This is a genomic window from Streptococcus sp. IsoGale022 (assembly GCF_031142805.1).
Lineage (GTDB): Bacteria > Bacillota > Bacilli > Lactobacillales > Streptococcaceae > Streptococcus > Streptococcus sanguinis_A.
Genome location: NZ_JAKZJI010000008.1, coordinates 1 through 101,613 on the forward strand (window position 1 = coordinate 1; position 101,613 = coordinate 101,613).

109 protein-coding genes, 3 tRNA genes and 1 pseudogene are annotated in these 101,613 nt (G+C 44.0%); 6 read left to right on the forward strand and 107 right to left on the reverse strand.

Annotated features, from left to right (window positions below):
* Nucleotides 1–41 precede the first annotated feature (41 nt).
* From RG608_RS05445 to tgt, 32 genes are all read right to left on the reverse strand, one after another.
* Nucleotides 42–1,301, reverse strand: coding sequence for a glutamate-cysteine ligase family protein (locus RG608_RS05445; RefSeq protein ID WP_268687899.1), 1,260 nt, complete (start codon nt 1,299–1,301; stop codon nt 42–44).
* A gap of 247 nt (nt 1,302–1,548) precedes the next feature.
* Nucleotides 1,549–1,935, reverse strand: coding sequence for a 50S ribosomal protein L17 (gene rplQ / locus RG608_RS05450; protein ID WP_308946685.1), 387 nt, complete (start codon nt 1,933–1,935; stop codon nt 1,549–1,551).
* 11 nt (nt 1,936–1,946) lie between these two features.
* Nucleotides 1,947–2,885, reverse strand: coding sequence for a DNA-directed RNA polymerase subunit alpha (locus RG608_RS05455; protein ID WP_002894519.1), 939 nt, complete (start codon nt 2,883–2,885; stop codon nt 1,947–1,949).
* Between the two features lie 45 nt (nt 2,886–2,930).
* Entirely contained in the window at nt 2,931–3,314 is a 384-nt protein-coding gene (gene rpsK / locus RG608_RS05460) for a 30S ribosomal protein S11 (RefSeq protein WP_001118385.1), read from the reverse strand.
* A 19-nt stretch (nt 3,315–3,333) separates the two neighbouring features.
* Complete coding sequence (gene rpsM / locus RG608_RS05465; protein WP_002894516.1) at nt 3,334–3,699, reverse strand: 30S ribosomal protein S13; 366 nt, start codon at nt 3,697–3,699, stop codon at nt 3,334–3,336.
* A gap of 17 nt (nt 3,700–3,716) precedes the next feature.
* Nucleotides 3,717–3,833, reverse strand: coding sequence for a 50S ribosomal protein L36 (rpmJ, locus tag RG608_RS05470; RefSeq protein ID WP_001808836.1), 117 nt, complete (start codon nt 3,831–3,833; stop codon nt 3,717–3,719).
* A 22-nt stretch (nt 3,834–3,855) separates the two neighbouring features.
* Nucleotides 3,856–4,074 (reverse strand): translation initiation factor IF-1, encoded by a 219-nt coding sequence (infA, locus tag RG608_RS05475; protein WP_001029883.1) that lies wholly within the window; start codon nt 4,072–4,074, stop codon nt 3,856–3,858.
* 117 nt (nt 4,075–4,191) lie between these two features.
* Nucleotides 4,192–4,830, reverse strand: coding sequence for an adenylate kinase (locus RG608_RS05480; protein WP_268687898.1), 639 nt, complete (start codon nt 4,828–4,830; stop codon nt 4,192–4,194).
* A 173-nt stretch (nt 4,831–5,003) separates the two neighbouring features.
* Nucleotides 5,004–6,311: a preprotein translocase subunit SecY gene (gene secY / locus RG608_RS05485; protein ID WP_308946686.1), complete on the reverse strand. Its 1,308-nt coding sequence runs from the start codon at nt 6,309–6,311 to the stop codon at nt 5,004–5,006.
* Between the two features lie 12 nt (nt 6,312–6,323).
* Nucleotides 6,324–6,764 (reverse strand): 50S ribosomal protein L15, encoded by a 441-nt coding sequence (rplO, locus tag RG608_RS05490; protein WP_002901833.1) that lies wholly within the window; start codon nt 6,762–6,764, stop codon nt 6,324–6,326.
* A 155-nt stretch (nt 6,765–6,919) separates the two neighbouring features.
* Nucleotides 6,920–7,102 carry a 50S ribosomal protein L30 gene (rpmD, locus tag RG608_RS05495; protein ID WP_002894509.1) on the reverse strand — a complete coding sequence of 61 codons (183 nt, stop codon included), beginning with the start codon at nt 7,100–7,102 and terminating at the stop codon, nt 6,920–6,922.
* A gap of 13 nt (nt 7,103–7,115) precedes the next feature.
* Nucleotides 7,116–7,610 carry a 30S ribosomal protein S5 gene (rpsE, locus tag RG608_RS05500; protein WP_002894506.1) on the reverse strand — a complete coding sequence of 165 codons (495 nt, stop codon included), beginning with the start codon at nt 7,608–7,610 and terminating at the stop codon, nt 7,116–7,118.
* A 17-nt stretch (nt 7,611–7,627) separates the two neighbouring features.
* Nucleotides 7,628–7,984 carry a 50S ribosomal protein L18 gene (rplR, locus tag RG608_RS05505; protein WP_009659213.1) on the reverse strand — a complete coding sequence of 119 codons (357 nt, stop codon included), beginning with the start codon at nt 7,982–7,984 and terminating at the stop codon, nt 7,628–7,630.
* Nucleotides 7,985–8,069: 85 nt separating this feature from the next.
* Complete coding sequence (gene rplF, locus RG608_RS05510; protein ID WP_004189537.1) at nt 8,070–8,606, reverse strand: 50S ribosomal protein L6; 537 nt, start codon at nt 8,604–8,606, stop codon at nt 8,070–8,072.
* Between the two features lie 188 nt (nt 8,607–8,794).
* Nucleotides 8,795–9,193, reverse strand: coding sequence for a 30S ribosomal protein S8 (gene rpsH / locus RG608_RS05515; RefSeq protein WP_002894501.1), 399 nt, complete (start codon nt 9,191–9,193; stop codon nt 8,795–8,797).
* 213 nt (nt 9,194–9,406) lie between these two features.
* Complete coding sequence (locus tag RG608_RS05520; RefSeq protein ID WP_001085697.1) at nt 9,407–9,592, reverse strand: type Z 30S ribosomal protein S14; 186 nt, start codon at nt 9,590–9,592, stop codon at nt 9,407–9,409.
* 17 nt (nt 9,593–9,609) lie between these two features.
* Nucleotides 9,610–10,152: a 50S ribosomal protein L5 gene (gene rplE, locus RG608_RS05525; protein ID WP_002894499.1), complete on the reverse strand. Its 543-nt coding sequence runs from the start codon at nt 10,150–10,152 to the stop codon at nt 9,610–9,612.
* A gap of 23 nt (nt 10,153–10,175) precedes the next feature.
* A complete protein-coding gene (gene rplX / locus RG608_RS05530; RefSeq protein WP_002894497.1) occupies nt 10,176–10,481 on the reverse strand; it encodes a 50S ribosomal protein L24 in 306 nt (101 codons plus the stop codon).
* A 74-nt stretch (nt 10,482–10,555) separates the two neighbouring features.
* Nucleotides 10,556–10,924: a 50S ribosomal protein L14 gene (rplN, locus tag RG608_RS05535; RefSeq protein ID WP_002894494.1), complete on the reverse strand. Its 369-nt coding sequence runs from the start codon at nt 10,922–10,924 to the stop codon at nt 10,556–10,558.
* 25 nt (nt 10,925–10,949) lie between these two features.
* The gene (rpsQ, locus tag RG608_RS05540) at nt 10,950–11,210 is read right to left on the reverse strand and encodes a 30S ribosomal protein S17 (RefSeq protein WP_000440801.1); all 261 of its coding nucleotides are present in this window, start codon (nt 11,208–11,210) and stop codon (nt 10,950–10,952) included.
* Nucleotides 11,211–11,233: 23 nt separating this feature from the next.
* Complete coding sequence (rpmC, locus tag RG608_RS05545) at nt 11,234–11,440, reverse strand: 50S ribosomal protein L29 (RefSeq protein ID WP_002894488.1); 207 nt, start codon at nt 11,438–11,440, stop codon at nt 11,234–11,236.
* 9 nt (nt 11,441–11,449) lie between these two features.
* The gene (gene rplP / locus RG608_RS05550) at nt 11,450–11,863 is read right to left on the reverse strand and encodes a 50S ribosomal protein L16 (protein ID WP_000960948.1); all 414 of its coding nucleotides are present in this window, start codon (nt 11,861–11,863) and stop codon (nt 11,450–11,452) included.
* A gap of 3 nt (nt 11,864–11,866) precedes the next feature.
* The gene (gene rpsC / locus RG608_RS05555; RefSeq protein ID WP_002894486.1) at nt 11,867–12,520 is read right to left on the reverse strand and encodes a 30S ribosomal protein S3; all 654 of its coding nucleotides are present in this window, start codon (nt 12,518–12,520) and stop codon (nt 11,867–11,869) included.
* A 12-nt stretch (nt 12,521–12,532) separates the two neighbouring features.
* Nucleotides 12,533–12,877 (reverse strand): 50S ribosomal protein L22, encoded by a 345-nt coding sequence (gene rplV, locus RG608_RS05560; protein ID WP_002894484.1) that lies wholly within the window; start codon nt 12,875–12,877, stop codon nt 12,533–12,535.
* Nucleotides 12,878–12,888: 11 nt separating this feature from the next.
* Nucleotides 12,889–13,170 carry a 30S ribosomal protein S19 gene (gene rpsS, locus RG608_RS05565; RefSeq protein ID WP_000533766.1) on the reverse strand — a complete coding sequence of 94 codons (282 nt, stop codon included), beginning with the start codon at nt 13,168–13,170 and terminating at the stop codon, nt 12,889–12,891.
* A gap of 85 nt (nt 13,171–13,255) precedes the next feature.
* Nucleotides 13,256–14,089, reverse strand: a complete 834-nt coding sequence (gene rplB / locus RG608_RS05570; protein ID WP_002894482.1) for a 50S ribosomal protein L2 — start codon at nt 14,087–14,089, stop codon at nt 13,256–13,258.
* Between the two features lie 17 nt (nt 14,090–14,106).
* Nucleotides 14,107–14,403 (reverse strand): 50S ribosomal protein L23, encoded by a 297-nt coding sequence (locus RG608_RS05575; protein WP_002894481.1) that lies wholly within the window; start codon nt 14,401–14,403, stop codon nt 14,107–14,109.
* Nucleotides 14,403–15,026: a 50S ribosomal protein L4 gene (gene rplD, locus RG608_RS05580; protein WP_268687897.1), complete on the reverse strand. Its 624-nt coding sequence runs from the start codon at nt 15,024–15,026 to the stop codon at nt 14,403–14,405. The genes RG608_RS05575 and rplD overlap by 1 nt, the downstream gene beginning before the upstream one ends.
* Nucleotides 15,027–15,050: 24 nt before the next feature.
* Nucleotides 15,051–15,677, reverse strand: coding sequence for a 50S ribosomal protein L3 (gene rplC, locus RG608_RS05585; protein WP_002894479.1), 627 nt, complete (start codon nt 15,675–15,677; stop codon nt 15,051–15,053).
* 83 nt (nt 15,678–15,760) lie between these two features.
* The gene (gene rpsJ, locus RG608_RS05590; RefSeq protein WP_002894478.1) at nt 15,761–16,069 is read right to left on the reverse strand and encodes a 30S ribosomal protein S10; all 309 of its coding nucleotides are present in this window, start codon (nt 16,067–16,069) and stop codon (nt 15,761–15,763) included.
* 373 nt (nt 16,070–16,442) lie between these two features.
* The gene (locus RG608_RS05595; protein ID WP_002899665.1) at nt 16,443–17,081 is read right to left on the reverse strand and encodes a uridine kinase; all 639 of its coding nucleotides are present in this window, start codon (nt 17,079–17,081) and stop codon (nt 16,443–16,445) included.
* Nucleotides 17,082–17,106: 25 nt separating this feature from the next.
* Entirely contained in the window at nt 17,107–18,249 is a 1,143-nt protein-coding gene (gene tgt, locus RG608_RS05600) for a tRNA guanosine(34) transglycosylase Tgt (protein ID WP_002899664.1), read from the reverse strand.
* Between the two features lie 152 nt (nt 18,250–18,401).
* On the opposite strand from tgt, the gene RG608_RS05605 reads away from it, so the two are divergent.
* Complete coding sequence (locus RG608_RS05605) at nt 18,402–19,262, forward strand: DUF975 family protein (protein WP_268687896.1); 861 nt, start codon at nt 18,402–18,404, stop codon at nt 19,260–19,262.
* Nucleotides 19,263–19,294: 32 nt separating this feature from the next.
* Here the strand turns inward: RG608_RS05605 and RG608_RS05610 are convergent, their stop codons facing one another.
* From RG608_RS05610 to RG608_RS05625, 4 genes are all read right to left on the reverse strand, one after another.
* Nucleotides 19,295–19,807 carry a kinase gene (locus tag RG608_RS05610; RefSeq protein ID WP_002905778.1) on the reverse strand — a complete coding sequence of 171 codons (513 nt, stop codon included), beginning with the start codon at nt 19,805–19,807 and terminating at the stop codon, nt 19,295–19,297.
* Nucleotide 19,808: 1 nt separating this feature from the next.
* A complete protein-coding gene (locus tag RG608_RS05615) occupies nt 19,809–20,246 on the reverse strand; it encodes a CoA-binding protein (protein WP_032906296.1) in 438 nt (145 codons plus the stop codon).
* A gap of 160 nt (nt 20,247–20,406) precedes the next feature.
* On the reverse strand, nt 20,407–23,049 hold the full coding sequence (polA, locus tag RG608_RS05620) for a DNA polymerase I (protein WP_268687895.1): 2,643 nt from the start codon (nt 23,047–23,049) through the stop codon (nt 20,407–20,409).
* 91 nt (nt 23,050–23,140) lie between these two features.
* Nucleotides 23,141–27,337: an NACHT domain-containing NTPase gene (locus RG608_RS05625; RefSeq protein ID WP_268687894.1), complete on the reverse strand. Its 4,197-nt coding sequence runs from the start codon at nt 27,335–27,337 to the stop codon at nt 23,141–23,143.
* 205 nt (nt 27,338–27,542) lie between these two features.
* On the opposite strand from RG608_RS05625, the pseudogene RG608_RS05630 reads away from it, so the two are divergent.
* A pseudogene (locus tag RG608_RS05630) lies at nt 27,543–28,020 on the forward strand (YcxB family protein).
* 47 nt (nt 28,021–28,067) lie between these two features.
* On the opposite strand, the gene RG608_RS05635 reads toward RG608_RS05630, so the two are convergent.
* From RG608_RS05635 to RG608_RS05820, 37 genes are all read right to left on the reverse strand, one after another.
* Nucleotides 28,068–28,682 carry an HAD-IA family hydrolase gene (locus RG608_RS05635; RefSeq protein ID WP_268687893.1) on the reverse strand — a complete coding sequence of 205 codons (615 nt, stop codon included), beginning with the start codon at nt 28,680–28,682 and terminating at the stop codon, nt 28,068–28,070.
* Nucleotides 28,679–29,956 carry an MATE family efflux transporter gene (locus tag RG608_RS05640; RefSeq protein WP_308946689.1) on the reverse strand — a complete coding sequence of 426 codons (1,278 nt, stop codon included), beginning with the start codon at nt 29,954–29,956 and terminating at the stop codon, nt 28,679–28,681. The genes RG608_RS05635 and RG608_RS05640 overlap by 4 nt, the downstream gene beginning before the upstream one ends.
* 108 nt (nt 29,957–30,064) lie before the next feature.
* Nucleotides 30,065–31,549, reverse strand: coding sequence for a threonine synthase (gene thrC, locus RG608_RS05645; RefSeq protein ID WP_308946690.1), 1,485 nt, complete (start codon nt 31,547–31,549; stop codon nt 30,065–30,067).
* A 112-nt stretch (nt 31,550–31,661) separates the two neighbouring features.
* Nucleotides 31,662–32,762 (reverse strand): LysM domain-containing protein, encoded by a 1,101-nt coding sequence (locus tag RG608_RS05650; protein ID WP_268687901.1) that lies wholly within the window; start codon nt 32,760–32,762, stop codon nt 31,662–31,664.
* Between the two features lie 438 nt (nt 32,763–33,200).
* Nucleotides 33,201–33,824, reverse strand: a complete 624-nt coding sequence (locus RG608_RS05655) for a V-type ATP synthase subunit D (protein ID WP_268687890.1) — start codon at nt 33,822–33,824, stop codon at nt 33,201–33,203.
* Entirely contained in the window at nt 33,821–35,215 is a 1,395-nt protein-coding gene (locus RG608_RS05660; protein ID WP_002902006.1) for a V-type ATP synthase subunit B, read from the reverse strand. Before RG608_RS05660 ends, RG608_RS05655 begins: the two co-directional genes overlap by 4 nt.
* Complete coding sequence (locus tag RG608_RS05665) at nt 35,202–36,992, reverse strand: V-type ATP synthase subunit A (RefSeq protein WP_308946704.1); 1,791 nt, start codon at nt 36,990–36,992, stop codon at nt 35,202–35,204. The genes RG608_RS05660 and RG608_RS05665 overlap by 14 nt, the downstream gene beginning before the upstream one ends.
* A gap of 165 nt (nt 36,993–37,157) precedes the next feature.
* Nucleotides 37,158–37,853 carry a GNAT family protein gene (locus RG608_RS05670; RefSeq protein WP_308946691.1) on the reverse strand — a complete coding sequence of 232 codons (696 nt, stop codon included), beginning with the start codon at nt 37,851–37,853 and terminating at the stop codon, nt 37,158–37,160.
* A 7-nt stretch (nt 37,854–37,860) separates the two neighbouring features.
* Complete coding sequence (locus tag RG608_RS05675) at nt 37,861–38,181, reverse strand: V-type ATP synthase subunit F (protein WP_002898763.1); 321 nt, start codon at nt 38,179–38,181, stop codon at nt 37,861–37,863.
* Nucleotides 38,168–39,181, reverse strand: coding sequence for a V-type ATPase subunit (locus RG608_RS05680; RefSeq protein ID WP_308946692.1), 1,014 nt, complete (start codon nt 39,179–39,181; stop codon nt 38,168–38,170). The genes RG608_RS05675 and RG608_RS05680 overlap by 14 nt, the downstream gene beginning before the upstream one ends.
* A 10-nt stretch (nt 39,182–39,191) precedes the next feature.
* A complete protein-coding gene (locus tag RG608_RS05685; RefSeq protein ID WP_308946693.1) occupies nt 39,192–39,782 on the reverse strand; it encodes a hypothetical protein in 591 nt (196 codons plus the stop codon).
* A 10-nt stretch (nt 39,783–39,792) separates the two neighbouring features.
* On the reverse strand, nt 39,793–40,272 hold the full coding sequence (locus RG608_RS05690) for a V-type ATP synthase subunit K (RefSeq protein WP_308946694.1): 480 nt from the start codon (nt 40,270–40,272) through the stop codon (nt 39,793–39,795).
* Between the two features lie 133 nt (nt 40,273–40,405).
* Complete coding sequence (locus RG608_RS05695; RefSeq protein ID WP_308946695.1) at nt 40,406–42,361, reverse strand: V-type ATP synthase subunit I; 1,956 nt, start codon at nt 42,359–42,361, stop codon at nt 40,406–40,408.
* A complete protein-coding gene (locus RG608_RS05700) occupies nt 42,351–42,674 on the reverse strand; it encodes a hypothetical protein (protein ID WP_308946696.1) in 324 nt (107 codons plus the stop codon). Before RG608_RS05700 ends, RG608_RS05695 begins: the two co-directional genes overlap by 11 nt.
* A gap of 150 nt (nt 42,675–42,824) precedes the next feature.
* Nucleotides 42,825–43,721, reverse strand: coding sequence for an ROK family protein (locus RG608_RS05705; protein WP_308946697.1), 897 nt, complete (start codon nt 43,719–43,721; stop codon nt 42,825–42,827).
* A complete protein-coding gene (locus RG608_RS05710; RefSeq protein WP_268687880.1) occupies nt 43,718–44,560 on the reverse strand; it encodes a MurR/RpiR family transcriptional regulator in 843 nt (280 codons plus the stop codon). The genes RG608_RS05705 and RG608_RS05710 overlap by 4 nt, the downstream gene beginning before the upstream one ends.
* 169 nt (nt 44,561–44,729) lie before the next feature.
* Nucleotides 44,730–45,182 (reverse strand): YhcH/YjgK/YiaL family protein, encoded by a 453-nt coding sequence (locus RG608_RS05715; RefSeq protein WP_004185097.1) that lies wholly within the window; start codon nt 45,180–45,182, stop codon nt 44,730–44,732.
* On the reverse strand, nt 45,182–46,720 hold the full coding sequence (locus RG608_RS05720) for a sodium:solute symporter (protein ID WP_268687879.1): 1,539 nt from the start codon (nt 46,718–46,720) through the stop codon (nt 45,182–45,184). Before RG608_RS05720 ends, RG608_RS05715 begins: the two co-directional genes overlap by 1 nt.
* Before the next feature lie 84 nt (nt 46,721–46,804).
* On the reverse strand, nt 46,805–47,722 hold the full coding sequence (locus RG608_RS05725; RefSeq protein ID WP_002908446.1) for a dihydrodipicolinate synthase family protein: 918 nt from the start codon (nt 47,720–47,722) through the stop codon (nt 46,805–46,807).
* Nucleotides 47,723–47,736: 14 nt separating this feature from the next.
* The gene (locus RG608_RS05730) at nt 47,737–48,438 is read right to left on the reverse strand and encodes an N-acetylmannosamine-6-phosphate 2-epimerase (protein ID WP_308946698.1); all 702 of its coding nucleotides are present in this window, start codon (nt 48,436–48,438) and stop codon (nt 47,737–47,739) included.
* A 324-nt stretch (nt 48,439–48,762) separates the two neighbouring features.
* A complete protein-coding gene (locus RG608_RS05735) occupies nt 48,763–48,870 on the reverse strand; it encodes an acetylxylan esterase (RefSeq protein ID WP_268687877.1) in 108 nt (35 codons plus the stop codon).
* Between the two features lie 115 nt (nt 48,871–48,985).
* Entirely contained in the window at nt 48,986–49,666 is a 681-nt protein-coding gene (locus RG608_RS05740) for a DUF6796 family protein (protein WP_308946699.1), read from the reverse strand.
* 82 nt (nt 49,667–49,748) lie between these two features.
* Nucleotides 49,749–49,907, reverse strand: coding sequence for a shikimate dehydrogenase (locus tag RG608_RS05745; RefSeq protein ID WP_268687900.1), 159 nt, complete (start codon nt 49,905–49,907; stop codon nt 49,749–49,751).
* A gap of 202 nt (nt 49,908–50,109) precedes the next feature.
* Nucleotides 50,110–52,764, reverse strand: coding sequence for a bifunctional acetaldehyde-CoA/alcohol dehydrogenase (gene adhE, locus RG608_RS05755; protein WP_268687875.1), 2,655 nt, complete (start codon nt 52,762–52,764; stop codon nt 50,110–50,112).
* A gap of 306 nt (nt 52,765–53,070) precedes the next feature.
* Nucleotides 53,071–54,876 carry an acyltransferase family protein gene (locus RG608_RS05760; RefSeq protein ID WP_308946705.1) on the reverse strand — a complete coding sequence of 602 codons (1,806 nt, stop codon included), beginning with the start codon at nt 54,874–54,876 and terminating at the stop codon, nt 53,071–53,073.
* Complete coding sequence (locus RG608_RS05765) at nt 54,866–55,291, reverse strand: MORN repeat-containing protein (RefSeq protein ID WP_002907692.1); 426 nt, start codon at nt 55,289–55,291, stop codon at nt 54,866–54,868. The genes RG608_RS05760 and RG608_RS05765 overlap by 11 nt, the downstream gene beginning before the upstream one ends.
* Complete coding sequence (locus tag RG608_RS05770; protein WP_268687873.1) at nt 55,284–55,706, reverse strand: low molecular weight protein-tyrosine-phosphatase; 423 nt, start codon at nt 55,704–55,706, stop codon at nt 55,284–55,286. Before RG608_RS05770 ends, RG608_RS05765 begins: the two co-directional genes overlap by 8 nt.
* Before the next feature lie 277 nt (nt 55,707–55,983).
* Nucleotides 55,984–56,553: a nucleotidyltransferase family protein gene (locus RG608_RS05775; RefSeq protein WP_268687872.1), complete on the reverse strand. Its 570-nt coding sequence runs from the start codon at nt 56,551–56,553 to the stop codon at nt 55,984–55,986.
* Complete coding sequence (ruvB, locus tag RG608_RS05780; RefSeq protein WP_268687871.1) at nt 56,550–57,548, reverse strand: Holliday junction branch migration DNA helicase RuvB; 999 nt, start codon at nt 57,546–57,548, stop codon at nt 56,550–56,552. Before ruvB ends, RG608_RS05775 begins: the two co-directional genes overlap by 4 nt.
* A gap of 560 nt (nt 57,549–58,108) precedes the next feature.
* Nucleotides 58,109–59,155 carry an aldose epimerase family protein gene (locus RG608_RS05785; RefSeq protein WP_268687870.1) on the reverse strand — a complete coding sequence of 349 codons (1,047 nt, stop codon included), beginning with the start codon at nt 59,153–59,155 and terminating at the stop codon, nt 58,109–58,111.
* 24 nt (nt 59,156–59,179) lie between these two features.
* Nucleotides 59,180–60,217, reverse strand: coding sequence for a tagatose-bisphosphate aldolase (lacD, locus tag RG608_RS05790; RefSeq protein ID WP_268687869.1), 1,038 nt, complete (start codon nt 60,215–60,217; stop codon nt 59,180–59,182).
* A gap of 14 nt (nt 60,218–60,231) precedes the next feature.
* Entirely contained in the window at nt 60,232–61,410 is a 1,179-nt protein-coding gene (locus tag RG608_RS05795; protein WP_268687868.1) for an SIS domain-containing protein, read from the reverse strand.
* 311 nt (nt 61,411–61,721) lie between these two features.
* On the reverse strand, nt 61,722–62,126 hold the full coding sequence (locus RG608_RS05800) for a PTS sugar transporter subunit IIA (RefSeq protein WP_002894390.1): 405 nt from the start codon (nt 62,124–62,126) through the stop codon (nt 61,722–61,724).
* An 11-nt stretch (nt 62,127–62,137) separates the two neighbouring features.
* The gene (locus RG608_RS05805; RefSeq protein ID WP_002928701.1) at nt 62,138–62,962 is read right to left on the reverse strand and encodes a PTS system mannose/fructose/sorbose family transporter subunit IID; all 825 of its coding nucleotides are present in this window, start codon (nt 62,960–62,962) and stop codon (nt 62,138–62,140) included.
* Complete coding sequence (locus RG608_RS05810) at nt 62,949–63,854, reverse strand: PTS mannose/fructose/sorbose/N-acetylgalactosamine transporter subunit IIC (protein WP_268687867.1); 906 nt, start codon at nt 63,852–63,854, stop codon at nt 62,949–62,951. The genes RG608_RS05805 and RG608_RS05810 overlap by 14 nt, the downstream gene beginning before the upstream one ends.
* A 25-nt stretch (nt 63,855–63,879) precedes the next feature.
* Nucleotides 63,880–64,356 carry a PTS system mannose/fructose/N-acetylgalactosamine-transporter subunit IIB gene (locus RG608_RS05815; RefSeq protein ID WP_002898809.1) on the reverse strand — a complete coding sequence of 159 codons (477 nt, stop codon included), beginning with the start codon at nt 64,354–64,356 and terminating at the stop codon, nt 63,880–63,882.
* The gene (locus RG608_RS05820) at nt 64,353–66,140 is read right to left on the reverse strand and encodes a beta-galactosidase family protein (RefSeq protein ID WP_268687866.1); all 1,788 of its coding nucleotides are present in this window, start codon (nt 66,138–66,140) and stop codon (nt 64,353–64,355) included. Before RG608_RS05820 ends, RG608_RS05815 begins: the two co-directional genes overlap by 4 nt.
* Before the next feature lie 139 nt (nt 66,141–66,279).
* On the opposite strand from RG608_RS05820, the gene RG608_RS05825 reads away from it, so the two are divergent.
* Nucleotides 66,280–66,996: a GntR family transcriptional regulator gene (locus RG608_RS05825; RefSeq protein ID WP_002914224.1), complete on the forward strand. Its 717-nt coding sequence runs from the start codon at nt 66,280–66,282 to the stop codon at nt 66,994–66,996.
* A 326-nt stretch (nt 66,997–67,322) separates the two neighbouring features.
* Here the strand turns inward: RG608_RS05825 and dhaM are convergent, their stop codons facing one another.
* The 3 genes from dhaM to dhaK are packed head-to-tail and all read right to left on the reverse strand — an operon-like array spanning nt 67,323 to nt 69,275.
* On the reverse strand, nt 67,323–67,697 hold the full coding sequence (gene dhaM, locus RG608_RS05830) for a dihydroxyacetone kinase phosphoryl donor subunit DhaM (protein WP_002898815.1): 375 nt from the start codon (nt 67,695–67,697) through the stop codon (nt 67,323–67,325).
* On the reverse strand, nt 67,697–68,275 hold the full coding sequence (gene dhaL / locus RG608_RS05835) for a dihydroxyacetone kinase subunit DhaL (protein WP_268687865.1): 579 nt from the start codon (nt 68,273–68,275) through the stop codon (nt 67,697–67,699). Before dhaL ends, dhaM begins: the two co-directional genes overlap by 1 nt.
* A gap of 10 nt (nt 68,276–68,285) precedes the next feature.
* Entirely contained in the window at nt 68,286–69,275 is a 990-nt protein-coding gene (gene dhaK / locus RG608_RS05840; protein ID WP_268687864.1) for a dihydroxyacetone kinase subunit DhaK, read from the reverse strand.
* Between the two features lie 217 nt (nt 69,276–69,492).
* On the opposite strand from dhaK, the gene RG608_RS05845 reads away from it, so the two are divergent.
* Together RG608_RS05845 and RG608_RS05850 are read left to right on the forward strand one after the other, a co-directional pair.
* On the forward strand, nt 69,493–70,089 hold the full coding sequence (locus RG608_RS05845; RefSeq protein WP_268687863.1) for a TetR/AcrR family transcriptional regulator: 597 nt from the start codon (nt 69,493–69,495) through the stop codon (nt 70,087–70,089).
* Nucleotides 70,086–70,652: an NAD(P)H-dependent oxidoreductase gene (locus RG608_RS05850; protein ID WP_268687862.1), complete on the forward strand. Its 567-nt coding sequence runs from the start codon at nt 70,086–70,088 to the stop codon at nt 70,650–70,652. Before RG608_RS05845 ends, RG608_RS05850 begins: the two co-directional genes overlap by 4 nt.
* 44 nt (nt 70,653–70,696) lie before the next feature.
* Here the strand turns inward: RG608_RS05850 and purB are convergent, their stop codons facing one another.
* From purB to purD, 11 genes are all read right to left on the reverse strand, one after another.
* Entirely contained in the window at nt 70,697–71,992 is a 1,296-nt protein-coding gene (gene purB / locus RG608_RS05855) for an adenylosuccinate lyase (RefSeq protein ID WP_002898823.1), read from the reverse strand.
* A gap of 54 nt (nt 71,993–72,046) precedes the next feature.
* A complete protein-coding gene (locus RG608_RS05860; protein ID WP_268687861.1) occupies nt 72,047–72,274 on the reverse strand; it encodes a phosphoribosylaminoimidazole carboxylase in 228 nt (75 codons plus the stop codon).
* Between the two features lie 70 nt (nt 72,275–72,344).
* A complete protein-coding gene (locus tag RG608_RS05865) occupies nt 72,345–73,610 on the reverse strand; it encodes an FRG domain-containing protein (RefSeq protein WP_268687860.1) in 1,266 nt (421 codons plus the stop codon).
* Between the two features lie 126 nt (nt 73,611–73,736).
* Nucleotides 73,737–73,874 carry a hypothetical protein gene (locus tag RG608_RS05870; protein WP_308946706.1) on the reverse strand — a complete coding sequence of 46 codons (138 nt, stop codon included), beginning with the start codon at nt 73,872–73,874 and terminating at the stop codon, nt 73,737–73,739.
* Nucleotides 73,871–74,563, reverse strand: coding sequence for an aspartate/glutamate racemase family protein (locus RG608_RS05875; protein WP_268687859.1), 693 nt, complete (start codon nt 74,561–74,563; stop codon nt 73,871–73,873). The genes RG608_RS05870 and RG608_RS05875 overlap by 4 nt, the downstream gene beginning before the upstream one ends.
* 3 nt (nt 74,564–74,566) lie before the next feature.
* A complete protein-coding gene (locus RG608_RS05880) occupies nt 74,567–74,794 on the reverse strand; it encodes a hypothetical protein (RefSeq protein ID WP_002894363.1) in 228 nt (75 codons plus the stop codon).
* A gap of 14 nt (nt 74,795–74,808) precedes the next feature.
* Nucleotides 74,809–75,444: a YdcF family protein gene (locus RG608_RS05885; RefSeq protein WP_268687858.1), complete on the reverse strand. Its 636-nt coding sequence runs from the start codon at nt 75,442–75,444 to the stop codon at nt 74,809–74,811.
* A 147-nt stretch (nt 75,445–75,591) separates the two neighbouring features.
* Nucleotides 75,592–76,671, reverse strand: coding sequence for a 5-(carboxyamino)imidazole ribonucleotide synthase (gene purK / locus RG608_RS05890; RefSeq protein WP_268687857.1), 1,080 nt, complete (start codon nt 76,669–76,671; stop codon nt 75,592–75,594).
* A complete protein-coding gene (gene purE / locus RG608_RS05895) occupies nt 76,658–77,146 on the reverse strand; it encodes a 5-(carboxyamino)imidazole ribonucleotide mutase (RefSeq protein ID WP_002894355.1) in 489 nt (162 codons plus the stop codon). Before purE ends, purK begins: the two co-directional genes overlap by 14 nt.
* Before the next feature lie 234 nt (nt 77,147–77,380).
* Complete coding sequence (locus tag RG608_RS05900) at nt 77,381–78,562, reverse strand: ATP-grasp domain-containing protein (RefSeq protein ID WP_268687855.1); 1,182 nt, start codon at nt 78,560–78,562, stop codon at nt 77,381–77,383.
* A gap of 59 nt (nt 78,563–78,621) precedes the next feature.
* On the reverse strand, nt 78,622–79,881 hold the full coding sequence (gene purD / locus RG608_RS05905) for a phosphoribosylamine--glycine ligase (protein ID WP_268687854.1): 1,260 nt from the start codon (nt 79,879–79,881) through the stop codon (nt 78,622–78,624).
* 320 nt (nt 79,882–80,201) lie between these two features.
* Here purD and RG608_RS05910 point away from each other — a divergent pair, with 320 nt between their 5' ends.
* A complete protein-coding gene (locus RG608_RS05910; RefSeq protein ID WP_268687853.1) occupies nt 80,202–82,157 on the forward strand; it encodes a GBS Bsp-like repeat-containing protein in 1,956 nt (651 codons plus the stop codon).
* A gap of 137 nt (nt 82,158–82,294) precedes the next feature.
* Here the strand turns inward: RG608_RS05910 and purH are convergent, their stop codons facing one another.
* The 20 genes from purH to RG608_RS06010 all read right to left on the reverse strand — a co-directional run bounded on the left by purH (nt 82,295) and on the right by RG608_RS06010 (nt 101,595).
* Complete coding sequence (purH, locus tag RG608_RS05915; protein ID WP_268687852.1) at nt 82,295–83,842, reverse strand: bifunctional phosphoribosylaminoimidazolecarboxamide formyltransferase/IMP cyclohydrolase; 1,548 nt, start codon at nt 83,840–83,842, stop codon at nt 82,295–82,297.
* Nucleotides 83,835–84,542 (reverse strand): hypothetical protein, encoded by a 708-nt coding sequence (locus RG608_RS05920; RefSeq protein WP_268687851.1) that lies wholly within the window; start codon nt 84,540–84,542, stop codon nt 83,835–83,837. Before RG608_RS05920 ends, purH begins: the two co-directional genes overlap by 8 nt.
* Nucleotides 84,543–84,554: 12 nt before the next feature.
* Nucleotides 84,555–85,106 (reverse strand): phosphoribosylglycinamide formyltransferase, encoded by a 552-nt coding sequence (purN, locus tag RG608_RS05925; RefSeq protein ID WP_268687850.1) that lies wholly within the window; start codon nt 85,104–85,106, stop codon nt 84,555–84,557.
* Nucleotides 85,103–86,125, reverse strand: coding sequence for a phosphoribosylformylglycinamidine cyclo-ligase (gene purM, locus RG608_RS05930; protein ID WP_268687849.1), 1,023 nt, complete (start codon nt 86,123–86,125; stop codon nt 85,103–85,105). The genes purN and purM overlap by 4 nt, the downstream gene beginning before the upstream one ends.
* Nucleotides 86,126–86,184: 59 nt before the next feature.
* Nucleotides 86,185–87,624 (reverse strand): amidophosphoribosyltransferase, encoded by a 1,440-nt coding sequence (purF, locus tag RG608_RS05935; protein ID WP_308946702.1) that lies wholly within the window; start codon nt 87,622–87,624, stop codon nt 86,185–86,187.
* 97 nt (nt 87,625–87,721) lie between these two features.
* Nucleotides 87,722–91,456, reverse strand: coding sequence for a phosphoribosylformylglycinamidine synthase (locus tag RG608_RS05940; protein WP_268687848.1), 3,735 nt, complete (start codon nt 91,454–91,456; stop codon nt 87,722–87,724).
* Between the two features lie 19 nt (nt 91,457–91,475).
* Nucleotides 91,476–92,183 (reverse strand): phosphoribosylaminoimidazolesuccinocarboxamide synthase, encoded by a 708-nt coding sequence (purC, locus tag RG608_RS05945; RefSeq protein WP_268687847.1) that lies wholly within the window; start codon nt 92,181–92,183, stop codon nt 91,476–91,478.
* A 152-nt stretch (nt 92,184–92,335) separates the two neighbouring features.
* Nucleotides 92,336–92,584 carry an acyl carrier protein gene (locus RG608_RS05950; RefSeq protein ID WP_268687846.1) on the reverse strand — a complete coding sequence of 83 codons (249 nt, stop codon included), beginning with the start codon at nt 92,582–92,584 and terminating at the stop codon, nt 92,336–92,338.
* Nucleotides 92,585–92,586: 2 nt separating this feature from the next.
* Complete coding sequence (plsX, locus tag RG608_RS05955) at nt 92,587–93,585, reverse strand: phosphate acyltransferase PlsX (RefSeq protein WP_268687845.1); 999 nt, start codon at nt 93,583–93,585, stop codon at nt 92,587–92,589.
* A gap of 5 nt (nt 93,586–93,590) precedes the next feature.
* Complete coding sequence (gene recO, locus RG608_RS05960; RefSeq protein ID WP_268687844.1) at nt 93,591–94,364, reverse strand: DNA repair protein RecO; 774 nt, start codon at nt 94,362–94,364, stop codon at nt 93,591–93,593.
* Nucleotides 94,357–95,529 (reverse strand): pyridoxal phosphate-dependent aminotransferase, encoded by a 1,173-nt coding sequence (locus tag RG608_RS05965; protein ID WP_268687843.1) that lies wholly within the window; start codon nt 95,527–95,529, stop codon nt 94,357–94,359. Before RG608_RS05965 ends, recO begins: the two co-directional genes overlap by 8 nt.
* Nucleotides 95,530–95,708: 179 nt before the next feature.
* Nucleotides 95,709–96,554 (reverse strand): class B sortase, LPKTxAVK-specific, encoded by an 846-nt coding sequence (gene srtB / locus RG608_RS05970; RefSeq protein WP_308946703.1) that lies wholly within the window; start codon nt 96,552–96,554, stop codon nt 95,709–95,711.
* Between the two features lie 94 nt (nt 96,555–96,648).
* Nucleotides 96,649–97,218 (reverse strand): hypothetical protein, encoded by a 570-nt coding sequence (locus tag RG608_RS05975; RefSeq protein ID WP_268687841.1) that lies wholly within the window; start codon nt 97,216–97,218, stop codon nt 96,649–96,651.
* Between the two features lie 310 nt (nt 97,219–97,528).
* A complete protein-coding gene (locus RG608_RS05980) occupies nt 97,529–98,494 on the reverse strand; it encodes a ribose-phosphate diphosphokinase (RefSeq protein WP_268687840.1) in 966 nt (321 codons plus the stop codon).
* 124 nt (nt 98,495–98,618) lie between these two features.
* On the reverse strand, nt 98,619–99,833 hold the full coding sequence (gene pcsB, locus RG608_RS05985) for a peptidoglycan hydrolase PcsB (RefSeq protein WP_268687839.1): 1,215 nt from the start codon (nt 99,831–99,833) through the stop codon (nt 98,619–98,621).
* A gap of 96 nt (nt 99,834–99,929) precedes the next feature.
* Nucleotides 99,930–100,430, reverse strand: a complete 501-nt coding sequence (mreD, locus tag RG608_RS05990) for a rod shape-determining protein MreD (protein ID WP_268687838.1) — start codon at nt 100,428–100,430, stop codon at nt 99,930–99,932.
* Nucleotide 100,431: 1 nt separating this feature from the next.
* Nucleotides 100,432–101,247, reverse strand: a complete 816-nt coding sequence (mreC, locus tag RG608_RS05995; protein WP_268687837.1) for a rod shape-determining protein MreC — start codon at nt 101,245–101,247, stop codon at nt 100,432–100,434.
* A gap of 73 nt (nt 101,248–101,320) precedes the next feature.
* Nucleotides 101,321–101,408, reverse strand: a tRNA-Ser gene (locus RG608_RS06000).
* Between the two features lie 9 nt (nt 101,409–101,417).
* Nucleotides 101,418–101,491, reverse strand: a tRNA-Ile gene (locus RG608_RS06005).
* A 33-nt stretch (nt 101,492–101,524) separates the two neighbouring features.
* Nucleotides 101,525–101,595, reverse strand: a tRNA-Gly gene (locus RG608_RS06010).
* Nucleotides 101,596–101,613 lie beyond the last annotated feature (18 nt).

Below are 101,613 nucleotides of genomic sequence, written 5' to 3' on the forward strand. Positions count from 1 at the left end.
AATTTTTCTAGAATTTTTTATTTATCAGAGGCTAGCCTCTATTAAAGAGAGGGAAGATAAGCTTCCTCACCTAGTTGACGTGCTATTAAACCAGCTCTCGCCAGCTGAAGTAAACTCTCTGTGAATTCATAAATATGCTCTCTTTCGCTTGTGGTCAACTCTTTTTTAGAAAATTTTCTTCTTAAAGCTTTGTAATCTCGACCTTCCTGTTGAAAGAAAGGAGCATCTTGTAAATAGGCTTTTACATTCTCCAAGTTTTCTAAAATACCAAGATGAAAAGCGGCAGAAGCAAAAGTTTTATCAAAAGGCTGGGTGCAGACGCTCCGAAACTCTACTGTCCCCCGTGTCGTCAAATCTTGATACTGATAACTTCTGTGATTCTTGAAGTCCGCTTCCCTTGGAGTCAAGTTTGCTTTTTCACCTGAAAGGCTATAAGCCTCAATAGTTTTCTGACTCATGTATTCATTAGCAGCTATCGGATAGAAATAGTAGGATTTACCTTCTCGTTCGGCAGTAAAAAGTGCTGATCTATCAAGATAAGCAAAAAATTCATCTTCAGTTTGAAAATCTTTTGAATTCACACCCGCATTTTCCTGTAAAATGCCATGCATCGATTGCTCCCAGAAAATATCCCGAGCTATTTTTGTATCCCAAGAAGAATCTGAAAACTCTGAATTGGCAAATAGGTAGGCTTTAGCAGCTTCAATTTGATTGAAGACATTGATAACAGTTAAATAATTTTCTCTTGAGACATCCAACTGAACTTGACTCCCACAAATAAAAGCTCCATATTCCGGATAATTGTGCAGACCATCCATGTTCTTTCCCATAGCTAAATACTGCATCAACATTTCATATCTTGGATACTTAACTGGACTATTATCATTTTCAGCCCAGAAAGGATGAATACCTTCACCTTGAATTTCATGATGTTCTTCACGTAGAATTGGCTGAATAATGTCTAGATAGTTCTTAAAACGCTCTTCAACTTCTTGAATTCTGCTAGCCTTGGCAAAAGCAAATTCCAAAGTATTGTAAGAAACCTCAAAAAGAATTCTGTCTTCATTTTTAGTAGATTTCAGTTGGATAGGATTTCCATCTCTATCGAATCGTTCTGCCTCAAAATCATACTCTTCCAACAGACGTTTCAAGAGATTTTTTGCAACATTTGTATCAGTCGCTCCGCACTGGCTATTGACAATAGGAAATTCTAACTCAATGCCAACGTAGACAGTTGGATTTTCTTTAATATTCTTTAAATAGCGTTCTTTTAAAATTTGGATTGAATCAATCATTTCCATTTCCTATAAATTTTTGATAGTGTTAGAGTATTATAACAAAATTTTAGATATTTTCCTAGCTTCATACAAAAACGCCTGCTTACGAAATTGTTTTTGTCTTAAAAGCAATTTCGTAAACAAGCGTCTACCTATTATCAACTATATGATGAGTGTTCCCGCTAGGAAAAAATCCTAGCGGTAGACCAGAGCTAGACTAAGAATAGAAGTTCTATTCCATCATCATAACACTCAACAAAGATTGATGATCTTATACTAATTCGATGATTGCCATTGGCGCAGCATCTCCGCGGCGCGGTTCAGTTTTCAGGATACGAGTATATCCACCGTTGCGCTCTGCATAGCGTGGTGCAATCTCAGAGAACAATTTTTGAAGAGCAGTAGTTGTAGTATACTTTTCTGTTTCTTCATCATAGTTTTCTGATGCGATTTCATTGCGTACAAAAACTGCTGCTTGACGACGAGCGTGCAAGTCTCCACGTTTGCCCAATGTAATCATTTTTTCAACTGTTTTACGGATTTCTTTAGCACGAGCTTCAGTTGTCACGATTGATTCGTTGATCAGCAAATCAGTAGTCAAATCGCGAAGCATTGCTTTACGTTGTGAGCTAGTGCGTCCTAGTTTACGGTAAGCCATGTATTCCTCCTTTATTTATCGTTTTTTAACCCCAGACCGAGATCAGCAAGTTTAACTTTTACTTCTTCCAGACTCTTGCGTCCCAAGTTACGAACTTTCATCATTTCTGGCTCAGATTTTTCTGTCAAATCAAATACAGTATTGATACCTGCACGTTTCAAACAGTTGTATGAGCGAACTGACAAATCTAATTCTTCGATGGTCCGTTCCAAAATGCGGTCATCAGAAGTCTTTTCTGCTTCCTTCATAACGTCTGCAGCGATAGCTACTTCTGTCAGGTTAGTGAAGAGATTCAAATGTTCCGTAAGGATGCGGGCTGAAAGTCCCAAAGCATCTTCTGGAATAATTGTTCCATTCGTTAAAATTTCAAGGGTTAGTTTGTCAAAACCATCGTTGCTACCAACACGAGCTGGCTCAACCTGGTAATTAACTTTTGTCACTGGCGTATAGATAGAATCCACCGCAAGTGTTCCCACTGGTGCATCATCTTTCTTATTTTCATCTGCAGGCACATAACCACGACCGCTGTTGACAGTCATTGTTGCTTTAAAGCTTGCACCTTCTCCGATTGTAAAGAGATAATGATCAGGGTTTATAATTTCAATGTCACTGTCTGTTAAAATGTCTCCGGCAGTCACTTCTGCTGGTCCTTCAACATCCAGTTCAATAATCTTTTCGTCTTGGACGTAAGATTTTACAGCAATCCCTTTGACGTTCAAAATGATTTGCATCACGTCTTCACGGACACCGGAAATTGTATCAAACTCGTGCAAAACACCTTCAATATTAATTGAAGTGACAGCCGCACCTGGAAGTGAAGCTAAAAGCACACGGCGAAGAGAATTTCCCAGTGTTGTACCATAGCCACGCTCAAGCGGCTCTACTACAAACTTGCCATAATCTTTATTTTCATCAATTTTTGTTATATTTGGTTTTTCAAACTCAATCATTTGCTATACTCCCTCTTAAACGAAAAGCAGTGTAACGGTTGGTGATTATACACGGCGACGTTTTGGAGGACGAGCACCATTGTGTGGTACAGGAGTCACATCACGAATAGCTGTTACTTCAAGACCAGCGGCAGCAAGAGCACGAATAGCAGACTCACGACCAGAACCTGGACCTTTTACAGTAACTTCAACTGATTTCAGACCGTGTTCCTGTGCAGATTTAGCAGCTGCTTCAGATGCCATTTGGGCAGCAAATGGTGTAGATTTACGAGAACCTTTAAATCCAAGAGCTCCAGCAGATGACCAAGCAATCGCGTTACCATGCACATCAGTAATCATAACAATAGTGTTATTAAATGTAGCGTGAATATGAGCAATACCGGATTCGATATTTTTCTTCACACGACGTTTACGTGTTGGTTTAGCCAAGACTTTTTACCTCCTTATATTATTTTTTCTTACCTGCAATCGCAACAGCTTTACCTTTACGAGTGCGGGCGTTATTTTTAGTGTTTTGTCCACGGACAGGAAGTCCACGACGGTGACGGATTCCACGGTATGAACCGATTTCCATCAAACGTTTGATGTTCAAGTTTACTTCACGACGAAGGTCACCTTCAACTTTAATCGCATCTACTTCACGACGGATAGCGTCTTCTTGTTCGATTGTAAGATCTTTTACACGAATATCTTCTGAAACTCCAGCAGCTGCCAAGATTTTCTTAGAAGTTGGAAGTCCGATACCGTACACATAAGTCAGCGAAACGACTACACGTTTGTCATTTGGAATGTCAACTCCAGCAATACGAGCCATTTTTTCTCCTTTCTATCTTATCCTTGACGTTGTTTGTGTTTTGGATTTGCTGGGCAAATTACCATAACACGACCATTACGACGAATAACTTTGCAGTATTCGCAAATTGGTTTGACCGATGGTCTTACTTTCATTTTTTCCCTCCAAGTTTTTCGATTATTTAAAGCGGTATGTGATCCGTCCACGTGTCAAATCATAAGGACTCATTTCTACAGTCACACGGTCTCCCGCTAAAATACGAATATAGTTTTTACGAATTTTACCAGAAACTGTTGCTAAAATCTGATGTCCATTTTCAAGTTCAACCGTAAACATTGCATTAGGCATTGTATCAACTACCTTGCCTTCAACCTCAATCACATCGTCTTTTGCCACGCAAAAGTACCTCCATAAATTTCGATTTGATCCCTCTGAGCACAGAGGTAACAATTATAAGTCAGACTAATTCATTGTATCACTACTTGTCAAATATTGCAAGCATGAAAAACGCTTTTATTTCATATTTGTCAAGACTTTTTCGATAGCTGAGAAGACATCATTAATATCTTGATTTCCTTGAATATCATGGACCAGACCTTTGCTGCGATAGTAATCAATGATTGGCTGACCCTGAGCGATATTGACATCCAAACGACGTTTAACTGTCTCAGGCTTGTCATCTTCGCGTTGGTAATAATCTTCTTCCTTGTAGTTTGCTGGCGGATTGAAGACCTTGTGGAAGGTTTCTCCTGTTTGACGATGGATAATCCGACCACTCAAACGCTCCAAGAGACAGTCTGGGTTCACTTCGATATTGATTACACCTTCAAGTTCGATACCTAGTTCAGCCAATGTTTTGTCCAAGGCATGTGCTTGCTCAATCGTACGTGGGTAACCATCCAAGAGGAAGCCTGTTTGCTTAATATCGTCTTGACTCAAACGCTCTTTGACAATACCGTTTGTCACTTGGTCTGGCACCAACTCGCCCTTGTCAATATAGGACTTGGCTAAGACGCCCATCTCTGTTTGGTTAGCAATCGCCGCGCGGAACATATCTCCAGTTGAAATATGTGCAACATTGAAATGCTCAACGATTTTAGCAGCTTGAGTTCCTTTACCAGCACCTGGTAAGCCCATAATCAAAAGATTCATGATTGGTCTCCTTTTTTGTTTTTAAAGCAATCTATTAAACCGATTAATAAACTCGTTTAAAAACAAAATAGAAGGGGGTGAGTCTACTCTGTCCCCTTTTATTTTGTTTATTTTCGGTTCAAGAAAGGTTATCTGAACAAACTTCTCATTAGAAAAGCAATTCAAAAGTTCCCTTACTCTGATGTATCCATAAAGCCGACATACTTTCTCTTCAGCAGGTAGCCTTCTAGCTGTTTCATTCCCTCAATACCGGTTGAGATGATGATCAAGAGACTGGTTCCTCCAAGAGCAACGGCATCTGTCAATCCAAATACATCTTTAGCCAAAATAGGCAGGATAGAAATGAAACCTAAGAAGAGAGATCCAACTGTTGCCAAACGACGCAGCAGCTTAGACATGTAGTCTTCTGTTCCTTTACCAGGACGAACACCTGGAATGTAGGCTCCGCTCTTTTGCAGATTTTCTGCTGTCTTCTCTGGATTAATCTGTACAAAAGTATAGAAGAATGTAAAGAGGACAATCAGGAAGGCGTACATGAACATACCACTAATGGTCGTTGTTGCCAAAAGTGACTGAGCTGTCTTAACCCAATCTGCGTCATAGCCCAAGGCGCTGACAACTTGGAAAATCGCTGCCGGTGCAGCTGTAATCGAGCTGGCAAAGATTACTGGAATAACCCCAGCTGGATTGACTTTCAGTGGCAGATAGGAGCTAGAAGGTGCACCCTTCGCTACTTTCGTATACTGAACTGGAATTTTATATTCAGCCTGCTGTACAAAGGTTGTAAAGTAAATGATAAGCAGGACTGCTACAATCAGAATTCCTACAAAAATGAAAGATGAAGTCAAACGATCACTAGGAATATTGACAAAGTAATCTTCATAAATACCTTTAATCATATCAGGGATAGCTGAAACAATACCAGCAAAGATAATCATGGAAACACCATTCCCATAACCCTTATCTGTGATTTGTTCTCCTAGCCAGGTCACAATCATAGAACCTGTTGCTAGAAGAACGCAAATCAAAGCGTAGGTCTGAACATTAGGATTGGCAACCAGATTAGCTCTTGAGAGAGTATCAAAACCAGCGGTAATCCCAATTGCCTGCACAAAGGCTAAAACCAGGGCAATATAACGGGTCGCTTGATTCAGCTTTCTACGTCCTACTTCCCCTTGCTTGCCCCACTCTACAAACTTCGGAAGCAAGTCCATCTGCAGCAACTGAACAACGATAGAAGCTGTGATGTAAGGACTGACTCCAAGTGCAAAGACAGAGAAGTTGCGCATGGCATTACCAGAGACCAAGCTCAGCATATTCAAGAATGGCAAATCATTCAAATTGCTTAAGGCTTCGGCATTAATCCCCGGAACCGTTATGGTTGTACCGATACGGAAAACTAAGATGATAAAAATCGTGAACAAAATCTTAGACCGTACCTGTTTGATTTTAAATGCGTCTTTTAATAGTTTGAAAAACATAGGTCACCTCGCTTAGATGACTTCCACTGAACCACCTTTAGCAGTGATAGCTTCTTCAGCTGATTTAGAGAATTTAGCTGCCTTAACAGTCAATTTCTTTGTCAATTCTCCGTTACCAAGAATCTTGATACCTGATTTTTCAGCTTTTACAATACCTGCTTCGATGAGAACAACTGGTGTTACTTCAGCGCCATCTTCAAAGGCGTTCAGTTGGTCAAGGTTAACAATCGCATATTCTTTGCGGTTGATGTTTAGGAAGCCACGTTTTGGAAGACGACGGAACAATGGAGTTTGCCCACCTTCAAAACCAAGGCGAACTCCGCCACCGCTACGAGCTTTTTGACCTTTTTGACCACGACCAGATGTTTTACCGTTACCAGATGATGTACCACGACCAACACGGTTGCGGACTTTACGAGAACCTGCAGCAGGTTGTAATTCATGAAGTTTCATTATATTATTTCTCCTCTTTTGTAAAATGCTAGCGCTCATATAGGAGAAAAGGTGTCTCCTATATAAACTCGCCTATACATATATTTAGTTTTAGGGGCTGAGAAAATCCCATCCCCTAATTTATTTTAAATTTAAAGTTGTTAAACCAGCAAAGCTTATTTAACTTCTTCAACAGTTACCAAGTGTGATACTGCAGTAATCATACCGCGTACTGCTGGGTTATCTTCTTTGATAACTGAGCTGTTCAATTTGCCAAGTCCAAGTGCTACAACAGTTTTACGTTGTGACGGGATGCGTCCGATTGGAGACTTAGTCAAAGTAATTTTAATTTGAGCCATGTTATCCCCTTTCTTATGCCAAGTCAGAAACTGAAATACCACGAAGGGCAGCAACTTCTTCAGCGCGTTTTAATTGTTTCAAACCTTCAACAGTTGCGCGAACGATGTTGATTGGAGTGTTAGAGCCAAGAGATTTAGATGTAACATCTGCTACACCTGCCAACTCGATGACGGCACGAACCGCACCACCGGCAGCAACTCCAGAACCCTCAACAGCTGGCTTAAGCAATACTTTAGCTCCGCCAAATTCTGAAAGAACTTCGTGAGGAATTGTTGTGCCAACCATTGGTACTTCAATCAAATTCTTCTTCGCATCTTCAACTGCCTTGCGGATTGCTTCTGGTACTTCTTGAGCTTTACCAGTACCGAAGCCAACACGACCATTGCGATCACCAACAACTACAAGAGCTGCAAAACGAAGACGACGTCCACCTTTAACAACTTTTGTAACACGGTTGATGGCAACTAAACGTTCTTCAAGTTCAACTGCGTTGTCTTTAAATGCCATTTTCTAGTGTCCTCCTCTTAGAATTTCAATCCGTTTTCACGAGCTGCATCAGCCAAAGCTTTTACACGTCCGTGATAGAGATATCCACCGCGGTCGAAGACGACTTCAGAAATACCTTTAGCAACTGCACGTTCAGCAACGAGCTTACCAACAACAACGGCTTGTTCTGTTTTAGTTCCTTTTGAAACTTCTTTGTCAAGAGTTGAAGCGCTTGCGAGCGTTACACCCGCTACGTCATCAATCACTTGAGCGTAGATGCCTGTATTAGAACGGAATACGTTCAAACGTGGGCGATCAGCAGTTCCAGAGAGTTTTCCGCGAACGCGACGGTGACGTTTTTGGCGGATTTTATTTTTATCTGGTTTCGTAATCACAATTTTCACCTCTTAATTTTAATCTTGTGCTTATGCACAACCTTGGGAAACAGCTTGTTTGGCTGAAAAAATCAGCCAGACAAGATTATTTACCAGTTTTACCTTCTTTACGGCGAACGAATTCACCAACGTAGCGGATACCTTTACCTTTGTATGGCTCTGGAGCACGCAGACTACGTACGTAAGCTGCTGTTTGTCCAACTACTTCTTTTGAAATTCCGCTGATAACGATAGTCGTTGGGTTTGGAAGTTCAAAAGTGATGCCTTCTGGTGCTTCTACTTCGTCTGGATGAGATTTACCAACTGAAAGCACAAGCTTTTTGCCTTGAAGTTGAGCACGGTAACCAACCCCACGCATTTCAAGTTCTTTCTTGAATCCTTCTGATACACCAACAACCATGTTGTTCAAAAGGGCACGAGTAGTTCCGTGGATTGTTTTCATTTCTTTTGAATCGTTTGGACGGTGAAGAGTAACTTCAGTTCCTTCCACACGGATTTCAATATCTTTTGAGAACTCACGAGTCAGTTCTCCTTTAGGTCCTTTTACAGTTACAACGTTGTCTTTGTTGCTAAGTTCAACACCAGCAGGCAACACGATAACTTTATTACCAATACGTGACATGTATATATTCTCCTGTTAGATTGTCAGGCCGCAAGCGACCAGTTTTCACGGGGTTTAAATCGATTTCTCAATTTAAAGGAAAATTTAGGTTTCAATTTCAAAGTGAATCTAGGCATCGTCTCGCAGGCATAACTTGGGTTAGGCAAGAGACGATAACGAAGAGTCACAAATAAATTGGGAGCTAAATATTACCAAACGTAAGCGATAACTTCCCCACCAACATTCTTTTGGCGTGCTTCTTTGTCAGTCAGCAAGCCTTCAGATGTTGAAAGGATAGCAATTCCAAGTCCGTTCAGAACTTTTGGAAGATCTTCGCGTTTCTTGTAAACACGCAGACCTGGTTTTGAAATACGTTTCAAACCAGTGATAACTTTTTCACCATTTTGTCCGTATTTAAGGAATACACGGATGATGCCTTGTTTGTCATCTTCGATGATTTCAACGTTTTTTACAAAACCTTCACGCTTCAGGATTTCAGCAATCCCTTTTTTGATGTTTGATGCAGGCACTTCAAGCACTTCGTGGTTTGCTTGGTTAGCATTACGGATACGTGTCAGAAAGTCTGCAATTGGGTCAGTCATAACCATTTTATATTTCTCCTCTTACTAGTAGTTTGCAAGCTGCACTTGCTAGTTAATGATTGAGCTGGGCTCAGATAGTATTGATACATTCAAATAAGATAACTCTTATTTGAACACGAGCTACAACCTGGGCAAAAAAGATAAATTTGTTTTGGAGCATCGCTCCTTCACCAAATTTCCTATTTTTGCTGTGGTTGTTACGCTCTTTGTATCATGATATTACCAAGATGCTTTGGTAACGCCAGGGATTTGTCCTTTGTATGCTAATTCACGGAAGCAAACACGGCAAAGTTTAAACTTGCGGTAAACGGAATGTGGACGGCCACATTTTTCACAACGAGTATAAGCTTGCGTAGAGAACTTAGCTGGGCGTTTGTTCTTAGCAATCATTGATTTTTTAGCCATTTGTTTTACCTCCTATATTATTTTGCAAAAGGCATTCCAAGGCCTGTAAGCAATTCGCGTGACTCTTCGTCAGTGTTAGCAGTTGTTACGATAACGATGTCAAGACCGCGAGTCTTATCAACGTCATCAAAGTTGATTTCTGGGAAGATCAATTGTTCTTTCACACCAAGTGTGTAGTTTCCGCGTCCATCAAAAGATTTTGTTGGAACACCGTGGAAGTCACGAACACGTGGAAGAGAAACTGAAACCAATTTATCCAAGAATTCATACATACGTTCGCCACGAAGGGTTACTTTAGCACCAATCGCTACACCTTCACGAAGACGGAAGCCGGCGATTGATTTTTTAGCTTTAGTGATAAGTGGTTTTTGACCTGAGATAAGAGCCAATTCTTCAGCAGCTTTTTCAAGGTTTTTAGCGTTTGATACAGCGTCACCGACACCCATGTTCAAAACGATTTTATCCACTTTTGGCACAGCCATAACAGATGAGTAGTTGAACTTTTCAGTCAAAGCAGGAACTACTTCTTTAAGATATTTTTCTTTTAAACGATTTGCCATTATACTTCTCCTTTCCTTCGTGATTAGTCAAGCACTTCGCCTGATTTTTTATTGTAACGAACTTTTTTGCCGTCTACAAACTTGTAACCAACACGTCCTGCAACACCATTCTTGTCAAGCACTTGAACGTTTGACACATGGATTGGTGCTTCTTTTTCCACGATAGCACCTTGAGGGTTTTCGTTATTTGGCTTTTGGTGTTTCTTAACGATGTTTACACCTTCAACAACAACTTTGTTTACTTTTGGAAGAGCTGTAACAACAAGTGCTTCAACACCCTTGTCTTTACCAGCAATTACGCGAACTTTGTCGCCTTTTTTTACAAACATTTATTTCTCCTCTTAATTCTTACGCCCATAGGGCACCCTGACTTTTGCCAGGGGACTGTGTTTGTTAATTTTGATTAAAGTACTTCTGGAGCCAATGATACGATCTTCATGAAGCCGCCGTCACGCAATTCGCGAGCAACTGGGCCGAAGATACGAGTTCCGCGAGGAGTTTTGTCTTCACGGATGATGACTGCAGCGTTTTCGTCAAATTTGATGTATGAACCATCTTTACGACGAGCACCTGATTTAGTACGAACGATAACAGCTTTTACAACGTCACCTTTCTTAACCGCACCACCAGGAGTAGCTTGTTTTACAGACGCAACGATTACATCACCGATGTTAGCGAACTTACGTCCTGAGCCACCAAGAACTTTGATTGTCAAGATTTCGCGAGCGCCGCTGTTGTCGGCAACTTTCAAACGAGTTTCTGTTTGAATCATTTAAGTTTTCTCCTTTCTGGTTTGATTAGATGATAACCGCTTCTTCAACGACTTCTACAAGACGGAAGCGTTTTGTAGCTGAAAGCGGACGAGTTTCCATGATACGAACGATATCGCCTTCTTTGGCAACATTGTTTTCGTCATGTGCTTTGTACTTCTTAGAGTAGTTAATACGTTTACCATAGACTGGGTGGTTACGTTTAGTTTCAACTACAACTGTGATTGTTTTGTCCATTTTGTCAGAAACAACGCGTCCGACAAGAACTTTACGATTATTGCGTTCCATTGAAATTCTCCTTCCCTAGTCTATTATTTAACTTCTGATTGAACAGTTTTGATACGAGCGATTTGTTTTTTCACTTCTTTCAGGCGAGCTGTCTGCTCCAATTGGCCAGCAGCTGCTTGGAAACGAAGATCAAACAATTCTTTCTTCAATTCATTTTCACGCTTCGCGAGTTCTTCTTGAGAAAGACCACGAAGTTCTTTAACAAATTCTTTTACTTCATTAAGTTTCATGCCTTCTCCTTATTCTGCTTCACGTTTTACGAATTTACATTTAACTGGAAGTTTGTGGCTTGCAAGGCGAAGCGCTTCGCGAGCGATTTCTTCTGAAACGCCAGCAACTTCAAACATTACTTTGCCACGCTTAACTGGTGCAACCCAACCTTCTGGAGCACCTTTACCAGATCCCATCCGTACACCGATAGCTTTTGCAGTGTATGATTTGTGTGGGAAGATTTTAATCCAAACTTTACCACCACGTTTCATGTAACGAGTCATAGCGATACGGGCAGCTTCGATTTGGCGGTTAGTGATCCAGTGGCTAGTAGTTGCTTGAAGACCGTATTCTCCAAATGCTACTTCTTTTCCGCCTTTAGCTTCACCGCGCATTTTTCCACGGAATTCGCGACGGTGTTTAACACGTTTAGGTACTAACATTGGTTATTTACCTCCTTTAGTGTTTTTACGAGCTGGAAGGACTTCTCCACGGTAGATCCAGACTTTAACACCCAGTTTACCGTAAGTAGTATCAGCTTCTTCCCAAGCGTAATCGATATCCGCACGAAGAGTGTGAAGCGGAACAGTTCCCTCAGAGTAACCTTCGCTGCGGGCAATATCTGCACCGTTCAAACGACCTGATACTTGAGTTTTGATTCCTTTAGCTCCTGCACGCATTGTACGTTGGATAGCTTGTTTTTGAGCACGACGGAAAGCAACACGCTGCTCAAGCTGGCGAGCAATTCCTTCACCAACCAGATGCGCATCCAAGTCAGGACGCTTGATTTCGATGATGTTGATGTGGACTTGTTTTCCAGTCAATTTGTTGAGTTTTGCACGAAGTGCATCAACGTTTGCTCCACCTTTACCGATAACCATACCTGGCTTAGCAGTGTGAAGAGAAACGTTTACTTTGTTTACTGCGCGTTCGATTTCAATAGTTGAAATCGCTGCGTCAGCCAATTCTTTTTGAACGAATTTACGGATTGCAAGATCTTCATGAAGGTAATCCGCGTATTCTTTTTCAGCATACCATTTGGCATCCCAATCACGGATGATGCCGACACGCATACCAATTGGATGTACTTTTTGACCCACGATGTTACCTCCTTATTTTTCTGCAACGACCACAGTGATGTGGCTTGTGCGTTTATTGATTGGTGAAGCTGAACCTTTAGCGCGCGGACGGAAACGTTTCATAGTTGGTCCTTCGTTTGCGAAAGCTTCAGATACTACCAAGTTTGCTTTTTCCAAACCAAAGTTGTTTTCAGCATTAGCGATTGCAGAGTTCAAAACTTTTTCGATAATGCCAGCAGCTTTGTTTGGAGTGAATTTCAAGATTGCGATTGCGTCAGCGACGTTTTTACCACGAATATTGTCAAGAACCAGACGAGATTTACGAGGTGAAACACGCACTGTACGAGCCATTGCTTTAGCTGAAGTAATTTCTGCCATTTATGTTCTCCTTATTTTCTACGTGTTTTCTTGTCGTCTGCAGCATGACCCTTGTAAGTACGAGTTGGTGCAAATTCACCAAGCTTGTGACCTACCATGTCTTCCTGGATGTAAACAGGCACGTGTTTACGTCCGTCATAAACTGCGATTGTGTAACCAATGAAACTTGGGAAGATCGTTGAACGACGTGACCAAGTTTTGATGACTTTTTTCTTTTCGTCGTTAGCTTGAGCTTCAACTTTCTTCATCAAATGCTCATCGACGAAAGGTCCTTTTTTAAGACTGCGTCCCATTTTATATTTTCTCCTTTAAATAAGTACCACAGCGGCCTGCGCTGACTAAGCAGCGCTACCGAGCTGGCGGATAGATTGTTTTAAATTATTTCTCGTTGCGACGACGAACGATAAGTTTGTCAGATTTCGCTTTTTTGTTACGAGTTTTAAGTCCAAGGGCAGGTTTGCCCCATGGAGTAGATGGTGCTTTACGACCAACTGGTGCTTTACCTTCACCACCACCGTGTGGGTGATCGTTAGGGTTCATTACAGAACCACGAACTGTTGGGCGGATACCTTTCCAACGGCTACGTCCTGCTTTACCAAGGTTTACAAGTCCATGTTGTTCGTTTCCGACAACACCAACTGTAGCGCGGCAAGTACCAAGAATCATACGAACTTCGCCTGATTGAAGACGAACAAGAGTGTACTTACCTTCTTGACCCAATACTTGAGCAGAAGCTCCAGCAGCACGAACCAATTCTCCGCCGCGGCCTGGCTTCAACTCAATGTTGTGCACCAAAGTACCAACTGGGATGTTTGCAAGCGGAAGAGCGTTTCCGACTTTGATATCTGCTTCAGGACCTGAAACGATACGTTGACCAACTTCAAGACCTTTAGGAGCGATGATATAAGCTTTCACACCGTCAGTGTAGTGAACCAAAGCGATGTTTGCTGAACGATTTGGATCATACTCAATTGTTTTTACAACTGCTTCAACAGCGTCTTTGTTACGCTTGAAGTCAATCAAACGGTAGTGACGCTTGTGGCCGCCACCTTGGTGACGAACAGTGATGCGACCGTTGTTATTACGACCAGCCTTGCTCTTCAAAGAAACAAGCAAAGATTTTTCTGGAGTGCTGGTAGTGATTTCAGCGAAATCCAAAGAAGTCATATTACGGCGACCGTTTGTTGTTGGTTTATAAACACGAATTCCCACGATATTTCCTCCTTAGATTATTCTTCTTCTGCACCGAACAACTCGATTGCTTTAGAATCAGCTGTCAGTGTTACGATAGCTTTTTTAGTTTTGTTTGTAAAACCAGTGTAGCGTCCAACGCGTTTTGCTTTTGGTTTTACATTGATAGTGTTAACGTTAGCAACCTTAACTCCTTCAAAAGCAGCTTCAACAGCTTGCTTGATCAAGAGCTTGTGAGCGCGAGTGTCCACTTCAAATACGTATTTGCCTGCTTCGTACTGAGCCATTGACCCTTCAGTGATAACAGGTTTTTTGATTACGTCGTACAAATTCATTATGCAAGAACCTCCTCAATTTTAGAGATAGCTGCCTGAGTAACCAGAAGTTTATCGCTGTTTACGATGTCCAGAACGCTTGCAGTTGTTGCAGTTGCAACTTTCACGTTTGGAAGGTTGCGAGCTGAAAGTGCAGCGAATTCATTTCCTTCTTCAAGGATAACAAGAACTTTTGTATCAACGCTCAGTGCAGCAAGCACTTTTGCAAACTCAGCAGTTTTTGGAGCTGTAAATGAAAGGCTGTCTACAGCTACGAATTTGTTTTCAGCAACTTTTTCAGAGTAAACTGATTTCAATGCTAATCTACGAACTTTACGTGGAAGTTTGTAAGCATATGAACGAGGAGTTGGACCGAATACGATACCACCACCACGCCATTGTGGAGAGCGGATAGAACCTTGACGAGCACGTCCAGTTCCTTTTTGACGCCATGGTTTGCGTCCGCCGCCTGATACTGCAGAACGGTTTTTAACAGCGTGAGTTCCTTGACGAAGGCTAGCGCGTTGGCTGATGATAACATCAAAGACAACTGATTCATTTGGCTCAATACCAAAGACCGCATCGTTTAGAACTACTTCACCAGCTTCTTTACCAGTTTGGTCAAATAATTTTACGTTTGCCATTGTGACTGATTTCCCCTTTCTTTATTATTTACCAGCTTTAACTGCTGACTTGATAGTGATAAGAGATTTCTTAGCACCTGGTACGTTACCTTTAATCAGGATAACGTTCTTCTCTGGAACAACCTGTACGATTTCAAGGTTTTGAATCGTTACACGGTTACCACCCATACGTCCTGCCAAGCGTTTGTTTTTGAACACGCGGTTTGGCGCAACTGGTCCCATTGAACCAGGACGACGATGGTAACGTGAACCGTGAGCCATTGGACCACGAGATTGGCCGTGGCGTTTGATAACACCTTGGAAACCTTTACCTTTTGAAGTTCCTGTTACATCAACAACATCACCAGCTTCGAATGTATCGACAGTGATTTCTGCTCCTACTTCCAAGCCTTCAATGTTTTTGAATTCACGAATGAAGCGCTTAGGAGCTGTGTTAGCTTTCGCTACATGGCCTTTGGCAGGTTTGTTGCTCAATACGTCACGAAGGTCATCAAAACCAACTTGAACTGCGTTGTAACCATCTGTTTCAACTGTTTTAACTTGAAGAACAACGTTTGGAGCTGCTTCAACAACAGTTACAGGGATTAATTCGCCAGCTTCAGTGAAGATTTGAGTCATTCCCACTTTTTTCCCTAAGATTCCTTTTGTCATGAGAAAATGTTTCCTTTTCTATAATTTTTTCAAAAAGTTTTTAACGAGCGTTTTTTATGCTCTGGTTTAGATCAAACTTTAGATTAAAGTTTAATCTCTACGTTCACACCACTTGGAAGATCTAATTTCATCAAAGCGTCAACTGTTTTTTGAGTTGGGTTGATGATGTCAATCAAGCGTTTGTGAGTACGCATTTCAAATTGTTCGCGAGAGTCTTTGTATTTGTGAGTCGCACGAATGATTGTGTAGAGGCTACGCTCAGTTGGAAGTGGGATTGGACCCGCAACTTCAGCACCAGTACGAGTAGCAGTTTCTACGATTTTTGCAGCCGCTGTATCAAGTGTACGATGTTCGTAAGCTTTCAAACGGATGCGGATTTTTTTGTTTGCCATCTTTTTCTCCTTTTCGTCTATTTAAGATAATAGGCTAGCTCCACAAGAAAACCGACAGGTGATTGCGTGGCAATGCAACCGAGCGTGTCGCAACCTCTTGCATCAAAGCAACACACTGTATTTTTACAGCACCATAGTATCTTAACACAAAGAACCAGTCATTGCAAGGGATTTGAGTAATTTTTTAAAGATTTTTAGGATAATTTTTTATGAAAGTGTTTTCTAAACAATTTATAAGTCTTGTAAGTCATTATCTAGAAGAAAATTTAGACTTTTTCAACTATTTATTCGATTTTGTATTCAGAAAATACAAAATCTCACTGACGCACATCAGTGAGATAAAAAATGAAAATTTACCCTTGGCTACTTTGTTTTATAACAAGGGACTGTTCTTTTCAATGCGAAAGCTATTGCCCGACTGGCAGATGACAAGGTCTGCAGCTGCTAGATAGGGTTGATAAAAGTGCCTATATTGCTCTCGTCGAGCCAGATGCGTCTGCTCTATCCACTCTGGCCTGCGCTCTCGCACAGCCACATCCCGTGCCAAGCGTCGTTCTAACTCAGTCTGATCGTCCGTGTAAAAGCAAAGCGACAAATCAAACAAACTTTCAGGCAAAAAGGCAGCCGACATACCTTCTACTATTAAAATCGGCTTTCGAGCTGATAAACGCAAGCTAGACGACCAAGCTGTGCCAATGGTCAGAATATCCAGACCAGACTGCAAGGCGCAGATATCTCGCTCCAGACTCCCGAGTTCATGAACAGCTGGGAGACAGGCTGTGACTTTTTGATGAGGAAAATCTTTGGAACTGAGCAAATCTCGATACTCCCCAGTAATTACATAAGGATCTGTTTCCAGCAGATTGGCTCGGTCCTCACCCAAGGCTAGCTGGAGTTTTCGAGCAAAAGTTGACTTCCCCGAAGCACCGTGACCGTAAATACGCAGGGTATGGTTTTGGTCGCCTGACAGATACGCTGTCAATCTTTTCAGCAATTTCTCTTCATCAGACATGGCTTCTCCTTTCAAATGGAGATTCTTAGAAATTTCGGCTGGATTTATTGTAGCCGTAGCGCTCAATAAAGTCTTCGCGGAATTCCAGCAGGTTGTCATCCATGATAGCTTGGCGCACCTTCTTCATAAGGTTTACCAAGAAGTAGAGATTATGATAGCTGGTCAGGCGGATGCCGAAGGTCTCGTCCGCTTTGAGCAAGTGGCGGATATAGGCCCGCGTGTAGTTGGTACATGTGTAGCAGTCACAGTTGTGGTCAAGCGGCGTGAAATCTTCCTCAAACCGAGCGTTTTTAACAACCAGACGTCCTTCGCTGGTCATACAGGTACCGTTTCGGGCAATCCGAGTCGGCAGGACGCAGTCAAACATATCAACGCCACGGATAACCCCATCAATCAAGCTATCTGGCGCCCCAACTCCCATGAGGTAGCGAGGCTTGTTTTCAGGCAGTAGGGGAGTTGTGAAGTCCAGCACTGCATTCATCTCTTCGTGAGATTCACCAACTGCCAGTCCTCCAATTGAGTAGCCCGGAAAATCCATGCTGACCAAGTCTTGAGCAGACTGACGACGCAAATCTTCAAAGCCAGCACCCTGAACAATCCCAAAGAGACCTTGGTCGTGTGGACGGCTGTGGGCCTTGAGTCCACGCTCTGCCCAACGGCTAGTCCGCTCAATGGACTTCTTGACATAGTCATAGGGCTGATAGAACTGCGGACATTCGTCAAAGGACATCATAATGTCACTGCCTAGATTGTTCTGGATGGAGATGGCCTTTTCTGGCGATAGGAACATCTTGGAACCATTGAGGTGGTTCTTAAAGGTTACTCCTTCTTCTGTGATGTTGCGACTGTCAGCCAGCGAGTATACTTGAAAGCCACCACTATCCGTCAGAATAGGCTGGTCCCAGTTCATGAACTTATGCAGGCCACCTGCACGGGCAATCAGCTCATCGCCTGGCCGCAGCCAAAGGTGATAAGTATTGGACAAGATAATCCCTGAACCCATTTGCTTGAGCTCTTCTGGTGACTGGGTCTTGACCGTCGCCTGGGTCCCAACCGGCATAAACATAGGCGTCGGAAAAGTCCCGTGAGGCGTGATAATTTCCCCCAAACGAGCACCTGTATGCTTTTCTTTTTTTATCAAACGATACTGAATCGGTGATGTTGACATGTTTCCTCCTGCTGGGAAAAACAGTCCCAGCGATTTTTCTTCTATATAATGAGCAGCAAAGGCTCACAAGATACCGTATGATTTTACCAAAAAAACTTCTATCTGTCACGGGGTATGATATAATGTAACAGACAAATCCAATTGGAGGAATTATGAATCTAAGTAACATCAGAGCTCAGGCTCGTACCGTCCGCAGTCAAACGAGGGGGATTTTTCTTTTGTTTGCGGCTCCAACCCTTGTCAGCATCCTCAGCATCTTACTTTCCCTCAATGACAATCTAAGAGATTCCATTCCCAGCCTAACTTTTAGCCAGTCCATCTATCTTCTCATTAGTAAAAATCTTTTTCCGACGACCATCCAGTTTATCTTGACCTTGCTACTGCTTTCTGCCAGCTATACCATGATGAAGGTCCTTCGTAAGAAAAAGGATGACGTTGGTTTTTCAGATATTGGCCAGCTTTTTTCGAGCAAGACTTTCACACCTGTCTTCAAGACGGTTTTGCTCAAGCAGCTATTGCTTTTCCTTTGGAATCTTCCTATATTTTGCGGGAGTCTTCTGTCCGTCTTCAATGCTTATAAGATTCTCAACATTTCGGAAAAAATTCCTGCCCATACAGTGGTGACAGCTCAAAGCGAGGCAGGACAGCAGATTCTTCAATACACCCCTGGTATGTTACTGGGAAGCCTCTTGATATTGGTTGGTCTAGGCATCACCGTTCCTCAGTACTACGCATATTCTCAAGCAGAGCTCATCCTCTACGACCAGCTTGAAACTGATACCTACCAGGGAGCTTTCTCTGCTATCCGTCAAAGTCGGAAACTAATGAAGGGCTATAAAGGAAAGCTATTTCTGCTGGACCTGAGCTTCATCGGCTGGAATTTATTGGCCAAAATGACTTATGGTATACTCAATATTATGGTTCTCCCTTATACTGCGATTGCTTACATTCTCTTCTACGAAGAGTTGAAAAAAGAAAAAGCTATTCTAAACGAAAACAACCCACAGGCATAGAACTCCTTGTCCTAAGCTTGTGAGTTGTTTTTTTATTTACTATTATAGTCTGTTCTTTCAAGGGCAGAGCAGATTTTATCATAGGCTGCCTCTAGTGAATCCTCATCTGTGAAGAAGGATTCCTCTTCCCAGCCTAAGAAGTCTCGGTCATTCCACCAGCGCTTCATGTCGGCTGGAGTAAATTCTTCTTGTTTAACTCTGGTCTGATGGCGGCGGACTGTTTCTTCAAAGGATAGGTCATAGTAGTAAGCAAAGACCTGCGGAGCGAAGAGTTTTTTCAACCGCTCTAGCATCTGTCCGTAAATGTCTGTCTCATAAAATCCTTCTACCAGAACCAACAAATCATGTTCGTAACCGAATCGTGCCAATGTTTCCGTCAGGTCAATAGACAAATTTCCCAGCTCAACTTTTTCCTTGAGCATATCCCGTCTAACCGTATCCTGCGCTATCAGGAGAGTCCCTTGGCCATAGTGAGTCTGCAGTTTCCTGGCTAGGCTAGACTTGCCAGAGCCCGAGTTGCCACGAATGATGACTAACTTAGCCATCTTATTCGCCCAGAATCAAGCGAGTGTGCTCGCGTTTAATGCAGCGGTCCATGACAATGTCATCCCGACCAGCTGCCCGCAAAATCTGCTCAGCTTCCTCATTCTCCAAGCCCAACTGAGCCCAGAAGATCTTGGCATCCGTCTGCAGAAAATCCAGTGCCACATCCGGCAAAAACTCACTGCGGCGATATACATCGACAATATCCACTGGGAAAGGAATGTCTTTGAGACTGGCATAAACAGTCTCGCCAAAAATCTGACCGCCCGCTGCACGAGGATTGACTGGGATAATGCGATAGCCCCGCTCCTGCATCTCCTTGGACACACGGTTGCTGGTCGTTTCTTCGCGGTCAGACAAGCCAACAACAGCAATCACCTTGCTGTTTCCCAGATAATGCTTGACAATGGCATCACTGGGATTTTGAAAATGATAAGTCATAGGATTCCTCCTCATTCATAATAAAGCTAGATAGTTTTGCAGTATTTGCTTCTTAACTGAATCCGAGCTAAACACCATGTGAAAAAGATAAGCTTCCTTGCATTCATCGAATGCTATGTCAGCTTTCTATTTTCACTTTGTGTTTTACGCCCTTGATATCTTACTTTGCCTCGTACCAAGTTTGGCCGGCATTTTCATCAGCCACTAGTGGAACGGCCAGCTCAATCGCAGCTTCCATAGTTTCTTTGACTAGCTGGCGGACTGCTGTTAGCTCGTCATTTGGCACTTCCAGCACGATTTCATCGTGCACCTGCAAGAGCATGCGAGCCTTGAAATTCTTCTCTGCTAGAGCTCCGTCCAGATTAATCATAGCGACTTTGAGAATGTCTGCGGCCGATCCTTGGATTGGGCTGTTAATAGCTGTGCGCTCCGCAAAATTTCGGATGTTAAAGTTGCGGGAATTGATGTCCGGCAAGGAGCGACGGCGATGGTAAATAGTCTCTACATAGCCCTTATCACGCGCTTCGCGGACGATGGTTTCCATATAATTCTTGATACCAGGGAAACGCTCAAAATAGGTCTGAATATAATCTTTGGCAGCCTTGCGGGAAATACCGAGGTTATTGGCTAGGCCGAAGTCGGAAATGCCATAAACTACACCGAAGTTAACGGCCTTGGCATTGCGGCGGTCATTTGGCGTCACATCCTCTGCCTTTTCAATACCAAAGACCCGCATGGCGGTAGCCGTGTGAATGTCTTCTCCATGCTGAAAGGCAGCAATCAGATGCTCGTCCTGCGAAATGTGAGCCAGCACCCGCAGCTCAATCTGGGAATAATCCGAGCTGAGTAGTACGCTGTCCGCCCACTCTGGCACAAAGGCCTTGCGAATGAGGCGACCCTGCTCCAAACGAACAGGGATATTCTGCAAGTTGGGGTCAACCGAGGAGAGGCGGCCCGTCTGAGTCAAATCCTGAACATAGCGAGTGTGAATCTTACCGTCAGATGCAATGGCCTCCTGCAGTCCGATGATATAAGTGGACTGGAGCTTGCTGATTTGACGGTATTCCAGAATCTTAGACACAATCGGTGCAATGGGAGCTAGGCGCTCCAGCACATCCACCGCTGTCGAGTAGCCTGTCTTGGTCTTTTTGGTGTACTCCAGCGGCAACCCCATATCCTCAAAGAGAATGGTTCCCAGCTGTTTCGGTGAGTTGATATTGAACTCCTGACCAGCCAGATCATAAATCTCTTGGGTCAGACTTCCCAGCGTCTTTTCATTTTCCGCCTGCATGCCCTGCAGGGTTTCCTGCTCAACCTTGATTCCCGCAATCTCCATCTTGGCTAGGACAAAGGCCAACGGCTGCTCCATTTCAAGTAACAAATCCAGCTGATCGTGTGCGCGGAGCTGTTCCAGCATAGACTCTTCTGTTTCCAGCAGTACTTGGACCTTACGAGCCAGATGCTCAAAGAGCTGCTCTTGCTCCGGCAAAGCGCGCTTGGCTCCCTTGCCATACACCTCATCATCAGTCGGCAGAATTGTTTGGCCGTAGAGGCGAGCAATAGTCGCCAGCTCATTGTCCTCAACCGTCGAAAGCAGATACTTGGCTAGACGCGCATCAAAGGATGCTGCTGGCAGTTCGATACCATAATGACTGAGCAATACCTTGGTCCGCTTGAGGTCGTAGGTTTTCAGAGCTGTTTTTGTTAAAAACTCCTGAAAGAGAGGCTGCTGCAGTAGATTGCTGGTGCCGACATAAATCTGACGGCTATCGCCCCAGGCAAGACCAACAATCTCTTCCTTGTGGTAGTTGTCACCCAAGATTTCAAAATAGAAAAATTGCTCTGGTGCCAGCATATCTGCTGCCACCTCAGTCACTTTGGTAAATTCAATTGGTTTGACTTCTACGGGATCCTGAGCCGTTCCTAGCTGAGCCTTGAGCTGCTTGAAGCCCATCTCGTCATAGAACTTGCTTAGATTCTCTACCTGCGGACCCTTATAAACCAAATCATCCAGCCCGATTTCAATCGGAGCCTGAGTATTGATGGTGGCTAGGGTTTTAGATAAGAAGGCCTTGTCCTTGTCATTGATCAGATTTTCCTTCATCTTGGAAGCCTTGAGCTGGTCGATATTTTCATAGAGATTTTCCAAAGAGCCATACTCCAAGAGGAGCTTGAGGCCAGTCTTCTCACCAATCTTGGTCACGCCAGGGATATTGTCCGACTGATCGCCCATCAGCGCCTTGAGGTCAATAAACTGCTCTGGCGTGATACCCATCTTTTCCATGAGGTAGGCTGGGGTAAACTCCTCAAATTCGGCTACGCCTTTCTTGGAAATTTCCACCACGGTATTATCATCTGTCAGCTGAATCAAATCTTTATCGCCGCTGATAATGGTCACATCGTAAGGCACAGCCGTCTTTTCAGCCATCTTATCCAAGGTCCCGATGATGTCATCCGCCTCGTACTGAGCCAAGTCGTAGTAGTGAATGCCTAGGTGCTTCAGCATTTCTCGGATAAAGGGCAGTTGCTCACGAAATTCATCTGGTGTCTTGGCCCGACCTGCCTTATAGTCAGCGTACATCTCGGTCCGGAAGGTCGTCTTACCAGCATCAAAAGCTACTAGGACATGAGTCGGCTGCACGCGCTCCAAGAGATGATTGAGCATGAGGTGGAAGCCATAAATAGCATTGGTATGCAGACCAGATGGACTCTTGAAACGGTCGATTTGATTATAAAGCGCAAAAAAAGCGCGAAAAGCAACGGACGAACCGTCGATTAATAATAGCTTATTCTTTTTTTCCATAGGTTTATTATAACACACATCAAGCAACACCCAAAAGCCATAAATTTCGCATCCTTCATATAAAATAAAATTAAATCAAGTTTCAATTAAGTTAAAAATCAGTACTCCCTAGTTTCTGCTCATCTAAATCAATATCTGATTGAATTTCAGAATTAACCATCCAGAAAAAGCCCTTCCAGCGACTGTAATATTGTTCTCGTGGAGATTCTGTAAAGTATTGTTTTTCTCCAACAAAATTCCAAAATATACTTAAATCATTTTCTTGTAAAAATTTATCAAGATAATCTTTTCTGATAATTAATCCATTTATAGAATTTGTTAGTTCACCATCAAAAGCTACTAAGTCTCCATCTTGACTAAAAAAATATCCATCATACTTCTTCTGAACTAAATGTAACTTGTCAAGCAATTCTGGGCAAGGAATATCGAATGAAATAGTTTCTTTTTTAGAAGCATCATATTCTTCTTCCCAGCAAAAATGAATATGGGCAGGTAAAAGTTTTGCAAGAGTCTTTTTTACTTTTACAGTAACATACTCTTCTTTTTCGACAAGTTCAATCTCTTCGCCAGACTGAATGAAATCAAAAACTTTTTGACGTTTAATTTCTTCCTCATCAGTTTCCACATTATAGTTGAACCAAAAATCTTCTACAAATTCTTTCACACCTGGTGACCACGGGAACTCTCTGTTATATACCTGATATAGAGATGGTACTTCAGCTTGTATTCCTTTTTTGAACATCTCCCTGTCTTCAAAATTAGATTTTAAAGAGTCAAATTCACTGTTTTTTACAAAATATGCTTTAACAATTCTCCACATTCTCTGATGACCTTCACAAAACCATGAAAATGAGTCAGAAGCTTCATCTTTTTGGTTTTTAATTTCTTTATGCTGATAAAGCAATACCCATTCTATCCCATCATTATCTTTATAAGTTAAAGGCATATCAAACAAACTTGTTTTGTGTAAAATCCACTCATTAATTTGTTGATTATTAACTCCTGTATCTTCAATAAAGTTTTCATTATATTCAATATTGAATTTCGGAAGTGATTCTAAAGGCAGCATGAAATGACAATTTAAAGTAGGATCAAAATCTCTAACATAAGGTTCCCAAGCACCTTTATATTCTTCATCAGATGAGTTGCCCCAACCCTTTAACTTATGAAAGTCTGAAACCCTTGCTAGAATATTATAAAATGCAATCCATTGGTATTTCTTTCCAATTCTCTCAATAGTGTGATTTCTTCCTCTATCAAGAGGGTGTCCACATGAAATGTCATATTCAGTAAACAATTCATCTGAATATCCCAACTCATCTCGAATATATTGCATTGCATAATGATATAGATTCTCAATGTCAACGTTCTTGAACCGATTTAGTGCTGATTGGAAAGTATATCTTCCAAAATCACCGTACATACCGACACCTTCTGGTCTCATAGAAGTATCTATTCTGTCAAAGCCTCCTCTTTTACTATCCGAGCTACTATAGGTACTAGGAGTGACAATAGGAATCGGCTTAGAATCATACGGAGGAATTATATTTAAACGGTCTATTTTGGCACTATTTCTAGGAAATTCAATTAAAAATCTTTCAATAACCAATCTCGCATAATCCCTCAGTAAAATATCTGGATAGTTGAATTCTTTATCAAATATGCTTGAATAGATAAACTCTGCTAAGGATTGAAACTCATTTTCATAAGGGGTTTCTTTTTTAGTACAGGCACCAAAAACAATTCCATATAATCTTTGAATAATGTAAGGATCATTAACTGTTTCAAATTTTTGTAATAGATATTCACTAAACTCGAAATTATTCTTTAAAATTTCAATCATTGCTTTTGAGGTTATATCACGTAATCTTCTATTGGAAGAAGCTAGCATCCATGTGAATAATACCAAAAGTAACTTAATTTTCTCTTTCGAAAGAGAATCAATATTATTGCCTTCATCAAACAGGTAAATCAATTGAAAAACTCTCTCATCTTCATTTGTTAAATTATTAATAAATGGCAACCAAAAACTGTCACGTTTATTTAACTTCTTTGGAAAAAGAATTTCATGTAAGAACTCTGAATTTATAGGGCTGTTTTCTTTAATAGCATTTTCGATTAAAACATTGAAAACATCTTGATAATTTGTAGGGTATTTATTTGCAATATTTCTAAAGAGCTCTCTACTTACTGTATCTACTGGTCGCCAAGAAAAACTCTTTAAATATCTATTTGCTAAATCATAACAATCATATTCGTTAGAAATCTTTTCAATCAATTTTATACAGTCTTCATCATATTTTTTAAAATAGAAACAAGATACAAAGAGAAAAGTATCTATGTTATTGTTATTTTGAATCTCTCCATTTTCGATTTTCAATAACTCTTTTTCAAGATAAGACTCTAATTCTTCCTTTTTAAACGAAAACTCCATAATCTTTTGAGCTTTAAGATAATCCTCTAATAGATTATACCCAAAGGAATACACTTCTTTATCTTGACGTACATTGCCAATCATTAGACCTGACTTAAGCAGAAAGGAAAGGAAGTATGGTTTACTTTGAATGCCGTAATATGACCAAAAGTTCATTTGAAATAGATCTTCCTCGATAAGATAATTATTACTATTACTAAGTTGACATTCGGCAATTTCTAATAATAATTTTTTTAATATTTTACCCGAATCCGGAATACCTAAAGCTTTCTGAATTTCTTCATCAATTAGAGTAATAAAACGCTCAAACATTTGAAAAAGATTTAATTCCTCTCCATTATATGTTTTACAGAATAAAGTTAAAAACAACGGATTCGTCATCTCATAGTTTAATAACTCAGATGGCGAAAATGGAATATTGTGAAAATTTAGAAACTCTTTAATTGCTACTACAGAATCATCTCGAAAACCATGATGAGTAATTCTTAAAAGCTCCCTACTTTTTAGTCGTTCTATCATTTTTTCTTCAAAAACAAGTTTTTCATACCCTGTTCTCACAGACAGTACAAGTTTAATATGTTTTCGCCTGCATATTTCTGAAATAATCGTTGACAATCCATTCTTCCACACACTTCGATTTGGAGTCTCATTAATTGCATCAATAAAAATATATATGTGCTGATTCTCAATCTCCCCCAGAATATCCAACATATCTAAGAATTCACGGAATCCATAATCAAATTCAAATTTCTCCATAATTTGTTTAGAAATATCACTACTAGATAAATAGTGATGGCCTAACAAAAGAAGTGCATACCCATCCTCACTCATTGTTTCCTTTACAGAATTTGCGAGTAATTGAGTTTTACCCATACCTGCTTCACCAGTGACAACAAGAATTTTATTACTGATGAGAGCCTCCTCTTTGTTTGAACTGCCAATCCAGTGTAGATACCTTGTCAATCTATCTATATCACGTACTTGATTGAATATTCTATTCCGATTCTCTGAAGATATATCACTCGTTGACTCTATTTTATTTTCTAGCTTTTCCTTATTAATACTCAATTCTTCAAGTTCGGACTCTAAACTACGATTAATTTTATCATTCCACTTTAAATAATTCTCTATATCATCAACCGTTACATCTTCTAAACTGTCAATAAATTTCTTAATTTTAGCAATTATCTCACTTTCTCTTAAGCTATAGAGCGTATCTAGCTCTTTGATGAGTTCTATTTTTTTACTATTAATTTTATCAATAGCTTTTTGATTTCTTATAAAAAGTTGAATCATTTCGTCTGTTCTTGTTTCAACATTAAACTCTGAATTATACCTCATACCTAATGAATCAAATGATAATTGATTATAGGTTACAAACCAATCCCTCGTTATGATGTGATTCTCAAAAAAGAAGGATTGTAAATCTGTATACTGCGCAACCTGAGTTAGTATTTCATTATTACTAATAACTCTCAGTTCAATATCTACTCTCTTCAAAGTTGATTCAATTCTTTTATAACTTTGACTTGTTAATGTTAAATCCTTATTACAGTATAGATAGAAGACGTCAAGTTGACCAGCATATTTTTTGATAGTTTTGTTTACTGATTTTTCAATTTGAGAATAATCTACTCTACCTGAAAAATATTTTGACTGGAAGGCAATTGTTTTTTCTACTTTAGGACTAAAAATAGGTGAAACTTCAACACCTGGATGATTTGGACTTGAAGTTAAGACGGAAGTATTATCTAAAAATTGCCTTTTAAATAATATTCTACATAATTGTTCAAAAGTATCTGTTATATCACTATGTATAGATTCAAAATTGCTCCAAGATGTTTTCTTTTTCATTACTAATAATAACTTCTCCTTGTTATGATCGTTATGTCGTAATTATAATATAAAAAATATCAAATTCCCATAAAATGCATAAATAAAACCTAAAAAATCACTCGCCCCCTCTAAGAGAAACCTGCCTTGCCTCGTATCGCCTATCAAGAGCCAGCTAAATCTTATCGCTCTTATATGTTATAATAATAAAAACTGGAGGTGAAAAATGTTTCCAATCCGTATTACAACTCTTCTGACTGAAGAAGTTTATAAAAGATTTTCATGGGCTATTCTCATACGACGAAAAGGATTTGTATTATACATAATCATACTGATAATCGGGCTGTTCACCTACGTAATGCTCGGCCCATTAGAGGAAAAGATAATATCTATCATATTGGCTCCCCCTATTTGCGCCTCTATGTACTATTTTTGGCATGAATTATCAGATAAAGAGAGCCTATCAAAAAAATCCTTTATTTCAGAACATGGAGGTCACTCTGATATTTGACAGAGAGTCTTTTGTAGCTCAGAATAAACGTGGAGAATTTCACTATACCTATGATGATATTGTCAAAGTCATTATGACAAAGCAAGATTTTTATATCTTGATAGGAGAGAACACTGGTTTCGCAATTGAAAAAGAAAACTGCACTCCCGAGGCTCTTGAGTTCTTGCTGGAACTTCACATTGAGCATATGTAAAAGAAAAAGCAGGCTAGACTGACAGTAGATCAGTTCTGGTCTGCTTTTTATCTTGTAAATAGTTGCTGGATATCCATCAACTTCTCTATTTTCTGATTAATTTCTGGCCGGTAGTCACAGAAGTTAATGCTCTGGATGCCACTGTTGACGGCGACATCCACATCCAGCGTCCGGTCGCCGATATAGTAGGTTTCCTGCTTGTCCAAACCGTATTTCTCAAGCAGATAGTCGACACCTTCTGGGTGAGGCTTACGCTCAAAGCCGTTGGCTGTTGTGATGATTTCTGTAAAATAGTCATGAATTCCCAAGTCTTGCAAGATTTGATGGGCATTGAGTCCTTTGTGAGTATAGACGAACTGGACAATGCCCTGCTCTTCAGCCCAGGCCAGAATCTCTGCAGCTCCTTTCATCAGATGGACCTGAGCATTCTTTTCCTTTAGACTTGCTCCACGAAAGACATTCATCTCGGCAGCGTCCAGACCTTTCTCAGATGCCACTTTTTCCAAGAGCTTCTGCACAGAGTGCTTTAGGATATAGCTGTGAATACTAGCCCTGTCAAAGTCCAGACCATAGTGAGCGTAGGTTTCCTCAATCCCCGCCAAAATAGCATCGTAGGAGTCCAGCAAGGTGCCGTCCAAATCCCAAATAAACGCTTTTGTCATGTGATTTCCCTCATTTTTCTGTCAAATAAAACCTTTAAAAACAGCCAGCGGAAGCCATTGTCCAAGAGCATCCCAGTCCAGACTCCTGGCAGACCCAAGCCAAAAGTCACACCCAGCAAGTAACCGGCAATGATGCGAATCAGCCACATGCCAACAGTTGTGGCATAAAAGGGAAGTCTGGCATTGCCCAGCCCCTGCCAGATAGCTGTGTAAATCACGGTTCCGACTGCCATGGGAGTTCCCAGCAGGGAGAAAAGCATGACTGAAAGACTGGCTGTGATAGCTCCGCCATTATCCGTATAGAGCAAGGTCAGTGGCCGACCAAAAACGAAAATTCCTAGAGCCACGGGCAATATGCAAGCAAAAGACAGCCAGAAGACCCGCTTGCGAATCAGAACGACCTCTTGCATATCTCCCTCACCTACGGCATGTCCTACCAGCATGACTGTTGCTGTTGCGACCCCGAAGATTGGCATATAATTAAACTGCGTCAGAACTTCACCGATAGCATTCCCCGCTACTGCGTCCGTCCCAAAGACGACCACAATGGCGATAATAACTACATCACCGGCCCGCATCATGAGCCGCTCTCCAGCAGCCGGCAGAGACAGGCGCAAGAGCTCTCCATCTAAGCCCCAGCGCCAGCGGATTGTGGACAAATCCAGCTCCCGCCAGAGAATCAGCACACCGACCAAACGAGCCAGCACCGTCCCCAGCGCTACACCGACAATACCCAGCTGAAAGACGTAAATCCCCAGACCGGAAAAGAGGGCATTGAGGACATTAGTCAGAAGACTGATATACATGGGAAATCTAGGATTGCGCGTGACCCGCAATAAAGCTCCAAAAGAAGTCATCAAGCCTAGCAGAACAATAGTTCCACCAACCAGAGCCAGATAAAGACCGCCTGCTTCAGCCACCGCCTTTTCTGTCCCTAGAAGATCCAGCATCTGCCTGCCAAAGAGCAGAGAAATCAGCCCCAACAGAAGGCTCAGAAGCAAGGTCAGCTTGATAGCCTCGGCTGTATGATAGGCCAGACGCTCCTTGTCTCCCTGAGCCAGAGTCTTGGAGATAAGACTGGAAATAGCAGCCCCCAGAGCGATAAAGATTGCCTGATAAATAGTAATGATGTTGCCGGCCACCGAGACACCAGAGATTGCAATCAGCCCAAGACTGGCCACCAGATAGCTGTCGACCATTCCCATGAGCATCTGCAAAAAATTCTCCGCCATAGCCGGCAAGGCGATATTCATGATTTTTTTATAAGTCGTCATAGAGAAATTTCTTCCTTTTAAGCATCAGCTACTTCTCTTTCTTTCATTGGATGTCCTAAGAAAAAATCAGCCAGATATCCAGCTGATTTTAGGCTTTCTAAGCAAACTTTATAATCCTAAGTAATCCTCAACTGCTGCCTGCATTTGATCTGCAGCGACCGTTGTTTTGTGGCGAACCGGTGCTGTTTCTAAGCCGTCCACAGCTGGTGGAAGGGCTACGCCAGAAAGTTCGTGCAGTTGCTCCAAAGCCTCAAAGTCACTGAGTCCTGTTTGACCAGTCACAGCCTCAACGGCCACAACTGGGAATTTATAAGGACTAGCGGTAGATGCGATAACCGTCTTACGCTGATCGCCAGTCTCTGCCAAGTATTTTTGATAGACAGCAGACGCAACGGCCGTATGAGGGTCTTCAATGTAGTTAGATGCTTGATAGACCCGCTTGATTTCAGCTGCTGTTTCTTCTTCTGTCGCATAGTCAGCTGCAAAGAGCTCTAAAATCTCAGCGTCAAAGTCTGTCAGTTCATACTGTCCATGCTCATTCAGAGCCGCCATCAAAGCAGCTGTTTTCTCAGCACTATTGCCAGACAGATGGAAAATGAGACGCTCTAAGTTAGAAGAAACCAAAATATCCATAGACGGACTAGATGTCACCTTGAAGCTCCGCTTCTTGTCATAAACCTGAGTCTTGAAGAAGTCTGTCAGGACATTGTTCTCATTCGATGCGCAGATCAGCTTGCCAACCGGCAGACCGATTTGCTTGGCATAGTAGGCAGCTAGGATATTCCCAAAGTTCCCCGTCGGAACTGTAAAGTTGACCTTGTCTCCTACTGTGATTTCTCCCGTCTTCACTAGCTTAGCATAGGCATAGACATAGTAGACAATCTGCGGCACTAAACGGCCGATATTCATGGAATTAGCTGATGAAAACTGCAGTCTGTGCTCCAAGAGACGAGCTCGTAGGTCTGTGTCATTGAACATGTGCTTAACATTGGTCTGGGCATCATCAAAGTTGCCATCAATGGCAACAACATGCGTATTGGCACCTGTCTGGGTCGTCATTTGCAGCTCTTGAACCTTGCTGACACCGTCTTTCGGATAAAAGACGATAATCTCAGTCCCAGGAACATCCGCAAAGCCTGCCATAGCCGCCTTTCCTGTGTCGCCAGAAGTCGCCGTCAAAATGACAATTTTGTTTTCCAAGCCGTGCTTTTTGGCTGCCGTTGTCATCAAGTGAGGCAGGATAGACAAAGCCATGTCCTTGAAGGCAATGGTCGCTCCGTGGAAAAGTTCTAGATTATACTGACCATCCAGCTTGACTAAGGGAGCAATCGCCGCATCATCAAACTTACTGTCGTAGGCATGATTGATACAGTTGTCCAGCTCTGCTTCAGAAAAATCATCCAAAAAAGCAGACAAAACCAGCTTGGCTACTTCCTGATATGAAGCATCTTTGAGCTTGGCAAAGTCCAAATCGACCTGCGGATAGGTAATGGGCGTAAAGAGCCCGCCGTCTGTTGCTAAGCCTTGCAGAATCGCCTTGCTGGCTGTTACTCTATTCTTTTCGTCGCGTGTTGATTGATAAACTAAGGTCATTCTCTCTCATCCTTCATCTGTAGTTCGCTTTATTATACCAAAATTTATCAGAAAATTCTCGCTTTTTCACAGAGAATATAAGAAAAAGCCCATTTCTGGGCTTGTTTTCATCTTATTCATTCATTGATACGTGAACGTGGTCGTAATGGTTTTCAGTTACACTGCCACGGTCAGGCATTTGGTTCCAAGTATTAGCTGGTCCATAAACACTTTCAAATGGCGCATAGAACTGTTGTTGCCAGATAACGTAAGAGATTCCTCTTTCAGTCATGTTAGAAGTAACATCGGCTGCGACCTGGTTTCCTAATTCAGTATTCTCACCAACGATAAAGTCAGCCGCCAAGCCTTTACCATGGTCACCACTATCACCTGGGCGGTAAAGACTAAATTCTGTAATTCCATATTTAGCTGCTATCTCTTCTTTCAGAGCAGCAGTCTGTGGCTGAAGACCTTCATTAGCAGGATTGTTAGTTGTCACGCTAGCAGCGTCTGTTACAGCTGGAGCGTTGTAAGTTGTAGGTTCAACCGCAGCAGTTGCTTGACTGACTTGGTCTTGGCCTAATTCAGCTGCTGCTGGGGCTGCTTCTTCAGCTGGTGCTTCTGGACTTGTAGCTACTGCTGGCTGCGGTGCCGCCTCTACAGGAGCGGCTGCATTTGCTTCCGCAGCTGGGGCTGCTTCACTTGCAACTTCTGCTACTGGTGCAGGCGCTCCTTCAGCAGGCGCTGGTGCTTGGTCTGCTGGAGCCGCAACAGCTTCCTCAACAGCCGGAGCTGGAGTTTCTGCTGCTTGAGCCGGTGCCGCTGGAGCGGCTTGCTCAGTACCAAAAATCTCGTCAGCTGTATAACTTTCTGTTACATATCCTGCGTTATTTCCTGCTTGGTAGCTTTGGATTTCTACAGAGGTAATTTCATTTTGTCCATTTGTTGTAACGGTCAAAACAGTACCTGGGAAAATCAAGTCTGCATTGGCAATTTGATTGATTTTAGCCAATTCAACAAGGTCAATATTCATCGCTTGAGCGATATTTCCTAAAGTATCTCCATATTGAATAGTGTATGTTTGTTGGTTTTCATTACTAGTAATATCTGCTTTAATTTGCTCAACTGTTCTGGCAGTCCAGTTTTGTGGCTGCTCCTCAGCTTTTGTTGTAAACAAAGGCAATGCTGACAAAGCAACAGTTGAAGCCAAAAGTAATTTCTTATTCATTTTCATTTGCATAATGCACCTTCCTAATCATTCATGATACGAAATCCATCTTACCATAAATCTTCTAAGAAAAAAGTCTTTTTCGACCTATTTAACAGAACTGTCTGCCCCCTGTAATATGGAGATTTGTTTGTAACATATAAAAAAATGGTAGTAAGCAAAAGAACCCCATTTAGAGAGGTTCTGTTTTTTCTTTTGGACCTATTTAAACTCTTGGTATTCAGCTAAACTAAAACTGACCTAGGCTCTTGGCAAAAAAGAGAAGATTTCCTAGAAGCTGTCGGTTCTTCGTCTATTTTTGCTGTGAATATATCTATTTACTCTGGCTTAGTTCAGCTAAATCGAACTACGGCTAAAAACTCGGAAAAAAGAGAACTGGACTTGGATTCATCGAATCCATCGTCCAGTTCCTATTTTTCAGTCGTTTTTTAACGCCTACGCATCTTACTTCACCTTCATCATTCGGACGAGGCTGGCGCGTTCGGCTTCCTCCAGCTTCATTTCAATGTAATAGATAGTTTCTTTGAGGTCAGGGATGGTAGCATACTCTAGTCCGTTGACCCGACGGCGGGTTTTCTCAATTTCATCCGCCATGAGCTGGCAACTTTTCTCAATCTCTGCCAGTCGCAGTAAGTCTGGAAGCAGATCGCTCATGCTTTCAATGGTTTCATCCATCTGGCTGTTAGATGCCACATAGCTATAAACTACGTCTCCCTCGTCATCTCCGTAGGGACTGTCAATATGGGCATGCATCTTGGGCACGCGCACACTCATGATATTCTCTGTTTCCACATGCAGATTGACTTCCCGCATGGGCACAGCAAAGATTTCCTCGACCATGAGGTCGCTCTCCAGTGCCTTGGCCATGACAAAATCCTGCAGGTGACCGACCAGAGCGGATTCGACCTTTTGGCGAAGCTGATTATTCTCACGAACAGACTCAATGAAGCGCCGCATCAGCTCATCCCGCTTGTCCTTGAGCAATTTATGCCCACGGACAGCCGTTTTGAGACGGGCTTTTAAGTTATTCAGCTCCATCCGAGTCGGCTTGACATTGAGTCGTGTCATCTTTCTTCCTCCTTGGTCTGCGGCAGGTATTGGTCAATCATGTCGTCCTTGATCCGCTTAAGCTCTGTTCTTGGCAAGATGGACAGGAGTTCCCAGCCCAGATCCAAGCTTTCCTCAATGGTTCGATTGGTCTGGAAACCTTGATTGATGTATTCCTGCTCGAAGCGGTCAGTAAAGCGCACATAGAGCTTGTCCGTTTCGGACAGGGCGGATTCCCCCAGAACGACAGCCAGCTCCTTGGCCTGCTTGCCTTGGGCATAGGCGGCAAATAGCTGGTTCATGGTTGCGGCATGGTCTCCTCTGGTCTTACCCTCACCTGAACCCTTGTCCTTAAGACGAGACAGAGATGGCAGGACATTGATAGGCGGACGATAACCGCTGTTGTAAAGGTCGCGTGAAAGGATAATCTGACCTTCTGTAATATAACCCGTCAAGTCTGGAATCGGATGAGTAATGTCATCCTCTGGCATGGACAGGATCGGAATCTGCGTTACCGAGCCCTTCTTTCCAACCAGACGTCCAGCCCGCTCATAAAGGGTGGACAGGTTAGTATAGAGGTAACCCGGATACCCACGACGGCCCGGCACCTCACGACGAGCTGCGGAAACTTCCCGCAGGGCCTCACAGTAGTTGGTCATGTCAGTCATGATGACCAGAACGTGCATATCCTTTTCATAGGCCAAGTACTCGGCTGCTGTCAGGGCAATCCGCGGCGTTGCAATCCGCTCAATAGCTGGGTCATTAGCTAGATTGATAAAGAGCACCGAGCGATCAATGGCTCCAGTCTCCCGGAGGTCATTCATGAAGAATTCGGCTTCTTCAAAGGTAATTCCCATGGCTGCAAAGACCACGGCAAAGTTTTCATCAGAGTTGAGCACGGTTGCCTGACGGGCGATTTGAGCGGCTAATTCCTTGTGGGGCAGACCAGAGCCAGAAAATACTGGCAACTTTTGCCCCCGAACCAAGGTATTGAGGTGGTCGATGGCCGAAATTCCAGTCTGAATAAACTCATCCGGATAGTCGCGAGCTACTGGATTGATAGCTTGACCGTCAATATCCAGATATTTTTCTGGCAAGATAGCTGGGCCGCCATCAATTGGCTTGCCCATGCCATTGAAAATCCGTCCCACCATGTCTTCTGACACTGGCAGCTCTAGCGGACGGCCAGTAAAGCGAACCTTGGCTTTTTCCAGATTGATACCGCTTGATCCCTCAAAAAGCTGGACCATAGCCTTGTCTTCTTGGACTTCCAGAACCTGGCCCTGACGCTTGCTGCCGTCATGCAACTGGATTTCTACCAATTCATTGAAATGCACGCCAGCAACTTGGTCGACAATCATCAGAGGGCCGACAACCTCACTGACGGTGCGGTATTCTTTAATGACGCTCATTGTCTAGTCCTCCTTGGGCAAGAATCTGGTGCAGGGTTTCCTCAATGGTCTGACTGAGGGCCTGAATCTTTTCCAACTGGTCTTCATGGATAAACTTACTGCGGGCAATTCGATCACGCAGCTCCACCGTTCCTTCCATGATTTCCCGGAAATAAGCTCCCAGCTCCAAGGCACGATTGGCCTCCGCATCGAAGGTCAGGATATTGCTCAATAAAGCCACCTGCTTTTTGAAAGAAGTATAGGTGTCAACATCATCAAAGGCATTCTGCTGCAGGTAGTCCTCACGAATCATCTTGGCTGCATTCATGGTCAGCCGGTCCTTTTCAGACAAGGAATCTAAGCCTACCAAACGCACGATTTCCTGGAGTTCGCTTTCCTTTTGCAGGATATTCATGGCCTTTGTCACCTTTTCTGCCCAAGCAATCTTCTCATGCTGGTCGATATAGGCTCCCACTTCGTCTAGGTAGAGCGAGTAAGAACTCAGCCAGTTGATAGCAGGGAAGTGCCGACGTTGAGCCAACTGGGCATCCAGGCCCCAGAAGACCTTGACAATCCGCAGGGTATTTTGCGTCACCGGCTCAGAAATATCTCCACCCGGAGGTGATACGGCCCCGATAGCGGTTATAGAGCCTTCGCGCGAAGTTGAACCGAGTGTTTTGACCCGGCCTGCCCGCTCGTAATACTCCGCAATCCGGCTGCCAAGATAGGCTGGATAGCCTTCATCACCCGGCATTTCTTCCAGACGGCCGGACATTTCCCGCAGGGCTTCTGCCCAGCGAGAGGTAGAGTCCGCCATGATGGCCACGGAGTAGCCCATGTCACGGAAGTATTCTGCAATCGTAATCCCTGTGTAAATTGATGCTTCCCTGGCCGCCACCGGCATATTGGAGGTGTTGGCAATTAGCACAGTCCGCTGCATGATGGACTGGCCAGTTGCTGGGTCAATTAGTTCTGGAAATTCATTAAGTACGTCGGTCATCTCATTGCCACGCTCACCGCAGCCGACATAGATAACGATGTCAACATTGGCAAACTTGGCCACCTGATGCTGAACCACAGTCTTACCAGCCCCGAAAGGTCCAGGTACGGCTGCTGCTCCGCCCTTGGTCACTGGGAAGAAGGTATCAATGACCCGCTGACCTGTCACCAAAGGCTCAACCGGAATCAGCTTCTGAGCAAAAGGACGCCCACGACGGACCGGCCATTTTTGCATGAGAGTCCCTTTAAAGACAGACCCGTCCGCCTGCTCAATCTCGTAAACAGTCGCTTCGACAGTGAAATTGCCAGCCGAGATATTGGTCAAACATCCACTGACTCCGACTGGCACCATGATGCGGTGCTCCACCAGATTGGTCTCCTGCACTGTTCCCAGAATATCGCCAGCCTCAACTGTATCTCCGACGGACAGACTTGGAACGAAATCCCACTTAGCCTCCCGGTCTAGATTTGGCAATTGGACACCGCGGACGAGAAAGTCGCTCTCCGTGATGGTTTGGAAACGCTCCAAAGGCCGCTGAATCCCGTCAAACATCTGAGAAATCAGACCGGGTCCCAGTTCAACGGACAGAGGACTTCCAGTCGTGATGACCGGCTCTCCTGGCCCTAAGCCAGAAGTTTCCTCATAAACCTGGATAGATGCTTGGTCCCGCCGCATTTCGATAATTTCACCGATTAGCCCCAAATCGCCAACCCGGCAGATATCCTGAATATTCGCTTCCTGCATCCCTGATGCCAGCACCAGAGGACCAGAAACTTTGATAATCTTTCCTTGACTCACAATCTTCCTCCATTCTTGGGAGATTTTTGTTCCTTCTCCATGAAAATCAAAGCTCAAACCAAGCAAGAGTTTGAAATTCATTTCCAAAGAGTATTTTTTGATCCTTGCCACGAGTTTGAAATTCTTCTTAGCTAACTCTAGGGCAAGGTATTGTTGCTTTTTATTTTAAAAATCAGATAAGGCTTTTATTTGCTGGCCCTTTTCGTCGAAATTGTCTGGGCTGAGCCATTTTTCTAGACGGCTCTTGACAGCCGGCCAATCCTTGTCAATCATAGACAGCCAGTCAGTGTCTCGGTTGCGCCCCTTATAGACAAGAGCCTGACGAAACCTGCCTTCGTAGGTGAAACCAAGCCTCTCAGCTGCCCGCCTTGACGGCTGATTGAGGGCATCGCATTTCCATTCATAGCGGCGATACTCCAGCTCTTCAAAGACATAGCGTGCCAGCAAATACTGAGCTTCAGTAGCCAGTCTGGTGCGCTTCAGCTTGGGCGAATAGGTCACAGCTCCCACTTCGATAACGCGATTATTTCGGTCAATCCTCATCAAGGCAAAAGTTCCTAGAGCCTTGCCGCTCTCCTTGTCCACAATGGCATAGTGAAAACGATCCTGAGCCGCCAGCATCTGGTCTAGCTTCTGGGACCATTCTTCCTGACTTTGGGCAGGATTTTGAAAAAGATAGGTCCACATATCCGCAGGAGAATCCGGACCATACACTTTATACAAATCCGCCCCATGCTTGTCCTTGGACAAACGCTCGATAATAACATACTGGCCTTCGATTCGCTCCAGGTTAGGCAAGTCCCCCGGCTGAAAATCCGGCAGAGCATCCCCAATGGGCTGACCTAGTTGATTGATTCGCATAAAAACCTCACAATATATCTTGTCCGACAGCCTTTTCGACATTTTCATGAATCCGCGAAAGAGCCAGCCCCGTGCTCCCCTTATGGGTAGGAATGAGCACAAGAGCAGGAATCTCCAGCTGGTCATAGTAGGCCAGGGTTTCTGGAATATCTGCCGCCATATCCTCCGTCAGATAGATAATGCCGAAATCTTCGCGGGCGAGCCGACGCAGGGTATTGATCGTCTCCTGAGCTTCCTTCACTGGAAAGGTCTGAAAACCAATCAGCTTAAAAGGGAGAATGGTATCGCGATTCCCCACGACCGCAATCTTGTAGCTAGTCTTGTCCATAAATCGGTCGCATCCTTTCTCTGATAAGCTCTACGGGCAGCTGATTGTCCATTCCGGTCAAAATCAACCGCAGATTCTTGACTTCCAACTCCTTGCCCAGAAGATAGCGGGCCAGAGGAAGCGGTCCATCTGTCTCAAACTGACCAGCCGCCAGCAACTTAGCCTGCAAAAGGTCCGCTAGATATTCTAACTCTACTGTCGTCAAGGTCTGGTTCCGCATTTTCTCCTCATAGGAGCGCAAATCCAGATCGTACCCACAGGGATTGATTTGGCTAAACCAAGTCAAGAAATCTCCCTGCTCTGCCATGGCAATCCAGTTGGCAGCAAAAAGGCTTCCTTCATCAGACAAGAGCTGCCTCATAAAGCTGCGCGGTTTTCCCAAGCCAACAGCCCGCTTGACGGTGATGGCATTGTAAAAATCAATAGTCAGATTCACCAGCTGCAGCAGGCGCTCATCTTCCAACTCCTTTGTCAGGCGCTTGAGATGCTGGAAGTAAGCCATGTCCATGCCAATCTCCAGCACGCGCACATCCTGATAATCCTGGTATTCCTGCCAGGTCGCAAGCACCTCGTCCAGCATGAAATCTGGACAATACTCAGCCGAAAAGGCCTTGACCAAGTGCTCCAAAACCTCCAGCGAATAGGTCCCCACCGGCATCAGCAAATGCTCCAAGGACTGACCCGTCGCCCGCCCCTTGAGAAAAACTTTGAGATTATGGTAGGTGTAGCGGAGTGTGAAAATCTCCACCAGCTCCTTACTTGGACTAATATCAAGCGCCCAATTATAAACGGAATACAAATGCTTCATCAGCACCTGTTCAATAGCATTGAGGTCCTTAATCGCTTCAGCATCCATGGCGTAGACCGTTCCCTGCAGAAGAGCTGAACGGCTGGCAGGATTGTCAGCCTGCAGCAACTGATCATATTGCTGAGGCGTCAAAAAGGAAGCCTCCTGCACACTAATGGCTGTATTGACTTGAGAGAAGCTTGTTTCACTCATGGCCCGCCTCCTATTCTGCCTGGTCTTTGAAAATATCCTGAGCCAGACGGTAGCTTTCCTCCTGCCAGACAGAGTCCAGCAAGTCACGATAGAGATAACTGTCATCCACCCGTCCCTGGCTTAGTACAAAACCTGCCTGGCCGGCTATGGACTGGTCTGAAAAGTGTACTTGCGGAAAAGCCCTTTTCAATTCTTCTAACTGGCTGGAGCTGAATTTCTCAGCTGATAGAGCACCGAAAGTCAGTACCAACTCTTCCTCTGGATATTTAGCCAGGACACTCTTCAGAAAATGCTCTTCTTCAGCTGGTGACCAAGCCGCCATCTGAGCATAAGCCTCCTCAAAAAGCTCTCTGAGAACCCGTTGCTTGATGACTAGAGTAGACTGGCGCTTTTGATTTTCCAGCTGCTGAATATCGCGCTGACTGCGCCGGCTGATTTCTTTCAGCTGCTGCTCCCGCTGAGCCAGCTTCTGCCGAACCAGCTGGGCCTCACGTTCCTTGGCTTCCTGCTCTATTTTCTCAGTAGCCTCGGCCAAAAGCAGACGCCCCTTCTCGTGAGCCTGCTCCAAGACAGAAGCTTTGAGATCTGATATGTCAGACATAAAAGCCTCCTTACTTCACATTCAGAACCATGATGAAGGATACAACGAAGGCCAAGATGGCGTAGGTTCCAACCATGGCCGCTAGGATAACCCCTTTCATGACCTCTTCTGGTCGCTTGGCCAAAATCTGAATACCAGCTGTCGCCACTCGTCCTTGATGCTTGGCTGAAAAGTAACCAACGATCGCAACTGGCAAAGCTGCTAGGAAATAAGCCACGCCTGATTGCAGAGCCAATTCTGGCTTGATATTAAAGAAGACGGTAATCCCGATAACAAAGCCGTAGAGACCTTGGGTACCTGGCAAAAGCTGCAGAATCAGAGCTTGAGCGAATTTTTCCGGTTGCTCTTTCAAAAGGGCTGCCGCTGCCTGACCGGTGCTTCCAACACCAAGAGCTGAGCCCATTCCGCTGAGAAAGACCGCCAAAGCTACTCCCAGACCTGCAAAAAAGGCGCCGCCGTAAGTTCCAAAATATGATGCTAAATGTTCCATGATTTACTCCTATGAAAATGCTGTAATTCTTGTAAAACCAACAGCTAATTGAATGAATGATGCTTGTTTTAATGTTGTTGAAACTGTATATCCAAAGATGGGTTGCTGCTCGTTGAACACAGCTTCCTAATCTCTATTTCTTGCTTTGCTGAACGTATTTTTCGCTAGGCTTGAGCGGAGTGAAAGGCTTGCCGCCGCCGTCGTAGAATTTTCCAAAGAATTCCACAAAAATCAAACGCGCTCCGTGCACATAACCGGACAGAAAAGATAGAAACATATTAACCAAATGCAGGGCAATAAAGAGCAGAATGCCAATGCTAAAGCGAGCGACTGGTGGAAAGAGGCTGACAATCAGGTTAAAGGCCGAGCCAATGCTGGCCCCCGAAAGTCCCAGAGCCATCAGCCGCGTAAAGCTGACAAGGTCTCCTACATAGCCGCTGACATTGTAAAGATTAAAGAGACCTGACCCCAATCCTGCCAAGCTCTTAGCACTGACAATGGATACTGCCAATATGCCCAGAGCATTGATGATGGCTAACCACTGACCAATCGTTGCTGCAAAGGCCAAGGATGTGAAGAAATTTCCCAAGGCCAAGAGTAGCAGCCCCAGCAAAATCAACACCCAAGCAAAACCTGCATTATAAGCTTCTGCATAATCCTTAAGGTGGATATTTTTCAGACCGCTGAGGAAGAGGCCCGCCAGTACTGTTACAAAGCCAAAGACGACCGAAATAACCAGAATCGTCATGGCATCTGAGCTGGTACTAATCAGAGCAAAGGGCAGTTCAAAGCCAAAGAAAGATCCATAAACCAGTCCCCAGATGATGACTGCTACGCCCAACAAGCGGAAGAATCGCAGATTCTTAGCCAATCCCGGCTTGACATGCAAGAAGTGCAGCGCCAGACTGGTGCCCAAAAAGAGCAAGAGACCGTAGCCGATATCAGCGACCATCATACCAAAGAATACAAAATAGAATAATGACACGACGGGAGTTGGATCCTTGTCCCCATACTTAGGCAAGGAATACATCTCCGTCACTAGCTCGAAAGGCTCCACTAAGACATTGTTTTTTAGCTTGGTCGGAACCTTATCTTCCTCGTCCTGTCGAATCTCTCTGGTCTGGATGAGAATGCTCTGGCCAAACTGCTCTGTCAAGCAAGCCTCAAGAGCTTGAACTTGATTGCTTTCGATCCAGCCTTCCAAGGCTGCCAGATTTTGCGTGCTGGCTAACTGATTTTTGCTTTCTTGACGGGAGGAGAGATTGCAGAGATAGTCCAGCTGAACCTTGAGTTGATCCAGTTCATTCTTGGAAGCTGCCAGACTCTTAGTCATAGCTTCTGCCACAGCCTCCTGCTGTCGAATATTAGCCTTGAGCTGGACCATCCGCTCAGCAGGCAGTTCCGCATGGTCATACTCAAAAGGCTTAAAGCCATACTCTTTCAAGATTTTGCGAACTTCTTCCAGAGAGCCTGTCTTGTAAAAAACAACAACTCCATGCTCCGTATCATCAGTAAAGACTTCCTGAAACTTCAGATCAGGATGTGCTCCCAGAGTCAGACGTAGAGCATCGTCGTCGGTATTGGGAATCGTCCCAATCAAAGCTCCCAGATGACTGAAAGTCGCAGCTGCTTGCGGTGTTAGCTCCAGTGGCTCCCACTTCTCCAGCGCAGCCACTTCCAAGCGGTCGGCTTCTATCTGGCTTTTAGCCTCTTGCAAGACCTTGAGCTGCTTGCTGATTCCTTCCAGCAGCGCCTCCTCATCCCGAGCCTTCCCTGCCTGCTCCAAAGCAGCAAAGGACAACTCCAAAGGCTCTTCTTTTAAGGCTTCCAACAGTTTCTTTTTGGACATAAAAGGCTCCAGCTCTTCAACCAGTCTCTCGAGCTTTTCCTGACGACTGACCAAATCCTGCTGAGATAGTTGCTGATCCGGCCGGCCGACTAAAGCCTGCTCAAAGGCTGTCTGCCAGTCCTCTTCCTGCCGCAGGTCATGAATCTGAACCGACTCTAAGCCCTGTAGGTAAAAGAGAAGCTGATCCAGCAGTTCTTTGGGCAAAAGCAGAGACAGCTGCCGCATTTGACTAATGGCCATAGGCTTCTACCACCTTCTCTACAATGGCTCGCGCCAAGTCTGCTTTTTTGTCCGTCAAGGCAGCCGCAACCTTGTCCTCATTTTGCTGGGTTGTCTGCTCCAAGTCTTGCTGCAGGAGCACCAACTTTTGCTGGGAAGTCGCGGTTAATTCCTCTGCCAGCGTCTGCGTTTCAGCGTCATAAGTCAGACCTAGCTGCCTGAGATTTTCATCTACTTGCTGCCGCAGCTCCTGAGCCTGCGTCCTGTAGCCCATCAAAACTTCTTCTGCAGCAGTCTCAATTTCCTGCATTTTTTCAAGTGTTTCATTGGCCATCTATTCACCCCCTCGTTTTCAAAAACCTTCGAAAACGGATTTTAAAATCTGCATTCCTGGCTGACTGTCCCGTATCTGGTAAACTCATCTTCTGGAATACAGCTTCGTACTTGCATAAATTATATCATATTCTTTCTGAAAACATCTTTTTCAAACAGAGTTTTTCTCCTGATTGAGAAAATGTCGAACAGCGCCTAATCGTCCTGCTTCATTTCCTAGGGCTGCCGCCACTAGCTCTCTAGGCAAAAAGCGCGGATCTACTACTTGCTGCTTCATCAAATTTTCAAGACGTGGCAGAATAAGCTCAGATCTAGCTAATATCCCGCCACCGACAATCAACACCTCTGGATTTAGAATATAGGACAGGGTCAAAAGACCTTTAGCTAGGCGACCCAAGAATATATCAAGTATTTCCTGCGCCAGCTTATCTCCTTGGTCTACCACCGCAAAAAAACTACGCCCAGTATGGCCTTGCTCACCTGTCTTTTGGCTGTATAATGCTAACAAGGCAGTTGTTGATGCCTGGGATTGCCAGTCCTGTCCATCTTCCATGGGCAGATAGCCTACCTCACCAGCGGTATAGGTGGATCCATTGACAATCTTTCCATCATAGATAATGCCGCCGCCAATGCCTGTACCGACAGTAATCATCACTGCAGAAGCATGACCTTTAGCAGCACCTAGCCAAGCTTCACCAAGAGCAGCACAATTAACGTCATTTTCAATCGCAATCGGTAAACCAAATTCTTTTAAAATCCGACTACGGAAATCCGTTCCAATATAGCCTGGAATGGTATAGCCAGCGTAACTGATTTTCCCAGACTGGCTGTCAACTACACCAGCAGATGAAATCGCCACTCCATCTAGCTCAAACTTCTCCTTATAAAATGCTATTAGCTGGCAAACCTGTTCTAAAATCTGATTCGTTTTCTTTTCAAAGTCGATCTCAGTGGCAACTTCTCGAAATTGATTTAGACTACGTCCGTCAGACTGATAGAGATCTGCTTTAATCGTTGTCCCACCGATATCTATTCCCACAATATTCACGATTCATGCTCCTTCTCTTCTTGATTTTCTTCTAAAGCTGAAAGTGTATTTGTAAAGATTTGGCTGCGATGATCCCGATCCAAATCCATATAATAGGCATAGAAAATGTCCATCACGACTAAAACCGGAAACTGAGGAGAGATATTATTGCCCTGTGCTAAGTGCTTCTTGACAGCTACTAGGACCAGTTCATTACACTGCTGCCTCAAATCGTCGCTGTTATTGGAAGTTACCAGCACAGTCTTGGCTCCGACTTTTTTTGCATTCTGGATCGCCTGCGTGATAATTTTAGTCTCACCAGATATGGAAATGCCAATAACCAGACAGTCCGGATCCAGCATGACTCTATTCACCCGAATCATATGGTCGTCCGTAATAGCCTTACAAACCATTCCCAACCGCATGAAGCGAAACTCCATTTCCCGAGCCACTAAGCCTGAACTCCCCTGCCCGTAGATATAGACTCGCCCAGCATTGTTGAGCATATCCCCTACGCGCAGGAACTGTTCTTCATCAATCAAGGAAAAAGTCTTATTAAGCAATTCGCCATAATCAGACAAGACATTTCTGGTCAAATCTCGACTGACATTTTTACTTTCTGAACTGGATTCCTGAAATTCAAAGATAAACTGCCGATAACCTGAAAAACCACATTTTTTAGCGAAGCGAGTCAGAGAGGGCACAGAGACATAGAGCTTCTGAGACACAGCCTGAGCCGATAGATCGGCTGTCAACGCCTCATCAGACAGAAAATAATCTGCAATCTTCTTTTCCAGGTGTGTCAGACTACCGTATACAGACTCAATCACTGGCAAAATGTTTTTTTCCAAAGAAACCATCAGACATTTTCCTCCTGCAACTATTTTCTTTATTCTACCACTTTCTCAAAAGTAATTCCAATCCGTCCTTGCTAGAATTCTCCAGCAGAAAATAAAGTTCAAAACTGACTAAAAAAGCTGGGGCAGCATGTTAAGAACAATCTGTCTTTCTCATCCCGCCCGCAGCCTTTTATACAATTTTTACTTTAAAGACAACCTTACGGATGGGGCCGGCTTCTTCAGCTATCAGTCCAGTCTTATGGGCGTCATTAGGATCCAGCAAGAGCAGGCTGCCAGGAGTGAATATCAGGTCAAACAAGGCTTGGCCGGACATCTGCTGCCAGTCTCCTTCCGCATCATAATCCCCTTCTTCCATATTGGACAAAAAGTTATAGTGGATGCGCTCCCTTCCTTCAAAAATCAGATGCACATCGTAAAATTCCCTATGACTTTCCCAGACCCGTTCATCTTCGGTCGTAGTCGTCATTTCAATGACATTGTAAAAGAAATCATCAGACACAGGGTGGTTGCCCTTTTCATCTTGGCTGACATCATGTGTCTGTAAAAATTCTAAGACTTTTTTTAAGGCAGGATGCTGAATGTCTCTCTCAACAGCTGCTCCTTTATATTGAACTAGTTCCATTAGTGCCTTACCTCCCAGGATTTATCTGCATGAATACTTGCAATATCGTAAACTGTTGTATTCTCTGGTGCAGCCTTGCCTCCGGTTAAGACGGAAACAACATAGCCTACAATCAAGGAAACAACAATTGAAATCAATGAATAAGCCCAGATACTCACCGCTTCTGCTGGCAAAGCGTACTTGATGACTAGCAGGACAATACTGGAAGCAATCATAGCCGCATAAGCTCCCTTGAGGTTGGCACGCTTGGTGAAGATTCCCAGAATAAAGATTCCTCCCAAGACACCTAGCACCAAGCCCATAAAGCCATTAAACCAGACATAGGCCGATGTAATACCTGTATGAGCCATCACGATTGAAACTACTGTTGAGAAGACTCCTACACCTAGAGAAACATATTGAGCAATTTTAGTCCGTTTCTTGTCGTCCAGATTGCTGGATACAACATCTTGAATATCAAGTGTCCAAGAAGTCGCTACAGAATTAAGACCCGTAGAAATAGTAGACTGAGCCGCTGCATAAATTGCCGCAATCAGAACACCGGTCACTCCAACTGGAAGACCATAGGCGATAAAGTACGTGAAGATCTGGTCTTGAGGAATAGAGCTACCCTCAGTGCCTGGATGCTGTACTTGATAATAGACATATAAGCCTGTACCAATCAGATAAAAGACAGAGGCGATAAAGATTGACAAAACGCCATTCGTAAACATCATTTTATTGAGTTTCTTCACATTCTGAGTTGTCGTAAAGCGCTGAACGATATCTTGCGAAGACACATAAGAGGACAGGGTATTGATACCAGAACCTAAGATAATCAGGAAAATAGAATCTTTCAGCAAATTAGGATTGAAAATAGTTTCTTTTCCTGAGATAAATTTACCGCTGGCCAGCTCATTAGCAATGTCTCCAAAGCCGCCCTTGAGATTGGCAATTAGGAAGAAAAGTCCCACAACTGTACCAATCAAGAGAACCGAACCTTGAATAAAGTCTGTCCACAGAACTGACTTAACACCACCGGTATAGGAGTAGACAATGGCAATCGCACCCATCGCGATAATCAGGATATTGACATCAATCTTGGTCAGCGTAGCCAGAGCCACTGAAGGTAGATACATAATGATGGACATGCGGCCGATTTGATAGATGATGAAGAAGACAGCTGACAAAGCCCGCAAGGCCTTAGAACCAAAACGTTTTTGCAGGTAGTCATAGGCTGTATCAATATCCAGACGTGCATATATTGGCAAGAAGAAACGAATAGCCACTGGAATGGCAAAAATCATACCCAGCTGGGCAAACCAGAGCAGCCAAGTCCCTGCATAAGAGTTCCCCGCCAGTGTCATAAAGGAAATCGGACTTAGCAATGTAGCAAAAATGGAAACAGATGTTACATACCAAGGTACCGTTCCATCACCTTTAAAGAACTCTTTACCCTGCATCTCCTTTTTCGAGAAGAGCAAACCTGCTACCAGAACAACTAGTAAATACACAATCAGAATAATCATATCGATTGTAGTAAAACCAACATTTCCCATAGAATTTCTCCATTGTTATTCATCGTCAAAGCCTAGGACGGGCAGGTTTAGCCTGCCCTAAACTCTGGTGTTACACTCTTTATATTATAAGAAGTCTTCTCTTACCTGCTTAATCATAGCAGCAGCTTCTTTGGCAATCGCGTAGTCTCCCTCAGATAGAGGCTCTAACGGTGCTCGAACAGAACCAATATCCAAGTCCTCATTGAGACGAAGAATTTCTTTCATAACAGCATAGAGATTTGCGCGACCGCTGACCATCTTGTAAATCACACTATTAATCGCATGTTGCAGTTCTTTAGCACGATCCAGATCTTTGTCAATGATGAGTTGGTTGAGCTTGAGGAAGAGGTCCGGCATCACAGCATAGGTTCCGCCAATTCCGGCCTTAGCACCAATAACTCGACCGCTGATAAACTGTTCATCTGGACCATTAAAGACAATATGATCTTCCCCACCTTCTGCGACAAAAATTTGAATGTCTTGAGTCGGCATAGAAGAGTTTTTAACCCCAATAACTCGTGGATTTTTACGCATTTCTGCATAGAGGGCTGGTGTCAAGGTCGTTCCAGACAGCTGCGGAATATTGTAGATGACAAAGTCAGTATTCGGAGCCGCTGCACTCATATCGTTCCAGTACTTAGCGATAGAATAGTCCGGCAAACGGAAGTAAATAGGAGGAATAGCAGCGATGGCATCAACACCCAAACTTTCAGCATGCTTAGCCAGTTCCACACTGTCCTTAGTGTTATTGCAAGCCACATGAGCGATAACTGTCAGTTTGCCCTTAGCCACTTCCATGACATTTTCCAAAATTAATTTCCGGTCTGCTACACTGAGGTAAATACACTCACCAGAAGAACCATTAACATAGACACCCTTAACACCCTTATCAATAAAGTACTGAGTCAAAGCACGAACACGTTCTGGGCTTACTTCTCCTGCTTCATCATAACAAGCATAAAAAGCTGGAATGACACCTTCATATTTTTCTAATTTTGACATATTCTTCCTCTTTTCTATTCTTTCGTTGCGTCTGCAAACTTCCTTGTAATCAGCTGCGGCCGTGTAATGGCAGATCCTACTACCACACTAAAGGCTCCTAACTCTAGAACCCTTTTTACCTTTTCAGGACTATCAATATTTCCCTCAGCAATCAGAGGGTGCTGAATCCCAGCTAAAGCTTTTCGGATGATTTCAAAGTCATTGGCTTCAATCTTATCTCCCTCGCTCTGACTAGTATAGCCTACCAAGGTTGTTCCGATAAAATCAAATCCCATTCGATCTGCTTCCAGCATCTCGTCAAGAGTTGAACAATCAGCCATCAAAAGCTGCTGAGGATATTTTTCTTTGACTTTCTGGAAAAATGCTTTTAAACTCTCTCCTTGAGGTCTGCTGGAATTTGTCGCATCTAAAGCGATAATCTCCGGATGGGCTTCCATCAGCTCATCTACTTCTATCATAGTTGGTGTAATGAAAGCTTGGGCATCTGGATAATCTCTCTTGATAATCCCAATAACTGGCAAATCCACCGCTTCTTCAATAGCCTTGATGTCTATAACCGAGTTAGCCCGAATTCCGCTAGCACCTCCTTCTTTGGCCGCCACTGCCATACGAGCCATGATAAAGTCGCTATGTAATGGTTCGTTTGGTAGAGCCTGACACGACACAATTAACTTATGCCTCAACTCTTCCATTTGATTCCTATCCTCCTTACTCATTTATTGTAAGCCTTTACATTTATCATCTTAACATTTATTGCAATTAGTTTCAATATGATTTTACTTTTAGAAAGTACTTTCTTTTTAGGTATTACTTTTTATCTCAGTTTGAAACTTATACAGATGAATATGAATAAAATATTTATGTTTTCGTGGCTGTTCCAACATTTTTCTACAACTAAAAAGAACTAGGCAAATGCCTAGTCCCAGGGGGGAAGCAGTTTTGTAGACTTCCAGTCTTAAAGGAATCAAAGCTAACAAACACTACGCTCAACCAGCTTATTTAAAGGCCCAAATTCGAAGTTTAAATCAGCAGAGTGCCAATTAGCAAACCTCCGCCACTTGTTTATCCCAAAAGGTATCAAAATCGTCAGGCATTTCATCTCTTCCGCGATAATCTAACATTTCTTTAAATAAAGTAGGGTTTTTCATGTCTTATCCTCCCAACGATTCTTGAAACCTCTTTCATCATACCATATAAAGAGGAAGTTTTCAATAGGTTAATATATAGATTTTCTGTTTTTCTGAAATTTGTCGGACCTACTGCCTAAGAACCTATATGAAGCAGGAGCAGCAAATAAAACAAACTAAATCCTATGTTTAGGCCGGCTCCGTTAAGGTAGGGGTGTCCGATTCTCAGCTTTTCTACCAGTAATATAGTCAACAGACTGAGCGGTAAAGGAGTCAGCAGCCCCATATAAGCAGGCAATATTGTCTGACCGGTAACTATTAGCAGTGAGTAAACGAGCCAGCCTAGACCGGTCAGGGCGATAGCTGTCCGCCAGGTTATATCTAGAAATAGCACTGCTTCATTGATAAGCCCGCTGTCTTCGTCTGAGCAGACCTGTCCGTTGCTTCGTTTATAAGCCTTTTTACTGATGATCCCAACGTAGTAAAAGGCCACATGTGCCACCGGCGACAGGGCAAATCCAATTCCTAACAAGGCTATTGACAGATAGGCCCACAAGCCCTTATTTGTCAAACCAAAGAGAGCATAAAGCGAGACTAACATAAGAGGGATTGAGAAGTTAGCCACCAGAGCGCCCAGACGCAGCCGACCGACAGAGCCAGAAAGCATCAGCATAGCCAGATTCTTATTGCCAATCCGACTCTGCTCCGTAAAAGAGGCATAGCTTTCCTTGTCTACCTCAAAGCCAACCAGCAGAATATCCCCCAATAACCAGCAAAGACCACTCAACAGCCCAGCCCATAAAGATAAAAAAATCACATTACTCTCCTTTTTTCCATTGTCCCCTTATCTTAGCACAAAAACTCACTCAATCACAAGTAGTCAGAAGGTTTACGTCTTTTTACCCTAGCAAGTTCCTTTCATTAAGAGACCTAGCACTCACATCGCTCCATTCCTCAGCATCAATGTCTCTAAGCCCGGTTTCGACCAAAGGTCTTGCCTGGCTAATTGTTTCTTCAAGGTGGGCAGCTTTTGTCCCAAGGAACAAAACTGCATCCACTGCTCTATGATTCAACTTTGTCCTACGGCCCCGTTTCGTTAAGTTACCTAGAGCTCACGTCACTCCTCTCCTCAGCATCAATGTCTCTAAGCTCAGCTTCGACCAGAGGTCTTGCCTGGCTAAGACACATAGAAATATCCCCTACCAAATGGCAGGGGATGACCGACAAATTGTCTTATGATTGATTTAGGAAGCTACTCGCTTATTTGCGGCGTCCTGGGCGTTCCTTGTAACCATAGTATGCGTCTTCGATGATTTCCTGCATGTGGTCAACCATTGGAAGGCGTGGGTTGGCTGGAGAACATTGGTCTTCATAGGCAAGGAAGGCCAATTCACGTGAATGTTCTTTCCATTCTTTTTCGTCAATACCTTGAGCTTTGAAGTTCATTTGGATACCTACGCGCTCACCTAGTTCGTAAACAGCTTTTGCGTAAGATTCAACCCCTTCTTCTGGAGTAGAAGCTGGGAGTCCAAGCATGCGTGCGATATCTTGGTATTTTTCATCCGCACGGTAGTAGTTGTACTTAGGCCATGTCGCTGTCTTAGCTGGACGTGTACCGTTGTAGCGGATCACGTATGGCAGCAAGATCGCATTGGTACGACCGTGGATCGTATGGAACTGAGCACCAATCTTATGGGCCATAGAGTGGGAAATTCCCAGGAAGGCATTGGCAAAGGCCATACCAGCGATAGTAGAGGCATTGTGCATCTTTTCACGAGAGTGGAAATCAGCATTCTTAACAGAGCTTTCCAAGTTTTCAAAGACTAGTTTGATAGCTTGGAGAGCCAAACCATCTGTAAAGTCGCTGGCCATCTGAGATACATAAGCTTCTGTTGCGTGAGTCAGCACGTCCATACCAGTGTCCGCTGCGACAAATCCTGGAACAGTCAGTACCAGAGCTGGGTCTACGATGGCTACAGTTGGAGTCAGAGAGTAGTCAGCGATTGGGTACTTGCGGTTGTTAGCCTTGTCAGAGATAACGGCAAACGGTGTTACTTCTGAACCCGTACCAGATGTGGTTGGGATTGCGATAAACTTAGTCTTCTTACCAAGCAACGGGAATTTGAAGGCACGTTTACGGATATCCATGAATTTTTGCACAAGGTCACGGAAGTCCACTTCTGGTTGCTCATAGAAGAGCCACATTACTTTAGCTGCGTCCATTGGCGAACCACCACCAAGTGCAATGATTGTATCAGGTTTGAAGGTACGCATAATCTCTGTACCACGTTCAACGGTTGTGATATCTGGATCTGGTTCTACGTCTGCAAAGATTTGATAAACAACCTTATTACGACGAAGATCAAGTTGTTCGATGATACGATTTAGGAAACCAAGCTCTACCATAGCATGGTCTGTTACGATCATGACACGTTCTACATCGCGACATTTTTGCAGGTATTGGATAGAGTCACGCTCGAAGTAAGTTTTTGAAGGGAGTTTCATCCATTGCATATTATTTCTACGTCTTCCTACTTTTTTGATGTTCAAGAGATTCACAGCACTAACGTTATCACCAACTGAGTTGCGACCATAAGATCCACAGCCCAGAGTCAGTGATGGCAGGAAGGCATTATAAACATCCCCGATACCGCCGAAAGTAGAAGGTGAGTTGCAAATAACACGGATGGCACGAACAGCCTTACCAAATTCCTTGGTCAACTCTTCGTCCGCTGTATGGATAGCGGCTGAATGACCAAGACCATGGAATTCTACCATTTGACGAGCTTTTTCAACACCGTCTTCACGGGATTCAGACTTGAGCACAGCAATGACAGGTGACAGTTTTTCACGTGTCAATGGCTCTTTTTCACCAACTTCTTTACATTCTGCAGCCAAGATATTCGTATCTTCTGGCACGCTGAAACCTGCTTGCTCTGCAATCCAAGTAGCTGGCTTACCAACGATATCCGGATTGAGCTTAGCACCAGCACAGTTCTTGCTATTTGCCTTAGCACCGAAGCAGAATTCTTCCAACAGAGCTTTTTCTTTCTTATTTACAAAGTAAGTATGATAAGACTTGAACTCTTCTACAAATTCGTCATAAACTTCCTTATCAATGATAACGGCTTGCTCAGAGGCACAGACCATACCATTGTCAAAGGACTTAGACATAACGATATCGTGCGCTGCTTGACGGATATTAGCGGATTTTTCCACATAAGCTGGTACGTTTCCGGCACCAACCCCGAGAGCTGGCTTACCACATGAGTAAGCTGCCTTCACCATTGCATTACCACCTGTCGCAAGGATTGTTGCAATCCCTTCGTGGTTCATAAGGGCAGAAGTTGCTTCCATCGATGGCGCTGTAATCCACTGTACACAGTTTTCAGGCGCACCTGCTGCAATCGCTGCATCACGCACGATTTGCGCTGCATGAGCAGAAGATTCTTGAGCTGATGGGTGGAAAGCAAAGATGATCGGATTACGAGTCTTCAAAGAAATCAAAGATTTGAAAATCGCTGTTGAAGTCGGATTGGTAGTCGGTGTGATACCGCAGACAACACCCACTGGCTCTGCAATCAAGGTCAGTCCAGTCACATCATCTTCTTCAATAACGCCAACAGTCTTCGTATGACGCATATTATTCACAACGTGCTCACAAGCGAAAAGGTTTTTCGTTGCCTTGTCTTCAAAAACTCCGCGTCCTGTTTCTTCATAAGCGTGCAGGGCCAACTCACCGTGAGCATCCAAAGCTGCTACAGAGGCCTTGGCTACGATGTAGTCCACCTGTTCCTGATTCAGCTTTCTCATTTCCTCTAGTGCAGCCAGACCTTTTTGCACCAATTCATCGACATGCTTTTGCGCTGCCAAAGCCTTGGCTTCTTGTTCTACCGTTTTCTTCTTTTCAGCCATTCTATTCCTCCAATGGTTTTGCCTTAGGTTAGACGAAGAACTCTAACCTTTGTTAAATATTTCACAATTTAATTATAACCTATTTAATGATTTTTGTAAACACTTTCACTTAACATTCACAAACTTTTCTCTATTATTTTGTGAAATGTCATACAATATGCGCTGATTTGCCAGATTATTTTTGTCTATTTTGTGAAAAACTTTTTTAATTTTTTAGAGATTTCACATACTTTTTGTTTTCACACAATATATGAAAGCGCTTTCTTTGTTTAGATATAAAAAGCTCGGATAAACCGAGCTGATTATTTATGGTTTCACATTACCTGAATTGGCTTCATCTATGGCTTGCTTAATGGTATTGGCATAGAGAGTTCCCCCTTCAATGATGGACTCTGAGTTTGAGCCAAAGTGGACATAGTCTGTCCCTTCCCAAATCTGTGGGTTATCGATAGCAGTTTGATGCCAGTCAGCCACAAAGACATAGTCGTACTTCTTGGCTAATTCCAGTTCATACTCCCGCTGCTGAGCTAAAACACCGCCCTCTGAGCGACCGTCATAAGGAGTTACGAGAATCAGTTGATGCCCCTTAGGCAGGCTGGAAACATACTCATCTAAAAGCTCATTCGAGTAACCGGACGAATTGGTTCCAAGAGCCAGAACAACCTGCTTCTTCAGCACTCTATTAGCAATATCTGTCTTGTAGACCTCCAAGCCTGTACTCAGACTGCGACTAACGACAGTGTCTAGCTCGATTCCTGGTAAGATCTGCTGCAATTGATCGCTAGAGCGCAGGGCAACAGAGTCACCAATCATGGTAATCCCGTCCGCCACATTGTACTCAGTCGCCTTGGACTGATCAACCTGACTTCGAGTTGTCTGCATCTTAGTGTCAGCTTGATTCAGAGCATTGACAATCAAACTTTCCTCAAAAGCTCCTACCTTTGGTGCTGTCACCGAGATAAAGAACATAATCAAAGTCAGCGGAATCATACTGTAAAAGATTGGTCTGGTAAGAGATGACAGATCCATCTTGGTTCCCATGATAACTGGCTGACGACCAGCAAGAGTTGGCTCCAAGATGTAGAAAGACAAAGCTGCAAAAGTAAGAGACAGCAGCGTGGTCAAGAGAACAGCCAAGCCATTACCCATCAGCTGGGTAAAGATAATATAGAATGGCCAGTGGAAAAGATAAACACCGTAGCTGGTATCTGCGATAAAGTTGACAATGCCAGGCTCCTTCACATCAGGAAGCTTATCATGCAGCATCCTAGCTGCCAAAATCATCAGACAGGCCAAGGTGGTCGAAGTCAAGAACCCTACTAGATAGGTCCAAAGATTGTCAAACTTGAGCAGGAAGCTGAGCAAAAGCAAAATAGCTGCGCTGCCCCCCATAATTCCTAGTACTTGCTTGAGAGCCAGCTTTTGCTCCAGCATCTTAAAGCGACTGCTGACATGGCCAATACCAGACAAGGTCGCCAGAATGCTTCCTGCAAAGAAAGGAAAGATGTGGGTCAAACTTGAGAAATAAATATCAGAGTAATTCTTAGTGGTCAAAGCTCCAGCAAACATTGATACAAAGCTGACCAAAAAGAGACCTGCAGAAACCAGCGCGATCATGCCACGATAGCGGGCCGTTGACTTAGCAACCTTGCCCAAGCCCCAAGCGGCCAATCCCCACAGAACATAATAGTGCACTTCTAAAGCCAGACTCCAAGTGTGAATCAAGATGTGCGGCACAAACTGACTCTCATAACTGCCGCCTGAGAGCATTTCATAAAAGTTGGTCACAAAGCCCAAAGCAGCCGCAATCTGCGTCCCAATCCCAGCCACAAAATCCTTACGAATCAAGAGGGTAAAGGGCATAACGACCAAAATCATAAAGACCAGAGGCGGTACAATCCGATAAAAACGCCGTTTGAAAAAGCCTTGGATATCGATTTCTTTCCTCTTGGCAAACTCGTCAATCAGCAGAGCAGTAATCAAGAAACCAGAAAAGGTAAAGAAGATATCCACGCCAATAAAACCGCCAGGGAAAACGCCCTGGAAGTAATGATAAAGCAGAACTAGAAGCAGCCCCGTGATTCTGACGAGCGAAAACCATTTAATGCGCATTTTGATAAATTCCTTGTTTAAACGTTCCTTCATAAACGACATTGCCTTCTGTCGTTAGCTTTCCTTGTCCATCAGCCTGGCCCTTGCTGAAGTCCCCTTCATATTTCCAGCCAGCCTGCGAGGTAAAGGTCCCTTTGCCGTCAAAGATGCCATTGCGAAATTGACCGCTATAACTGTCCCCATTTTGAAAAGTCATAGTGCCCTGACCGTTCATCTTCCCGCGAACCAAGGTCCCGTCATACTTGATCTTCCCCTGATCCAGCGTTAAAACGCCCTTACCAGGAATCCCCGAAGTAAAGACCAGAATAGCTGACAGCACAATGACCGTTACAGCCAAAAGTTCTAAATTCTGCCGGGTCAGATAGACCTTGTATTTATCGTAAAATTCTTTTACTTTATCCATATTCCTATCCATCCAAACGCTCTAGCCACTTCTTGCAGCCAGCCAAGACCAAATCATAGGTTTGGTCAAAATCTCCTGTGTACCAAGGATCTGGCACACTTTCTTCTTCAAACTGATAAATTTTATGCTGAAAATCCTCAGGTGCCATCCGCTTCAAATCTCGGACATTGCTTTCATCCATACCGATGATGTAGTCAAAATCCGCAAAATCCGCTGGCGAAATCTGCTGAGAAGTCTTGTTCCTATCATAAGAAATGGCATATTTCTTAAAAATAGCCTGTGTTCCCCGATGAATGGGATTACCGTGCTCCCAGCTCGAGGTTGCCCGGCTCTCGATTTTCAGCTGGTCTGTTAAACTCTTCATAACAAACTCTGCCATCGGACTGCGGCAGATATTGCCCAAACATACAAATACAATTTTCTTCATAGAATACCTCGCTATCTATTATAACAAAATAATGGCAAAAACTAGCTCTGAATCGTTTACAGTTTCCTGATTCTCGTTGAAAACTGACAAGCCCTGCCCCTCTCATGTCTAAAAATAGCAAAAAAACCACCCATTTGGTGGCTTTTTGTAGGGAGATTATTTTTTAAAAAGAAAAAAGTTTTAGGAGTTAAGTTAATTTCTTAACTTGGTCATAGTATAATATCCATTCCTTAAAACTTCCTTAAAATAACTTAAAAATTTTACTCTTATCTTGTACCTATTTATCAGGATAGTGATATTCCAGCTGGGGCCAGCGTTTCTGCCAATTCTTCTTAGCCAAGCGCTCAGCATAGACGCGCTGGCGCTCCTTATTTTCAAGAAAATGAGGAGTCGGTCTGACCTGAAAATTTAAGATATCCTCCAAACCATAGGGAGCAAAAAGTTCCAGTTTGCCATTTGCCAACAAGCGCAGGCCAATGGCCGTGCAGCGCTCAGGATACTTACTCATGGCTTCGCAAGCATTTTTATAAGGCGCCGTTCCAGGACTATGGTGGTGCATATAGGCTTGATTTCTCAGTTCCCATCGATACTGTGGCCAGTCTGCCTTGAGCTTGGCTTCCAGCTCTATCGTCTCTGCCTCAGCATAACTCGGATCAAAGAAAATGACATCTACATCCGTATCTGAGTCAAAACCTGGTCGCTCTGACAGCATATTCCAGATAAAATTCCTCACACATCCAGCCGCTAACCAAGAATCCTTGAGCTCCAGACTGCGAATAATTTCCAAAATCGCTCGGATGTCTGGATCTTGACCTAGTCGGTCTAAAATCTCCTTTTCTGTCATCATTCCTTCATATACTCATATCCTAGATGCTCATAGGCCTTACGGGTAGCCACGCGCCCAGTCCGAGTTCGCATGACGAAGCCTTTCTGAATCAGGTAAGGCTCATACATGTCCTCCACTGTTTCACGCTCCTCAGCAATATTGACCGAGAGGGTTCCCAGCCCTACCGGACCGCCACCGTAGACCTCAATCATGGTCTTCAAAATCTTCTGATCCACATAGTCCAGCCCTTCCTGGTCCACATCCAGCATGGAGAGAGCCTGGTCGGTTATCTTATCATCAATCAGGCCATTGCCCATAATCTGTGCATAGTCTCGCACCCGCTTGAGCAAACGGTTGGCAATCCGCGGTGTGCCTCGGCTACGCAGAGCCAGCTCCTTCGCAGCCTTATGGGTAATATCCATCTCAAAAATCTCTGCCGTCCGCTCGACAATTTCTGTCAGGTCGTCCGCTTCATAATACTCCATATGACCAGTAATCCCAAAGCGAGCACGCAGAGGATTGGACAGCATGCCTGCCCGAGTGGTCGCCCCAATCAGAGTGAAAGGCGGCAAATCCAGATGGACGCTGCGACTGGTCTCGCCTGAGCCAATCATAATGTCGATGTAAAAGTCTTCCATAGCGCTGTACAGCACTTCCTCTACTGCCATTGGCAAGCGGTGAATTTCATCTATAAAGAGGACATCACCCGGTTCAAGGTCATTTAAGATCGCAACCAAATCACCGGACTTTTCAATCACCGGACCTGAAGTTTGCTTGAGATTAACACCTAGTTCATTGGCAATGACAAAGGCCATGGTCGTCTTTCCTAGACCCGGGGGACCAAAAAGCAGGGTATGGTCCAGCGCCTCATCCCTCAGCTTAGCCGCTTCAATAAAAATCTCCAGTTGGTCCTTGACCTTGTCCTGACCGATATACTCCTGTAAATACTGGGGACGCAAGGTGCGCTCCACCAATTCCTCATCGCCCATTAATTCATTATCTAAAATTCTACTCATAGAACTATTATAGCAGAAAATAAGGCAGAGGAAGTAAATCTAATTCGCGTCTGAACACAAAAAAAGACCACCGGATTGGGTGGCCTTTATGGGAGATTATTATGAAAAAGTTTAGGATTTCTATCAAATAAAGTTAGGAGGTCTTCATTTGATACTCATAGTATACTGCCCCTAACTTAAAGAAACCTTAACTTTGTATAACGTATCCTTTAAAATTTAACATTTGAGTTACAATCCGATAAACTTCCTGTCTTATTCTAAAATTTGAGTAAAAAAAGACCACCGGATTGGGTGGCCTTTATGGGAGATTATTATGAAAAAGTTTAGGATTATCAAACAAAGTTAGGGGGCTTCATTTGATAAAAATAAGTATAGCAGCCTTAGCTTAAGAAAAACTTAAAGTAAAATTCAGTTAGCAAAAAAGATTTTGCTTTTGATTGTGGAGGCTTTTCCCTTGCTTAAAATTAGCTACTTATGGAAACATAGTCGCTGAAAACTGGACAAAGAAAAACGGCAGAAGGAGGTACTGCCGTTTTCTGTGCTCTTTCGCGATTGTTTCTTTATAATGTTGCTGTTACGTCAGCAAAATACACCGTCCTGCTGGTAAAAATCTGACCGGCTTTGAGAATGACATCCGACTGTTGGCTGCTGTGAATGGCATCCGGCAGAGCCTGGGCTTCCATAGCCAAGCCATTATGCTGAATCATAGGCTGTCCGCCAAACTGAACAGAATCCTCCACGCAATTTGCTGAATAAATCACTAGGCAGGGCGCCTGAGTCTCAATAGTCAGGCGGCGGCCCGATGCTGGATGATAGAGTGTGCCTGCATGGTCTCGGCTTGGGTTTAGCGCAAAAGGATGATCCAAGCCAGATACCAGCTGGATTTGCTCGTCTGACGCAGCGAAAATTTCTTTAAGGGAAGCGCCCTTGGTCAGCTTCTTGACAAAGTCGCGCTCTGCATCAGCCTTTTTATCAGGAAGGCCGTCAGCTGCGATAGGATAGACACCATCGGTATTGAGCTGCAGGATATGGTCATCAATGGGCTGATTGAAACGACCAGACAGGTTGAAGTAGCTGTGGTTGGTCGGATTGACCAAGGTATCCTGATCTGTCTGGGCCTGATAAGAAATTTCCAGCTTGCCCTTCTCTGTCAGGGTATAGGAAACCCAGATTTTCAGATTGCCAGGAAAGCCGCCAGTTCCGTCAGTCCGCTCTGTGTAAAAGATAAGTCCGTCATTACTGACTTCCTCTACTTCAAAAACTGCATTGTCCCAGCCGCTGGATCCACTATGGTTACAGTTTAGGCCATTATTGGCCTCTAGCTTAAAGGTCTGGCCATTCAGCTCAAAAGTTGCACCAGCAATACGCCCAGCGACTGGACCAATACTGGCTCCGTGCTTGGGACTGTTTCCAATATAATCCTCAAACCGATTAAACCCGACGACGATATTGTCAAAGTGATTATCCTTATCAGGAGTAACATACTGGACGACAGTTGCTCCGTAGTTCATGACTGTCAGACGATAGCCTCGATCGTTTTCAAAGGTATAAGCCAGAATCTCCTGACTGCCCAGCTTGCCAAAAATGGATTCTCGGTAAGATTTCATACCAAACCTCTTTTATCTATCCTGTTAAAAATCACGAACTTGCCAAGTCCTGTCTTCAAAAGGCAGGTCAAGCTTGTCCACCCAAGACACTGCTGTTTGGCGCAAGACTTGATTAAGATACTCGATATTCTGACGACCTGTCTCGTCCAGCCACGCTCGAGCTGCTGCAGCTCCCTCTTGGGCAAAGACTGAGACCGCATCCTTCCAGGTAGCCCGTCCGCACAGAACTCCGTTAAACTGTGAGCCCGCTTCATGGGCTAGCCGCAGCGTTTCTTGGAAAAGCTCGGCACTGACACCAGCGCTGAGGAAGATGAAAGGCAAGTGCGTCGCATCTGACTGTTCTTTAAAGAAAGCTTGGGCTTCCGTCACGCTGTAGACTGGCTCAACTCCTTCTTTGGTGAAGCCCTCGACAAAGTTCATATTGACTGGCACTTCAACCTTTAAGACATCTACATGATAACGGGGATCTGAAAAGAGCTTGACTGCCCCGTTGACCTTATGCGGCTTAAGCTTGGCATAGTTAGCGTCCAAGACGCTGTCACTCTTGGCATCATAGGTCAGAATCTCCAGAAAATAAGGAATGTCCTCAGCTAAGCATTCACTGCCCACGCGCTCAACCCAAGCCTGCTTGATATCGTTGATTTCTGGTTTGTCGTCCACATCATAGTAAATCAAGACCTTGACAGCATCTGCGCCCATGTCTCGTATGCGACTAGCTGACCAGTTTGGCAGCAAGTCCGGCAGGCGCCCCTCCGATGTCGCATCATAGCCAGTCTTCTCGTAGGCCACTATCAGCCCGCAGGACGCATCTCGCAGTTCTGCTGCCGGCAGACCGAACTCTGGATCCAGCAGGATGGAGCTGGCATAGGGCGTCAACTGACTGGAGATTAATTCTTTAAACTGAACCAGGGCTTGATCACCAGAAGGCACATCTTCTCCTCTGGCCAGCATTTTCTTGAGCGATCCACGCTGGTCAATGGCTAAAGCCCCGATAATCCCCTGCTCGTCTGACAATTTTCTCAAGTGGCTTACTTTTTTGTGGCTGATTTTTAATTTCTCCATAACTTTTCCTTTTCTTACTGTCCAAGAGAGTGAATGATAACTCCCTGTACTACGCGATTGACCGTTCCTGTCGGAGACGGTGTGTCAGGACGGTTCTTGACCTTGAGCGAGGACAAAAGGGCAAAGAGCTGAGCGTAAACGATGTAGGGGAAGATGCGATAGCTATCTTCTAGAGGCTCTTGGGTACTTAGCACTACTTGCTCAACTCCTTCCAACTGCTCCTCCCGGTCAGTCAGCAAGACCAGTCCGCGGACAATCCCGTCACCAGCTACTTCCTGCACCAAGTCCAAATCATAAGCCTTGGTATAGGCATCTGCCGAACCAAAGACCAGAACAACTGTGTCTTGGTTAATCAGCGACTTAGGTCCATGCCGGAAACCGACTGGGCTTTCGTACATGGTCGCAATTTGGCCAGCTGTCAGCTCTAAAATCTTAAGCTGGGCTTCATGTGCCAAACCAAAGAAAGGCCCTGCCCCCAGATAAATGACCCTGCTGAAATCCAAATCAACCAGCTGCTGCACATCTGCAACTCGTTCCAAAACATCCTGACTGAGCTGAATCAGAGCCGCAACCTTGGCTTCTTTCTGAGCTAGATCAGCCCGATCAAAGACCAAAAGGGCTGTCAACATCATAGAGCTGAAGCTAGAAGTCATGGCAAAGCCAGCATCATTAGAAGCTTCTGGCTGCAGGAGCAAAAGATTCTTTTCATCATCTTGGGCCTGCTGGGCTAGCTTGCCTTGGGCAGCACAGGTAATGGTAATCTGATACAAGTCATCCACCAACTGCTTGGCCAAGTCCACAGTCGCTACACTTTCTGGGGAATTTCCGCTGCGAGCAAAGGAAACCAGCACTGTCGGCACTTGTCTCTTCAGATGTACCAAGGGGTTGGCCACGATATCTGTCGTCGCAATAGCGTTGAAATTCCATTTGCGCTCATCATAAATCTGCCTGAAATAAGGCGTCAAAGTATCTCCGACGTAGGCTGATGAGCCGGCTCCGGCAAAAATGACCTTGATGTAGTCATGTTTGTCCTCGATTTTTTTCAGAAAAGCAGCGATATCTGCGGCCAGAGCCTTATAACTGTCAAAAGCTTCCTGCCAGACCTCAGGCTGCTGGTAGATTTCTCTCGTTGTGATGTCAGCCCCTAGACGCTGCAATTCTTCCTGTGAATAATCTAACATTCTCTTTCTCATTCCTTTCCATCATTTGAAAAAAGGGGGAGCGAGACAGAAATCCAGAAAATCAAAGATTTTCGGCTCGCTGTCCCACCCCCGCGACGATGGCTAGGTTTGAAATATGCTTTTAACAAGCTTTTTCAAACCAGACAGCAACTGCATTTTGCAATGCTGAACCATCCATTTCCCTAGGCTAAGAGGCATCTCCCAAATTCCTCTTAGACCAGTATGCTTGAATCATCCACTGTGGCTTGGCCTTACCTATCAGCAGTCTCCCATCTGCTGACAGCGCAAGGACTTGACCTAACTAGAAGTGGCTGTTCAAGCTTTTATTCATCTTCATCATCCATTAGGCCAGCTAGAACATCATTGACCTTAACAATATTCTCTGCTGCCTTGGATGGATAGCTGACTTCTGCTCCTGTCAAAGAAGCGTTAATAAACTCAATGACCATGGGCAGATTGACCCCCGCATAAAGCTCGATATCCTGTCCTTCCATAATGAAGCGGCTGACTACATTACAAGGAGTGCCCCCCAAGAGATCCGCAAAAACCAAGTAATCCTCAAAATCTTTGACCGTTTCTAAGAATTTAGCTGCAAAATCTTCTGGGCCTTCCTCCGGAAGCAGGGCTACTGCATGGATGTCTTCCTGAGGCCCCATAATCATTTCCGTAGTTGTTTTCAGCTCTTCACAAAAGCGACCGTGGCTGACTAAAACTAATTTCTTACTCATAAATTACTCCATTACTCTGGTACTTGTCCCAGCAGGAAGTAGCCGATAGCAGAGAAGCTTACTGCCATGATAATGATAATGAAGATAGCCTTAGTAGAGTTCATTCCTTTCTTGCCCAAGAGCCAGAAGATAAAGCCCGTAAAGACTGCTGGAATCAAACGCGGGAAGATAAGGTTGAGCATATCTTGGAAATCAATAGCTTTTTCACCAATCTTCAGCACCCATGATACTTCAAAGTTAATCATAGTCGCAATCAAACCACCCACCATGAAGATACCCAGTACAGAAGCCGCTTCAACAAGAGCTGTCAAAGTACTTTGCATGTTGGTGATGAGATTGACCCCTTCTTTGTAGGCAAATTCTAACTGTTTCCAACGGAAAATATCATAAGCAACTGCTACAGCAATCCAAAGGAAAATTCCCCAAGGCTGACCTGCGATAGCCATGGTAGCAGCGATAGATCCCATGATAGCTGGCACAAGAGAGCCAAAGATAGAGTCTCCAAGAGGAGCAAACGGCCCCATAAGACCTGTCTTGATACCATTGACCGCATCTTTTGATTTAACCCCGTCTTTTTCTTCCATAGCTAGGTCAAAACCTGCAATAATGGTGTGGAAGAAAGGTGATGTATTGAAGAATTGCGTATGCAATTTCATCATTTCTTTCAATTCTGGAGTGCCGTCACCGTACATTTTACGCAGCTGAGGCAGGAGCATGTAGAGATAGCCAGAACCTTGCATCCGCTCGTAGTTCCAGCCTAATTGGAAAGTGAACAAGCTGCGTTTGTTGATTTGTTTAAAATCTTCTTTTGTTAATTTATAATTAGAGTTCGTCATCTTCAATTTCCTCACTTTCTGATTTTGTGCTAGCAGCTGGAGCAGCAGCTACTGTTCTTTGGCTGTATTTGAAATGCTGTACTGCAAGGAAGATACCAAAGATAGCTACACCAATCATAGACAAGCTTTTGAAGTTATTGGCAAATGTGATCGCAGCATCTTTTGGAAGAGTTCCAACAATACTAGATACAGCCCCACCCAAAGTTTGAATGTTTGAGTAAAGCACAGTCAGCATAGCTGTCAAGCCAAAACCAAGAGCTAGGTAATGAAGATTGCGTTTAACTGGAAGGTAACGAAGCAAGATGGCAAACCCGAGTCCTGGAAGCATACGACCAGCCAGTGTTAAACCTGCAGCTAGCCATTTCACACCAGCAACACCATCTACTATCGCTTCAACAAATGTTCCACCAAATGCTAGAGCCAGAAAGACTGGAAGGGCACGAGACAAAGCCCAAGGAAGTGCACCTAAGAGATAGTTGCGTTCAATACCTTTATAGTCGAAGCGTTCAACTGCTGCATCCACACGGTGCGCGAAATAAGTCGTTGTCATACGGCCTAAGATATCAAAGTAAGTTAGCAAAGTTGCTACCGGTACTGCGATTGTCGCAATAGCCAATTCTGGCTTATACCCTTGCGCAACTGAAAAGGCTGTTGCAAGAACGGCGCCTGATGTTGCGTCAATACGAGAAGCCCCACCAAATGTTCCGACACCAAGAACGAACAATTGCAGGCTACCACCGATAAACAAACCGGTTGTCAAATCACCCATAATCAAGCCAGTAATGAATCCAGCAAATACAGGGGATCCTGCTGACGAAACGATGGTCAACTCATCACAGATTTGATAAGCTGAGTACAAAGTGAGTAGTAAAATTTGCCACCATTGTATCATAACAATGTCCTCCTAAAATTTTGTCTTATTTTAATAACTTCATGAAATCCTCAACCGGATCGTTGGGAACCATTTGCGCTGTCAGTTTTACTCCTTTTTCATGAAGCTTGTGAAAGGCTTCAACATCTGCATCTACCACATTGATAGAGCGGGTAATGGAGCGAGTTTCGTCTGACTGAGACATATTGCCGACGTTCAGCGTTTCCAGCGGAACACCAGCTTCGACCAACCGCAGGAAGCGGTCTGGCTTGCGGGCGACAATCAAGAGTCGCTGCGAATCATACTTGCCAGCTAAGATATTTTCTGCTGCCTTAGCAATCGGTAAGACACTTAGTTTCACACCAGCTGGCGTTGCGAGCTTGAGCCCGCTCTTTTCGATAGCATTTTCAGCTACCTCATCGTCAATCACCATAATGCGTGAAATGTTAAGCTTGGTAGTCCAAAGATTGGCTACCTGTCCATGGATCAAACGTCCATCGATACGTGCACCTACTATTGTCATAGATTTTCCCCCTTTATTGTTTTAAATGTAGGTTTGTTAACTAAGTGAATGGTTTCGCTGTAGATCCCTTCTGTCTCAAAGATAATGATGCGATTGTCGCCCTCTCTGAGCAGGCTGTGCGGGATATAGAGCGATAGGGTCGGTCCGACATTCCAGAAACGGCCAATGCTGACACCGTTGACAAAGACAACACCCTTGCCAAAGTCAGACAGATCCAGGTAAGTATCTTTAAGCGCTTTCATTTTGAAGTCAAAAGCGTAAAAAGCTGGTTGATTTTCCTGCCACCCTTTTGAAAAGTCGATTTTTTCTGGATGGTCCAGCGGCAATGGATAATGCTGCCAGTCAAGCAGGAAGTGCAGGTCCTTGCAGACACCGGTACGGATGCCTTTTTGCTGGGTATCTGCCAAGAGCTTGTGGCCATAATTGACCCGGCCCATATTTTCCATCAAAATATCAATCTGGTGCTCTGCCTTTTTCTGGCCGTCCACCATGATATCCTGACCGATTTCTGTCTGGTACTGGGTTGCTATGTGCTGACCGTCCACATAGAGCTGCATACGGTCGCGGCCGTCAATGACACGGAGCCTTTCCTGATTAGCATCCCAACTAGCCCAAGTCCGATAGAGCAGGTAGCCGACATTTTGCCCCAGCTCCTCCATCTTCATCGGATAGAGACTTTCGATAGGCTGAGCCAAGTCAGGCAGTGTCTCAAAGAGACTAACTTTCTGACTGAGCGGGATATTCCTGAGTTCAAAAGACTCTTTCACCAGCGGCTCCATCTGTGGATACTCTGGATAATGCTCTTTCAGCATCCTCTGGACTGCATAGTACTTGTCCGTCGGATTGCCACGCTCATCGAGTAGAGCATCATAGTCATAGGAAGTTACCTGTGGCAGGTCAATGACCCCTCTGGCCGAACAGCCGTTCATAAAGCCAAAGTTGGTACCGCCATGAAACATATAGAGATTGATTGAGCCCTGCTGGAGCACTTCGTGAACAGCTTGAGCCAGCTCGTCTGGATCTCGCTTGATGATAGGTTCTTTCCAGCGATTGAACCAGCCATCCCAGAACTCCATACACATGAGCGGCCACTTTTTGCCATGCTCGTCAAAGAATTCCTGCATCTGGGCAAAATTGTAATCTGCCTTGGAGCCGAAATTCCCCGTCACAAAGACATCATCATCAATCAATGTACCAGCTTGAAGCGTTGCCCGCCAAGGTCCGTCTGAAGTAAAGAGCGGACAGGTTACACCTCGTTCTTCCATGAGCTGTCTGATTGCTCTTAGGTAGGCCTTGTCTTCTCCATAAGAACCGTACTCATTTTCCACCTGCATCATGAGGATATTTCCCCCATTATCCAGCAGCCTTGGAGTCAGTCGAGGCAGCAGCTGGTCATAATAGCTGGCCACGGCCTGCAGAAAGGCCTCATCTGATGAGCGGATGCGCATATTTTCATTGAGCAGCCAGGCCGGCAGACCACCGAACTCCCACTCCGCGCAGATAAAAGGCGAAGGGCGGATAATGGCATAAAGTCCCAAATCCTGAGCTGTCTGTAAAAATGCCTCAATATCTAAAATCCCTTGGAAGTTAAAGACACCTTTTTGGGGTTCGTGCATATTCCAGGGAAGATAAGTCTCCACTGTGTTAAAGCCCAGAGCTTTGAGATTATAAAGGGAATGATACCAATCTTCAGGCTGTACCCGAAAATAGTGAATGGCTCCCGATAAAATCTTAAACTCCCGATCATCCAAACAGAAGGAATGACCAATTTTGAATCTTGCCATCTAATGTTCCCTCAGGTATAAAACCGCTTTCATCTCTTGTTAATATTAATATAATAAATTTTTGCATAAATGTCAACATTTTTTTTAAAAATATGTTAAAATCTTAAGTAAGATAAGTAAAAAAAGAGAGGTGAACAAAATGGCTATTCCAAAATACCAACAAATCAAAGATGAGCTCAAGCAGCAAATCATTTCTGGCAAATTTGAAAATGGCGATAAGTTTTACACAGAGGCTGAGCTGATTCAGATGTTTAATGTCAGCTCCATTACCGTTGTCCGCGCTTTGAATGAACTGGCCAACGATGGTTACATCATCCGCCAGCAAGGCAAGGGAACCTTCGTTTCACGTGCAAGAAAGCACAAACTGGTGGAATTTTCTGACGTTGAGACCTTCCCTATACAAAAAGATAAGGTGACTGTTCTCTCCATCAAGCGTGGGAATGACCTGAAAATCTTGGATAAGCTAGAACTAGCACCAACGCAGTTCTACTATAAGATTGACCGGATCAGACGGACTGGCGATAAAATCTATATCTATCACCAAACCTATATCCCTGAGCAGTACATCAATCCTAACTATCCAGATATGGACTACTACAGCTCCATCTACAACCGCTTCAAAACTGACTACCACATTCACATGAATGATGAGCATTTTGAAGAGACCAATGAAATTGTCTTCCCAACACCAAAAGATGTTGCGAAAGTACTGGAAGTTGATACCAACTTCCCGACCGTTCATCAGGTAAAGATTACCCAGCTGGAAAGCACTGGACAGATCTTAGAGTATAGCGAAACTTACAAACGCGGTGACTTCTTCAAGATCAAGTTCATTTCCTGCAATCGGGACCACTAAGATTGAAAACGATGGCTTCTAATCGGCTGTCGTTTTTTGTTTCATCTTGTGTACTTATATCTATTATAAGTCTATCTATACCAATTTGCAATCCATTCTAAGAACTTTTGTTCATTAAAAAGTGAATTCTGTCAAAAAGTAAACACAGCCTATTTATTTGTCCTATTTTTAATTGATTTAAAGAAGAAAAAATAAGAAACACTGGCTATTCCCCTGAAAATTGGTACAAGGATAAAGCAAAAAAGCTGGGATTAAATCCCAGCTTTTGATATAAAATGTTCCTTATTTTGCAAATGAAATCGTTCATCAAGTCTTTAGAAAACCTGCTATTTCTTTATTTCTAATTCACGGACCTGAAGCAAAACATTAGGCAAATCTGCCCCGGCCTGAAGAAGAGCAGCAGCCGTATAGGCTCCCTCTACCAAAGGAACATTATTGATAATGATTTCCTTGTCAGAAAAGTCTGCGACCATTTCGAGATTCATCCGAGCTGAGCCCAAATCGAAAAAGGCCAAAATAGTGTCCTTGTCATTGGCATCTAAAGCTGCCTGAATCCCTTCAAAGCTCGTCCCGATGCTACCGTCGTCCAACCCGCCCACATAGCTGATGGCCACATCTGCCGCCACCTGCGAAATGAGGTCAAACAAGCCTTGGGCCAGGTTTTTGGAATGGGAAACGATAAGAATGCCAGTATCTGCCATCAGCCTGCCTCCGTTTCTAGAAGAGCCTCAAAGAGGAGACCAGATGAAGCCGAACCGGGATCGATATGGCCGATAGAGCGCTCACCGACATAGGAAGCCCGCCCCTTAGTCGCTTTCAGATCTTTGGTCGCTTCCACTAGTGAGCCAATCTTTTCACGTGACAAGTCTCCAGACTGCAGAGAAACAGGAATCCCCGACCAGACATCAACCATGGTCTTCTCGCCTGGCACAGCCTTGCCCCGTTTCTGAATCATGTCCAGCCCAACTTGGATGACTTCTGACAAGTCTTTGCCGTCTTTTTCCGCCTTGGCCATGCCCATGAAGGCCGAGCCATAAAGAGGGCCTGAAGCACCGCCGACCTTGCTAATCAGCTGCATGGAAACAGCCTGAAAAACCTCAGCCGCACTGACAAAGTCCTTAGCAGCCAGACTCTCTACTGCTGCCGCCATTCCCCTAGCCATATTGCCACCATGATCACCGTCGCCAATAGGAGTATCGAGATCAGATAGATAGGCTTTCTGATCCTGAATCTTCTCGTTGAACAACTGCATCCATTTTTTTGCTCTTGCTGCGTCCATAAGCACCTCCTTACCAAGCGGCTGTCGTGACAGGACTGTTGAGAGCTGTCAGCCAATCTGGCTGGTCCAGCTGGATAAAGGTCAGAGAAATCCCTGCCATATCAATGGAGGTCATGTAATTACCCAGCTTTTTATAGACAACTTCGACTCCAGCATCTGCCAGAAGATCTGCTACATCGGCCGCAAATACATACTGCTCCATGAGTGGTGTTGCACCCATACCATTGATGAGGATACCAATTTTCTTACCAGATTTGAGCTCAACAGACTGACTGAGCTTTTCGACTAGTTCCTTGGCTAAGTCCTTAGACGGCTGCATCTTTTCCTTGCGATAGCCTGGCTCACCATGGATGCCAATACCGAACTCTATCTCATCATCAGCCAAAACAAAACCAGGCTTGCCGACTTCTGGCACGGTTGCCCCGCTCAGAGCCAAGCCAACTGTGTGAATATGTTTGACCAGCTCATCAGCCAGAGCCTTGATTTCAGTCAGAGATTTGCCTGCACGCGCCGCATCCCCTAGAATCTTATGGACAAGAATGGTACCAGCCACTCCGCGGCGACCTTGAGTATAGAGGCTGTCTTCCACTGCGATATCGTCATCTACGACAACACTAGCCACCTCAATCCCTTCCATCTCAGCCATTTCCTGAGCCATTTCAAAGTTCATGATGTCGCCGGAGTAATTCTTAATCACCATGAAGACCCCAGCTCCCTCATCTGCTTCCTTGATAGCCTGCAAGACCTGATCAGGTGTTGGTGAAGTAAAGACTGCTCCGCAGATAGCGGCCGACAGCATACCCTCTCCGACAAAGCCAGCATGGGAAGGCTCATGACCACTGCCACCGCCAGAAATCAGGCCAACCTTGCCTGTCTTCTCACTCTTGCGGGCAATGATATCAAAGCCCTCCACCCGATAAACCAAATCGCTGTGAATATAGGCCAAGCCGTCCAGCATCTCGTCCACAACTGCTGTTGGATCGTTGATAATTTTCTTCATAGGTGTCCTCCGTTTCTCGGCGCTTCTTTATAATTGAGCAATTTACCCTGAAAAGAAAGCGCTATCATTTTGATGTTATTTTAACATTTTATCTTACCGAAAGCAAATTCTGTCACATCCTGGACTAGAAGAAAGCATCAAATTAGTTGACAATAAAAAGTAGACAGCGTATACTAAAGATAGATAAGTAGACAGTGTATACTTTTGGAGGAGATACATGAAACGAAATACTGCCCAGCTGAAAGAACAGCTCATTCAAACAGGGATTGAAGAAATCGGAAAACATGGAATTGAACAGCTTTCGCTCAGGACTGTTGCCAAGGCCTGCGGTGTGACTCACGGCAGCCCTTACCGCCATTTTGAGAGCAAGGAAGGCTACCTCAAGGTGGTTTTGACCCAGCTTTCGCTGTTTCTCAATCAGGAAATCAATGAAAATATTGATGCGACAGCTTCTGCACGTGATCAGCTGACCCAACTTGGACTTAATTTCATTATTTTTGCCAAGACCTACCCGCATTTTTTCGAGGCTCTCTTTATCAAATTTCCTTTTAAATATATGAAGGTGACGCAGGACACTATTCTCTTGGAGTCGGACTTGCCTGGATTTGATAAATTTAAGGAGCTTGTTTTAAAGCTTCGCAAGGAGGAAAATTTTAGCAATAGCGAAGCAGAAAGCCTTTTTCACTTTTGGAGCTTTATCACAGGTCTAGCTGTTCTGACCAACAGTCCTATCGGACAAGACCTTGATCCTCAAGCCATCCAAAGCACGATTGAGCATATGCTTGACATTTATATCAAAGGAGAACGATCATGAAAACCTTGATTATTTACACCCACCCCAGCCCAACTGGCTTCAATGCTGCTATTCTCAAAGAAGTTCAAAGCAACCTTTCTAAGAAGCATGAGGTGAAAACCTTAGACTTGTATGCTGAAAATTTTGACCCGATTTTGCGCTTTGACCAAGAACACAGACGCCGTGACCTGCATAAAGACCCTGAAATGGCCAAATACCGAGATTTAATCACTTGGGCAGACCATCTGATTTTCATTTTCCCTATCTGGTGGAGCGGTATGCCGGCCATTCTCAAAGGCTTTATCGACCGTGTCTTTGTGGCTGACTTTGCCTACTCTTATAAGAAAGTCGGACTCCAAGGCCACCTGCAAGGTAAGTCCGGCTGGATTATCGTCAGCCATAATACACCAGGTTTTGCCCTGCCTTTTGTCCAAGACTACGGCAAGGTACTTAAAAATCAAATCCTGAAACTTTGTGGTATTTCTCCAGTCAAACTGACCGAGCTCAACGGAGTAGAACGCAAAACAGTCCAACAACGCCAAGAAATGCTCAAGAAAATCGGGCGGCTAGCCAGTCAAATTTAAGATAAAGCAAATAGGCACTTCGTAAGAAGCGCCTATTTTTATATTTAATCTAAGCCCACGCGCTTGAAGATTTCATCTACGCGCTTGGTGTAGTAAACTGGGTTGAAGATTTCATCAATCTCTTCTTGAGTCAGACGGGAAGTGACTTCTGGGTCCGCTTCGAGCAGAGGCTTGAAGTCCACTTGATTGTCCCAAGACTGGGCAGTCTTTGGCTGCACCAAGTCATAAGCCTGCTCCCGCGTCATGCCTTTTTCAATTAAGGTCAACATAGCCCGCTGGCTGAAGATGAGACCAAAGGTCGAGTTCATGTTGCGCTTCATGTTTTCTGGGAAGACGGTCAAGTTCTTGACGATATTACCAAAGCGGTTGAGCATGTAGTCGATAAGAATGGTCGTGTCTGGAGCGATGATCCGCTCAGCAGATGAGTGGGAAATGTCGCGCTCATGCCAGAGAGAGACATTCTCAAAGGCTGTCACCATGTGACCGCGAATGACACGCGCCAGACCAGTCATATTTTCAGAGCCGATTGGATTGCGTTTGTGAGGCATAGCTGAGCTACCCTTTTGCCCCTTAGCAAAGAACTCTTCGACCTCGCGCTGCTCAGACTTTTGCAGACCACGGATTTCAGTTGCCATGCGCTCGATAGACGTCGCAATCAAGGCTAGAGCTGAGAAGTATTCAGCGTGGAGGTCACGTGGCAGGACTTGAGTCGAAATCTCCTGCGGACGGATACCTAATTTCTCACAGACATAGCTTTCCACGAATGGCGGAATATTGGCAAAGTTCCCAACCGCACCAGAAATTTTCCCAGCTTCCACACCCGCAGCCGCAAGCTCAAAACGCTCGATATTGCGCTTCATTTCGCTGTACCAAGTTGCGAGCTTAAGGCCGAAAGTCGTCGGCTCCGCATGCACCCCGTGGGTCCGTCCCATCATGATGGTGAACTTGTGCTCCCGCGCCCGCTCTGCAATAATGTCGGTAAAGCGACGCAGGTCCTCACGAATAATGTCATTGGCCTGCTTGTAGAGGTAGCCGTAGGCCGTATCCACCACATCGGTCGAGGTCAGGCCATAGTGCACCCACTTGCGCTCCTCTCCCAACGTCTCAGAAACCGCCCGCGTGAAGGCCACCACATCGTGGCGCGTCTCCTGCTCAATCTCTAAAATGCGGTCAATATCAAAGCCGGCCTTCTCACGAATCAAGGCCACATCTTCCTTGGGAATCTCACCCAGCTCAGCCCAGGCCTCATCAGCTAGAATCTCAACCTCCAGCCAAGCCTTGTACTTATTTTCCTCAGTCCAAATGTTCGCCATCTCGGGGCGACTATATCTTTCAATCATGTTTTATTTTCCTTTCGTTTGATGTTTCACATCAGTTAGCAACCGGCAATCACTTTATTCAAATTCTTCTTTGCTAATCCACACTGATGGATAGTGATCTAGTGTATTCAAATCCGTATCCAGCGGGACATCATAGATAGCTAAATAGTTTTCAGGAAATTGTGTAACTAGCTCTTCATACTTGGCTTTCACCTTTTCGTAATCGCTACTAGCATACAAGACTTCGACGACTGCTCCAGTCTTCTCTTTTTCGACAAATGCGTTGACAATGAGTTGAATCATAAGAATTGATCAAGTCCGTAGCCCGTATTCAGTTTTGGTGAATACGTGAGCCCTTGTTCCTTTCTAGTATTTATATTTTATATTTATCAGAAATAGCTCTAGATATATGTTCAATATCTGGATAAATAAATCCCTCATCAATTCCAAATATTCTTAATTGTTCAAGAATTTCTTGTTTTTTTTCTTTTGGAATTACCAATTCATACTCTAACCTAATTGATTGTTGTATTGATTCATCTATTTTTTCCTGCATAATCTCAAAACTTATCCCTCTAGAAGAAATATACCCTGGAATAATAAATGCACCACTTTGATGTTTTATTCTCTCATTTATCTTTGCAGGCTTTACAATATAGCTTTTCTGAATGTCTTCAAAAATTGCAACTGGAAACTTTAAAATTTCATTTCGACCCGAGTTCTGATTTAGTTGCTCCAAAAATGGTGCGAGCAATATCTCTATATTGGATAAAAGATATTTTTGATAATGTTCAATGTTTAAATTTTGTTTTCCTTGTTCTCCTAAATAACTTAAATAAGGATCATCTTGTAAAAATGGCTCTAATAATTTTACTATTTGATTTTTTGCTTCGTCTTCCGAAACAGTTATTGTTTCAACTCCTTCCATATTTTTTATATTAAGAGCCTTAAATGGTATTTTAAACACATCTTCTCCAAACTCTTCAATGTTAGCTGATAAAGTCTTACTATTAAACTCCTCTGTTAATTTGTGGACAATATCAGCAATGGTAAAACTCCGTGAGAAAAATCTAGACCTTTCTTCTTCAGGGAATTCCGACATTAGGGCCCTCAGGAACTCTATAAAACCATCTATTTGAGAACGAGGAATAAAATTCAATGCCGTCATTATAGATATCGTATGTCCAAAATATTGTTTTTCATTATCAGTTAATGGTGTATATACATATAATTTACCATCACTTTCCTGATTCCCGCTACAAGCAAAAAATAGACCGACTAGTGCATTCATACTAATATCTAGAATACTTGTAACTGCTCCATAATGTTGAACTTCAACAATCCATTCAAATAATTTAGTTCCAAAAGAAGTTATAGGCCATCCTAATTCCTGAAAAATTTCAAAATAATAATCCTTAGTCCCATCCTCTACCAATATCTTAAACATTGGTTTCTCTGGCTCTAGCTCGTTATTTTTTTTCGCAGATCTAAAAATTCCCGGTAGTCTTTTGGGATAACATCCGCTTTCTCCCCTAAAAAATATAGTCTTTTTTGGTCCATCTTGAGTTTTTGTTGAAATTTCATTAATAAATACTGTATATTCTTCTAGAGAATTTATGGGCTTCCCTATCGTTACCATTGTTTCCTCACTTTTAAATTTCGATAAACATTTTGTTATTATATTTCCAATCACCTAAAAATCAATCCCTTCTAGCAGTAGTTGACTGACTTCTCTTGCTGGCTTTATCAGCTACGACAAGCCTAGTCAACTTTGCAGGGGTAAGACGACGGACCTTATAACTGGAGTCTTGTCTTGCTCCCCAAACTCAACCACACTATCTGGCGTATCACTAAATACAGTCACATGCCCTACTCTACGGTTGCGCTTGTCTTCTATGGTCACTTATTTACCGCCCACTCCGCTGCTTTCTCTGCATGGATCACCGTTGTGTCGTAGAGAGGCAGGTCGGTGTCGGATTGCTTGACGAGGAGACCAATCTCAGTACAGCCCAATATAACAGCTTCTGCGCCTGCTTTTTTCAAATCATTTATAACGGCAAGATAAGTCTGCTTTGAGCTTTCTTTGATATCTCCTAGACAGAGTTCGTCATAAATGATCCGATTGACCTCTGTAATACCAGCTTGGTCTGGAATCAGCACTTCTAACCCAGACTCTATTAATTTCTCCTTGTAAAAATCTTGAGTCATGGTGTACTTGGTTCCTAGGAGGCCGACTCTTTGAATACCGTCAGCCAACAAGGCCTGCGCGGTTGCCTGCGCAATATGCAAGATTGGAATCGTAATCTTTTCTTGTATCTGCGGAGCAACCTTGTGCATGGTGTTGGTGCAAATAACGATGAAATCTGCACCAGCTTGCTCTAAGCGCTGAGCAATATCTGCCAAAAGTTGACCGCTTTTCTCCCAATCTCCGACTGCCTGATAATGCTCAACCTCTGCAAAATCAACACTGTAAAGCAGAATCTTAGCAGAATGCAGGCCACCCAGCTCTTTTTTAATGGTTTCGTTGATGATTTGGTAGTAAGATGTGGTACTTTCCCAACTCATACCGCCAATCAGACCTATAGTTTTCATAGACTAATCAAATTCCTCCTTGCTTATCGCCACCGACGGATAGTGCGGCAAGCTACTTAGATCTGTATCCAATGGCAAATCATAGATAGCCAGATAATTGTCTGGATATTGAATCTTTAATTCCTGATATTTGGCTTTTACTTTTTCATGGTCGGCACTGGCAAAGAGCACTTCCACAACGGCAGTTTCTTTGCCTTCTTCCACAAAAGCATTAACGATGATTTGAATCATAGAAACCTCCTATATCACAATTCAACATCTAACTTTAAAATATCTCCCTTTTCTCCATAATGGAGAAGCCGCAGATATTCTCCCCAAACTCTGGACTTACCAATGTCTGTATTCATCCAGCTATCCCGACCAATCTCAACATCCTTGTAAAAGGCATTGAAGGTATATGGGATGTAGCGAAGTTGCTTTGGCAAGTGCTGAGCCAAGGTCCGCCATTGCCTACCAGTCGCGTGACTTTTGCAAATGAACATAACGGTCTCAACAGTGTTAAAATCAAAAATTTCTTTGGCAAACAGTACGTTTTCTAAAGTATTGCTAGAGGAGTTTTCAGATTTAATCGCTGCTTCAGGAATGCCCCCAGCCATCAGATGCTGGATAATAACCTCTGCCTCTGTATGTCCATTCCAATCTGGATGAGGCGTTCCTGTCAAACTTCGGCCGCCGGTCACAATGATTCGTCTTACATAACCTTTTTGGTAAGCCTCAATAGCTTTTTCCCAGTGGCCTGGGTGAGTCCCGCTGAAAACAAATAAAACATCACACGGCTGAGGTTCGATTATTTCCCCAAAAACACTCTTAGTCAAAAAAGAGATTTCTTTATCAGAGAACTCTTTCGGAACTTCTGGACTTTTCGGGATAATTGGTCTCATTTATAACATTTCCTCCACAGAGTTTTCTTAAAAATCAATCCCTTCTAGCAGTAGTTGACTGGCTTCTCTTGCTGACTTTATCAGCTACGACAAGCCTAGTCAACCTTGCAGGGGTAAGACGACGGACCTTATAACTGGGGTCCTGTCTTACTCACCAAACTCATCCACACTATCTGGCGTATCACTAAACACAGTCACATGCCCCATCTTGCGATTGTGCTTCGCTTCTATTTTACCATACAGGTGGAGGTGGGCGCTTGGATTTTCTGTGACATATTTTTCAGCGACTTCGACATGCTGACCGAGTACATTGAGCATAACAGCTGGCACATGCAGTTTAATAGCTGGCAATGGTGTTCCAAGAACACCTAAAATATGGGTGTCAAACTGGGAGAAGTCGCAGGCTTCGATGGAGTAGTGCCCAGAGTTGTGTGGTCGTGGGGCAATCTCATTTACGATGATGTCATCAGCTGTCGCAAACATTTCCACGCAGAGAGTACCAGAGAGGTTCAATTGTTCTGCTATTCGCACTGCCATAGCTTTGGCTTTTTCAGCTAGACTTTCTGAAATGCGAGCTGGAACAATGGTCTTAGAGAGGATGTTGTTGCGGTGGATATTTTCCTGAACTGGGAAAACTGTCACATCCTTGCCATTCCCTGACACGATGACAGAAATTTCAAGATCAAAGTTGACAAACTCTTCCAAAACGCAGTCTGCCGAATCAGCCAGCGCATAGGCTTCTTCCAAGTCTTCTGCCGAGCGAATGACCTTTTGCCCGTGGCCATCATAGCCACCTGTCGCAGTCTTGAGGACATAGTTTTTGGACAGGTCTATATCTGCCAAGTCTTGGCTAGAAGTCACGACCTTGTAGGGTGCCACGGTGACTTGCGCCTTGTTTGAGAGAAAGTCCTTTTCAAAAATCCGATTTTGAGAAATGCGGAGCAGGTCCGTTCCTTGAGGGAGTTGTCCCTCCTTGATAACGGCATCCAAACCGTCGGCATCAACATTTTCAAACTCATAGGTCAGGACATCGCAACGCTCCGCCAGCTGACGCAGGGCATCCACATCGTTATAAGGTGCCACGATGATTTCTGCCACACGAGAGGCCGGGCAATCCGCCGCAGGATCCAGCGCGATAACCTTGTGCCCCATATAGATAGCAGAAATGGCCATCATCTGACCCAGCTGGCCGCCACCGATAATTCCGATTGTTTTAGATGAGCTCATTACTAGACTCCTCAGCGATTTTTCCTTGTTCTTCTGCAAAATCCGCTAGCGCTGCTGCTAGGTCTTGATCTTCAATGGCCAAGATCCGAAGGGCAGTCAGGGCAGCGTTGGTCGCTCCCGCTTCCCCAATAGCCATAGTTGCCACAGGCACACCGCCTGGCATCTGCACAATCGAATAAAGTGAGTCCAGACCGCTGAGAGCACGAGATTTGACTGGTACACCGATGACAGGCAGAGTGGTTTTAGCCGCTACCATTCCTGGCAAATGCGCGGCACCACCAGCACCTGCTATGATGACCTTGATACCCCGACTGCGGGCTTCTTCCGCATGCTGAAACATGAGGTCAGGCGTGCGGTGGGCAGAGACGACTTTCTTTTCGTAGGCAACACCGAAGCGATCTAGGACTTCGGCTGTTTTTTGCATGGTAGCCCAGTCGGATTTGGAGCCCATGATGATGGAAATAATTGGTTTCATATTAAGATACAAAGGGACAATTCGCTTTCGAAAAATCCCGTAGAAAAATAGGAAAACTAACAACGACGGTTACGTCTAGGCAGTTTTATCATTTTTCCTAGGGATTTAGTCCCGTGTTCAATTCCTTTCATTTTTATGTTATAGCATTTTTTGTTATTTGCGAAAATCCCTTAGAAAAGAATAAGTAAACTAAGGGAATGTTCCTTTACCCTTTGAATAAATGGAATCTTTTACTCAAATATTTTTTAGGGTGGCTGCTTCCACACTGTAATCTTTAACAGTATTATTGACCAGTTTTGTGACACTTTTAGGATTTATCAATAATCGGATTGTAATAGTGGCAAGAGGGATAAAACTTAGGAAATCTTTCCAAACTGGAGTTAAAACCTCCTCGCTGTCACTTTTAAAAAGCCACTGCCCTATTGTCTGCAATATCTTTTTTCTGCTCTTGGTTCTTTCAGCAGTGCCGATAAGCAAAGCCATCAGGCTATGCGTCCCTACCCCTGCTTGCCCAACACTAACATCAGATTTGAAATAGCAGCCATTGGCTAACTCTATCATGATTTTTGGGAAGTTAACTCCTGCTTTGTAGGCATTAGCAGGTTCAACCATTCTAGGATTGCATTCTATGTAATAAAAATGACCGTCGGTACGTATAAAATCTAAAGTTAAAGCACCATGCCATTGTAAAAATTGACCTAATTTTTCGACATGCTCTCTCGTTTTCTCAGATTCTATACTTAATCTAGCAGCAGCTGAACCACCGGCACCAGAACCCACTTTAACACTAGAATGAACTGCAAGTAACTGACCATGATGAAATACTGCTTGAACCTGACCATAATCTCCGACTATGTCTTGCTGAACCATCCATTTTTCATCATTGGCTAATAAAACGTCCGCAGCTCTCGCCAAATCTTCCTTACTTGTGATTTTATAAACCAAACGACCGGCAGTACCATAGTCTGCCTTTAGACAATAAGGATAAGGAAGAGAAACAGATTCTAAATTTTCCACACGCTCCCATTTAGGAATTGGCAGATTTAACTGATCCGAAATTTCAGCAAACGCAATCTTCCCAGCCAGCTTTTCAATTTGTTCTTTATCAGCAAGCGCTACTGGCAAACGAGTTGGTAAAAAATTTCCCCCATTTGCCAATAACCAGCCTTCCTCATGTGTCGGCAAAATAGCTGCATAATTTTTTTGATGAAGCAGCTGATTAACTTGTTTCAAGTAATCTAAAGGAAAACGATTTATATCAACTGTCGGAATTCTATGAGTGAGTCGACTGAATGTTGCAATAGAAAACTTATCAGGAGACAGGACATCAACTTTGTAGCTCTCTTTTAGCAATACTGTTAGAGTCTCTCTTGAAGTTAAGCTAGAACCTTCTAAAAATAGCAGTCTGTTTTTCATTTTTCAAACACCAGAATTCTATATTCAAGCCTCACGGCTCAAAGTTTAATACATTTGATTTACAAAGCCTTGCTTCCGATATCTGTTCGGTAGAAGAGGCCTGTTGTGTCTTGTTTTTTTAGTTGCTCGTAGATTTTTTTCTGCGCAGCTGAGACGGTATCAGCTGTGGTGACCAGCATGTATACTCGGCCGCCATTCGACAGCAGCGCTCTGCTATTTTCCGCAAACTTAGCCCCAGCATAGTAGGTGATGATGTCACCGTCTGTCTTCTCTGGCAGAGGCAGGCCTTTCTCATAGTCCAGCGGGTAGCCCTCTGAAGCGACAACCACGCCAAGGGTCACGCCCTCATCCAACCAAGTGATAGCAGGCTCTTTCTTGTCCAAAATGTCCGTGATGTTCTGCGCAAAGTCAGATGTCAAACGCGGCAGGATAATCTGGGTCTCTGGATCGCCGAAGCGCGAGTTGAATTCGATAACCTTAGGGCCATCTGCTGTCAGAATCAGCCCAGCGTAGAGCACGCCCAGATAAGGTCGGCCCTCAGCTATCATACCTTTGAGAACGGGCTTGATAATCGTCTCAACTGACTGATCCACCACGCTTTGTGGCAGGTGAGGCACTGGCGCATAAGCTCCCATGCCGCCTGTATTGGGACCCTGGTCTCCATCGTAGGCTCGCTTGTGGTCCTGGGCCGTCGGCAGGATGTAAAACTTATCGCCATTGACAAAGGCAAAGAGGGAAAACTCCTCGCCGTCCAGGAACTCTTCGATAACCACGCGCGCACCCGAGTCACCAAATTTATTATCCAAGAGCATATCGTGAGCTGCTTCGACTGCCTGCTCTACGGTCTCCGCTACGACCACGCCCTTGCCCAGAGCCAAGCCGTCTGCCTTGACCACGATAGGTGCTCCCTGCTTTTCGATGTAGGATTTGGCTTCCTCAAAGTCGGAAAATGTGCCATAGGCTGCTGTCGGAACGCCGTATTTGACCATGATTTCCTTGGCAAAATCCTTGGACCACTCCAGCTCCGCTGCTAAACGAGATGGACCAAAAGCCTTGAGCCCAGCTTGGTTAAAATCATCTACAATTCCAGCTGCCAGGGCATCATCCGGACCGATAAAAGACCAAGCAATATCATTCTCCTTGGCAAATTTTATCAGTTTGGAATGTTCGGAAATTCCAATATTCACCAAATCCAACCCATCCAAGGTCATTCCATCATTTCCAGGAGCGACAAAGACCTGCTCCACATCCCGAGACTCCAACAATTTCTTGGCAATCGCATGCTCACGACCGCCTGAACCAACAACCAAAAGCTTCATAGCTAAGATACCTCAATATCCAATATCACAGGCGCTTACGCACCAAACTAACACATCACGTAAAAATATCGCATTTTTACGAATTATTTATCTAAATTATATCACAATCGTTCGTTTTATTCCATTCTAATGAGAAAAAGAATATCTCTTCCATATGATTGCCGTAATTATTGTTGGCTTCAGCCTTCTCCTTTTTGAGTGGTTTGTACCCATTTTAGACAAAAAATATTCAGGACTTGTCAAATTTACTATCATTTTCAAACAAGTTTTCCGAATAATACAGGTGGGCCCATCCAAAACCATTCTCACAAAGGAGTTTTATGAAGAAATATCAAAAACTGTTTTTATTATCCGGAACTGTCCTAGGTCTCTTTGCGAGCCACTCAACAGTTCATGCGACCGAAACGCCTGAATCTGAAGTCAAAATTCTAGGCCCTACTGATCGTGCCAGCAATGTCGATGTGACTGTGAACGATCGTACAGCCTCTATTAGCTATACCCGTTCTCAAGCTCAAGAACCTCATCGTATTCTCCACGCTGTTTGGTCTGATGAGAACGGACAGGATGATATCAAATGGTATGAAGCACCGTCAACAACTACTACTAACACTGACATTGACCTGAGTAACCATCCAGGTTACGGAACCTTTCATGTTCATACCTATATTGATCTCTATGGAAAATTAATTGGACTGAATGGAACGACCTTTACTCTCAACAAACCAGCCGTTAATGTCACTTCTAATATCCTAGGGAAAACCGCTCAAATTCACTTTAATCGCAATAAAGACCAAATAAATTCTAATATTTTACATGCTGTTTGGTCTGATGAAAATGGACAAGATGATATCAAATGGTACAATGCAGGACAAGATATTACTGAATTTGAACTTTCAAATCACAAAGGCTATGGAACTTATCATATTCATACTTATGAAAATAAAGATGGTAAGATGATTGGCTTAAACGGAACCACTTTCAATTTAGAAAAACCTCATCCTACTGTTGAAACCAGCTTCCCTCAGACCGGTATCATGGAAATAACTGTCAAAAACGTACCTGACACCATGCATCGAATTGTTCTTCCTACTTGGTCTGATAAGAAAGGGCAAGATGATCTACAATGGTACGAAGCAAGCAAAAATCCAGATGGCAGCTACAGCGCTCGGGTGGAACTCAGAAAGCATAACTACGACACTGGGACTTACAATATCCACCTTTACGGTGAAAGTTATGTTAAGTCTGACTTAACAGGTCTCTCAGGGACTACTGTACAAATTGATAGTGGAAAATTGCCTTCTGAAGAGGAGCAAAAGCCGCTTTATACTGTAGAAAATATCAATCCCAAACAAGGAACCTATACTGTAAAAATCGCTGAAACAGCTTTATCTAAACCTATAAAGTCTGTCCAAGTTCCCATTTGGAGCACTAGCAATCAGAGTAATCTTAAATGGTATAAGGCAACACCTAACGGAGACGGAACCTTCAGCGCAACCTTTGATATCCGCAATCATCAGGCCTTGTCTGGAACCTATAATAATCATGTCTATGTCACTTACAATGATGGTAGCGAACACAACTATGCCGCAGATTCCGTCTCAATGTCTACCGACCAAATTCAAGCCAAGGTTGCAGTCAGGAAAACTGAGGCCAATCGCTATGAGGTGACCGTGACAGACGCGTACGGAGATGGCGATATTGTTCTGCCAACTTGGTCAGAAGTCAATGGGCAAGATGATATCAAATGGTATACTGCAAATAAGGTCGGCAATGGAACATACAAGTTTACCGTAGATACTCAAAATCACAAGGGGAGCGGCCTATTTAACACCCATGTCTATCGTAGAAAAGCGGGACAACTGACTGGTCTGACTGGAACTAGCTATCAGGTTGAGAAATCAAGCGTTCAATCAGCTAATATTCAGCCTAACTATGCCGCTGCTAATGCGACAACTTATCCTGTCGGCCAATGCACTTGGGGTGCCAAGGCTCTAGCTCCTTGGGCAGGAAATTACTGGGGCAACGGCGGTCAATGGGCGGCTAGTGCCAGAAGAGCTGGATTCCGTACCGGCAGTAGGCCTGAGGTTGGCGCCATCGCCTGCTGGGATGACGGCGGCTACGGCCACGTCGGTGTCGTGACTCATGTCGAATCCAATACCCGCATCCAGATCCAAGAGTCTAACTACCTTGGCAAGCAGTACATCAGCAACTTCCGTGGCTGGTTTGACCCAACTGCTTCCTACTGGGGCCGCCTGACCTATATCTACCCTAAATAAGTCGCTTTCGCACTCCTCAAAACCACTTCAAACCAGTGCTTTGAGCAGACTACTCCTGCTTAGTTTGTTCATGATTTTCATTGAGTATAAGACTACTCAAAAATCCTCGGCTCGACCCGAGGATTTTTTTATAGTTTTTAATGCCTAAAATGCCGTACACCGGTGAAAATCATAGTCAAGCCATGCTTATCAGCTGCGATAATAGACTCCTCATCACGGACAGATCCACCCGGTTGGATGATAGCTTTGATGCCAGCGGCTGCGATTTCTTCGATATTGTCCGCAAAGGGGAAGAAAGCGTCAGAAGCCAGAGCGGCACCGTCAAGGCGTTCTTTGGCTTGCTCAATAGCAATCTTGACAGAAGCCACACGGTTAGTCTGACCAGGACCGACTCCCAGCACCTGACGGTCATTAGTAATGATGATACCGTTGGATTTGACATATTTGACGGACTTCCAGGCAAATTCCAAAGCCACGCGCTCCTGCTCACTCGGCTGGCGCTTAGTCACGACCTGCCAATCAGCTGGTTTTTCCTCGATAACATCTTGATTTTGCACAAGAAGACCGCCAAGAACACCAGTCACTTCCTTCTCAGCTCCAGAAGCTGCCTGAGCATCAAAAGCCAACTCCAAAATCCGCAGATTTTTCTTTTTATTGGTCAAAATCGCTAGCGCTTCTGCCGTGTAGCTCGGTGCGATGATGATTTCCAGAAAAACACCGTGCATCTTCTCAGCTGTCGCAGCATCCACCTGACGGTTGAGGACGACAATCCCACCAAAAATAGAAACCGGATCAGACTCATAAGCATAGTCCCAGGCAGTCTCAATATCGTCCGCCTGACCAATGCCACAAGGATTCATATGTTTTAGCGCCACAACAGTTGGCCGATCCTTGAAATCTCGAATAATCCGAATGGCCGCATCCGCATCACGAATGTTGTTAAAAGACAACTCTTTTCCATTCAGCTGCTTGGCGGAAGCGATGGAATAGTCCAGTGGCAAAGCAGTCTGATAGAAATCAGCTTCCTGCTGGGGATTTTCCCCGTAGCGCATGGGCTGCTTAAGTTCATAAGTCAAGGTCAGCTTTTCAGGCTTACTTTCGCCCACCTGAGCTGTGAAATAGTCTGCAATTAAAGCATCATAAGCAGCCGTGTGACGGAAAACCTTAGCTGCTAAGCGTTGACGCGTTTCATAGGTCGTTTGGCCATTTGCTGCCAACTCTTCCAGAACAAGAGCATAATCAGCCGGATCTACGACAACCGTCACGCTGGCATGATTTTTAGCCGCAGAGCGCAGCATAGAGGGTCCACCGATGTCAATATTTTCCACCGCATCCGCATACTCTACACCTGGCTTGAGAATGGTTTCCTTAAAAGGATAGAGGTTGACCACGACCAGGTCAATGAGCTCAATCTGATTATCCTTGGCCGCTTGCAGGTGGCTATCTAAATCCCGACGCGCGAGGAGCCCACCGTGAATGTTTGGATGGAGGGTCTTGACACGGCCATCCATCATCTCAGGAAAACCAGTTACATCATCAATGGCAATGGTGCCCACTCCTTCATTGTCTAGGGCCACCTTGGTACCACCAGTTGAGATGATATCCCAGCCCAGAGCTTTCAGCTCTTTCGCAAATTCTACAATGCCTGTTTTGTCTGAGACACTGATTAAGGCGCGTTTAGTCATTATTGTTCTCCTTTTCCAAAACCATATATTTCACTCTATACAAAATATCTGTTAAATACATTTCCTTTGATGCTTTTCCAAATATAGGGTACTCAATCACATTTTTAGTAAAACCATCAACAGCTTTCATTAGGATAACTACTCCAAACACAACTACAATTAATTCGATGAATATGTTAAATGAAATACTATTTTCTTTTGAACCAAAAAATTTATTTAAAATCAAGGTAACAAAAGCCGTTACTAGAATCATCCCAATTGCACTCACAGATTGTACTAAGTTTTCATATCGCTTAATCCGATTATTCTGTTTATCTGTTAAATCATCAATTAATAGTTTTATAGTAACACTAGCTTTTTCTCCATACTTGTGAATCAAATTAGCTTTCACTTCTCTACATAACTCTTCAAATTTATTAGGCTTCCCATCTGAGAAATCATCAAATTTTCGGCTAAGATAAATAAAGCATCCTAAAGCAATTGCTGTAAAAATAAGGCTCACTATCTTAATAAGTAGATTTCCAAAATTACCTACCCAAAGCACATAACTTATTACTATTAGGATAATAAATACAGCTAGGCTGATTAAAAGCTGATTTCTAACTTTTACTACTTTAGGATAAAATTCTTTTTCGTATTCATTGAAGAACTTTTCAAATTCTTTTACATTTTCTAATAAATCATCAACTACTTTATTCATATCATTCCTCTATCACTTCCTCCCCACCCCTAAACTCTCCAGTACTATGGGATAAAGCTTGTACTCCGCATCATGAATACGCTCTTCAAAACTTTCAATCGTATCATCAGCTAGTCGCGGCACGCGCACTTGCTGGATAATCTTACCAGTGTCGACACCCGAATCCACCCAGTGAATGGTCACGCCACTTTCAGAGACACCAGCCTGCCAAGCATCCTCGATGCCATGAGCTCCTGGAAATTCGGGCAGATAGGCTGGGTGGATATTGATGATACGGCCTTCATAAGCACTAAGCAAGGTTGGCCCGACAATTTTCATATAGCCTGCTAGGCAAACCAAGTCAATCTTGTGTTCATCAAGCAGGTCTACAATGGCTTGCTCGTAAGATGCCTTACTGTCAAACTCTCTAAGCTCAAAGGCATAGCTTTTGACACCTAGCTTATCCGCCCGCTTGAGCACATAGGTATCGCGATGGTCTGAAAAGACAAATTCAACAGGAAACTGCTCAGCAATCACTTGGAAATTTGATCCATTACCCGAAGCAAAAACGGCAATTTTTTTCATTTGATAAGGACACTTTCATTTTCTTTTTTGACAATCCGGCCGACTTCATAAACAGGCTCGTCAAGAAGCTCTTTAACACGATCCACATTTTCAGGAGCTACGGCCAAAATTATCCCTAGCCCCATATTGAAGATTTCAAACATTTCTTGGTGTTTGATTTGACCATATTTCTCAAGTGCTTTGAAAATTGGTAACACCGGAATCTTATCTTCCTCAATCTCAGCAGCTAAGTCATCGGCAAACATGCGGGGCACATTTTCGATAAAACCGCCACCCGTAATATGGGCAATCCCATGAACCAGCTTTTCCTTAATCAGCGGCAGCAAAGCCTTGACATAGATACGAGTCGGCTCAAGCAGGACATCTTTGAGTTTTTTACCTTCCAATTCTGGTAAGACTTCTTCACCAGTGTAGTCCGCAAAAACACGACGGACAAGCGAATAACCATTTGAGTGAATACCACTGGAAGCCAGCCCCAGAAGGACATCTCCCTCTACGACTTTAGAGCCGTCAATAATCTCTGACTTCTCAGCAACCCCGACAGCAAAACCAGCTAAGTCATAATCATCTTCACCGTACATGCCAGGCATTTCAGCGGTTTCGCCGCCAATCAAGGCAGCTCCAGACTGGACGCAGCCTTCAGCCACACCGGCAACAACTTGCTCCAGTTTTGCTGGCTCATTTTTCCCAGTGGCAATATAGTCCAGAAAGTAAAGGGGCTCCGCACCTGCAGCGATGATGTCATTGACACACATAGCTACACAGTCCTGCCCAATGGTATCGTGCTTGTCATACTGAATGGCCAGCATGAGCTTGGTTCCGACCCCATCCGTACCAGAAATCAGCACCGGCTCCTTGACCCCAGTCTGAGACAGGTCAAACATGCCGCCAAAGCCACCCAGCGCCCCCATGACGCCAGCCCGCTCTGTACGTGCCACATGCTTTTTGATTCGCTCAACTACTTCATAACCTGCTTCAACATCCACACCGGATTGAGCGTATGAATTTTTATTTGTCATAATTTTCTTCCTTACTCTTATTTTTGAAAAAGATTGCGACAAGAACCGCTGACCTTGTTTTAATAAAAACTCGTCTTTTCCTTCAGGCTTTCCAGATAGCGCTCTTCATAGTCATAGAGCGGAGTTGGGTACTGACCATCAAAGTAAGCCACACAAAGCCCGCCATTCGGAGCATCCGTCTCAATACCAACTGATTCAATGAGGCCTTCCAGCGACAGGTAGGTCAGACTATCTGCCCCGATAATCTCACAGACCTCATCAACCGTATGATTGGCCGAGATGAGCTCGCGTCGATTCTGAATATCAATGCCGTAGAAACATGGATATTTTAGTTCTGGACTGCCGATAGCCACATGGACTTCAGCTGCACCTGCATCTCGTAGGATCTGGACGATACGTCGGCTGGTTGTTCCCCGCACGATAGAGTCATCCACCATGACCACGCGCTTGCCCTTGACAATACTGGAAACAGCAGATAATTTCATACGAACTCCTTGCTCTCGCAACTCCTGTGTCGGTTGGATAAAAGTCCGTTGGATGTATTGATTTTTAATCAGACCCATTTCATTTGGCAGGCCAGACTCTTCGGAAAAACCAGAGGCCGCTGACAAGGAAGAATTAGGCACACCTACAACGATATCTGCCTCATGTTGGAATTCCTGAGCCAGCCTGCGACCCATTCGTTTGCGGGCTGCATGGACATTGACCCCGTGAATGACGCTATCCGGCCGAGCAAAATAGACATATTCCATTGAGCAAATAGCCAGCTGGGTATCTGTTGTATAGCTGTCATAGGTCACGCCTTCATCATCGATAATCACGATTTCCCCTGGCTCAAGGTCGCGAACCCATTCGGCACCCACCACTTCAAAAGCACAGGTTTCACTGGAAACGACCCAGGCCCCATTTTTCATGCGGCCGATGGACAAAGGACGAAAGCCATTAGGATCCAGCGCAGCGTAGAGCTTGTCCTCTCTCATGATGAGATAGGCAAAGCCACCCTGAACTCGTCTCAAGGTTTCCTTGAGTTTGTCTAAGAAATTTTCCTGCTTGCTGTGGCGAATCAAGTGCATGAGAATTTCCGTATCAGAAGAGCTGGCAAAGATGGAACCCTTCTTTTCCAACTCCCGTCTCAGTGAGTGGGCATTGGTCAGATTACCATTATGCGCCAAGCCCATCTGCATATCATAGAAACTGAAGAAGAAAGGCTGGACATTGTTGGTGGAGGCCCCGCCAGACGTCGCATAGCGGACATGGCCGATAGCTGCTTCTCCTGTCAGATTGTCCAAATCTGCTGGGTTTCTAAAAACCTCTGCAACCAATCCCAAATCTCGGTGGCGTTTGAGCTTTCCATGGTCGTTTGACAGGATGCCTGCTCCTTCCTGACCGCGGTGCTGCAGACTATGGAGTCCGAAATAGGTGACTTGAGCTGCCTGTGGATGGCCCCAGATTCCAAAAATACCGCACTCTTCATTCAGTGACTTTACTTCGTATGTCATTGTTTTACCTAAATTCTTTTGTCTTGTAAAAGGGAGAAAACCTGGCCTTTCAGGCCAAGCAGACTCTTTTTTGATTGCTTGCTCTTGCAAGCCAACTTTATTCATGACTCGCTTGGAAATAACGAACGGCGCTTTCAAACAATTTCTGGTCTTTCTGACCTGGAATATTTTGGAAAAGGCCGTCTTCATAACGTTCTGAGTGGCCCATCTTCCCGATGATTTGACCGTTCTTGCTCATAATCCCTTCAATAGCGTAGAGAGAGCCGTTTGGATTATACTTACTGTCCATGCTTGGCTGACCATCAAAATCCACATACTGACTCCAAATCTGACCATTATCGCGCAGCTCAGCAAATTCCTCAGCCGTCACGACAAATTTCCCTTCACCATGAGAAACCGGAATGGCATGGATATCTCCCACTTGCACACCAGCTAGCCAAGGCGAGTTGGTATTGGCAATGCGAGTCTCCACCATCTTGGCCACGTGCTGGTTGGCATCATTGTAAAAGAGAGTTGGGCTGCTAGCACCTGCTTCTTCAAAGTTTCCATAAGGAAGAAGACCAGATTTAACTAGGGCCTGGAAGCCATTACAGATACCAATGATGAGACCGCCGCGAGCGATGAAAGTATCAATGGCTTTCTTGACCTTCTCGTTGAGAAGGATATTGACGATAAACTTAGCTGAACCATCTGGCTCATCTGCAGCAGAGAAGCCGCCTGCAAAGAAGATGATATTTGCCTTGTCAATGTTGTCAACCATACTGTCAACGGACTTGACAATGGCTGCTTCATCCAAAGTGACAAAGGGAACTAGATTGACCTTGGCTCCTGCTGCTTCAAAGGCTTTGGCTGAGTCGTATTCTGAGTTGGTCCCAGGGAAGACTGGAATGTAAACCAGCGGCTCCGCTACTGTCTCTTTGACTTTGATAACTGTATCAGCAACAAGAGCCGGCACTTCTTCAATAACTGTTTCTTGTTTAAATTCTGTCGGATAGATCGGTTCTAGTCGGCCTTCAAAGCTTGCCAAAAGCTCTGCTCCCTCAAGCTGGACACCATTGACAATCAGGGTAAAGTCCGGCTTGGTCTGACCGATCTTCACTGCACCTGGAATATCCTGCTCAGGACTGGTAAAGACAAATCCACCCAGCTGCGCCTGCAAAATGGAAGGCAAGTCAGCAACATCCACTTGAGCACCAATGCGATTACCAAAGCTCATTAAGGCCAGACTCTCTGCTAGACCACCGTATTTGACAGCGGCGGCGGCTGTAATCTGATACTTGACCTGAATATCCGCAAAATTTTCAAAATTATTCTTGATTAAGTCAAAGTCAATATCCTGAGATAGGACCTGTCCTGGCAGATAGTAGATAGACTCGCCTGCCGCCTTAAACTCTGGAGACAGAATGCGCCCAGCAGTAGAAGTTGTCACTCCAAAAGCTACCAAGGTCGGCGGTACGGTCAATTCTTCAAAGGTTCCGCTCATAGAATCCTTGCCACCAATAGACGGCAAACCGAGCTGAATCTGTGCTTCAATCGAACCAAGCAGAGCAGAAACTGGCTGTCCAAAACGCTCAGCCTGCTTGTCCATCCGCTCGAAATATTCCTGATAAGAGAAGCGAGCCTTGGCCCAGTCCGAACCAGCAGCAACCAAGCGAGCTGTCGCTTCAATCACTGCATAAGCTGCGCCATGATAAGGTGACCAAGCTGCCACATAAGGATTGTAGCCCTGTGCCATCACAGATACTGTCTCAGTCTTGCCGTGCTCCACTGGCAGTTTCTGCACAGAAGCCTCAGTCGGCGTAATTTGGTAGCGCCCGCCGATAGGATGATTGACAGTAGAGCGACCAACAGAGCTGTCAAAGATTGTCTGCAGCCCCTTTTGACTGGTATGATTGAGGTCGCTGAGCAAGTTCTTAAGGTTCTGCTCCAAAGTCGCTTCAGAAGTCACAGCTTGCCCTGGCAATGCTGCTTGGGCATCCACAACCTTGGCATCCACAACCACGCGCACACCATTGGTGTCCAGAAAACTCCGCTCTATATCGACGATGGTTTCCCCGTTCCAGTGCATGACCAGATTTGGCTTTTCTGTCACTTTGGCCACAACGACTGCCAGCAGATTTTCCTTAGCTGCTGCAGCGATAAATTGTTCGACATCTTCTGGGCGGACCACTACTGCCATCCGCTCCTGCGACTCAGAAATCGCGATTTCTGTTCCATTAAGTCCTTGGTATTTGAGCGGTACCTTGTCAAGGTCAATTTCCAGCCCGTCTGCCAATTCACCAATAGCCACACAGACACCGCCGGCCCCAAAGTCATTGGATTTCTTAATGAAGCGAGTTACATTGCCATCGCGGAAAAGGCGCTGAATCTTGCGCTCCTCAATAGCATTTCCTTTTTGTACTTCCGCGCCAGCCGTCTCCACAGACTTCGCTGTCTGCACCTTGGATGATCCAGTGGCACCGCCGACACCATCACGACCCGTCTTGCCTCCCAGCAAGATGACCACATCACCTGCTGCTGGTTTTTCACGGACAACATTTTCCTTAGGAGCCGCACCGACAACCGCACCCAGCTCCATCCGCTTGGCTACAAAGCCTGGATGGAAATACTCACGGACATAGGTCGTTGCTAGACCAATTTGATTCCCGTAAGAAGAATAGCCATGCGCTGCAGTTTTTGAAATGACCTGCTGAGGGAGCTTGCCAGCCCGCGTTTCAGCAATCGGCTGAGTAATATCGCCCGCACCTGAAATCCGCATAGCCTGATAAACATAAGAACGGCCAGAAAGCGGATCACGAATAGCTCCGCCGATACAGGTCGCAGCCCCACCAAAGGGCTCAATTTCTGTTGGGTGGTTGTGGGTTTCATTTTTAAACATCAGCAGCCAAGGCTCTTTGACGCCATCCACATCCACTTCAATCTCTACTGAGCAGGCATTGATCTCATCAGACACTTCCATGTCATCCAGACGGCCATTAGCTCGCTCATAGCGACCAAAAATAGTCGCCATATCCATGAGGGTCTGCGGTTTGTCACCACGTCCTAGCTCATCGCGCATAGCCAAGTATTTATCATAAGTGGCCTGCAGTTGCTTTTCAAATTTAGAAGCAGAAAAATCAATCTTCTTCAACTCCGTCTCAAAGGTCGTATGTCGACAGTGGTCGGACCAGTAAGTATCTAAAACCTTAAGCTCGGTCTCTGTCGGGAAACGGCCAATCGACTTGAAATAGTCTTGAATAAAGAGCAAATCTGCTACTTCCATAGCCAGACCATGCTCCTGCTTGTAGGCTTTAAAGTCCGCTTCCGTATAGTCCTTAAAGAAGTCCAGAACCGGAATGGTCTTATCTGACTCGGAGAATTGCTCCAGCTGGATTGGTTGCTCAATATCTTTAAAGCGTGAATCAACTGGATTCAGCAAGTATTTCTTGATTGCTGCCAACTCGCTGTCTGAGATGTCTTTATTGACCAAATAAAGCTGAGCGGTTCTCACCAGAACATCTGTCCCAGCACCGAGCAAAAAGAGGGCCTCCTGAGAGCTGGCTGCCCGCTGGTCAAACTGACCCGGCAGCGCTTCGATGGCAAAAAACGCTGTCTCTGCAAGTGCAGCCTCTACTTCCTCTTCCGCCAGCAATCTATCAGTCACCTGCTCGGAGAAAATATGCTTTTCAGCACGAGAAACCAAGTCTTCTGCCAGATGAAAGACATCATAAACTTGAATCATCCGAAGATCTGACAATGTTTTCAACTGAAGATTATGCGTCAGCTCTCTCACCAAGCTCTGTGACTTCACACCGAAGTTGCTCTTCTTCTCTACAAAAATACGCTTGTCCATGATTTTTCACACCCTGTCCTTACTTAATCGCCTGCAATTTTTCCCAAACAACCTGATAGACATCTGTCAGTTCACCAAGGCCACGCCGGAAAACGTCCTTGTCCATGTGATGGCCTTCCGCATCCCAGAGACGGCAATTGTCTGGTGAAAATTCATCTGCCAGAATAATCTTGCCATCTTTGTCAAAGCCAAATTCTAACTTGAAATCAATCAATTTCAGTCCGATTTGGCGGAACCAGTCTGACAAGAGCTCATTGATCCGACGAGTCTCCTCTTTCAAAAAGGCAATCTCTTCGTCACTGGCAATCTTCAAGAATTTCACATGCTCGTCATTGATGAAAGGATCGTCCAAATCATCATTTTTATAGTAAAATTCCACAATCGGCGTTTCAAGCGCGATGCCCTCTTCTACTCCAAAACGTTTGGAAAAAGAACCCGCTGTGTAGTTGCGCAGCACCACTTCCAAAGGAATAATCTCTACTTTTTTATTTAACTGGTCCGTATCCGAAACCTTCTTAATGAAATGCGTCGCCACACCAGCTGCATTGAGTTTCTCAAAAATAAAAGATGAAATCTGGTTGTTGAGCACTCCTTTACCAGCAATCTGCTCCTTCTTGACTCCATTAAAGGCCGTTGCCTGGTCCTTGTAGCGTGCCAGAATGACTTGCTCATCATCTGTAGAGAAAATATCCTTAGCTTTTCCCGAATATAACAACTTATTAGACATTTTAATATTCGCCTTTCGTGGTTTTATACCCTCATTCTATCATCTTTAAATGCATTTTACAAGAAATTCCGTATAAACTTTCTGTATCCATCTGAAGAAATCGTTTCCTTTCCAAGATACGAAAAAAGACCGGCATATACCGATCTTTATTTTTAATGTTGCTTCTTCAGTTTCTCATGGATATAAGCCACCACATCGGAAATTGTTTTGAAGTTATCCATATCCTCATCAGGAATCTCAATATCAAAAGCTTCTTCCAGATTGATGATAAATTCCATCAAATCAACAGAGTCCACTCCCAGTCCTTCTTTCAAGCTCAGTTCTGGAGTGACATGCAGCTTACTGCTGTCATGTTCTTGAATGATTTCGACAATTTTTGCATAAATTTCTTTTTCGCTCATAGTTACTCCTTTGCATCTGAAAATTCAATAACCGATTTACCAACAACATCCGTTTCCAGCATGGTCCGAATCTGACGAATCGTGCTATAAACAGCCTTAGCATCGCTAGAGCCATGCGTTTTGACAACAGGCGCTTTCAAGCCGAATAGAACTGCACCGCCTGCACTAGAATAGTCCAGACTATTCTTGAGCCCTCGCAGGCTATCCTTGAGCAGCCAAGCTCCCAATTTAGCCTTAAAACCACCGCCTAAAATAGACTTCTTCAGCTGACCCATGATACTGATAGCAGTTCCTTCGATTGATTTCAGAACAGCATTACCAGTAAAGCCATCTGCAACGACAACATCCGCTACATCATCCATCAAATCACGCGCTTCCACATTGCCGATAAAGTTAAGTGTTGAATCCCCAGCTAAAAGCTCGTAGGCTTCCTTGCGCAGAGGGTCGCCCTTGCTGCTTTCTGTTCCGTTATTCAAGAGACCCACCCTCGGCTTCTTGATTCCTCTGACATTTTCAGCATAGAAAGAACCCAAAGTCGCATACTGGTGTAAATGATGGGCTGTGTTTTCAGCATTAGCTCCCAAATCCAGCATATCAAATCCCTGACCGCCAACCGTTGGCATAGTAGATAAGAGACCCGGTCGGTCAATGTTCTTGATACGCCCCACGATAAAGAAACCTGCCGCCAAAAGCGCTCCAGTATTTCCAGCAGACAGCATGGCATCTGCTTCCCCTGCTTTCACAGCCTTGGCTGCCAGCACCATACTAGCCTCTTTCTTCTGACGGATGGCCTTGGTTGGCTCGTCGTCCGAGTCAATCTTTTCCTCCGTGTGGATAATGCGGATCCGCTCACCAGCAGTCAGATAAGGCTTAATTTTCGCCTCATCGCCATAAAGGAGAATTTCAATATCCGCAAACTCCTGTACCGCTCGATTGGCTCCTTCGACCAGAGCCCGAGGGGCATTATCTCCGCCCATAGCATCAACAGCTATTCTTTTCATTCGATTTATTCCTCGTTCTTATCTTTTAAAATGCTTCCCCAGTCCCCCAGAGAATCTATAAATTTTTTGGATTTGAGATGGATGCCGACATATTCATCATAGAGCAGGTCGATAAAATCCCGCAGCTGCTTTTTAATATCTGGCTTCAAAGAAATGGTCTCCAATTCGCTAAAACGGACCGCCTGAAATTGGTCCAGCAGAAAAGGAAGATTGGGATTGAGATGGCAGCGTCGTTCATCTTGATGGTAATGATCAGGGCAAAGGACTCCGCTATATTTGAAAGAGAAGTCAAAAGGCAGACCCGTCCGATGACAAAAGGCACAGTCATGGAAGTTCAGTGAAACTCCAAAACGTGACAAAATCTGAATCTCAAAGATATTGGTCAGCACTTCATAGTCCAGACCATTATTCATCAGCTCCAGGGTTTTCTGCAGAAAGGCAAAGAGAGCCGGATCTGGCTGATTGTCCTGAAGACTGGCATCTGCCAAGGCTGCCACATAACTGGCATAAGACATGATGAACAAGTCCTCATTGATCTGATGGTAGGTGACGACATCCTGATAGTCCTCGATATAGCTAAGGCCATCATCATTGATTTTCATTAGCAAGTTCGCTGCAGTCAAAGGCTGAATGACGGGTGCTAGCTTGGATTTACCAGCATGCTTGACGAAAAACATACGCTTGCCAGCCTGTTCCGTAAAAATCTTGACCAGCTTATCATCCTCACGGAAATTGCGGTTATAGAGAACTAGACCTTGACTTGTTAGAGATTTAAGCATAGTCCTCCATGTAGTCCTTGAGGCGTTTCAGAGCTTCTCGAATCGTCTCCATACTAGCCGCGTAGGACAGGCGGATATAGCCTTCCCCGTATTGACCAAAAGCCGCTCCCGGGATAAAGGCCACAGCCTTCTTCTCAGCAAAATCCTGCAGAAAGGCGAAAGAATCTTGATTATAACCATCTGGTATCTTAGCAAAAATATAAAAAGCCCCATCTGGTTTGATGATCTTAAAGCCTAGCTCTGCCATTTTCTCTATGATATAATCGCGACGCTGGATATACTCAGATTTCATTGGTTCCGCATCATCTTTCCCAACTGTCAGGGCTTCAATGCCAGCAAACTGAGCCATGGTATTGGCCGCTGTTACGAGATACTGATGGCTCTTAATCAGCTGAGCAGTGAAAACTGCTGGAGCAAAGATAAAGCCCAACCGCCAGCCAGTCATGGCATGAGACTTAGACAGGCCGTTGATGACAATGGTTTGGCCTGGCAGATACTCCGCAATGGAGACATGCCCCTGCTCCGTATAGGTCAGTTCAGAATAGACCTCATCACAGACCACAAAGACTTGGTATTTTCCTAGGACATCAGCTAGAGCTTTTATCTGCTCCCGCGAATAAGTCACGCCGGTTGGATTGGCTGGATAATTGAGAATGACTGCTTTTAGTTGCTCGCCCTGTTCTAAAATAGCTGCTTCCAGCATCTCTGGAGTGAGGACAAAGTTATTGGCCGTTGTGTCAATCTCGACAATCTCCGCCCCCACTAGATTGACAATGGGCTCATAGCCTGGATAAGCAGGAGCTGGCAGCAAGACCTTGTCGCCTTCTTCTAGAATGGCTGTCAGCGTAGCCGACAAGGCCTCTGTTGCCCCGATAGTGACTAAGACCTCATCTTCTGGGCGATAGTTCAGATTGTACTTTTCTTTCACAAAGCTGCTAGCCGCCTGACGCAGCTCCAAGAGACCGCTCATACCAGTGTAGTGACTTTGATTAGCATCAATAGCCGCCTTGGCCGCTTCTTTGATATGATCCGGTGTTGTAAAGTCCGGCTCCCCTAAGGTTAGCCGAAGAACTCCCGGAATAGCAGAAATTGATTGGTCAAACTGACGAATCAGCGAAATTTCTATTTTTCCTAAGTTTTTATTAAATTTCTTACTTAAATCCATACATACCTCCAGCCGCTCAATAGAACTATTATACTATAAATGCAGAAGCATAGCAAAAGCTATTACATGATTTCTTATGCAGAAAAAGGACTAAGCTTGCACTCAGTCCCTTTTTTCCTTTCCTTAAAATTCTTCTCTGGCAGATAATGGATATAGCCACATCTCATGTAACCGGCCAATCAACGAGTCGGAGTATAGGTCAATTCCTTGCCATGCTTGGCCAGAAAATCTGGCAGTTCCGAATCAGGAATTTGCCGCAAATAAAGGTTAGAACGAATCGTGTCATCTTCCTCACGGCAGGTTGAAAGAACCAAATACCGGTCGCTCGCCTTAATCTTCATTTCTGGATCCTTTGTCCGAGCGGCCTCATAGATATTTCTAAGCTGAGTTGTAAAGTCCTCATCATCCTTAAACTCCGTCCTATAAAAAGCTGTCTCTTCCGGCACGATGACCAGTCCCATAGCTTGATAATAATACTTCCGCTCAGGAGTCTCAATCACGACATACCTATGTTTGTCAAAATAATCCTGACGATCATAGTAGTTGACATCATTAAACATGCGATGATCTCCTGCCTTGCTGCCCCGAGCATGCCCGAAAAGCCAAGTCAGACGATCGCTGAAATCTTTATGATTATCTTTATCCATGAAGACCGCACCCATATAGGGTTCTTGCTTTCCTTCAAAAGTCTTTAGCAGATAAGTCGCATTATCTTTCGTTTGCACCACTGGCTCATCCAGTTGCGTACCAGGAGCATAGACATAGCCTATTGTTTCTGAATTCACAGCCTTCAGTTTAGCAAAACGCTCGGTTAAATAATCCTTTTCTGTCTGACTAGAATATGCTGTAGAAGAGCTTGACGATTCAATCCTGCTGGGAGGCGAAACTCGAGGCTTACTGGCTGTTCCTGAAGAACGGAAAGCATAAAAAACAGAAAAAATAACCAGAAAAACCAGTAGGAGGCAGATGCCAACAACAAGGATCTGTTTCTTATTCGAAGCTTGACTCCTATCTTTTTCTTGCATAATTTAAAAATCCTTTATTTTTCATTTTTGATAAAAAATATCACCGAACGAAGGCTCAGTGATATTTAGGCGTTAGCACAAATTAAAGACAAAATTATTTGACTGCACTTGTTTTAGGAAGTGACTTGTCTTCAGAGTTTTCCTCATTTTCCTTGTTCTCTTCTTTTACTTCCGGAGCTTTTTTTGCTTTATTTTCTGATTTTTTAGTCCTCTTTTTACCTGCTGCTGAAGAGGATGCCGCCGAAGATTGAGACGGTACCGGAAAAGTCGGAACTGATGAAGAGGCTGTGGAGTAAGGTGCTGCCGAATAAGCCGGTGTAGATGGATCTGTGGTAGACGGTGCCTCTGAAGACTGTTCCGCATTAGCCGACTCTCCTTCACCAATAACAAGAACTTTGTTACCAGCTTGATCCTCCATCACTGCACTCTTGCCAACTGGTGCTTTCTTAGCTTCAGCAACTTGCTGATCCAGAGCTGATTGTGCGTCTCTATAGGCCTGCAGTTCATCCATAATTTTGCCGGATTCTGCGTCCGTACTCCCTTGGGGAACTTCATTATTATCAATGTCATTAACCCAAAGACTGCCTGTACCCTCAGCAAATACTGGTGCAGCAGCCGCAAAAAGAGAAAGGGCTACAGCACTTGAAAGTAAAACCTTTTTCATTATCTCATCTCCTCTTTACTTTTCAAAAATAATTGTAACTCCCCGTTACCTAATATTACCTACTATTAAGTATAGTTCGAACTCTAAAAAAAAGTCAAGAATTTTACTACATAAAAATTTCTAAAATCAAAGAATACCAAGGGATGAGACAAATTGTCAATTTACCAACTATTTAAATGGTCATTTATTTATATTTGAAACATCAAGTAGTTTGACTATTCTTCCAAAGTTGATGTTAGATTCTTTTTAAAAAAGTAGGAATGAAATAAAAAGAAGCTAGGAATCAAACTTCCCAGCCATATATATCAGATTATTTTTTCCCTATTTCAAATAAGGGTGACAGAGGCCGTTTCTCATGAATACGAACAATAGCTTCCCCTAAAAGATGCGCAATGGAAATCTGATCAATCTTATCAATCAAACGCTCTTGAGGTAGATAAATCGTATCCAACACAACCAATTTTTTAATCGCCGACTTTTGGATATTATCCATAGCCGGACCAGACAAGACTGGATGCGTACAGCTAGCATAGACTTCTACAGCCCCCGCTTCAGCTAGAGCGTCAGCTGCATGACAGATAGTTCCCGCTGTATCAATCATATCATCAATTAGGATACAAGTTTTTCCTTCCACCTTACCGATAATGTTCATGACTTCGCTGCTATTCATCTTGTCTACACTACGGCGCTTATCAATAATGGCAATCGGAGTTTTCAGAAACTCTGCTAACTTACGGGCCCGACTCACACCACCATGGTCAGGACTGACTACCACATAGTCGCCCCCTGTTATATTACGGCGCTCAAAGTAATCAGCAATCAAAGGTGCACCCATCAAGTGATCTACTGGAATGTCAAAGAAGCCCTGGATTTGCGCTGCGTGCAAGTCAATAGTCAGCATCCGATCCACACCAGCAATTTCCAACATATTAGCAACTAATTTAGATGTAATTGGTTCACGAGCTCTAGCCTTGCGATCCTGTCGAGCATAGCCATAGTAAGGCATGACAACATTGATTGATTCAGCGCTAGCCCGTTTCAAAGCATCTACCATAATCAAAATTTCCATCAAATTATCATTGACTGGCGAGCTGGTAGACTGCAAAATAAAGACGTGTTTCCCGCGAATAGATTCTTCAATATTCACTTGAATCTCACCATCAGAGAACTGACGGACAGTTGATTTCCCAAGTGGCAATCCAATCTCTTGAGCAACACGCTGCGCTAATTCTTGATTAGAAGAAAGAGCAAAGAGTTTTAAATCAGAAAAAGACATGATTCCCTCCAGATTCTAAATCGTCTTTCATTGTCCAATTACAACTTTTCCCAACTACCATTGTAACTTTTTTCAGTTGATTTTTCAATTAAAAATAAAAAACGCCAGAGGCGCTTTTTACTGATTAGTTCGGATAGATATATGAAACTGTACCTTGTGCAGTTGTTGGATTAAACCATCCACGGTAGTTACCGATTGATTGTTGTCCAAGGTAGTTTGCTTCTGATACTTGGATGCTTGTAGTAGATTGAACAGCAGTTACTACTGCAACGTGTCCGTATCCACCGTCAGTCCAACATGCAATTGCGCCAACTTCTGGCTGTGAACCAACACGGAAGCCTGCTGCTGCTGCGCTTGCTGACCATTGTCCACCATTACCCCAGTAATCGCCAGCCCAAGGAGCTAATGTCTTAGCACCCCAAGTACATTGACCTACTGGATAAGAAGAGGCAGATGAGCTATAAACTGGTCTATTTGCACGGGCAACAGATTGAGTCACTGCAGGTGCTGCCGCAGCTGGTGCTTCAGAAGATGAAGGTGAATTAACAACTGCTTGGACCTGAGCTTGCAGAGTAGTGTTACCTGAAGCTTCAACTGCTTGACGTTGTGCTTCTTGTTCTGCTTTATAAGCTGCTTCACGAGCTGCTGCTTCAGCTGCTGCTTTTTCAGCTGCTGCTTTCTGTTCAAGAAGAGAATTCTTTTCATTTTCAGCAGTCGCTTTTTCAGCTGCAAGACTTGCCTGAGCTGCTTTCAGTTCAGCTTGTTTTGTTGCCAAAGTTTGTTCATCATCAGCTAACTTTTCTTGGTTGGCAATAACAGTATTGATAGCTTCGTTATTCGCAACTTGCTTTTCAGCAATTGCTTCTTTATCTTTCTTTTGTTGTTCCAGCATCTTGTTATTTGCTGAAACGATTTCGCTCATAGCTGCTACACGAGAGATAGCTTCTGTGATAGAGCTAGAATTTACAACTGTATTGATGTAGCTAGTAGCAGTTCCGTTTGTTTGGGCACTGCGCGCTTGATTAGCAAGTGACTCATTACGAGCTACGATGTTTTTAGACAGTTCATCAATCTCAGCAGAAAGTCTTGCAGATTCAGCAGACAATTTTTCGTTTTCTGCTTTAAGCTCTTCTTGTTGCTTTTGAATAGCAGATACTTGGCCTTGAATCTCGTTGACTTGTGCCTGAGCTGATTGTTGTTGCTCTGTCAAACTATTAATCTTGCTGTCTTGTGCAGCAATCTTTTCATCAGTTGTCTCCGCTTTAACGCTCACAAGTGCAGCTCCTTGTGAAAGGATAACTGTACTCAATAAAATTGATGTGAGTAGTTTTTTCTTCATAAAAATAATACACTCCTTCTTATAAGACATTATCTAGTATACCAGAAAATACCGTATCATATGTTACGCATTTGTTACATTTTTATTTCTTGTTTATCATAAATATATTTTTTCGAAAATAGGCTGAAAAATGAGGAATATCAAGCTATTGAGGAGTATAGTCGGTACTAGACTGCTAAGGACAAAATCTTGTAAATTCAGACTAGAAAGATTCAAAAATACTGCAAAAGCAAAACTAGTTAATTCAAATAAAAATATAAGAATCAAAACAGACAAAAAGCGAGTAAATTTATTTAAAAGCATAGTCGAACTAGACTGACAAACCAAGAGACTTAAAAGAGGAAAAAGAATAAGAGCAATACCGATGGTATGAAAATAGTAAACATCGTAAATCAGCCCCAGACAGCAAAACAAGAGAATATTGTAGTTTCTAGAGAGGTTGATGGACACAAAAAGCATGAAAATAAAGATAAAATGACCGACTAAATGCCATTGTAAAGGCAGAATATTAGCCAGAAAAGTCGAAACCTGCCCATCAATCAGTAAAACAAAAAATAAAATAATAGGAGTCAAAAAATGTTCTTTAATATTTCTCATATCAGTTTCCTACCAACATTACAGCACGGATATCCGACAAATCAGCAGCCGGCTTAACCAGGACAATCTTGTTTAACTGATCCTTAGCCTCAGACACGGAAAGCACCTTACCGACAGGAATATTTTCTGCATTATAAGCACCCAAGCCACTGGTTGCCACCTCATCTCCCTCTTTTATATCTTCAGCACTATTTAACTGACTGATGATATAAGCAGAGTTTTTTTCATCATAACCAGTAATAATCCCATAAACTGGACCAGACTTAGTTTGAATTCTAACAGAAATTTTAGTTGAGTTTTCCTCGTTAGTCAGTAGAGATACTAAGCTAGACTGACTACTAGTTTCAGAAACACTTCCGACAAGACCACCATTAGCGACTACTAGCATAGCATCAGTCACATTATCAGATGTCCCCTTGTCAATAGTCAGCTCATTTTTCCAGGATGCTGGCGTACGGGCAATCACTTCGCTGGCAATTTGTATTTGATTTTTATCGGCCTCTTTAAATTCCAGAAGTTGTCGCAACTGCTCATTCTCATCTTCTAAGGAATCTGCCTTCCCAGCCTTTTCCTCAACCTCATAAAGATTTTTCTTGAGCAGCTGATTCTCTCTGTAAGTAGACATCAAATCTGATATTTCTTCTTTTTTATCAGCTACAAAAGTAAAAGGAGAGCTGACAAGTCTATCTACCAATGAAATAATATTTGAAGTAGTTGATACAAACCAACTAGAAGAGGTAGATAAGATGAGTATCGTCATTGCAACAACTAATACAAAAAAAGAAATCAGAAACTTAGACTTTTTAAATCGATTCATCAGAAAAACCTCACTAAACAGGACAAGAAAGTATAAGAAAAGGAGATAGCAAATGCTAAACTCCTTATTCATACGGAGAATGGGGGATTCGAACCCCCGCGCCGGTTACCCGACCTAACGATTTAGCAAACCGTCCTCTTCAGCCTCTTGAGTAATTCTCCAATATTTAATGGGCACGAGTGGACTCGAACCACCGACCTCACGCTTATCAGGCGTGCGCTCTAACCACCTGAGCTACGCGCCCAAGTTCGAAAACTTGGTATGAACTTTCGTTCAAAGCGGGTGACGAGAATCGAACTCGCGACAACAGCTTGGAAGGCTGTAGTTTTACCACTAAACTACACCCGCATTTCCAATACGATGATG

What these genes read in the sequence shown, in the direction of transcription:
- rpsH (WP_002894501.1), bottom strand. Translation starts at nt 9,193, where the DNA reads ATGGTTATGACTGACCCAATTGCAGACTTTCTGACACGTATCCGTAAT.
- adhE (WP_268687875.1), bottom strand. Translation starts at nt 52,764, where the DNA reads ATGGCTGAAAAGAAGAAAACGGTAGAACAAGAAGCCAAGGCTTTGGCA.
- rplE (WP_002894499.1), bottom strand. Translation starts at nt 10,152, where the DNA reads ATGGCAAATCGTTTAAAAGAAAAATATCTTAAAGAAGTAGTTCCTGCT.
- RG608_RS05910 (WP_268687853.1), top strand. Translation starts at nt 80,202, where the DNA reads ATGAAGAAATATCAAAAACTGTTTTTATTATCCGGAACTGTCCTAGGT.
- rpsJ (WP_002894478.1), bottom strand. Translation starts at nt 16,069, where the DNA reads ATGGCAAACAAAAAAATCCGCATCCGTTTGAAAGCTTACGAACATCGT.
- rplP (WP_000960948.1), bottom strand. Translation starts at nt 11,863, where the DNA reads ATGTTAGTACCTAAACGTGTTAAACACCGTCGCGAATTCCGTGGAAAA.
- rpmC (WP_002894488.1), bottom strand. Translation starts at nt 11,440, where the DNA reads ATGAAACTTAATGAAGTAAAAGAATTTGTTAAAGAACTTCGTGGTCTT.
- thrC (WP_308946690.1), bottom strand. Translation starts at nt 31,549, where the DNA reads ATGACCTTAGTTTATCAATCAACACGCGACGAAAAGAATAGAGTAACA.
- RG608_RS05700 (WP_308946696.1), bottom strand. Translation starts at nt 42,674, where the DNA reads ATGGCCAATGAAACACTTGAAAAAATGCAGGAAATTGAGACTGCTGCA.
- RG608_RS05685 (WP_308946693.1), bottom strand. Translation starts at nt 39,782, where the DNA reads ATGTCTGACATATCAGATCTCAAAGCTTCTGTCTTGGAGCAGGCTCAC.
- mreC (WP_268687837.1), bottom strand. Translation starts at nt 101,247, where the DNA reads ATGAATCGATTTAAAAAGTCTAAGTTTCTGATTTCTTTTTTTGTATTA.
- RG608_RS05800 (WP_002894390.1), bottom strand. Translation starts at nt 62,126, where the DNA reads ATGAGTAAGAAATTAGTTTTAGTCAGCCACGGTCGCTTTTGTGAAGAG.
- lacD (WP_268687869.1), bottom strand. Translation starts at nt 60,217, where the DNA reads ATGGAGAAATTAAAAATCAGCCACAAAAAAGTAAGCCACTTGAGAAAA.
- rplF (WP_004189537.1), bottom strand. Translation starts at nt 8,606, where the DNA reads ATGTCACGTATTGGTAATAAAGTTATCGTGTTGCCTGCTGGTGTTGAA.
- RG608_RS05805 (WP_002928701.1), bottom strand. Translation starts at nt 62,962, where the DNA reads ATGACGAACTCTAATTATAAATTAACAAAAGAAGATTTTAAACAAATC.
- rplX (WP_002894497.1), bottom strand. Translation starts at nt 10,481, where the DNA reads ATGTTTGTAAAAAAAGGCGACAAAGTTCGCGTAATTGCTGGTAAAGAC.
- RG608_RS05980 (WP_268687840.1), bottom strand. Translation starts at nt 98,494, where the DNA reads ATGTCTTTTTCTGATTTAAAACTCTTTGCTCTTTCTTCTAATCAAGAA.
- RG608_RS05770 (WP_268687873.1), bottom strand. Translation starts at nt 55,706, where the DNA reads ATGAAGAAAATTGTATTTGTATGTTTGGGCAATATCTGCCGCAGTCCG.
- RG608_RS05635 (WP_268687893.1), bottom strand. Translation starts at nt 28,682, where the DNA reads ATGACAAAAGCGTTTATTTGGGATTTGGACGGCACCTTGCTGGACTCC.
- polA (WP_268687895.1), bottom strand. Translation starts at nt 23,049, where the DNA reads ATGGAAAAAAAGAATAAGCTATTATTAATCGACGGTTCGTCCGTTGCT.
- RG608_RS05975 (WP_268687841.1), bottom strand. Translation starts at nt 97,218, where the DNA reads ATGAAAAAGGTTTTACTTTCAAGTGCTGTAGCCCTTTCTCTTTTTGCG.
- RG608_RS05480 (WP_268687898.1), bottom strand. Translation starts at nt 4,830, where the DNA reads ATGAATCTTTTGATTATGGGCTTACCAGGTGCTGGTAAAGGAACTCAA.
- RG608_RS05680 (WP_308946692.1), bottom strand. Translation starts at nt 39,181, where the DNA reads ATGAGTGAAACAAGCTTCTCTCAAGTCAATACAGCCATTAGTGTGCAG.
- RG608_RS05455 (WP_002894519.1), bottom strand. Translation starts at nt 2,885, where the DNA reads ATGATTGAGTTTGAAAAACCAAATATAACAAAAATTGATGAAAATAAA.
- RG608_RS05775 (WP_268687872.1), bottom strand. Translation starts at nt 56,553, where the DNA reads ATGATGACAGAAAAGGAGATTTTAGACCGACTAGGTCAAGATCCAGAC.
- RG608_RS05615 (WP_032906296.1), bottom strand. Translation starts at nt 20,246, where the DNA reads ATGACTTATCATTTTCAAAATCCCAGTGATGCCATTGTCAAGCATTAT.
- RG608_RS05850 (WP_268687862.1), top strand. Translation starts at nt 70,086, where the DNA reads ATGAAAACCTTGATTATTTACACCCACCCCAGCCCAACTGGCTTCAAT.
- recO (WP_268687844.1), bottom strand. Translation starts at nt 94,364, where the DNA reads ATGCTTAAATCTCTAACAAGTCAAGGTCTAGTTCTCTATAACCGCAAT.
- RG608_RS05605 (WP_268687896.1), top strand. Translation starts at nt 18,402, where the DNA reads ATGAATCTAAGTAACATCAGAGCTCAGGCTCGTACCGTCCGCAGTCAA.
- rpsM (WP_002894516.1), bottom strand. Translation starts at nt 3,699, where the DNA reads ATGGCTCGTATTGCTGGAGTTGACATTCCAAATGACAAACGTGTAGTC.
- purC (WP_268687847.1), bottom strand. Translation starts at nt 92,183, where the DNA reads ATGTCTAATAAGTTGTTATATTCGGGAAAAGCTAAGGATATTTTCTCT.
- RG608_RS05695 (WP_308946695.1), bottom strand. Translation starts at nt 42,361, where the DNA reads ATGGCCATTAGTCAAATGCGGCAGCTGTCTCTGCTTTTGCCCAAAGAA.
- rplQ (WP_308946685.1), bottom strand. Translation starts at nt 1,935, where the DNA reads ATGGCTTACCGTAAACTAGGACGCACTAGCTCACAACGTAAAGCAATG.
- RG608_RS05950 (WP_268687846.1), bottom strand. Translation starts at nt 92,584, where the DNA reads ATGAGCGAAAAAGAAATTTATGCAAAAATTGTCGAAATCATTCAAGAA.
- RG608_RS05785 (WP_268687870.1), bottom strand. Translation starts at nt 59,155, where the DNA reads ATGAAATCTTACCGAGAATCCATTTTTGGCAAGCTGGGCAGTCAGGAG.
- RG608_RS05815 (WP_002898809.1), bottom strand. Translation starts at nt 64,356, where the DNA reads ATGACAATAGTAGGTGCACGTATCGATGGACGTTTGATCCATGGACAG.
- RG608_RS05715 (WP_004185097.1), bottom strand. Translation starts at nt 45,182, where the DNA reads ATGGAACTAGTTCAATATAAAGGAGCAGCTGTTGAGAGAGACATTCAG.
- rplN (WP_002894494.1), bottom strand. Translation starts at nt 10,924, where the DNA reads ATGATTCAAACAGAAACTCGTTTGAAAGTTGCCGACAACAGCGGCGCT.
- RG608_RS05640 (WP_308946689.1), bottom strand. Translation starts at nt 29,956, where the DNA reads ATGACGACTTATAAAAAAATCATGAATATCGCCTTGCCGGCTATGGCG.
- purD (WP_268687854.1), bottom strand. Translation starts at nt 79,881, where the DNA reads ATGAAGCTTTTGGTTGTTGGTTCAGGCGGTCGTGAGCATGCGATTGCC.
- RG608_RS05875 (WP_268687859.1), bottom strand. Translation starts at nt 74,563, where the DNA reads ATGAAAACTATAGGTCTGATTGGCGGTATGAGTTGGGAAAGTACCACA.
- purB (WP_002898823.1), bottom strand. Translation starts at nt 71,992, where the DNA reads ATGATTGAAAGATATAGTCGCCCCGAGATGGCGAACATTTGGACTGAG.
- RG608_RS05710 (WP_268687880.1), bottom strand. Translation starts at nt 44,560, where the DNA reads ATGGTTTCTTTGGAAAAAAACATTTTGCCAGTGATTGAGTCTGTATAC.
- dhaL (WP_268687865.1), bottom strand. Translation starts at nt 68,275, where the DNA reads ATGGACGCAGCAAGAGCAAAAAAATGGATGCAGTTGTTCAACGAGAAG.
- RG608_RS05730 (WP_308946698.1), bottom strand. Translation starts at nt 48,438, where the DNA reads ATGAGTAAGGAGGATAGGAATCAAATGGAAGAGTTGAGGCATAAGTTA.
- RG608_RS05965 (WP_268687843.1), bottom strand. Translation starts at nt 95,529, where the DNA reads ATGGATTTAAGTAAGAAATTTAATAAAAACTTAGGAAAAATAGAAATT.
- purN (WP_268687850.1), bottom strand. Translation starts at nt 85,106, where the DNA reads ATGAAAAAAATTGCCGTTTTTGCTTCGGGTAATGGATCAAATTTCCAA.
- rplD (WP_268687897.1), bottom strand. Translation starts at nt 15,026, where the DNA reads ATGGCAAACGTAAAATTATTTGACCAAACTGGTAAAGAAGCTGGTGAA.
- RG608_RS05690 (WP_308946694.1), bottom strand. Translation starts at nt 40,272, where the DNA reads ATGGAACATTTAGCATCATATTTTGGAACTTACGGCGGCGCCTTTTTT.
- RG608_RS05820 (WP_268687866.1), bottom strand. Translation starts at nt 66,140, where the DNA reads ATGGCAAGATTCAAAATTGGTCATTCCTTCTGTTTGGATGATCGGGAG.
- RG608_RS05825 (WP_002914224.1), top strand. Translation starts at nt 66,280, where the DNA reads ATGGCTATTCCAAAATACCAACAAATCAAAGATGAGCTCAAGCAGCAA.
- RG608_RS05670 (WP_308946691.1), bottom strand. Translation starts at nt 37,853, where the DNA reads ATGCGAATCAATCAACTAGGTCAGCCCATTGGGGATGCTCTGCCGGAT.
- RG608_RS05675 (WP_002898763.1), bottom strand. Translation starts at nt 38,181, where the DNA reads ATGGACAAGACTAGCTACAAGATTGCGGTCGTGGGGAATCGCGATACC.
- RG608_RS05655 (WP_268687890.1), bottom strand. Translation starts at nt 33,824, where the DNA reads ATGACACGACTCAATGTCAAGCCGACTCGGATGGAGCTGAATAACTTA.
- RG608_RS05445 (WP_268687899.1), bottom strand. Translation starts at nt 1,301, where the DNA reads ATGGAAATGATTGATTCAATCCAAATTTTAAAAGAACGCTATTTAAAG.
- RG608_RS05610 (WP_002905778.1), bottom strand. Translation starts at nt 19,807, where the DNA reads ATGGCTAAGTTAGTCATCATTCGTGGCAACTCGGGCTCTGGCAAGTCT.
- RG608_RS05860 (WP_268687861.1), bottom strand. Translation starts at nt 72,274, where the DNA reads ATGATTCAACTCATTGTCAACGCATTTGTCGAAAAAGAGAAGACTGGA.
- rplC (WP_002894479.1), bottom strand. Translation starts at nt 15,677, where the DNA reads ATGACAAAAGGAATCTTAGGGAAAAAAGTGGGAATGACTCAAATCTTC.
- rpsE (WP_002894506.1), bottom strand. Translation starts at nt 7,610, where the DNA reads ATGGCATTTAAAGACAACGCAGTTGAACTTGAAGAACGTTTAGTTGCC.
- rpmD (WP_002894509.1), bottom strand. Translation starts at nt 7,102, where the DNA reads ATGGCTCAAATTAAAATTACTTTGACTAAGTCTCCAATCGGACGCATC.
- RG608_RS05625 (WP_268687894.1), bottom strand. Translation starts at nt 27,337, where the DNA reads ATGAAAAAGAAAACATCTTGGAGCAATTTTGAATCTATACATAGTGAT.
- purK (WP_268687857.1), bottom strand. Translation starts at nt 76,671, where the DNA reads ATGAGCTCATCTAAAACAATCGGAATTATCGGTGGCGGCCAGCTGGGT.
- purM (WP_268687849.1), bottom strand. Translation starts at nt 86,125, where the DNA reads ATGACAAATAAAAATTCATACGCTCAATCCGGTGTGGATGTTGAAGCA.
- RG608_RS05660 (WP_002902006.1), bottom strand. Translation starts at nt 35,215, where the DNA reads ATGAGCGTCATTAAAGAATACCGCACCGTCAGTGAGGTTGTCGGCCCT.
- RG608_RS05725 (WP_002908446.1), bottom strand. Translation starts at nt 47,722, where the DNA reads ATGTCAAAATTAGAAAAATATGAAGGTGTCATTCCAGCTTTTTATGCT.
- rpsQ (WP_000440801.1), bottom strand. Translation starts at nt 11,210, where the DNA reads ATGGAACGCAATAATCGTAAAGTTCTTGTCGGACGCGTTGTTTCTGAC.
- RG608_RS05810 (WP_268687867.1), bottom strand. Translation starts at nt 63,854, where the DNA reads ATGATACAATGGTGGCAAATTTTACTACTCACTTTGTACTCAGCTTAT.
- rpsS (WP_000533766.1), bottom strand. Translation starts at nt 13,170, where the DNA reads ATGGGACGCAGTCTTAAAAAAGGACCTTTCGTCGATGAGCATTTGATG.
- RG608_RS05520 (WP_001085697.1), bottom strand. Translation starts at nt 9,592, where the DNA reads ATGGCTAAAAAATCAATGATTGCTAAGAACAAACGCCCAGCTAAGTTC.
- dhaM (WP_002898815.1), bottom strand. Translation starts at nt 67,697, where the DNA reads ATGGCAGATACTGGCATTCTTATCGTTTCCCATTCCAAAAACCTGGCC.
- rpmJ (WP_001808836.1), bottom strand. Translation starts at nt 3,833, where the DNA reads ATGAAAGTAAGACCATCGGTCAAACCAATTTGCGAATACTGCAAAGTT.
- secY (WP_308946686.1), bottom strand. Translation starts at nt 6,311, where the DNA reads ATGTTTTTCAAACTATTAAAAGACGCATTTAAAATCAAACAGGTACGG.
- rplV (WP_002894484.1), bottom strand. Translation starts at nt 12,877, where the DNA reads ATGGCAGAAATTACTTCAGCTAAAGCAATGGCTCGTACAGTGCGTGTT.
- ruvB (WP_268687871.1), bottom strand. Translation starts at nt 57,548, where the DNA reads ATGAGTAGAATTTTAGATAATGAATTAATGGGCGATGAGGAATTGGTG.
- RG608_RS05760 (WP_308946705.1), bottom strand. Translation starts at nt 54,876, where the DNA reads ATGCGCATTAAATGGTTTTCGCTCGTCAGAATCACGGGGCTGCTTCTA.
- plsX (WP_268687845.1), bottom strand. Translation starts at nt 93,585, where the DNA reads ATGAAAAGAATAGCTGTTGATGCTATGGGCGGAGATAATGCCCCTCGG.
- RG608_RS05735 (WP_268687877.1), bottom strand. Translation starts at nt 48,870, where the DNA reads ATGAAAAACCCTACTTTATTTAAAGAAATGTTAGATTATCGCGGAAGA.
- RG608_RS05650 (WP_268687901.1), bottom strand. Translation starts at nt 32,762, where the DNA reads ATGAAAATGAATAAGAAATTACTTTTGGCTTCAACTGTTGCTTTGTCA.
- tgt (WP_002899664.1), bottom strand. Translation starts at nt 18,249, where the DNA reads ATGTCAACATCACCGATTCAGTATCGTTTGATAAAAAAAGAAAAGCAT.
- pcsB (WP_268687839.1), bottom strand. Translation starts at nt 99,833, where the DNA reads ATGAAGAAAAAACTACTCACATCAATTTTATTGAGTACAGTTATCCTT.
- purE (WP_002894355.1), bottom strand. Translation starts at nt 77,146, where the DNA reads ATGAAACCAATTATTTCCATCATCATGGGCTCCAAATCCGACTGGGCT.
- RG608_RS05940 (WP_268687848.1), bottom strand. Translation starts at nt 91,456, where the DNA reads ATGGACAAGCGTATTTTTGTAGAGAAGAAGAGCAACTTCGGTGTGAAG.
- RG608_RS05900 (WP_268687855.1), bottom strand. Translation starts at nt 78,562, where the DNA reads ATGAAAAACAGACTGCTATTTTTAGAAGGTTCTAGCTTAACTTCAAGA.
- RG608_RS05595 (WP_002899665.1), bottom strand. Translation starts at nt 17,081, where the DNA reads ATGTCTGATGAAGAGAAATTGCTGAAAAGATTGACAGCGTATCTGTCA.
- RG608_RS05845 (WP_268687863.1), top strand. Translation starts at nt 69,493, where the DNA reads ATGAAACGAAATACTGCCCAGCTGAAAGAACAGCTCATTCAAACAGGG.
- RG608_RS05795 (WP_268687868.1), bottom strand. Translation starts at nt 61,410, where the DNA reads ATGAGAAAGAGAATGTTAGATTATTCACAGGAAGAATTGCAGCGTCTA.
- purH (WP_268687852.1), bottom strand. Translation starts at nt 83,842, where the DNA reads ATGACTAAACGCGCCTTAATCAGTGTCTCAGACAAAACAGGCATTGTA.
- mreD (WP_268687838.1), bottom strand. Translation starts at nt 100,430, where the DNA reads ATGAGAAATATTAAAGAACATTTTTTGACTCCTATTATTTTATTTTTT.
- RG608_RS05865 (WP_268687860.1), bottom strand. Translation starts at nt 73,610, where the DNA reads ATGGTAACGATAGGGAAGCCCATAAATTCTCTAGAAGAATATACAGTA.
- RG608_RS05765 (WP_002907692.1), bottom strand. Translation starts at nt 55,291, where the DNA reads ATGGATAGGAATATGGATAAAGTAAAAGAATTTTACGATAAATACAAG.
- RG608_RS05885 (WP_268687858.1), bottom strand. Translation starts at nt 75,444, where the DNA reads ATGAGACCAATTATCCCGAAAAGTCCAGAAGTTCCGAAAGAGTTCTCT.
- srtB (WP_308946703.1), bottom strand. Translation starts at nt 96,554, where the DNA reads ATGCAAGAAAAAGATAGGAGTCAAGCTTCGAATAAGAAACAGATCCTT.
- RG608_RS05920 (WP_268687851.1), bottom strand. Translation starts at nt 84,542, where the DNA reads ATGAATAAAGTAGTTGATGATTTATTAGAAAATGTAAAAGAATTTGAA.
- purF (WP_308946702.1), bottom strand. Translation starts at nt 87,624, where the DNA reads ATGACATACGAAGTAAAGTCACTGAATGAAGAGTGCGGTATTTTTGGA.
- RG608_RS05880 (WP_002894363.1), bottom strand. Translation starts at nt 74,794, where the DNA reads ATGATTCAAATCATCGTTAATGCTTTTGTGGAAGAAGGCAAAGAAACT.
- RG608_RS05720 (WP_268687879.1), bottom strand. Translation starts at nt 46,720, where the DNA reads ATGGGAAATGTTGGTTTTACTACAATCGATATGATTATTCTGATTGTG.
- rplO (WP_002901833.1), bottom strand. Translation starts at nt 6,764, where the DNA reads ATGAAACTTCATGAATTACAACCTGCTGCAGGTTCTCGTAAAGTCCGC.
- dhaK (WP_268687864.1), bottom strand. Translation starts at nt 69,275, where the DNA reads ATGAAGAAAATTATCAACGATCCAACAGCAGTTGTGGACGAGATGCTG.
- RG608_RS05575 (WP_002894481.1), bottom strand. Translation starts at nt 14,403, where the DNA reads ATGAATTTGTACGACGTAATCAAAAAACCTGTTATCACTGAAGGGTCA.